The sequence below is a fragment of the Enterococcus montenegrensis genome (assembly GCF_029983095.1).
Taxonomy (GTDB): Bacteria; Bacillota; Bacilli; order Lactobacillales; family Enterococcaceae; genus Enterococcus_C; species Enterococcus_C montenegrensis.
On record NZ_CP120467.1, the window covers coordinates 1,530,172 to 1,645,514 of the forward strand.

Consider the following 115,343-nt stretch of genomic DNA (forward strand, 5'->3'; position numbering starts at 1 on the left):
TGTAACAGTAGCTCTCACCGGAGAAATTAGTGGGCTAGTAGTAGCCCTGCTCTCACCAATCTTTGCCTTCTTTTTAGGAATTGGGCCTCAGTTTCCGCAATTGATTATCTGTATTATGCTTGGAAATGCCGTACTTGTTACAACTTGGTTTTTCCTGCTTAAAAATCAAAGCACTTATCGTTTTTCTCGTTTAATTTTTTCTGCCGTTAGTGGTGCCATTTTGAAATTTTCTGTCTTATGGCTGTTAGTTGTTAAACTTGTACTCCCTTTCTTCTTAGTTGCTAAAATACCAACGCAATCTGTTCAGACACTGACACAAATGTTCAGTTTGCCACAACTTATCACTGCCTTAATTGGCGGAGTTGTTGGGAGCATAGTTATTCCTCAATTAAATAGAATTTACCGTCGTAGCATTCAAACAAATTAATAATCCCGCTTTTACCCAAAGCAACGCTAGCCTAGCTAAAAGCGCCGCAAAATGACTAGATCAGATATTTTTTTTGATTTTAGCCATCAGTTGTCATTTAACTTCCATGGCCTGGTGATAAGACGTATGCAATAACGCGTGGGCCTTGTCACTTCCTGGCGCCACAAGAAATTCCTCATACAATCGTTTTACCACCGGGCTTTCATGGGAGCGACGCAAAACTTTTCTTTCATCTTCGGAGTAAAGCGCTTGAGCACGCAAGCTATTTAAATCAACAAAATTACGCACAGAAGCTGGTTGAACCGGTTGTCCTCCACCATTAATACAGCCTCCAGGACATCCCATTATTTCAACAAAGTGATAGGTTTTTTCACCTGTTTGAATTTTTTCTTCAATTAAACGTTTGGCATTTCCTATTCCTGAGGCAACAGCGATATTAATTTTTTGACCACCTAGATTGTAACTGGCTTCTTTGATGCCTTTCATCCCCCTCACTTCCTTAAATGATAAAGGTGTCACTTTTTGACTTGCTAACTTTTCAACTGCAGTTCGTAACGCTGCTTCCATTACACCACCTGTCGCACCAAAGATATACCCAGCTCCGGTTGCTTCACCTAGCGGATGATCAAATTTGGCATCTGTTAACTCTTTAAATTTAATCCCTCCGCGCTCAATCATCCGGGCCAATTCCCGTGTCGTAAGAGCAACATCTACATCGGGAAATCCAGCTGCTGCTTCATCTTCTCTAGTTACTTCAAATTTTTTAGCCGTACATGGCATAATGCCTACGACAAAAATATCAGCCGGATTTAAATTCATTTTTTTGGCGTACCAAGTCTTCGTTAAGGCCCCAAACATTTGTTGCGGTGATTTACAGCTGGATAAATTTTTTATCAGTTCAGGATGATAAGATTCACAGTACTTTACCCATCCTGGCGAGCAAGAAGTAAATAACGGGAATGGCCCATTATTTTTGATTCTTTCAATAAATTCGTGAGCTTCTTCCATAATGGTAAAATCTGCCGCCACATTCGTATCAAAAATTTTATCGAAGCCCAATTTTCGCAACGAAGCGACCATTTTTCCTTCAACATTACTACCAATAGGCATACCAAAAGCCTCACCTAAGGTTACGCGAATAGAGGGTGCCGTTTGGACCACTACAAATTTGTCTTTATTTTCCAATGCCTGCCAGACGAGATCCGTTTGATCTTTTTCATGAATCGCACCAGTTGGACAAACAACAATACATTGCCCACAGGAAATGCAAGCCACCTCTCCTAGACTTAAATCATACGCAGAACCAATATGCGTATTAAAACCACGTTCATTTGCGCCAATTACACTAATTGCCTGGCATTTTTCACAAGCTGCAACACAGCGTTTACACAAAATGCACTTATTATTATTACGCACCATGTGAACCGCACTATCGTCAAAGGCGTATTCCTTATTTTCACCGTTGTAATAGTCTTCATCATCAACGTTAAACTCTTTACACAGCCTTTGTAATTCACAATTGCCGTTGCGAAGACACGATAAACATTTTCGCTCATGAGTGGACAAAATTAGTTTCAAGGTCAATTTCCGTGATTTAAATACCCGTTGTGAATTTGTTTTGATTTTCATCCCCGTTTGAATCGGATAAACGCAGGCAGTCACCAAATTTTTTATACCTTCTACTTCTACCACACAAATACGACAAGCGCCGATTTCGTTAATTTCTTTTAAAAAACATAGGGTCGGAATTTCAATATTATGAAGACGCGCCGCTTCTAAAATCGTCATTCCCGCTGGTGCATAATAAGATTTCCCATTAATAAAAATTTCGATTTCTTTCATCTGCTTAACCTCCTAATGCACACTAATAGCAGCATAACGGCACGTATCGATACATAAACCGCACTTAATACAAAGCGATTGCTCAATTTCATGAACTTTTTTGACTTCACCAAAAATAGCTGATACGGGACAATTTTTGGCGCAAGCCGTACACCCTGTACATTTGTTTGGATCAATTGTATATTGAATTAAATTTTTACATACTCCGGCTGGACAACATCTTTTGTTGACATGAGCTAAATATTCTTCTTTAAAATAGTGATAAGTAGATAAAACAGGATTAGGTGCAGTTTGTCCTAAGCCACATAATGAACTTTCTTTGATGTGATAACACAATTCCTCCATTTTATCTAAATCTGCCAATGTAGCTTTTCCCAATGTAATTTTTTCCAAAATTTCCAAAAGGCGTTTGGTACCAATCCGGCAAGGGGCACATTTACCACAGCTTTCTTCTACTGTAAATTCCAAGAAAAATTTAGCAATATCCACCATACAATTCTCTTCATCCATTACAATGAGTCCCCCTGAACCCATCATAGAGCCAATGTTCATTAAGTTATCATAGTCAATGGGGATATCATAGTGTTCCTTAGGAATACAGCCACCAGAAGGACCACCTGTTTGCGCCGCTTTAAAAGCTTTTTGTTCGGGAATACCACCACCAATATCTTCAACAATTTCTCTTAATGTCGTCCCCATTGGAATTTCAACTAATCCGGTATTTTGAATTTTACCGCCTAATGCAAAAACTTTTGTCCCCTTTGCATTTTGCGTTCCCATTTGGGCAAACCATTTTGGTCCTTTAACAATAATTTGCGGAATATTCGCATAGGTTTCCACATTATTCACGATTGTCGGTTTACCAAAAAGTCCTTTTATCGCTGGAAATGGCGGCCGCGGCCGCGGTTCACCACGATGACCTTCAATGCTTTCAAGCAGCGCTGTTTCTTCGCCACAGACAAAAGCGCCAGCACCAAGACGTAATTCGATTTGAAAAGAAAAGCCACTGTCTAAGATGTTTTCTCCCAATAAACCATTTTCTCTTGCGGCTTTAAGTGCGATTTCCAATCGTTCAACGGCGGTTGGATATTCTGCCCGAACATAAATGTAACCTTTATTAGCACCAATCGTGTAGCCGGCAATCGCCATTGCTTCTAACACTACATGAGGATCTCCTTCTAAAACTGAACGATCCATAAAAGCTCCTGGATCACCTTCATCCGCATTACAAATCACATATTTTTCATTACCAGCGCTATTTTTAGCAAAAGTCCATTTTAAAAAAGTGGGAAACCCTCCGCCCCCACGCCCACGAATACCTGAATCTTCTAGTATTTTTAAGACATCATCAGAGGTATAGTCGTGTAAAACTTTCGCTAAAGCTTCATAACCATCAAATGCGATGTATTCTTCAATTTTTTCTGGATCAATTCGACCACAATTCCGCAGCGCCACTCGTTTTTGTTTGTGATAAAAAGGAGTATCTAAAAGTTTTTTAATCACTTCTTTTGTTTTGTGATCATGATACAGAAGTTTTTCAACTGGCTGACCTGCGACTAAGTGTTTTTCAACAATTTTTTTGGCGTCCTTAGGCTTAACTTGATGATAAAAAGTTCCTTCTGGGTAAACAATAACAATCGGCCCTTGGGCACAGAGACCAAAACAGCCAGTGGCAACTACCTGCACATTATCTTGCAGTTCATTTTTTATCAATTCATCTTCTAACACCTCTATAAAAGCACGACTTTTAGAAGACAAACAACCGGTGCCGGCACATACTAAAATTTCGCGCCTATTGCTTATTGTAGCTGTTTTTTGTGTTCGCAAAGCTACTTGTTGTTGATATTGTACCTTTACTGCTTTTAATTCTTGCCAATTTTGCATCTTTACACCCACACCCCAATCTTTACTTGTTGCCTTCAAGTGCTATCTTTTGGTAGCTTGCCAAAACTTTATCGCCTTTTTTCTTAGTCAAACGACCATAAACCTCTTCATTGACTGTCAATACCGGCGCTAAGCCACAAGCACCAATACAGCGACATGATTCCAACGTAAATTTACGATCTGTACTTGTTTTGCCCGCACTAATCTTAAGCGTAGTTTCATAGGAGTCTAAAATATTTCCTGCGCCTTTTACATAACAAGCAGTTCCCATACACACACTGATGGTATATTCACCTTTTGGGACAAAGGTGAATTGGGAGTAAAAGGTAGCTGTGCTGTATAATTTTTCTAAAGGTACTTGTAACTCTTTTGCGATAACTTGTAATACTTCGATTGGCAAATACCCATATATTTGTTGTGCTGTCTGTAACGCCGTCATTTGCGCGCTTGGCTGATTTTTTAATTCTTCCAAGCGCACCAGCAGCTCTTGTCTCTGAGATACTGTTTCAACAAATTCAAAATCAACTGCTTTTTTTTCCACCGTTACTCCTCCTTTTTGCATAAAAACGCTTACATTTTTATTTTAGCAAAAAGACTGATAAAAATGCTCAATGTATCACAAATTATTTCAGTTTATCGTTGAGATTTGTTCTCACTAAACACATAAAATCCTTTAAAACAAATAAAAAAAGAAGCTTACCCATTGTCGTGACGCCGAAAAATTAGCTTTTTTGGTCACAACGTTTTAGTAAACTTCTTTTTCTTTATTTTTTAAAATAGTCTTGTGTGTCTTTTTCATCTTGCTTTAATTGTGTAATCAATCCATCAACACCGTCAAATTTTACTTGCTCACGGATTAAATGGTTGAAACGAACACGTACCGTTTCCCCATAGATATCTTTGTTAAAATCTAAGATAAAAACCTCAACTGTCAATTTTCTTCCTTCACCAAAAGTGTCGTTATGGCCAATGGAGCTCATTGCTTTATACCATTTGCCGGCTACTTTGATTTCAGAAACATAGACGCCTTCTTTAGGTAAGCGAACGCTGGCTTTAAAACGAATATTAGCTGTCGGATAGCCAAGCGTGCGACCACGGGCTTCTCCATGAACCACTAAACCTTCAATTTCGTAAATATAGCCCAATAGCCGTGTAACTTCTTCCATATTGCCTTCATCCAACAGATCGCGAATTCTAGTAGAACTGATTTTATCACCAGCTAAAGTTTCTTTTGCAACAGTGATAATTTCAAAACGATCTTTGGCGTATTGAGGCAAGTGAGAGACATCTGCAATATCTTTTGGACCATAAGTATAATCAAAACCACTGACAGCAGCCACTGCATGTAGTCCCACAATATACTGATCGACAAAATCTTGCGGTTTTAAATAAGCAAAATTAGAGGTGAATTCAATTTCATATAAATAGTCCACACCCAAACGCTCCATGTGATACTCTTTTTGCTTTAAGGTCGTCAAATATTTCAAATTTTCTCCTTCTTGTTTTTTAAACACGACAGAAGGATGTTGGTTAAATGTCATTACGGCCAGTTTAACCCCTTTTTCCTCAGCTAATTTTTTACCAGCTAAAATAACTTTTTGATGCCCGCGATGAACGCCATCAAAAAAACCCAGTACTAACACAACTGGCTCGTTGGGAATTTGCTCTTTTGTATAAGGGTGATGAATTTGGATAATTTTCACAATATTAGACCTCAGTTCGTAACATTTTTAAAGGTTTCAACTTATTTTTTTCTTTAGAATTACTCTCATATAAAGCTACAACTTTTCCAGCATAATATAAAGCAATCGGCTCACTTGGCACTTTTTCCAGACCAAAAGCCGTTGGAGATAAGCGCATACCATTTTTAACCTGCTGCCAGATTTTATCATCGATATTTACTTTATGAAAAGCAGCAATCCCATATTCAATTGGCAGTATATATTCTAAGATAGTCTGATTTTCTACCGCATCGGCTACTTGAGCTAAGGTTAGGGACTGAGAAACTTTTAAACCGCCACTTTCCAGACGTGTTAGATCAGACATATGAGCGGGAACACCAAGTTTTTTTCCGGTGTCCACTGCCAAAGTTCGCACATAAGTTCCTTTGCCACACGCAACTTCAAAACGCCAATTTTGCGTTTTTGCCTTTTCATCGAAAGTGGGCTCACTGGTACGTCGAAAACTTTTAATCATTGCTTTTCTTTTCGGTCGTTCAACTGTTAAGCCAGCTCTGGCGTATTCATACAATCTTTTACCATTAACTTTCACAGCCGAGTACATAGGGGGAATCTGTGTGATTTCACCCTCCATTGTTTTCATAGCCGCATCGATTTCAGCATTCGTAAAAGGAGTATCTATTGGCATAACTTCAACTTTTTCCCCAGAAGCATCTTCTGTTGTTGTCGTATAACCAACTGTGATTTCGCCACTATAAACTTTGCCACTATCTTGCATAAATTCAATCACTTTTGTACCTTTGCCGATACAAATCGGTAAAATACCATCGACATCCGGGTCAAGTGTACCACCATGACCAATTTTTTTTGTTTTTAAAATTTTACGTAATTTAAAGACACAGTCATGACTCGTCATACCGCGTTCTTTCCATAAAGCTAAAATGCCGTCCATTCTAACTCCTCGCTATCTCTTTAATTCAACTCAACTGCCCTATTATAGCAGAAAAAAAGCTACTCCAAAAGGTTTCCCTTTCAAAGTAGCTTCCATTTATCAATCCTTGTGTAAGTTACGGATCATTTCGTCGATTTTGTTACCATATTGCACAGAGCTATCAAGTTCAAAAACGATTTCCGGTGTTTTATACAATGTTAACCGTTGACCTAATTCACGGCGAATTAAACCACTCGCTTTTTCTAGTCCAGCTTGCGCCTTTTGTTTGTCAGAAGCAAGATCTGATAAAATACTGTAAAAAATTGTCGCTTGTTGCAAATCTCCCGTTACTCGGACATCTGTTATGGTGACATCTTGAACCCGAGGATCCCGGACTCTTTTACGTAAAATATCATTCACTTCTCTTAAAATCTCGTGGGCAACACGACGATCACGATAATTGGCCATAATTACGCCCTCCATTTATCTTAGTCGTTTTTGATTTCTTCCATTACATAAGCTTCAATGACATCGTCAACTTTCACGTCATTAAATTTGTCAACCATAGCGCCACATTCAAAGCCTTGTTTTACTTCTTTTACATCGTCTTTAAACCGTTTCAAACTAGCAAGTACGCCTTCGTAAATAACGATACCATCACGAATAACCCGTACGCCACTATCGCGACGAATAAAGCCATCAGTTACAAAGCAACCCGCAATTGTTCCAACTTTGGAAACTTTATATGTTTCTCGAACCACCATTTGACCTGTAATTTTTTCTTCAAACTCAGGATCAAGTAACCCTTTCATCGCAGTTTCAATTTCTTCGATTGCTTTGTAGATAATCCGGTGCAAACGAATATCTACCGTTTCAGCATCGGCTTGTTGTTTTGCTTGTGGTGTTGGTCGTACGTTAAAGCCAATGATAATCGCGTTACTTGCAGCTGCTAAGGTTACGTCGCTTTCATTAATGGCACCAACTGCTGAATGGACGATATTAACCCGCACACCTTCAACTTCAATCTTTTGCAATGAAGCAGCTAGAGCTTCTGCTGAACCTTGTACATCGGCTTTAATGATAACGTTAACTTCTTTTAATTCGCCTTCTTTTAGGCTTTCAAATAAGTTATCCAATGTTACACGGCTATTGGAAGCGCGTTGTTCCATCAACGCCCGTTTTGCCCGTTCTTCACCGGCAGCACGTGCTGTTTTTTCATCTTCAAAAACAACAAAACGATCACCAGCTTGTGGCACATCATTTAAACCAGTAATTTCGACTGGTGTTGCTGGACCTGCTGCTTTATCACGACGACCTAAATCATTAGTCATAACCCGCACACGGCCGTAAGTATTACCGACAACAATTGGATCACCAACATGTAAAGTTCCTTGTTGTACTAATAACGTTGCAACTGGACCTTTCCCTTTATCTAAGCGAGCTTCAATCACTGTACCGATTGCCCGTTGACTTGGATCTGCTTTTAAGTCTTCTACTTCAGCAACTAATAAAATCATTTCCAAAAGTTCGTCGATGTTTTGACCGAATTTCGCTGAAATTTCAACAAAAATGGTGTCGCCACCCCAACTTTCAGGAATCAATTCGTATTCACTTAATTCTTGCATTACATGTTGTGGGTTAGCACCAGGTTTATCAATTTTATTTACTGCAACAATAATTGGCACTTTTGCCGCTTTTGCATGGTTAATTGCTTCAACTGTTTGTGGCATTACTCCGTCATCTGCAGCTACTACTAAAATTGTGATATCTGTGATACTGGCTCCTCGTGCACGCATACTTGTAAAGGCCGCATGCCCTGGTGTATCCAAGAAAGTAATTGGTTTACCGTCAATATCAATTTGGTAAGCCCCAATATGCTGCGTAATCCCCCCCGCTTCACCACTTGTAACACGAGAATGGCGCAAGGTATCAAGTAATGTTGTTTTACCATGGTCAACGTGACCCATAATAGTAACAACTGGCGGACGCGGTACTAAGTTTTCTGCAACGACTTCTTCAGCTTCAAAGAATTTATCAATATCAGCGATATCTACTTGAACTTTTTCTTGTGCTTCAATACCATAGTCTGTCGCTAAAAGTTCAATTGTGTCTTTATCCAAGGCTTGGTTTTGGTTAACCATAATCCCCATCATAAATAATTTTTTGATGATTTCCGCTGGTTCACGGTGGATTTTTTTAGCGATATCGGCTACGTTCATGCCTTCTGTATATTCCAATACTTCAGGTAATTCACGGAATTTACGTGGTGGTACAGCAGGTTTATTGGAAACTTGTTGTTTTCCTTTTTTACCTTTTTTCTTGAACTTATTCCGATTTTGTTGGTAAGCTCCTTGACGATTTTGTTGACCGTAATTTTTATTGCGGTTGTCATTACTACGGTTGCCACCTTTATTACCATCAGCTTTAGCCGCTGGTTGGTTACTTGCAGGTTTTGCAGCCGATTTATTCGTGTTAGCCACAGGTTTTGTTGCTGGTCTTTGTTGTCCAGCTGGCTTTTGTTGACTTGTAGTTTTTTGATTTTGTGGTTTTTGTTGCGGAGCTTGTTGAGCTGGTCTTTGTTGTCCAGTTTGATTACTCCGTTTTTTGTTATTATTATTAATAGGCTTTTGATCCTCCGTTTTTTTGTTCACTACTGGTTGATTGACCGACGCAGTTTTTTGTTGTTTATTTTCAGAATTCATTGGAGCTGCTTTAGCAGTCGGCGATACAGTATTATTTGAACGGTTGTTTTGTGGTGCTTGTGATTTGTTTGTACCAACTTGTGGACGGTTTTGATTTGGTTGACTTTGTTGTTGTCCTCTATTGTGGTCCTTGTTTTGACCTTGATTGCGGTTTTGTCCTTGTTTGTTGCTCGGATTGTTCCGATTTTGAAACTTCGGATTATTCCGTTGGGTCACAAATTTTTTATGTTCAGGTTTTTTTGCTTCATCTGGGTTAGCTGGTTGGGATGCAGGTTTTGGAGCATTGCCAGTACTTTCATTGACGCCAACTGCTTGGCGTAACTTTTTCTCCTCAGTATCTGAGATTGCTCCCATATGATTTTTTACATCAAATCCTAAAGATTGTGCTTTATCCACTAATTCTTTGCTAGATTTGTTGATTTCTTTTGCAAGTTCATAAATTCGTTTTTTTCCCATGCAATCACCTTCCTAACCTTGTATTAATTCTCCTATCTTTTTGGCAAAGCCGTTATCTAAGATGCCAATAACCATTCGGGGCTTGCCGATCGCACCTCCAATTTCCAAGGCGGTTAAACGATCTGTGTAGGGAATTTTATAATAAGTGCACTTATCACTTATATTTTTATGGGTATTTTTGCCCGCATCTGCGGCGATTAATACCAAACGAGCTTTGTTGCGACGAATCTCTTTTAATGTCAGTTCTTCGCCAGTGACCAACTTTCCAGCGCGCATTGCTAAACCTAACATGTTCAATACCTTATTTTTATCCATTGCCAAATAACTCACGACGGGCTTTTTGATGGGTGACGTAATCAAGGAGTTCTTGATAAAACGCATCAGTCAACGTAGTTTCTAAAACGCGATCCAAAATCTTTTTGTCCCAAGCCATTTGAACTTCTTCTGGCTCAATCGCAACATAAGCGCCGCGGCCTGGTAATTTACCAGTAGGGTCAATCGAAACAACGCCTTCTTTAGAACGAGTAATACGAATCAGTTCTTTTTTTGGCTTCATTTCACCGGAAACAACGGATTTGCGTAAAGGAATCTTGCGTTTCTTCATGAAATCACCTCCTGATTAATCCTCTTTTTCTTCGTCAAAAGCAATATTTTCGTAGTCATCACTCGTCATATCACTGTTTTCAATCACTTCATCAACCGGCTGTGTTGGTGTATCTTCAACAGAAATTTCCTCAGTTGAAAACTCCCCTTCATCAATATAGTCGCCTTCTTCTAATTTGGCATAAAACTCTTCCATATCAGATTCTGCTTTAATATCAATTTTGTAGCCGGTTAATTTTGCTGCCAAACGAGCATTTTGCCCCCGTTTACCAATTGCAAGTGAAAGTTGGTAATCCGGTACAACAACGGTACACGCCCGAGGGTTATCCAAATCAAAGATAACATCTTGTGCTTCAGCAGGATTTAAAGCATTTGCAATATAAATTGCTGGATCTTCATCCCACTCGACAATATCCATATTTTCACCTTTTAATTCATTAACAATCGCTTGAACCCGTTGTCCTTTTGGCCCAACGCAAGTGCCAACAGGATCAATATTAGGGTCATCAGAACGAACTGCAACTTTTGAACGATCGCCTGCTTCTCTTGCAATGCTAACAATCTCTACAGTACCATCATAAACTTCTGGTACTTCTTGTTCAAATAAACGGCGTAATAAATCTGGATGTGAGCGACTAACAAAGACTTGTGGGCCTTTTGATGTGTTTTCAACGCGCGAAACATAGACCTTAATCCGGTCATGGGGTTGATAAAACTCATTTGGCATTTGATCTTGTTTTGACAAAACAGCTTCGATTTTACCTAAGTTAACATAGATGTAGCGATTGTCTTGACGTTCAACAATCCCTTGCATAATGTCTTTTTCATAGGCAGAAAATTCATTATAAATAATCGTTCTTTCTGCTTCTCTGACCCGTTGTAAAATGACTTGTTTTGCAGTCTGTGCCGCAATGCGACCAAAGTCTTTAGGCGTTACTTCAAAACGAATTTTATCACCAATTTCATAAGCAGGATTAATTTTAATCGCTTCTTTTAAAGAGACTTCTAATTGTGAATCCATAACTTCTTCTGTTACTTCTTTAACAGCGTAAACATGGATATCGCCTTTTTTTTGATTGAATTCCACTTCAACGTTTTGGGCTTGGCCATAGTGACGTTTATAAGCTGAAACTAAAGCGGCTTCTAACGCTTCAATTACGATTTCTTTTGAGATGCCTTTTTCTGCTTCTAATGCATCTAGTGCATTTAACATTTCTTTACTCATCTGCTTGGGACTCCTTTTTTAAAATTGAATAGCTAAGCGAGCTTTGGCAATATTTTTACGATCAAAAGTCAATTCTTTTTCCCGTGTTTTAATTTTGATTTTTAATACTAGTTCTGTTTCACTAAGCGACATTAAAAACCCTTCATATTGCTTTTGGCCATCGATTGCTTGGTATAATGAAATATGGATATATTCACCTACAGCTTTTTCATAATCCGCTTCTTTTTTCAACGGTCGTTCGGCACCAGGGGATGACACCTCTAAAAAGTAAGCTTGGGGAATCGGATCGGGATCCAAACTATCCAACTTTTCACTTAATTTCTCACTTACATAAGCGCACTCTTCAATATCAATGCCGCCTTCTTTGTCGATGAATACGCGCAAAAACCAGCTTTTGCCTTCTTTAACAAACTCGACTTCTACTAATTCAAAATTTTGTTCATCTAAAATCGGCTGAACCAAACCAGTTACTGTCTCTACAACTGTACTCAACAATCATCGCCTCCTTGGACCAATTCTTTTCATTAAAAAGAGTGAGGGAAAAAATCCCTCACTCCACTAAGTATCATTACCGTTACACATTGTAACACAATTTTTTGAAAATCACAACTGAAAGCAGAAATGACGTTATTTAAGTAGTAAAAATTTGCCAAAGTTTTGGTAAAAAAGCATTAAAATTGAAATCTAATGGTGCTTTATCTGGAAAAAGTGTCATCATTCGGATGAAATAGACACAAATAAACAGACCGGCAATGCTAAGCCACCAATACTTGTTTTTTAAAACTTGTTGCGCGCGCGCTTTTTTTAAACTAATAAAATATAAAAGAACTAATAAGATAATCACCCAAAAAAGCGGATGATAAGAAAAAGCACCACTAATATCCCCATGGGCTAAATGAATAAATGAACGGGTCATACCACACATTGGGCAAGGAACCCCTGTAATGGCTCGTAACGGACATTCTAATAATCCGACCATTCGTCATCATCTTCTATCTGGTTGGCTGGTGTTTTTGCAGGCGTGAAATTATAGTAAATATCGTTTAAATCCGATTGCACAATGGCCATATTGATAACTGCAAGTCCAAAAATACGCAAAACAATAAAAAGCAACTTATTATCACTGCGAAATGGTCGCTGCGCTTTTTTTTGTGCTGCCATCACAAGATCATTGATTTTATACCACCAATAAAACATATATAAGCCACACGTAAGCAAACCAAACAATAATGTCCAACCTGGTTTTATGCAGTAATCACCCGTAAATTCATTCAAATCTCGTGTCGTCACATAAATCCAATAAATACCATAAATTCCTCCTGTAATTAAGGTCAATAAAATCACAGCAATAACTGAGCGCCTTTGCAAAATAGGATGTATCACATTAAACTCCCCTTTTCAACCAGTTCAATATGTAAAAGAAGCTGACTCCTTTTACTTTTTACATTTCAAAAATAATTTTCCTGTATGAAAATTCTTCAGAACTTTCACAAATTACTTTATCATATAAATGTTTAAAAAGGCAGGTCAGCTTCAAAAAAATTATACGCGGCTGTAATTATTCACTTCAGCGGCAATCGCATCCACAAAAATATTCAACTCTTCAACAGAAGTCTCTTTACTTCCATAACGGCGTACATTTACTGTTGCATCTTTTACTTCATTATCGCCAACAACTAATTGATACGGAATTTTTTGTGTTTGGGAAGCACGAATTTTATACCCCATTTTTTCATTGCGATCATCAACTTCAACACGAATTCCTTTTTCTTGCAAACGTTCTTTGATTTCATAAGCGTAATCTGAATGTGCTTCAACAGAAACAGGAATAATTGTCGCTTGGATCGGTGCTAACCAAGTTGGAAAAGCTCCTTTGTAAACTTCTGTTAAATAAGCGACAAAGCGTTCCATTGTTGAAACAATTCCTCGGTGGATAACAACAGGACGATGTGTATTTTCACCATCTTCACCCACATACGTTAAGTCAAAGCGTTCTGGTAATAAGAAGTCTAATTGGATAGTAGACAGTGTTTCTTCCATCCCCAAGGCTGTTTTAACTTGAACATCAAGTTTTGGACCATAAAAGGCTGCTTCCCCTTCTGCTTCAAAATATTCCAAACCAAGTTCATCCATCGCAGCTTTCAACATTGTTTGTGCGTTTTCCCACATTGCGTCATCGTCAAAATATTTTTCAGTATTATTTGGGTCACGATAGCTCAAGCGGAAGCGATAGTCAGTAATATTGAAATCAGCATAGACATTCACCATCAAATCAAGTGTCCGTTTAAATTCATCTTTAATTTGGTCGGGACGAACAAAAGTATGACCATCATTTAATGTCATCTCCCGAACCCGTTGTAGCCCTGACAATGCACCTGATTTTTCATAACGATGCATCATACCAAGTTCAGCAATTCGAATTGGTAACTCACGATAAGAGTGTATGTCGTTTTTGTAAACCATCATATGGTGTGGGCAATTCATTGGACGTAAAACGAGCATTTCCCCATCCCCCATATCCATTGGTGGAAACATATCTTCGTGGTAGTGATCCCAGTGTCCAGAAGTTTTATACAATTCAACATCTGCCATGATTGGCGTATAAACATGTTGGTAGCCAAGACTTACTTCTTTATCAACAATATAACGTTCGATGGTACGACGAATTGTTGCACCTTTTGGTAACCAGAATGGCAAGCCAGAGCCAACTTCTGGTGAAACCATAAATAAATCTAATTCTTTACCTAATTTACGGTGATCACGTTCTTTGGCTTCTTCTCTTTGTTTGATAAACTCTTTTAAATCTTTCTTATCAAAAAAGGCTGTTCCGTAAACACGTTGCATCATGTGATTGTCTGAATTTCCTCGCCAGTACGCACCAGCTACAGATAATAATTTGAAAACTTGAATACGACCTGTTGACGGAATATGAGGTCCACGGCATAAATCGACAAATTCTCCTTGACGGTAAGCAGTAATAATTTCATCAGCTGGTAATTCACTGATTAATTCAACTTTGTAAGGATCTTCTTTAAACAATGCTAAAGCTTCATCTTTAGATAAAATTAAACGTTCAATTGGCAAATTTTCCTTAACGATTTTCATCATTTCTGCTTCAATAGCTGGTAGATCTTCCGCAGTAATTGGGTGATCGCCATTATCTGTATCGTAGTAAAAACCACTTTCAATTGCCGGGCCGACACCAAAGTGAATATTTGGGAATAAGCGACGAGCTGCTTGCGCCATCAAATGCGCAGTCGAGTGGCGCAATAAAGGTAACGCTTCTTCATCAGCTGGTGTAATAATCGCTATGGTAGCATCTGCTTCAATTGGACGACTCAAATCGACTAATTCTCCGTTTACTTTGCCAGCTAACGCTTTTTTAGCCAAGCTATTGGAAATACTAGCTGCGATATCTTTAGTTGTTACACCGGCTTCAAATTCTTTTTTCGCGCCATCTGGAAACGTAATTGTAATTGCCATAAATAATTCCTCCTTAATAATAAAAAAAGTCCTAGCGCTACAATAGCACTAGGACGTAATTAACGTGGTTCCACCTAATTTTAAGACAAATATTGTCTCTTCTCTTAAAGCAGGTAACGGTTGCTTTCCGCCTGAGATTAATCAGGAGTTCATAAAGTGGTCATCATTTGGTTTTCTGCTAGAAAACTTTCAGCAATTGTTTTCCTCTCTGTTACAGACTCTCAAAGTCAGTTGGCTTTAATAAGTTGTTTTTATTTAAACACTTCTTTTTGAAAAATGCAAGAATGAACTTACTTAAATTCACCATTTACGGCATAAGTCCCTTTTTTCATTTCATTTATAATAACGTGGATGTGTTCTTTTGGGGCCCCTGTATTTTTATGGACTGCTTCTGTGACGTCTTTCATCATTGCAGCTAATTGTTCTTTACTGCGGCCTTCAACTAATTCAATGTGAACAAATGGCATATCTTTCACTTCCTTTTTTTAATTACCTTTATTTTAACCATAAACCAAAAGAAATGTCTCCTATAAAACCCGAATTGTTTAGATACAACGCATTGCTTTTGAGATATATTTTAAAAGTTGACAACCTTTTTTATTTATGCGCGACTTAGCCGTATATTATCCTCTTATCCGTCTTGTAACTAGTTGTAAAAGACGACTCCATATTCTTTCACAAAAGGTTTTATTATTTTTTATTGTGCTTTATCCTTTACTGGCTTTCGATCATTTTTAGCCCGCAAAGCACTCAAAATTGAAACGGTGTCAACAACCTCTTGTAACATTGCCCCAATTAACGCTGGGATTACACCAGTGCTTGCAATCAGCATTAAACCCACACAGATAAAAATACCAATCAAAACTGACTGACGCGCAATTTTCATCGTATCTTGTGCGACTTCCACTGCTGTGGCAACACGGCTTAAATCATCTTTCAAAATAACAGCGTCTGCGCTCTCCGAAGCGGCAGAAGATCCATGTGCCCCCATCGCAATTCCCACATCGGCAATCGCTAAGGCAGGCGCATCATTAATGCCATCGCCAACCATAATTAATGGACGCTCAGTTTTTGCTATATTTTTTAAGACATTAATTTTATCTTGTGGTAAACACTCAGCAAAGACTGCCTGAATGCCAACTTCAGTAGCAGTCGACTCTGCAATTTTTTTGCGATCTCCAGTTAACATAATTTCATTATCGACACCTAAAGAACGTAATTGCGCGATTGTTTTTTGCGCTTCAGGTCTTATTTCATCTGTAAAAGTTACACTACCGATGTATTGATCATCTAAAGAAGCAAAAATCATCGTTTTGTCCCCCGCTTGAACAGCCCCATGCGCAAAATCAGCACGCCCAATTTTAATTACTTGCCCATTTATTTCACCTTTTACACCAGAACCGACTACTTCTTCCAAATTTGTAACCGACACTAGTGGCACACGTTTTTGCGCATAAGATACAAGAGAACGGGCCAGGATATGCAATGATTCTTGTTCGGCACTGGCCAAGTAGCTCAAAAATTTATCTTCAGAAAAACCAGCGACTGGATTTATTTTTTCAACAGTTAATTGACCTTTTGTAATCGTCCCAGTTTTATCAAAGGCAATAGTTTTGGCTGCGGCTAGCTTTTCAACTGTCGTGCCCGTTTTCACTACGATCCCATTACGACTGGAGCGACTCATTCCAGCAACTAAAGCAACGGGCGCTGCTAAAATCAACGGGCAAGGAGAAGCTACTACTAAGACTTCTGCAAAACGAACCGGATCTTTGGTCACAAACCAAGCAATACCTCCAATTAAATAGGCAACCGCCGTAAACGGAACTGCGTAGCGATCTGCCATCCGGACAAAATGAGCCGGTTTTTCCTGAGATTCTTTCACCAGCTTAACAATTTGCTGGTACTGGGAGTCTTCTGCTAATGAGGTTACTTTATAGAGCAGTGTGCCTTCTCCGTTCACAGAACCTGACATAATTTCATCCCCAATATTTTTATCAACTGGTCGGGATTCTCCTGTTAAAGAAGATTCATCAACACTTCCAGCTTGTAATGCCTCTCCGTCAACAGGTACGATTTCATGTGGTTTTACAACTAAAACATCGTTGACTTGCACTTTATCTAACGTTAAATCTTCTAAGTGCTCACCAATTTTACGGTGAGCGATTTGCGGCGAATTGTCTAATAAAGATTGTAATTCCCGTCCTGCTTGCCGACTCGCGTAATCTTCTAGACTATCGCCACCTGTTAACATAATCAAAATCATCAAGCTAGCCCAATATTCGCCAACTGCTAATGTTGCAACAATCGCAGTAATCGCTAAAATATCTACTCCGTAACGACCAGAGCGCAATGTCTTAATCATTTCAATTAACATGGTCAAGGCCATAACGCCACCTACAATCGTGACTAAAAGATAAGCCCATTGCCCTTGTTTTAAAATAAATTCAAAGAAGAGGGCAAACGCACCTACTACTAATGTTAAGAAAAATTTTTTAAAATGACTCATTTTCATTCTCCACCTTCCCACTTACTACTGTAAGCCTCAATTAAAGGATAGCTTTCTTAGCTTAAAATAGAAATGAAAAAGTGCTAACTGAAACAAATAATCATTTACAATTAGATTTATAAATTACCAGGATACCATTGTTTACAGTAATCTAAGACATTTTCAGCAGTTTGTAAATCATATGAAAAGCCACATTTCTCTGCATAGCTTATTGCATTTTGCTGAAATAATTGTTGCGTTGCAAAAAGGCTCTCCCATGTTTTTGCCAACGTAGTAAAATCAAATAATCCCATTAAATTTTGAGAAACATCCGCTTGTAAAAAATGTAGTAAATACTTATCATTTTTACCGGTATCAATTTTATCATTGTAATTTAAGGCAACTTGCCAAGTGAGTAAGCGGCGTAACTCCTTTTGACAAGTTCCATAGAGATGATCGATTGAATAAAGATTTTCTTGGCGCCACAGTCCCTTCACCACATAAGTAGATACCCACCAAAATTCGTTACAACAATCGAAAAATTCTGCTTGAGTAGGTTTTTTTACAAAATAAGGCGTCTTACTATTTTGTGAAAATGTAGGCAAAAGATGCGTGGGATCCCAAAGCGTTTTTACGATTTTTTCCTGGGCTAACCATTCCTCTTTATTTTTTATGGGACACAAAGTTAAATCGATGCGATTCCCATCCAAAAACAACATTAAAAATGTAAAACAAGCCCCTAATGTGGCAGGAAATAAGGTCATTTCTTCAGGACATTGCATAATTAATCTTTTACCAAAATTTTCTAACCAACTTCTATCACGCAGTAGTGCCTTTTTTTCATCAACTAAATAAACAACATCATAATCTTGAAAGCTATCTTTTGTAGCATTGGGATTTACTCTGGAACCAGTCAACGCTACGGCTTTAACTTGTGGTTGGGATTTGGCAATATTTAAAATCAAATCATACATTTCTTTTTCAGTACGCATTTTCTTATCCTTTCTTTTCAAAGTTTCCAAAGCCCAGTCTTTTTTTCAACCCGAAAACTGTGCTATAATTTTATGGCGTGATTTTTTATCACACTTTTACGAAACGGAGGCTTGTTTTATGGATGAACGTGCCAAAGAGCAGCAACATGTCGAATGGACAATTGCGCTTATTTACAACGAGCAACAATTAATTAAAGACCAACAACAACAATTAAGTGGCAAAATGCAAGCCGAACTAAAAGAAGTAGCCGACCATCAAATTCGTGGTGGCTCAGACGAAGCATTTTACGAATCTGCGGTTGAATATCGCCAACATGAACAAGAACTATTATTAAAATACCACACTGCTGAAAGCCAAGGAAAACGTTTAAAAACTTTGGCTACTATGAAAGACAATCCCTACTTTGCTCGAATAGATTTTACTGAGGGCAAAGAAGGCAAAGAAACACTTTATCTTGGAATCGCTTCTTTACGGGATAAAAACCAAGAAACCATCGTCATTGATTGGCGCGCGCCAATTGCCAATCTTTACTATGAAGGTGAATTAGGGCCTGCCTTTTACGAAACTGACCACGATCGTTATGAAGTAGAACTTTTACTTAAGCGGCAATTTAAAATTCAAGCGGGTAAAATGCTTTCGATGGTAGACACATCAGAAGTAATCAACGATGAGTTTTTATTAGAAATTCTAGATGAAGCTTCTTCTTCTCAGATGAAAAATATTGTCTCCACCATTCAAAAAGCGCAAAACAAAATTATCCGCGATACCACCAGTAAGATAATGTTAATTGAAGGAATTGCTGGTAGCGGTAAAACGTCAGCACTCTTACAGCGAATTGCATTTTTATTATATCGCAATCGCAAATGGTTAGCTGATGAACAGGTACTCTTGTTTTCACCAAATCACTTATTTTCTGACTATATTTCTATGGTTTTGCCTTCATTAGGAGAAAGTACAGTTCCAACGCGGACATTTCGTGCCTTTATGGATCAATTATTACCAAATTTTACAATTGAAAAAGAAGCAGAACAAGAAACTGTCTTTTTAACTGGTAATGAAAAACAAAGTGAACGCCTTAAAAGTAGTTTGGTCTTAGTTAAAGCAAGTAAGAATTACATTCAAAAAATTACACAATTAGGACCTTTGTTCCGCAATCTTAAAATTAACGGACAAACTTTAATTTCCACAAAGCAAATGCGCAATTGGTACGAAGAAACAAATCCTAACTTACCGCTTTATCAACGAACACAACTTTTACAGACAAAACTACTAAAAAAAGTTGGCGGTTTACAAAAAGATGAAGCGAAAAAAAGCTGGGTGAAAGATGCTGCAGAAGAAGAATTACAACAATACTTTGCTGACCATCCGAATTTAACCGATTCTGAAGAAAATGAACGAAAATTACGGAATCAAATCAAAAAACAAATTGTTAAGCGCCATTTTCGTAGCATGGTAAGAAGCATCAATCGATTTCAATTTATTAACTTTTCAAAGCAATACCTCCACTTTTTACAAAGTATTCCAAAGAAAGTTTTATCAGCTCACCACGTTGATCTAACCCAGTGGCAAAAAAGCATTGAAGAAACGCGCAGGTTGTTAAAAAATCGTCTTTTAAAACAAGAAGACGCCGTTTTGTTCTTTTTATTGTTAAAAGGATTGCGCCCAGTCGACTTACCTGTACAAGCACGCTTTATTTTTATTGACGAAATGCAAGACTTTCCCCCTGCGCAAGTAGCCCTTTTGCGAGAATTATACCCGCAGGCTAATCTGACTTTATGTGGTGATTTAAATCAAAAAGTTTTTGGTAATGAAACAATTGTGGGGAATTTAGCTGATCTTTTTTCAGATCAAGTAGTTACCCGCTATCAGCTAACCACTAGTTATCGTTCAACCAAAGAAATTACCGATTTTGCCAATCAGTTTTTATCTGAAGATGATACTGTGGAGTTGACCGCCAGAAAAGGTGATCTACCGACGCTTGTTACAGGCTTTAATGAACAGCAATGTTTGACTTATTTAAAAAATGATCTAAAAGCAAATGAAGCAAAAGCCAAATACTGGCGTACCGCCATTATTTGCCGCACTAGTCAAGACTGCGTGAACTTGTATCATGCGCTAGATCAAGATTTACAAAAAGAAATTCAATTAATTGTCTCTGAAGAAGACTTTATGAAACGTCGTATTATGATTATTCCGGCCTATTTGGCAAAGGGATTAGAATTTGATCGCGTCTATGCTTGGCAAGTAGATGAAAGTTTCAAAACACCACAAGATCGTTTAATTTTCTATACGATTGCAACGCGGGCAATGCATGAATTAACGGTGATAAGCCCGGAAGTTCTATCGCCATTTTTTGATACAGCCGATCCTTTAACCTTTAATAAAATCGTCTTATAACTATTTTAGCCATAAAAACCCAAACCAATGACAAAGCACTGCCGAAATTTTTCGCAGCTGCTAGCAATAGGTTTGGGTTTTTTTTATATGAATAATTTCGTATTGGGATATTTCAATTGAATTAATTGCAAAATCATTTTTAATTCTGAGTATTGCTTTTTATCTTCTTCATCAAAGATTTTTGCGTGGCGACCAACCAGTCCGTTATCTAATAGTCGATGTTGCTTGTTCCATTCTTTAAAGGTAGCAAGGTTAGCACAATGACTTATTGGCAAACCAGCCGCATCTAAAATCTCCGATAGACGAAAAACTAAAAAAGCACTGTCAATTACAGTAAATTCATGATACAGACGCTTATTTTTTACCTTTTCGTAATCCTGTAAGATGACTTTTTGCGGTTCATTTTTTAAATACCATGCTAATAAAATGAAAAAACTCTCCAAACGATACTCTTCCGAAAAAAGTTCATAACTTTCTGGATTATGGCGGAATACTAAGGGAATTAAATATTTTTTACGATAGATTAACATGGGTGCTTGGGTTACAGAGTAGTAAACATAACGATTTAAATAACCCGCGCCTCGAAAATCCCCCAAGCGATAGCCATCGACACCAAAACTTTGACACCTCCGTGCTAAAGTTGAACAATCACTAACCGAGACGGCTAATTCTGCCTTTTGTTGGTAATCACTTAAAATGCGATCAAAGGGCTCTAAACTAATTTTTTCCAAAGATTTCCACCACCTTAAAGATAACGTTTCCACTCAATTAGTATACCATATTTTTTCAAATACAAGTACTTGCTAACTAGTCTGGGAAAAAAACGTTATTTTTCTAATGGTCGATGCTTAAAGCCCATAGTAGCATTTACTGCCTCTTGCCACCCTGCATATAAATTTTCGCAAATTTCTTTTGCCATTTTTGGTTCAAAGGATTTTCCCTGCGCTTGAAATGTTTGCAATTCATCTAAGTCTTGCCAAAAACCAACAGCAAGACCAGCTAAATAAGCTACTCCTAAAGCCGTTGTTTCTAGATAGCTGGCTCTTTCAACTGGCGTTTGTAAAATATCTGCTTGAAATTGCAATAACAGCTCATTTTTTGAGGCGCCACCGTCAACTTTTAAAATGGTAATCGGTGTTTTGGCATCTTCTGCCATCGTTTTGACAACGTCACAAGTTTGATAAGCTAATGACTCCAGTGTTGCACGAATTAAATGTTCTTTTGTTGTACCACGAGTCAAACCAAAAATTGCACCGCGCGCTTCTTGGTCCCAATAAGGTGCACCTAATCCAGTAAAAGCCGGAACAACATACACATTATCACTATCTTTAACACGACTAGCATAAGTCTCAGAATCTGGCGCTTGATCAAACAAACGCAGTCCGTCGCGTAACCATTGAATAGCAGAACCTGCAACAAAAATACTCCCTTCTAATGCATAAGTAATTTTGCCGTTAATTCCATAACCAATGGTCGTCAGCAATCCATTTTGAGAAGTGATTGCATCACTGCCGGTATTCATAACGATAAAGGCACCTGTTCCATACGTATTTTTGACATTGCCAACTTCAAAAGCCTGCTGCCCAAACAACGCAGCTTGTTGATCACCGGCCATACCTGCGATTGGGATTTTTTGACCATAAAATAAATAATCGTCTGTGTAACCATAAATTTCAGAATTTGAACGAACTTCAGGCAATAATGTTTTGGGAATATCCAAAAGACTTAGAATTTCTTCATCCCAACACAAGTCGTGAATGTTAAACATCATTGTTCGACTGGCATTCGTGTAATCGGTCACGTGAACCTTACCGCCAGTTAATTTCCACAAAAGCCACGTGTCAATTGTTCCAAATAACAATGTACCTTCTTCTGCCTGCTTTCTTGCACCACGAACGTTATCTAAAATCCATTTTACCTTTGTCGCCGAAAAATAAGAGTCAATCAAAAGGCCAGTCTTTTGTTGAATCATTTCGCTATGACCTGCTTCTTTTAAAGCTGCCGCAATTTCATTTGTTTGCTTTGACTGCCATACAATCGCATTATAAATTGGTTCTCCTGTTTCTTTATCCCAGATTACTGTCGTTTCCCGCTGATTGGTAATCCCGATTGCTGCAATTTGATGTGGCTTAATATTGCCATCGATTAAGGCATCTGCAATCACTGACTGAATTGAATTCCAAATTTCAACCGGATTGTGTTCTACCCAGCCGGCTTTAGGAAAAATCTGAGGAAATTCCCGCTGTGCACTAACCACAGCTTTTCCTGCTTTATTAAAAATGATGGCCCGAGAACTAGTTGTTCCTTGGTCCAACGCTAAAATGTATTTTGCTTTCACACGATTAACCTCTTTCTTTCTATCTTCAAAGCATTAATAGTATAGCACAATTTGACAATTTTCCGATTAGGATTTGGTAGCCCTTACGCAAAGTCTTTTTAGTTTCCAAGTTAACCAAATAAGATTAAAATATTATTTGTAAGTAAATTGAATTATTGGAGTGATTAACATGAAATTGTTAAAAGAATATGGCTTTTATTTATTGTTATTAGCCATTGTCAGTGAGATCGCACTCCCTTTTATTTTGGCGAAGTACTATCCCAATTATAGTCAAATTAATGATCTCATCTCAACTTTTGGTGAAACCGACAGCCCGACAAAATGGGCGTTTAAAATCTGGGAAATTATTAACGGTACTCTCTTTGTCTTAAGTGGCCCAGCTATCTTTCAGCGTTTCAAAGAAACAAATTCTCAACTGGCGTTTGTTCTTTCTTTGATGGTAATTTTGTTTGGTATTGGCGACTGTATTATTACCGGTATTTTCGACCGAGCAGCTAACTCCAGCGAAGTAGACTTCACCTCACTGCTTCACAATTACGCTTCAGGAGCAGGGTTTGTTGCACTTTTAGTGGGAACATTACTTTTATTTCTCCTCTATCAAAAAGAAAAAAATTCAGTAATGATTATTTTATTACCACTTATTTTTATTGCCGCTTTGATTTTTATGTTTTTATTTGCAATGCCAAAAATCCCAATTATTAGCCAATTCCAAGTTTCCCACCGGGGATTATGGCAACGGCTCAACTTATGGTTTTTATATTTGCCATATTTTATTGCCGCGCTACAAAGTCTTTTTACCAAGTCAGCATAATAAAAAAGTTACTTGCACTCAGTTGCCTTGCCAACAATAAAAAATTTCGGCTTAAGGCTTAGACGCCAGTTTGAGGGGCTTAAAAGGGCTAAAGTAGTCCTATTAATATTTTTTCTTGTGAAAAATAAAATGGATACTTCTATGCCGCCAGACCAAAAAAGCACCTGCAACACTTCTCTGTGAAATGTTGCAGGTGCTTTTTTTAGCTTTTCATCCTAAAATTCTGACTGATTCTGAGGCCAACGTGTATTGGATTTACTTGGCAAAATTAGGGTAATAAAAATAACGATCGTACCGATTATTGGAATTAAGTAAAACAAAATCCACCAATTGCTGTGATTGCGATCATGTAGGCGTCTTGCTCGTACAGTAAAATTAGCGAGCCAGATTAATGCATTTAATAAAATAAAAATGATCGTAATCGTGTTCCACTCTTTGATGACCGTCACATCATCTGGTGTAATTTCTATATAACGGCTAACACCCGTTAGAATGGAGTAAAGTGCCAATACTAAATAATTCACGAGTTGTGGCCACCAATATTGCCCTCTTTTTGCAGAGGCATTCATTACAGTCATATTATGCCAGTATTCTTTATATGCTTGAATCATATTATCCCCTCCTATTCCACTATCCCAAAGCTTGGAAAAGTTGTCAAAAATTAAGCTTAAATATGCTAATTTAGAGTTTGCCTCCTTTTTGCGATTTTTTCTTGAAAAAAATCAGCTTAAGATAGCGTCCAAATTATTTTAACTTAATCAAACAGGAGCGGTCTTTTACTTATTTTTAGCTTCAAATATTTGATCTGACAAGCCGTTTTATTTTTCTTTTTTTAAATCACTCCAACTAAACCCGCTATCGACAATATCCACCAGTAAAAGTGGTATCCCAATCAAAACAGCAAGATCTGGCGGTGAGACATAATTAAGGTCGGCATTCAAAAATACACTGGCTAATTCTGGAATATCTTTTATAAAGGTAGCAAACAAAGCTAATACAAATAGCGCTATTCTAACGATAATCGTTGCAAGTAAAGCCTTTTTCTTTTCACTACTATTAAAAAATCTACCCGCTATCGCAAATGCAAGATAAACAAAAACTAAAATCGGAACACTTTTTATTCCCATCATCTTTCCCCCTTGTAAAAGCATACCACTTTGATAGAAAAATATGACAAGAATCTCCACTTTCAACTCAATTCTATAAATGAATTAGCCTTTTTGTACTTATTGTGGATAACACCACTAAGCATGTACTTTTTTATTGTTCTAATGCTGTTCTTTTAACTTAGAAGTGTTGAATCCATCGAATTGTCGTGCTATTCTTTTTCCATGGTATGATATTGAAATTTTCTCCTTTGTAGGCTGTTAGCATCGGTTGGCTAACAGCCTTTTAATTTTTTTAGTTTCAATTAAGGAAAACAGTTACGCAATTTTAAATAAACAAAAAAGAGAGCTACTTTTTGATAAGCTCCCCTAACTAGGTCAAAGAAAAATTAAATTCTAGTTATTGGAGCATATCAATTAGTAGTCCTCTTTTTAACTATTCGTAACTTTTATATTCTATGTTAACTATCTTAATCGTCCAATTCTACATTGTGGAAGATTTGTTGTACATCTTCCAAATCGTCTAAGGCATCGATCATTTTTTCAAATTTTTCTAAGTCTTCGCCTGTTAATTGGATTTCATTTTGAGGCATCATTTGAATTTCTGCTACTGAAAACTCAGCAATTCCTTTTTCCTTTAATGCTGCTTGAATACTGTTAAAGTCCTCTGGTTCCCCATAAACGATGATTTGATCGTCTTCTTTTGTAACATCGCGAACATCAATGTCTTTTTCCATTAGGTATTCTAAAATTTCATCGGCATCTTCGCCGGCAAAACCAAAAATCGCAGTATTATCAAACATGTAACTAACAGCTCCAGATACTCCCATATTCCCGCCATTTTTACCAAAAGCAGCGCGAACATCAGCAGCGGTACGATTAACGTTATTGGTTAAAGCATCTACGATTACCATTGATCCATTTGGCCCAAAGCCTTCATAACGCAACTCTTGATAATTTTCATCGCCAGATCCTTTTGCTTTTTCAATCGCACGATCAATGATGTGTTTTGGCACATTATACGTTTTCGCCCGTTCGATAACAAAACGTAATTTTTGGTTGGCGTGGGGATCAGGATCACCTGATTTTGCTGCTGCGTAGATTTCAATCCCAAATTTTGCATAAACACGACTATTTGCACCGTCTTTTGCGGTCTTTTTCGCGACGATATTTGCCCACTTACGACCCATACTTTCACTTCCGTTTCTATATTATTCAACTGACGAAAAAACGTCCTTTTCCATTATACTTGTGTGAAGGCTTCCTGTGAAGTATTTTTTAGTCTCAATTCAATTTCAAAGGCCTTCGACCAAAATTTTGTTCGCTAATGTCTTTACTTGCCAACCGATAAATTTCATCGGCTCTTAAAGTTAAGGGGACTTGATTGGCACCACTTTTGCCGATTTTTGCAAGTAGTGGCCAAGGGGTTACTTTTTTAAGTTGATTCAAATATTTTTGTCCTTTACGGTTAAACCCGAGTATACGCAAATAATTATCTGACCAAGCAAGCTGCATTTCAGCACGTGTAATATTCAACAAAATATAACATAGCTGTCGTTGAATCCGGGTTAATGTATAGTGCTTTGATTTTACTTGAGACAAAAAATCCGTAAAATCTGTGGTATTCAGTGCAGTTTGCTGCATTTTCAAGGCAAGCCCTGATTCCATTTGATAGAGGATTAATAAATCTTCTAGGCTACTACTCATTAAGCGATAACGTAAATAAGGCCAAAAGTTATGCCAATCAACAGAATATTTTTCTACACTTTGTTTTGTCTTGATTGGTACAAAATTAGAAATATCGCCATCTTCTTGAAGTAGCTTGCGAATTGCTGTAGCGCTGGCGATTTTCCCATCTGTAATTTGAATATCGTGATAACCTGCTTTTTGTCTTTTAATAGCAATTAAATTCATCGGATTTTTCAGCTGCGCATTTTCTTTGGCATAACTCAAACCCAAAATATGATTAGGCAACATTTGATTAACTTGCGGTAGGTTAAACAGTTCCTGATAAATTTCTTGCATAATTTGTGGATACGTCTTTTTTTGATCCGCCTTTCGTTGAAACAGTGCCTTTATTTCAGCAGACTGCCGATTCAACTGTTGTCCAAAGGCATTATAATCAAAAGTTGCATCATAATCAGTTCCAAAGCACAAACTATCACATTGTAATGCTGCCAGCGTTTTGATACCGCCTTTTGCAAATATATCCGCTGCTTGGCAAGCGTATTGAATGGGTAATTCAATTACTAAATCCACACCATGAGCCAGTGCAGCATCTGCTCTTTGCCATTTATCCACCACCGCTGGCTCTCCTCGCTGCAAAAAATTTCCGCTCATTACAGCAATGACAACGTCCGCCTGACTTTTCTTGCGGGCTGTTTTGATATGATAAAGATGGCCATTATGAAAGGGATTGTATTCAACAATAACACCGCAAGCTTTCATTTTTCTTTCCTTTCTTTTTAAAACAGGTAATTATGACATAAACAAATATAACCGGACTGATATGTTAAAACGTTTCATATCTTGCGTCCGGATAATTTTGTATTCACTTATTTTTGACAAACAAAAAACCAACGGCGCGTTTTTTCATTTGGCTGACTATCGGTGAAATCACCAAAGCACTCTATCTGATTAAACCCAGCATTTTCCAACATTCTTTGATAAAGTTCCAATGAGTAAGTACGTTCTTTATGCAACTCATCTCTGCGTTCAAATAAATCGCACTCTGTGTTTTGCGCGACAAAAAAAGTTAGAAAATGTTCAATACTATCAGGTAGCTTTCCTTGATAACTTTCCCACAAAAAAGCAAACTCATCGGTTTGATAATGGTAGTTATAATCAGGAAAAACTTCATTGATTTGGTAAAGAGAGTGAACATCAAAAATGAAGATTCCCTCTTTTTTTAACAGCTGATAGACACCATCAAAAACTTGTTGAACGGCTTGTTCATCTGGCATATAGCATAGTGAATCCGAAAAGCAGGTAACAGCTTCGTATTCGCCGATATCATTTAAATCCAGCATATCACCTTCAATAAATTGTACCGAAACATCCGCTTCAAAAGCTCGTTGGCTTGCAATCATTAACATTTCTTCCGATAAATCTAAAGCCGTCACATCATAACCGTCTTTGGCAAAGCGACAGGCTAGTGCCCCGGTACCACATGCCAATTCTAGTAATTGTTTTTTTTGCTTTAAATGGCGCTTTGAAAATTCATACCATTTTTCATATAGACTTTTATCCATCACTTCATCATAAACAAAAGCAAATGTTTCATATGTCATTTTAAGATACAAGCCATGCATTTAGGTCAACTAAAGGTGCGTCAGACCACAATTTTTCTAAATTGTAAAATTCCCGCTCGCTTGTGCTAAATACGTGGACAATAACATCCCCTAGATCAATTAAAACCCATTTAGCTCCGTCTTTACCTTCAATTCTTTTGATGGCAACTCCTTGTGTTTCTTCTTTTTCGACGATTTCATCAATGATCGCATTAATCTGACGTTCACTATTTGCAGAACAAATTAAAAAATAATCTGCCAATAGGGAAATTTCTCGCACATCTAATGCAATAATATCTTGCGCATGTTTTGAATCAGCAGCTTCTACTGCTATTTGTAAAATCTTTTCACTTTCTATGGTAGTTCCCTCCTATATTTGGTGTTACGTTATTTTAGTTAAGCGTGATTTGCGACCCACTTATTATATGTCTCAATTGTTTTTGGATAAATGGGCTTGTTTTGTTCAATTAGATAGGTCAGTGTATGCTTTGTTTCATAAGCAACAGCCTCATCTAAATTAATCAATGCTATTTCCCGTGCTTTTTTAACCCCTGGAAAGTCTCGTCCAGGTTCAATAAAGTCCGCTACATAAATGATTTTTGCCAAAAGTGACATTTCAGCTGCACCGGTAGTATGCAACGCAATCGCTGTTAAAATTTCTTCGTCATCAATTTCTAACTCTCGCTGGACAAAGTCAGCCCCCACAATGCCGTGCCAAATGGCGTTACCCCAGTTTAACAAGTCCAAATCAAAACCATCACGACGAATAACCAATTGAAATTCATCGTCGCTTCTTTCTTTAGCGTAGTCATGCGTTAAAGCAGCAATACTTGCTTTTTCTGGTGAAGCACCATATTTACTTGCCAAGGCAATCGCAGTTTCTTCCACACCCAAAACGTGTTTAAAGCGTTTTTCACTCATTTGCATCTGAACTTTTTGCATCAGTAATTTTCGATCCATCGCCGTATAATTATCACTATATTTCATCAAGATACAGCCCCTTTTCTAAAATATAGTTTAACACAGGATCTGGTAGAAAGTAGCGCGCCGAGCACCCCTGAGCAATCTTTTTACGAATCAGAGACGAACTCAAATCCATTTGCGGAATGTCCACCCAAATAATTGGATACGGACTTTCTTGACTGTACTCAGGACGCTTAACGCCTACAAATTGAACTAAATCAGCCAACTCATCAATTTGACGCCATTTCGGTAGATAAGCCACCATATCGCCACCAATAATAAAATAAAAATCAGTATCTGGATTTTGTTCTTTTAAAATCTTCATGGTATCAATCGTATAACTAACACCTTGCCGTCTAATTTCAACATCCTCTACTTTTAAGCGTGGATTATCTTGAACAGCAAGCTTTAACATTTCTATGCGATGGTGGGCTGAAATTGTCTTTTTTGCATCAATATGAGGGGGCAGATACTCTGGCATTAGACGTACTTCATCTAAGCCTAAAAGTTGTCCTACTTGGTCTGCAATAATTAAATGCATCACATGTACCGGATTAAAGTTCCCACCTAAAATACCAACTTGTTTACGACGCTTGTTGTTTAGCGGTGCCATTTTTACTTGCGGTACGACACCAACTGCCACTTTTTGCATCTGCCAAACCTCCTAAATTGCTTTTACTTCTTTTGAAATCCTTTGATATTTTTCTTTGCTGCTTGGTCGGTATAAGACTAAAACACGGCCGATAATCTGAACAACTTGACAGTGTACTTCCGCTGTTAAAATATGTGCGACATCAGTTGCAATCTCATCTGTATTTTGTAGCAACGAAACTTTAATTAGTTCCCGTTTTTCCAACGCTTCTCCAATTTGGGTAATCATTGGACCACTAATGCCGCCTTTTCCTATTTGAAAAATCGGCTGTAGGTGATGCGCTTTGCTTCTTAAAAAGCGTTTTTGTTTTCCTCGTAATTCCATAGTTGCCTTCTTTCTAAATCAATGCTTTTCTGGTTAAGACCGCAACACCCTTAGGCGCCCAACCGGCAATAACACATGGATTAGTAATTGTAATCCAGCCCAGCCCAGCAAAGACAATATCTGTTTTTTCTTTAATTGAAAATTCAAAACGTTGTAAAGGTGGAAAATCTACTACTTCTTCTGGGCGTGGCGGTTGTAATAGCCCCCCCACGTGTTTTTCATAAAAAGCGTCAGCATTTGTTAATTTTGTCCGGTGAATTTCCACATCATTTGAAACATATGTTACAAATGAGCTACGCTCACCTTTAATAAAATCAAAACGTGCCAAACCACCCAAAAAGAGCGTTTGCTCAGGATTTAACTGGTAAACTTTAGGCTTAACTTCTTTTTGTGGTGCAACAATTTTTAAATCTTGCGCACCTAAGTAATGCGCCATTTGTTCACGATGAATAATCCCTGGTGTATCAATCAAAAAGTGTCCATCTTCTAATGGAATTTCAATTTTATCTAACGTTGTGCCTGGAAAGCGTGAAGTTGTAATCAAGTCTTTGACACCAGCAGTCTGCTTAATGATTTGATTGATTAGCGTTGATTTTCCAACATTCGTCACACCGACAACATAAACATCCCGTCCATCACGATATTTTTCGATTGTATCTAACAGTTCTGTCATCTCTTGTGGTTTCTTGGCACTCGTCAATAAAACATCCACGGGACGCAGACCCGTTTCGTGAGCTCTTTCCCGCATCCATTGTGTCATTTTCCCGCGTTTTAACGACTTTGGTAAAATGTCGACTTTATTTCCCACCATCAACACGGGATTATCACCGACAAAACGATGTAATCCGGGAATAAGTGAGCCATTAAAATCAAAAATATCAACGACATTTACAATTAAAGCATCTTTTTGCCCCAATTCATTTAATAAGCGTAGAAAATCATCATCTGTTAAAGCGACTGGTTGAATTTCATTGTAGTGTCGCAAGCGAAAACAACGTTGACAATACACTTCACCCGTTTCAAGCCCTTTATCTAGCGCTGATTGTGGCGTATAACCTAACTCACCTGGATGTTGTGTTTGAATTTCGGCACCACAGCCAATACAATAAATTGTTTCAGTTTCAGTCATTTAATTCACCTTGCCATTTCATATCCGGATTATTTTTTTGTAAATGCTTCATGATTTTCCGTTCAAAAAAGCGATTGATCCGCGTATTCCAGCCGTCTGTTGCCACAACTGGCTTCACCAAAATACTTTTAACGCCTGCTCTATTAGCTCCACGAATATCTGTCATAATTTGATCGCCCACCATTACGACATCTTCTTTTTTCATTCCCAGCTTTTGGTAGCCCGCCTTAATCCCTCTTGCAAAAGGTTTTAAAGCTCTGGAAACAAAGTCTAAACCAAAAGGTGCTAATGCATGGGCAATGCGTTCATGATTATTGTTAGAAACGACAACAACAGGAATTTTAGCAGCATCCATTTGTTTTAGCCATTGGCGTAACTCTTCGGTCCCATTGGGATTATTCCAAGCGATTAAAGTATTATCTAAATCTGTTAAAACAGCTTTAATGCCGTGTTTTTTTAATTGTTCCGGTGTAATCTGATAGATGGCCGAAACCATCCACGTTGGTTTATATTCCTGAAACATAGGTGCTCCTTTACTCAAAAAATGAAGGAGTACCGTGTACTCCTCAAACCGAAATTATACTATAAAGTGTGTCATAATTCTAGCTTTCGTAATTTTCATCCTCATTATTTCAAACTTTATTAAAAATAGACGCCTAATTTAAAAAAATAGTCGATAATTTTGAGAGTTTAAAAATAATTTTTTTAATTGCTAACAAATCACTTGCCGGAAAATAAAAAAAGCTATATACTATTTCTTGTCTTGCGGGTGTAGTTTAGTGGTAAAACAGAAGCTTCCCAAGCTTCCGTCGCGAGTTCGATTCTCGTCACCCGCTTAGTCTAAAAACCTTGATGTATCAAGGTTTTTTCTTTTTGTCTTGATTTGTTGATATCATTGGGTATCAGCAATTATCAAGCCCGTCTAAACTATTATCTAAACTACTTTTTGGATTCAGTCATCTCAGCGAATGCTTGTATAGCAGGGATTGAGACGATTGAATCCTTTTTTTATTTCTAGACTCTAAACTATTTAGCTTAGAGCGTTCGCTAAGAGATTAATCGAGTCTATTTTCTCTTCTTGATAAACTCCTGCGTAGGTATCTAACGTCATTGAAACACTGGAGTGCCCTAGCAGCTCTGAAACGGTTTTAAAATTAATACCTTGTCCAATTAGAATTGTTGCAAAAGTGTGTCGGAGTGCGTGAGGACTTAGTTTAGGAATTCCAGCATGCTTTGAGATTCTGTGTAACCAAAGTCTTGGATGTGATAGTTGGATGGGTTCGCCTTTTTCATCACAAAAGACAAACTGTTTCCCATCAAAGATATTGACACCTAATTTTAGACACTCCTCTTTCTGAATCAGACGCCACTTTTTCAAGATAGAAATTGTCTCATCGGTTAACGGGATTTTTCTTCTAGACTTCTTAGTTTTTGGTTCCTCAAGATATTGCCTTCTGTTTTTCCCACGAGTCAAAGTCTGTTTTATGGTAAGTACTTTTTCATCAAAATTGATGCAATCCCATTGCAAACCCAAAATCTCACCTTGTCTACAACCTGTATTCGCAAGCAAGAAAAAGAATGTATAGATTTGAAAAGGTTCGTTATTTTTTGCATATTCCAATAACTTTTTAAGCTCGTCTTTAGTATAAAAGTTTATTTCCTTTTCTTGAAGGTTCTTTTTCTTTCTTGGCATGACAATTTTTTTTGCTGGATTTTCGGATACATAACCTTGCTTAATAGCAAAATCAAAAATCCGAGAGACGTTTGAAACATACTCTTTAAATTGAGTATTCTTTTCTCTCATGGTATTGGCAAATTTTTGAATATCGGATACTCGTATTTTTTTGATTTCTTTCTCTCCAAAAGTTGGCAAAATATGAGTGTCAAATTTTTGCTTAAGTTTTACAAAACTTGACTCTTTCACGGTAAGCTCGTACGTCTCTAACCATAGTTCATAGATTTCCTTAAATGTTGCATCTTTGTGATTTTGAAACCCATTTTTTAAAATGTCATACGAAACTTGACGATAATAAGCTTTAGCAGCTTTCTGAGTGAGAAAGCCTCCTTTATTAATGTTAACTTGCTTCTTTGTCTCGGGATTTACTCCAAGATATCCCGTCACTCGCCATAAATTTGCTCCATTGCTTTTTTGATATTGTGTGTATGTTGGCATTTTTTTCTCCTTCTCATGTGTGGGGCACATAGGAAAGGAATGAACTTTCGTTACTTGTTCTGTTGTGCTTCTTGAATGAAGGCTAAGTCTTTTGCAGTTTTCTCGATTTCTTCAAACGGGAGGTTGTCAAAGAAGACTGGTTTCATCTCTGGTTTCCCATGACGATCCAAAATTGGATTGCCGTCTTCATCCAAACGCATTTGTGGGGTAAAGAAACGTTGGATAAAGGCGAGTTTCTCTGCTACCTCGTCTATTTCTTTCACTGTATGGCTATTCAAAATTTTCGCCAAAGTAAACAAGTTTTGAACTTTTTGATCGTACTCGTCGATGCGATCAAGAATAACCGTTGTTTCAGAGACCGCAATCTCTTTTGGTGAACCAAAGAGTTGAATCGGTGTCGCATGAAAGACCGTCGCAAATTTTTCTAAGCTCTCAAAGGTCGGGTAGCGAATTCCCCGTTCGATATTGGAGATGGTTTGTTTTTGTACACCAATCTTTTCTGCTAATTCCGTTTGGGAAAGTCCCATTTCTTTTCGTAAACGAGCGACATTGCCGCCAAAGTTTTCTATCATTTTCCTCACCTCGGGTCTATCATAAGCGCTTTCTCTAAAAAATTCAAGTAAAAAATAAACTAAATAGTATTTCAAGTAAACTTTTAAAATATACTTGACATCTATTTTAGATCGCGGTAGAGTGTACGAAAAGATACTATTTTATTTATTTATAGTTCTTTTAGTTTTAAAAAGAAAATGTAAGGAGGTGAAAAGAATGTCGGTATTGGAACAAGCGCTCCTGGATTGGCAAAAAGATCAGACCAATCAATTCTTTGCCCTGTTAGAAACCCGCTTGGAAGAAACACAGACCCAGCAGGATATCGTCAAACAAAAATATTGTGCGGCGCATTTTGATGTGAGTGTTAATACATTGAAAGAATGGGTTCTTCAGGGCTGTCCAGAAATTCGATTGGACTCAGGTATGGTTTTATACAGCATTCAGGCGGTGAGAAGATGGTTATTAACCTATCAAAACTAAACAAAGGTGTGGGGCCAAGGAAAGGAACCGGTGTCGGGTTGGGGTGGTTGCCGCAGCCGTTGCCTCGTCTGCGATGGCTGAAAGCCAATCGGCAGGCGAGGCTTACGGACGCGTGGAACGCACAGGTCTTTTGCGAACACCAGATACCGGCTTAGGATAAGGTGCCTTTCTAATAGCACCTTATAAAGAGAAAAATAATGGCTAATAACTACCGGAAAAATGCAAAAAAAGCCGATACTACCAAGCTTTTTCACAACAAAAATAATTTGCGAACAAGCGCAAATTTTAAAGGAGGTGACCAAATGACCAAAAGTACCCAGAATGTGCTAGGAAAAGTAGACTGGTTTCAAGCCGTCTTGCATCAAGTCAGTTATCAGACGGTCTTTCAAGACTTATTAAAAATCAGTTTAGAATCCGTCTCGATTCAAGCAGGCAGTTTAAAACATGAAGAATACGATACTGTGTACACCTGTGGTTTTCTCAAATACTACACCTATCATCAGCCAGAAAAGGCCAAAGAACGCGGAACCCTTGTCTTAAGCGGGCAAGCCTGTACCACCTATGAATGGATTTTGCTTTCGTATAAGCCCAAGGCGAATGTCTTTCAAGAACTCGCCACCCGTTTTTACGAGTATGCTAGTCAAACCGCCTTCACCTTTGAAATCAAGCGGCTAGATTTAGCCTTAGATGATTACAATGAAGTGCCCTACTTCACGGTAGAACAACTCCACAATAAGTTGAAACGGAAGCGATTCCTTTCAAAAGGACGAAGCTATCAACTCCATGACAGCGAGTTTGATGCCAAACAACGGGCAAAAACGGTTAGTATCGGCGTTCGAGGATCGGCTTGTATGTTTCGTGCCTACGACAAAGCCAAAGAAATGGCCAAAGATTTTGATGGAGTGAAACAAGAGGAAATTCTGGCTCGGGCTCCCCAAATTCGGTTGGAAGTCGAAACACGAAATGAAGTGGCAGATAGTCTCTTTCGAACCATTGCTTTTTTACCGCAAGATCAATATATCGCAAACTTAATTCGAGGATTTCTACAAACGGAACTTACCTTTTACACCGACGGCTCCTTAAAGCAGGTCTGTCGTTGGTGGCAGGACTACCTAAAACCAAGTCTAGTTCCCACTATCACCCGGCAATATCAAGTGAGTAGCTTTGACCGTTCCTTGAACTGGTATGAATACGGTGGACCCATGGCATTAACTCAGGCACTCTTTTTCTTGCATCATGAGGGTGTCGGGATTGACCCAAGTTTGTTAGAGATTCGTCCCAATTATGAATGGACACCCGAACTTTCTGATCGCATGATTCAATACGTCAGTGAGCAACAACGTCCCGATTTGATTCCACTTATTCAAGAACGCACCAAAAAAGCGTCCGTCACTTCCCAATAAGTGAACGAACGCTCTGTTAAAAAATTTTCTAAAGCAAGTATAGCAAAGAAAGGAAGAATATACGATGCCAAAAATGTTAAGTATTAATGATTTTGATTTCGGAGCCATTGGCCCAACCTTTGAACTAGATGAGGTCACTCCGAAATTTGCGACTGAAACTCGAACCGATGAAAACGGACAGGTCATTCTAGATCGCGAAAACCAACCAAGAAACTTCTATACCGATGAGATTATCGGGTACAAATATTCGGTGACTATCCTAGAGGGACAATTCCGTAAAAAAGCAACGCAAGTCACCGTCAATACCTTAGACCATCCGATTGACAATGATGAGATTATGAAGCGCGAGAGTGTCAAATGTCGATTTGAGAACTTACAACCAAGTAGACCTGGGCACCCGATGTATTATAAGGCAGATAAGATTGTTTTGTTAGGGAATCAGAAATAAAAAAGTAAGGAGAGCACACTAATCTGCTCTCCTTATTCTTCGGTTGAACGGAAAAAGAGACTGTGACGAACACCTTTGGCGCAAGCGTCTAAAAAGTACAATCCCAAAATCATTCTCGGTAGACTCCTCAAAATAACTTTCTGGAAGATTTAGTTGTAATTAGAGTAGGCCAGATACTTCCTACACGACTTTTGACATGATAACTCTATTCTACACAAGATTCAGATTAATTCCTCATTTTGGTTCAGGACCGCACTTCCTATCTCAATTTGTCACAACCAAATACCTTTTCTTTAATGATTTAATTGTTTCATCTAACACTGACAGATCTTGTGTGACCTTTAATAATACAATACCTCCTTGAATCTGAGCAATAATTGATCTCGCTTCAATTTGAGATTCCTCAAAACTCAACGAACTAAAAGAAAGTAAATTTTTAGCTAAAGAAATAATCCACTCATTCATAAAATCATTTAGTAAATCACGAAAGTCCTCATCCTCCAGTGATAATTCGACAATTAAATTTCCCATTGGACATCCATAATAACGATTCTGATCTTTATGAAATGAATAAACCCAATCCAACATTGCTTCAAAATCATGTTGAGGATTTAAACTGGGAGCCAATATATCATCGAACAGCTCATTTTGCCAAGACTTAACGTTTTCACGGATTACTTCTATACCAATACTTTTTTTAGAATCAAAATAGTAATACAATTGTCCCTTACCTGCATCCGCTGCTGCTAAAATATCCCGAATAGAAGTATTGTTATAACCTTTTTTATAAATTAAATTGCGTGCCGCCGAAATTATCTTTTCCTTCGTTCCCAAAATAGTGTTCTCCTCTTTTGTTTAAAGTATGGCAAGTCTAGCAACTGAGGATATTATTGTCAAGATTGCTATAAATCACTTCAAATTTTGAATTGAGAACCTCTCTTTCTTTATTCCTATTTTAATACGTCATTTAAAGATTCGCTCATAGTTGGGTGTGTGTAAATAGTATCACGTAGCATTGTATATGGGAGGTTAGCCTTAATAGCTAAGGCAATCAAATTAATTACTTCATGAGATTCCTCTGCATAAATAGTTGCCCCTAATATCTGTTCAGTTTTAGGATCTACTAAAATTTTAAAAACACCTCTCGCATCTTCAAGTACTTGTGCTTTAGGTACTCCAGCAGCCATTAACTTAAATATTTTATAGTCGATATTCCTTTTTTGGGCTTCTTTTTCTGTTAACCCAACGTTAGACAATGGCGGTGTAATAAATACACTATAAGGAACAACTACTCTGTCTGAAACTTTTCGTTCTTCTTCCCCAAACAATTGACTTAAAATAATGCGATAATCGTCCAAAGAAATATAAGTAAATTGTAATCCACCTTTAACATCTCCAATAGCCCAAACATCGTCAGCAGTGGTTCTTAAAAAATCATCAACTACTATAGCACCGCGATCAGTTACCTGAATACTTGTATTTTCTAAACCTAGCTCCGATGTATTTGGCTTCCTCCCTGTAGCTGCTAGAACTTTGTTTGCTTTGACGATTTTCTTCTCGCCGTTTTCGGTATAAGTTACTTCGGCAAAATCCGCATGATCTTTCACTTTATCAATAGAAACACCTAAATGGAATTCAATACCAGCCTCAACTAAATCATTATAGATCAATTCTGAAACATCATCGTCTTCTCTAGAAATAAAATCAGTACTAGCATCCAAAACAGTCACCTTACTACCATAGCTGTTAAACATAGAGGCAAATTCTAACCCAATATATCCAGCACCTATGATAACAAGATTGTCTGGCAACTTCTCCTGATCCATTGCACTAGTAGAGTCTAGCAAATAAGTACTTTCCCTCAATCCTACTATTGGAGGAATGACTGGAACAGCTCCAGTGTTAATAAAGATTCTTTCACCTTCAACTTGTTTTATTGAACCATCGGGCAAAGTCACTTCCAGAATGTGATCAGCAACAAACTTAGCAGTTCCATCTAACACTTCTCCCGTTGCTTCATCTGAGATCATATGATAATTCTTATTTCTCAGCATACCAATCAATTTCTCTTTATGTTCTATAGCAGTGCTGAAGCTCATTTTTTTTTCACCATTTAAAATTAATGACTTGGATGGGATACAGCCAATATTAATACAAGTTCCACCATACATTCTCTTAGATTTTTCGATTACTAATACGGATTGACCTTTAGCTGTTAATGTTTTTGCGAGTGTTTTTCCTCCCTTACCAAAGCCAACGATAATATTTTCATACTTATTCATACAAACCCTCCATTTTTCTGTACCAATCGGTAGGTACTGAATTAATTGTATTATATTAGAGATAAATAAGTAAAATCATTTGCTTATGCGCTATTGTTCTTTTACATAATACACAGATAGATAGTATTAGCTCATTAAAATGAGTTTATAAAATAATTGAATGAATTTTTTTGATTTCCGAAGTAATTCGCCACCAAGTAGAATTTCAAAAGAAATCTTTATTGTGATGTAGCCAAATGGGGACACCAACAATCAACAACGAAGTCACGTTATTTAAGCGGATTATTTTTGATTATCAAAATTTTATCGTTTTCTTTCACACATGAAGCTATTTACAGTAAGGATTGATATTTCAAATTTTAAACATTTGAGAATAATAATGAAGCACTTGTTATATCAATAGTGCTTCAGTAGAGGGACTATATCATCAGATGTTAAATATTCAGCTAGTAACAATATAAAACTTGATTATTTTTATAACTGTGAAAAGGGACTTATTAATTTAGCTTCATTCTTTTCCTATATACCCCACACCTTTTTTGTCTTTATGAACCTAAACTATTATCTAAACTAGCCAGTATTGGTATAGTAAAAATACTGATAGAGCAAGGATTTGAGAGCCATGCTGTTAACACAGAAGCTTCCCAAGCTTCCGTCGCGAGTTCGATTCTCGTCACCCGCTTTTATTATAAGTTTACAAACTGTGTTTTCATACAGATTTGTAAACTTTTTTTATTTATTGCACAAAAAGTACCCAAAGTTTTTTATAGTCTCAGCTTTACATATGAATTTTATCGATTTCTTCACTCGTAATTGCCTGACTCACTAACAATTAACGGGTCAAAATCAGCTTTTTTTAAAGGAGAACCCCGATGCTAACGCTTGCTTCAGTTAAAAATTTAATTTCACACCAATTTCCCCAATGGCAAGATCTCGAGATTACCTTTGTCAAAAATAGCGGACATGATAACCAAACCTTTCATTTGGGTCAAAATATGACAATCCGCCTGCCACGTTCAGCAAAATATGAACCGCAAATAAAAAAAGAAAGTATTTGGCTACCTGTCTTAGCTAAACACTTGAGTTTTCATATTCCAACACCACTTGGTTTAGGCCATCCTAGTGTCTTATATCCTTCTTTTTGGTCAGTCAACCAGTTCATCTCCGGAGAAACACTTACAAGAAAAAACGTTGCCAATCTTTCTTTATTGGCCTTGGACTTAACTAAATTTTTAGTGGAGTTGCAAAAAGTACCTATTACAACTGCACCAGCTGCAGGAAATCACAATTTTTTTAGAGGTGCCAATCCTAGTGTTTATCATGACGAAGTTATAAGTACTTTCACCACTTTGCAAAACGATTTACCCGTAAAGCAATTAGAAAAAATTTGGCTAAATGCCATTACTTCTTCTTGGGAACACGCACCTGTTTGGCTTCACGGCGATATCGCACCAGGAAATTTGATTGTACAAAAAGGTCGACTTCATGGCGTCATTGATTTTGGCATCATGGCCGTTGGCGACCCTGCTTGTGATTACGCTATGGCTTGGAGCTTTTTTGAAAAAGAGAGCCGCTCGGTTTTTCTCGCAAATTTAGATGAAGAGCTCATAAATCGGGCCAAGGGCTGGGCACTTTGGAAAGCACTGATAACCTATCGTAATCCAAATACGAAAATTGCAGCAAATTTTATTAGATTCAAAATAACTGATAGACTTCTCATTTAGAAAATGTCATTTCTGTCGAATATCACAAGTTATGTTATACTAAAAAAGGTGATATTCATGCGAAAATTTCTTGCAGGATTATGGACTTTCTTTTTATATCTCATTTTATTTTTATTTGTAATTGGTATTTTAATTTTAATTTTCAGATGAAGGAGCGAAGCATATGGAAATCTTTGGAAATCAAGCTGCTTTTTTGGAGGACTACAAACGAATTGTTAAGACTAAAGATATGACTGACGAAATGATCATAGATAAAGTAGCCGAATCATTGCCTACTGCACCTAATTTCCAAATTATTGCAACTAGCGATGAAACAAAACTAGGCCAACGAATTTGTTTTCCTTTCAAACAAGAAATTTGTTCTACTGATCCAGATGGCGTTGTCACAACACGCTACATCTATGTCGGTTCACCTTTTGAATTAGATACAAAAACTGACGAACAACCTTAAAAAAACAAGGATATGTTTTCTTGCAAGTGCTAGTTATTTCTGGCAACTTACTTGAAACATATCCTTGTTTTTTTATTTAGGATAAAACTTTTGATAAAAAATCAGCGGTCCGTTTATTTTGCGGATGATCAAAAATTTCTGTCGGTGTTCCTTCTTCTCGAATAATTCCTTCGTCCATAAACAAGACACGATCGCCTACCTCTTTAGCAAAGCCCATTTCATGGGTAACAATCACCATTGTCATCCCTTCTTTAGCTAAGTCTTGCATAACTTGTAGAACTTCACCCACCATTTCTGGATCAAGCGCTGAGGTTGGCTCGTCAAAAAGCATGACATCTGGTTGCATGGCTAACGCTCTGGCAATAGCTATTCGTTGTTTTTGACCACCGGATAACGACTGGGGATAGGCCATAGCCTTGTCAGCCAAGCCAACTTTTCGTAATAACTCTCGGGCAATTGTTTCAGCTTCCGCATTGGTGATGTTTTTAACTTTCCGAGGTGCTAACGTAATATTATCTAAAACCTTCATATTAGGAAATAAATTAAAATTTTGAAAAACCATCCCCATCTTTTCGCGCATTTGGTACAAATCATTTTTTGAATCGGTTATATTTTGATTTTCAAAAAATATTTCACCTTGTGTCGGCGTCTCTAATAAATTCAAACAACGTAAAAAAGTACTTTTGCCTGAACCTGATGGCCCAATGACGACCACAACTTCTCCTTTTTGAATTTGTGTATCAATTCCTTTCAAAACCTTGTTATTTTTAAAAGACTTATGCAGACCTTTGACATCAATTAAAACAGACATACTCCTCCTCCTTTAAATTCCACTTATCGACTATAGCCAACGCCCATCTTTTGTTCCCACCAGGCCAAAATTCGCCCCGTTGAAAAAGTGATAACAAAATAAATGGCGGCTGCTACAAAATAAGGTTCCAGTGGAATATAAGAATTAGTAATAACAATTTGGGCAGTATTCATCAACTCATAAATGCCAATTGTAGAAAGTAATGATGAATCTTTAATCAAAATAATAAACTCATTTCCCATTGGTGGTAAAATATTTCGTAAAGCTTGTGGAAAGATAACATAACGCATTGCCTGCATCGGTTTTAACCCTAAAGAGCCTGCCGCTTCACTTTGGCCGCTGTCCACCGATTGAATGCCTCCCCGCACTATTTCAGCGACATAAGCACCCGAATTTAAGGAAATAACAATAATCCCTGGAATTAGACGAGTAAAATCTAATTTTAAAATACCAATATCAATTGTCGGTGCAGAAAAAGTTCCTTGCAACAAGACAAAACCAATCATAATTTGAATCAGCATTGGCGTGCAGCGGAATACTTCAATATAAATATTTGCCAGCCATCTTAATGGCGCTACAAAACTAAGTTTGGCCAATGCCATTAGAACTCCGATGATGGTTCCAATAATAATTGTTACTACTGAGATGATTAGCGTAATAACCGTTCCATATAAGAAATACGGATAATATTCAGTTAAAAAAGAAAAATCCATTTTCATTCCCCATTTTTATTCTTTGGTTGTTTTATTTGCGATCGCTGTATTTTCATTGACATATTTTTCGATTTCCCTGAATCAATTAATTCTTTAATAATTTTGTCAATTTCACTTTTCAAAGTATCGCTGCCTTTTTGCATTGCAATCGCATAAGCTTCATCTTCGCTAGATTTTAAATCAATTGTCGCAAATTGCAATTCCGGATTTTGCGCTATATAAGCAGCACCTACAGTTTCCTCTACAACTAATGCATCAATTGAACCTTGTTTTACTTCTAAAATTAAATTGGGAACTTTTGCTACAGAAACAATTTGTGGGTCTTGCATTTGTTCTTTGACGATATCTTCTTGAATGGAGCCTTTTTGTGCTCCGATTTTCTTTCCTTTTAGACTGGCGATAGAATTATAGTTGGCGGCATTTTTTTTGTTAATGACAACTTTTTGAGGGGGATTATAATAGTTGGCCGAAAAGTCAAAGGATTTTTGACGTTCAGGTGTAGCAGAGATACCGGCAATACCAAGATCAACTTTACCTTCTTTTAAGGTAGCTAAGACCGCATTAAATTCCATATCTTCAATTTTTAATTTCACGCCTAATTTATCAGCAAGCGCTTGTGCTAAATCCATATCCGCCCCGACAATTTTATCTTTGCCATCAACCATCGTATGAAATTCAAACGGCGCAAACTCAGCAGAAGTACCAACTTTTAGTACACCACTTTCTTTAATGGCAGCCAATTTATCCTCTTCTTTTTTACCGCCACAGGCCGTTAATAAAAAACAGATCCCCACAATTGCTAAACTTGTCAAAAACTTTTTCATCCAATCACTCCTAATAAATATATATTCACTTTTAATCTCTTTATTGAGAATATATACATATTAGCACAAGGTTTTTTCAAATGCACGCTTTTTCTGAATTTTTTCACTAAAGATACGTATATTATTTCATAGCTAAATTCAACTTTTTTATCCTTATCAAATAAATCCCATTATTTCAGCATTTCCAACGAAAATAATTTCAAGAGAAATTTCCCTCAACTTTAAAATATACATTTTTTATACAAAAAAATAGATTTAGAACAAAAATTGCCTAATTTTCATCCTAAATCTATTTATAATCAAACAGCAACGACTGAAAGTTTTTCAAGACACTAAAGATAAATTTCATTTACTCCTCAGGATATCTCAATTACCTCCTTCAGTCTTCTATTTTCAAGCGGGTCTATTCTTTAAATTTTTTAGCTTTGTTCATTAGTTTGCGATAATAAGGATGCATCGCAACTTCTGCCACTGCTTGTTCTAATTTATCGGCAGCAATCCACTTCACATCGCTATTTTCATCCGGTTTAATTTGTAAATTTTGTGTTTCTGGTGCTACAAAAAGATAGGTGGTGTTGATGTGATTGTGCTCTTTAATAAATTTTCCATTTTTATAATGTGCAGGTACTGGTAAAATATCAAAAGAAAATAACTTTTCAGTAACTACTTGATAATTTTTGATTCCCGTTTCTTCCATCAATTCTTTTTTTGCGACTTGTAATAAATCACTCATCCCATCTGCATGCCCTCCTGTCCATGCATAAGATTGATAAATATTGTGATAAATCATTAAGGTCTTATCATAGTCTGGGTTAACTACCCAAGCAGAAGACGAAAAATGATAGTCCAAATTTTCTCGCGTGAGCAAGTTTTCTTGGTATCGAATTTGTTCCATAAATAACTTCTTATCCGCAACTTCTTGTGTCGTAGCCGGTTGATAGGCTGTAATTGCAGCGATAATTGCTTCCATGGTGTACTCCTTTATAGATTTTATTTACTTGATTTTATCATATTTTTTATTTATACAGCTTCTGTCTTCATTACTATCACCGCAAAAAGACGTATCATTTCCTAAAACAGGAAATGATACGTCTTTTTAATACTTACGGAAGCGTTCATAGCGCTCGGTCAATAAAGTTTCGACGTCCTTTTGTGCTAAGACAGTTAATTTTGCATCAAGCTCCTGCTGCATGTACTGAACTATCGTTTCTTGTGGCAAATTTATTCCCTCTTTTGTCTCGGGAATAACTTTTTCAATTACATTTAAATCATATAATTCTTGGGCCGTAATTTTCATCAATGCAGCCGCTTCGTTAGCGCGACTACCATCTTTCCACAAAATAGAAGCAAAACCTTCCGGCGATAAAATTGCATAAATAGAATGTTCCATCATCCATACTTCATCACCCACAGCCAAGGCCAAGGCACCTCCACTACCACCTTCGCCAATGATAATCGCAATAATCGGAACCTTCAAATCAGACATTTCCATCAGGTTTTTGGCAATTGCTTCACCTTCGCCTCTTTCTTCAGCACCGATTCCACAATATGCACCAGCAGTATTAATGAAAGTAATCACCGGACGCTGAAATTTTTCCGCCTGTTTCATTAACCGCAAGGCCTTACGATAACCTTCAGGATGGGGTGAACCAAAATTGGTTTGCAAATTTTCCTGCAGATCCCGCCCTTTTTGAATCCCTATAACCGTGACCGGTTTTTTATTTAATGTCGCAATGCCACCGACCACTGCTTGGTCATCTGCAAAGAGTCGGTCCCCATGGAATCCTTCATAGTCCTCAAAAATTAAATCAAAAAATTCTAAAGCAGTCAGCCGTTCTTTGCCGCGGGCCAACTGCACAATCTCGTGAGCCGCGGTCATTTAGCTAACCACCCTTCTGTCGTGTGTAATTTTAACAAATATTCAATTTTATTCTTTAACTCGATACGCGGAACAATTTGATCGACAAAACCATGTTCTAACAAAAATTCTGCTTTTTGGAAGTCCTCGGGTAATTCTTGTTTAATCGTTTGTTCGATTACGCGACGACCAGCAAAGCCAATTAGACTTTGTGGTTCTGCCAAGATAATATCCCCTTCCATGGCAAAACTCGCCGTCACGCCACCTGTTGTCGGATCTGTTAAAACCGTTAAGTAAAATAGTCCAGCATTACTATGGCGTTTTACTGCCGCTGAAATTTTTGCCATTTGCATTAGAGAAAAAATCCCTTCTTGCATTCTGGCTCCCCCCGAAGCTGTAAAAATCACTACAGGTAATCTTCTTTCAAGTGCTTTTTCAAATAGACGGGTGATTTTTTCACCGACGATTGTCCCCATACTCCCCATAATAAAATGCGGATCCATAATTCCTAGTGCTAAAGGCAGACCGTTGATTGTTGCTTCGCCGGTTAATACCGCTTCATGTAAGCCGGTTTTCTCCTGCGTCTGTCTTATTTTCTCTTTATAACCTGGAAAATTCAGTGGATCTTTAGTAAAAATATCAACGTCCCACTCATCAAAACTTTTTTCATCAATCGTAATTGCGATTCTTTCCCAAGCGCTAATTCTAAAATTATAACCACAATATGGACAGATTTTTTCTACCCCAATATCTTTGGTATAAAGCATATGTTTACAATTCGGACATTTTGCCCACAAATTATCTGGAACCTGTGGTTTTTGATTTGTCCCCTGCGTGCGGTTGGGATTGATCCGAATATATTTTTTCTTTTTGAATAAAGCCAAATAAATCCCTCCTATGCTTCAGGTGTCCACTCTGGTAAAAAGACAGTTTGTAAAAAGGCAGTATCATAATCACCGGCAATCACATTCGGATGAGAAATTAAATCCATTTGAAATTCGGCGTTGGTCGTCACGCCATCTGTGACTAATTCGCCTAGTGCCCGTTGCATTTTCATTAATGCTTCAAAACGTGTTTGCCCATGAACTATAACTTTTGCAATCATGGAGTCATAATAAGGCGGGATTGTATATCCAGAATACATCCCACTTTCAACACGTAAGCCTAGTCCACCACTAGGTAAAAAGAGGTTGTGAATTGTACCTGGAGCTGGCGCAAAATTAAAAGCAGGGTTTTCTGCATTAATTCGACATTCAATGGCATGGCCACTGATCGTTATCTCACTTTGTTTTAAAGTTAATTTTTCACCAGCGGCAATTTCCAATTGTTTTTTTACAAGATCAATCCCCGTAATCATTTCAGTAATTGGGTGTTCGACTTGAATTCGGGTATTCATTTCCATGAAATAAAAAGAACCACTCTCATCCATTAAAAATTCAATTGTACCTGCATTACGATAGTTAACCGCTTTTGCAGCCCGTACAGCCGCTGCCCCTAATTCTGAGCGTTTTTGCTTGGAAATCACAACAGACGGTGCCTCTTCCAAAACCTTTTGATTATTACGTTGCAACGAGCAATCTCGCTCACCTAAATGAATAATATTGCCATAATCATCACCTAAAATCTGAACTTCGATATGACGAGCTGGGTAGACAATTTTTTCCAAATACATAGCATCATTACCAAAAGCTGCTTTTGCTTCTTGTTGGGCGGATTTAAAATGTTGCGGTAATTCCTCTTGTGTCATCACTTTGCGAATACCTTTACCACCACCACCTGCAGCTGCTTTTAACATTACTGGATAACCAATTTCATCAGCCAATGCCAATGCCTCAACAACAGTATCTAATGCACCTTCACTGCCTGGAATAACCGGAACGTCTGCTTTTATCATTAGTTGTCGTGCATTAATTTTGTTTCCCATGGCATCAATCGTCTCACTTTTAGGTCCAATAAAAGTAATGTTGCATTCTTCACACATTTCAGCAAAGCGACTGTTTTCAGATAAAAAGCCAAAGCCCGGATGAATCGCTTCTGCTTTTGTGACAATTGCAGCACTTAAAATTTGTTGAACATTCAAATAAGAATCACTGGCCTTGGCAGGACCGATACAGATTGCCTCATCTGCCATTTCGGCATGGAGTGCATTTTTATCTGCTTCAGAGTATACAGCAACCGTTTGAATTCCTAGTTCACGACACGCCCGAATAACGCGTACCGCAATTTCACCACGATTTGCAATTAAAACTTTTGAAAACATACATTCACCTATCCAATCATAAAGGTTAATTCTGCTTCAGCAGCTTTTTTTCCATCAACATAAGCGATACCTTTGCCGATTCCAGCTGAAGATTTAACTTTTAAGATTTCAACTTCCAACATTAATGTATCTCCAGGTACGACTTTACGACGGAATTTCGCCTTATCAATCCCACCAAAATAAGCTGTTTTTCCTTTAAAGTCTGGTAAAGAAAGTAATGCCACCGCACCTGCTTGGGCCAAGGCTTCAATAATTAATACCCCTGGCATAACCGGCTCTTGCGGAAAATGGCCTTGAAAGAAAGGCTCATTTACGGTCACATTTTTCTTAGCAACAACTTTTTTACCTTCTTCTAATTCTTCTATTCTATCAATTAATAAAAAAGGATAACGATGGGGAATAATTGCTTTAATCTCTTCAATTGTCATCACTGACATGATTTAACCTTCTTTCACAACAAACAATGGCTGATTGAATTCCACCACTTGTTCATTTTCCACTAAAATTTGAACGATTTCGCCAGTAATGTCACTGACGATCTCATTCATGACTTTCATCGCTTCAATAATGCAAAGAACTTCGCCTTTTTCCACTTTATCACCAACTTTTTTGAAAGCTGGCTGATCTGGACCGCTTTGTAAGTAGCAGACACCTACTAATGGAGAGACAATTTCTGTACCTGTTACTTTAATATCTTCTGAAGGTGCTAGTGGTGTAATAGCGGCAGCATCTAAAGACTCATTGTCCAAACCAAAATTTGCTGCTGGTGGCGTTGTGCCTGGTGATTTAATTTCTTGTGGGGCAGAAGTATTCTGACTTCGCACTTGTTGATTTTTATTAAAGTACAATTCAAAGTTATTATCTTTTAAATCAAATTCCGTCAATGTAGAATGATCAAATTGTGTTAATAAGTCCTTAATTTCATTGATATTCACGTAAACTACGCCTCCCAACGTTTTAGACAAATCACAGCATTGTGACCGCCAAAACCTAATGAGTTACTCATAGCATATTTTAATTCTGCCTCTTTTGCTTGATTGGTAACAACATTTAAATCAATTGCAGGATCTTGCTTTGTGACATTAATGGTTGGCGGCACAAATTGATGTTGTAATGCCAAAATTGAAGCAATTGCCTCTACACCACCAGCAGCACCTAATAAGTGGCCGGTCATAGATTTCGTACTGCTAACATACGTATCTTTGTATCCTTCACCTAAGCCATATTGAATGGCCTTAGCTTCGGCTACATCATTAGCAGGAGTACTAGTTCCATGGGCATTAATATAATCTACGTCCTTTGGTGTAATACCTGCTTCTTGCATTGCCAATTTCATCGCCTTGCCAGCGCCAGAGCCATCGGGATTTGGCGCAGTCATATGATAAGCATCACAATTTGCACCATAGCCAACGATTTCAGCTAAAATATTTGCACCCCGTGCTTGTGCGTGTTCTAATGATTCTACAACAACGACACCTCCGCCTTCACCCATAACAAAACCACTACGATTTTCATCAAATGGGACAGAAGCTTTATCTGGATTACTTTCATTAGTTAGAGCGGTTAAAGCTGCAAAACCAGAGATACCAATTTCATTAATGGATGCCTCAGCACCACCGGCTAAAATAACATCTGCATAGCCGTGTTTAATATTACGAAAAGCTTCGCCAATTGAATGGGTACCAGAAGCACAAGCTGTTACAGTACTGGTACAAATACCTTTGGCACCAACTTTTAAGGCGATATTCCCTGCGACCATATTAACGATCGACATTGGTACAAACATTGGTGAAACACGTTTTGGACCTTTGTCATGCATACGAATAACTTGATCTTGAATTGTCTGTAGACCCCCAATACCAGAGCTTACCATCACACCAAAACGATCAACATCCATTTGTTTTGTGTCTAAACCAGACATTGCCACAGCTTCTAAAGCTGCATAAATTCCAAATAATGAAAATTTATCCATTCTTTTGGCGTCTTTTTTGATGAAATATTTATCAAATGGAAAGTCTTTTACTTCCGCTGCGACTGTAATGCCAGTCTGGCTTGCATCAAATTGCGTGATTTCACCAATCCCATTTTTTCCTTCTTTTAAACTATCTAAAAATGTTTGGGCATCGTTACCAATTGGCGAAGCGACACCGTAACCTGTAATGACTACGCGATTCATATTGTCCTCCTTGTTAAATCTGTTTTTCTTCAAACAAACAGCCACATCTAGCCATGCATCACTAAACCACCGTCAACATTAATAACTTGACCAGTGATATACGGACTTTTAGCTAGAAAAACTGCTGTTTGGGCAATATCTGCTACTGTACCAAATTTTTGCATTGGAATATTTTGTGTCACTTGTTCTTTGACTTTATCAGAAAGAACTTCTGTCATATCAGTGGCAATAAAACCTGGTGCAATTGCATTGCAGCTAATTCCTCTAGGTGCTACTTCTCTTGCCACCGATTTGGTAAACCCAACCATCCCTGCTTTACTGGCAGCGTAATTTGCTTGACCCGCATTGCCGATTAAACCTGAGACCGAAGACATGTTAATAATTGCACCACAACGTTTTTTCAACATTTTTTTCATAACCAATTGCGTCATATTGAAAGTTCCGCTTAAGTTAATTTTCATAACGCTCTCAAAATCTTCTGGTGTCATGCGTAATAACAGCTTATCATTGGTAATCCCTGCATTATTGATTAAGATATCAACGTTTCCTAATTGTTCTTCAACCTCTGCTAATAAATTCTTAGCTGTTGTATAGTCGCTGATATCACCAGCAACGCCCATACAAAAAACACCATGATCTTTGATTGTGTCAATTAGTTCTTGTGGAACCGGGCGTCGCCCATTCAAAATAATATTTGCACCTTCTTGACTAAAGGCTTCTGCAATTGCCCAACCAATTCCTCTGGTACTACCTGTAATTAAGACATTTTTTCCTTTAAGCTCCATCTCTTCCTCCAAAAAGGCGACTATTCGTCCGCCAAGAATGCAATTGTTTCATTTAATGTTTTGCTATCTTCTACTCGTGTTGTTGCAATTGTTTTATCTATTTTCTTTAAGAAACCACTCAACACTTTTCCCGGTCCAATTTCCACCATTTGAGTAATCCCTAATTTTTTTAATGTATCTACACTTTCATAAAAATGAACAGGTGACATTACTTGTTGCTCTAAAAGTGATTTAATTTCACTTTGTGGCATCACTTGTGCTGTTGTGTTACTGATAACAGGGACTGTCATTGGCGCAAAATTAATTTTTGCCAATTCTACTGCTAATTGCTCAGCCGCCGGTTTTAATAATGCAGTATGAAAAGGACCGCTAACATTTAATGGAATCAAACGTTTAGAACCAGCTTCCATTAATAATTCACATGCTTTATCCACAGCAGCTACTTCACCACCAATCACGATTTGTTGTGGTGTATTGTAGTTTGCCGGTGAAACAATGCCAATATCGCTGGCTTTTTGGCAACATTGTTCGATGATTTCACTTTGTGTATTCATAACTGCTACCATTTTGCCACTGCCAGCCGGGGCGGCGTTAGTCATAAAGTGACCACGTTTTGCAACTAAAGCTACTGCTGTTTTAAAATCAATTGCACCACTTGCAACTAAAGCAGAGTACTCTCCTAAGCTCAAACCACAAACTGCATCTGCTGTAAAACCTTTTGCTGACAAGAGACGCCAAAATGCGATGCTAACTGTCAAAATTGCCGGTTGCGTATATTCAGTTTGATTTAATTTATCCACTTGATCTTCATCAAAGCACAATGACGCCATATCGTACCCTAACGCTTCGCTTGCTTGGTCAAAAGTTTCCGCTACGATTTTCTCATTAGCATATAACTCTTTTCCCATGCCAGTATATTGCGCTCCTTGACCACTAAATAAAAAAGCTGTTTTCATTCATTATCCTCCGTCTTTTCATTTCAAGTCGTCATCTTAAAACAGTTTATTTTACAGTTTTCTAAGCTTTCAATTTCATTTGATTAGCTTTTCTTATAATGAAAGAAAAAATTTCTTTCATTATAAGAAAAGCCAGACTACCGCCCAGCTTAAGAGTAATTATTCAGCTTTTTGTGCTTCAACATATTTTACAAGATCAGCAACAGTTGCGATGCCTTCTTCAGTTTCAATTTTCACATCGAATTCGTCTTCGATTTCATTAATAATTTGGAATAAATCCAAGCTATCAGCTTCTAAATCTTCTTGAATGTTTGTTGTTAATTGAATTTCATCTTTTTCTTTACCTAATTCTTCTGCTACGATTTCTTGAATTTTTTCAAATACCATGTGTATTTCCTCCAATTAAATGAATTATTTTTAAGTTTATATTGCAAACAGGTTTTACAGTGTCACTTGTATAACTCCCCAAGTTAAACCACCACCAAAGCCTGAAAACACCAATTTTTGTGTGCCATCCAGACGAATAATTCCATCTGTTACAGCTTCGTCTAAAAGAAGTGGGATACTTGCTCCAGACGTATTACCATACTTGTCCATATTTTGTAAAAAGCGTTCCCGTGGGACTTTTAGTTTTCTTGCCACTTTGTCTAAAATACGGGAATTTGCTTGATGTAGTAGATAAAAGTCAATTTCATCTTTATCTTCGGCTACTAAATTATCAATTGCCTTTACAACATCACGCGTTGCAAAATCAAAAATCTCCCGACCTTCCATTTGCAAATAAGGTGAAACTTGTCCTTTTTCAGCGACAAACGGGCTACCATTTTGTACATAACCTGAGGTCAGTGCTGCACCTCTAGTGCCATCGGCTTGTAATTTTTCTTTATTAATCATTGGGAGCATGCTTGTTTCAAGTAAAACACCGGCAGCACCATCGCCAAACAAAACAGCAGTTGTGCGGTCTTGCCAATCTATACTTTTTGAAAGAACTTCGCCGCCAATGACCAGACCCTTTTGCGCCGTTGTTTGCAGTAGCTTTTCGGCCAATGATAAGGCGTAGACAAAACCTGAACACGCAGCTGATAAATCAAAGGCTAGTGCATTACGTGCGGCGATTGCCCCTTGCACTATGCATGCAACAGAAGGCGTCGCATAATCAGGTGTCATCGTTGCGACAATAATGAAATCCAATTCATCAGCAGCAACTTTACTTTTGGCTAATAATTTTTCAGCAACACCGATACATAAATCAGAAGTGTTCTCACTTGTAGCAATGCGGCGTTCTAAAATACCAGTTCGACTTTTAATCCACTCGTCTGAAGTATCCATAATTTTAGCCAAGTCATCATTTTTAATGATTTGTGGCGGAACAAAGCTAGCCGTAGCTGTAATTTTTCCGTATTTTCTCATCTTCACACTCACTTATACTCTTGTAAAAAATCATGGAGATTTTTTAAAGCTTTTAACAAAGTTGCTTCCTCATCACTATCCATGCCAGTTAGGACACGTTTAATCATTTGACGATGAAAATATTGATGAACTCGGAATAATAACTTGCCTTTTTTTGTCAAACCGAGTTTGACAACCCGTCGATCATCTTCACTACGAATACGTTCAACGTAGCCTTTTTTAACTAACCGGTTGATGGCGGTCGTTAATGTCCCCACCGTGATGGAAAGTTCTTTTGCTACTTCTGAAGTAGTCTTTTTTTTATACATGCCAATAGCTTCGATCGTGTGCATTTCAGTAATACTCAAATCGTTGAATTGGGATTTTTGCAGCTCCGATTCTTCGATTGTTAAAATATCATTGAAGACGCTGACGAGATAGTCATTGACTGTTTCAAGATCTTTATCCACACTTTCACCATCCAAATTAGTTTGATTATCAAATCATTTGACTATCAAAATATATTATATACTTTTTGAAAATGCAATACTTTTTTACAAATTTTTCTATTTTCTAAACTAACAGTTAACAATTTCTGAGTTTATTGCCGATATTCTAAAATTTGATTGACAAGGTTCTATGCGGAAGCTAATATTTAATTTAGTTTGAAAATCAAAGTATTTTATTAAGGAGACGACTATGAAATTAACACCCGTTACAATTGGTGACCTTACTTTAGAAGTTCCAATTATTCAAGGAGGAATGGGTATTGGTGTCAGCCTTTCTCGTTTAGCCGGCAGTGTAGCAAAGAATGGCGGAATGGGCATTATTTCTTGTGCTCAGATTGGATTTAACGACCCTCTTTTTGAACGGGCCCCTTTTAAAGCCAATATGAAAGCTATCAAAGATCAATACGAAATGGCAAAGACCATTGCAGGAAACGGTATCGTGGGATTTAATATCATGTGCGCAACTTTTAAATATGAAAAATATGTACAACGTTGCGTAGAAGTCGGTGCCGATGTGATTATTTCTGGCGCTGGTCTACCGATTCACTTACCAGAATTAGTGGCAGGTTCAAAAACTAAAATCGCCCCTATTGTTTCCTCTGAAAAGGCAGCGAAAGTACTCTTACGCACTTGGGCAAAACGTTATACGCGTACTGCCGATTTTTTAGTTATTGAAGGGCCAGAAGCAGGTGGTCACTTAGGGTTTAAGTACGACGGTATAGAAAACGCTATTGCGAACATGGATGAAGAAGTCAAAAAAATCATTGCTGTTGCAAAAGAATATGGCGAAAAATTTCAATGTGAAATTCCCGTCTTTTTTGCTGGTGGCGTCTATGATCGCGCTGATATAGACCATTACCTTGAACTTGGTTGCGCCGGTGTCCAAATGGCAACCCGGTTTGTAGTAACAGAAGAATGTGATGCCCCTAGCGATTACAAACAACGCTATTTAAATGCAAAAAAAGAAGATGTTAAAATCATTAAAAGTCCTGTTGGCATGCCCGGTAGAGCTATAGAAAATAAATTTACCGAAACGATTAAAACAAAACAAATCCCGATTGCAAAATGCCGTAGTTGTCTGTCATATGATCATTGCGATCGTAAGACAATTCCTTATTGTATTACAGAAATGCTATTAAATAGTGTCACTGAAAACCCTGATTGCGGATTGGTTTTTGCTGGCAGTAATGTTTTTAAGGTTAATGAAATGACGACTGTTCCAGCTTTAATGAAAGAATTAAGCGAATAAAACTGTAACAAAAAAGCTAAAGGAATCCTTCAGTCCTGAGCTATAAAACCAAAATTTGCGAAAAATAGCTTTTCATTTTCGTAAATTTAAGCTTTGACCAAAGGGTTGAACCATGCTAAAGCAGTCAGATCAGTGTTTTTATTTGTGAAAAACTTATACTTTTTGCCGTCAAAAAAACACGAGAGAAAATTCCTCTCGTGTTTTTTTATGCCGATTATTGAATTAAATCATAGATTTCCATTGCCACGATATCAATATTGTCGAATTGATAGTGTTGTTGGGTATCTGTTTCAGTCAATTCAAATGTTTCAGTTGATTTATCGTAAGTCACGGTACATTTTTCAACGCCTTCTTTTTCAAAGCGGCGGACTTGAATTTCATTATCGGTTGCTTCAGTCATTGCTTCTAGCCGTCTGATAATGGCAACTAATTGTGAACTTGTCATGGGGAAAGCCTCCTTTTTCTCAACTTCTGTTATATTGTATCAAAAGCGATAGCAGCTTGCATTGATTTTTACAAAAAAATCATATTTTTTTGTAAAAACCTTAGTTTCCCCACCATAGTTTAATTAAAGCTTGAGTACCATCATTTTCATAACCTTTTTCAGCTAACAATTCGTATAACCGTGTCGCTTCTTTTGTCGCAGGTAAATCAATCTTCATTTTTTCAGCTTCATTTAGTGCAATCTTCAAATCTTTAATGAAATGTTTTACAAAAAAGCCAGGTGTATAGTCTTCTTTTAAAATACGCGGTGCATAGTTTGTTAGTGACCAATTGGCGGCACTACCCCCACCTACTGTTTCAATAACTTTTGGCAAATCCAATCCTGCTGCTTTACCATAAACCAGCATCTCTGTCATACCCGTCATTGTGCCAGCAATCATGATTTGATTGGCCATTTTTGTGTGTTGGCCTTTACCAGGACCACCATGTAGTGCATAGGTTTTACCAATTGCTTTAAAAAGCGGAAGCACTTTTTCATAAGCTTCCTTAGTTCCACCTACCATAATGGTCAGGGTTGCATTTTTAGCACCCAGATCACCACCAGAAACAGGTGCATCTAGCGCTTGCGCACCTTTTTGTACAGCTGTTTTGGCAATTTCTTCTGCTAAAGAAGGTGTGCTTGTTGTCATATCAACTAAAATTTTCCCTTTTACATCCGCTGAAAAAATACCATTTTCGCCATAGTAAATTTCTTTTACATCATTAGGATAGCCCACAATTGAAAATACTACATCAGCACTTTGCGTAACTGCTTCTGGCGTATCTTTCCAAATGGCACCTTTTTCAACAATCTTATCTGCTTTACTTTTTGTTCGATTATAGACATACGCTTCATTGCCTGCATCCATTAAATGCGATACCATGGAATGCCCCATGACACCGATACCGATAAAACCAATTTTCATTTTTACCATCCTCTCTACGTATTAAACACGTAAAAAAATCACAACTTTAGTATAAGCTAAAGTTGTGATTTTTTCTTGCAATATGTCTACAAATTAATTGGAGGTACGTTTAAAGGAATATAATTTCACTTTGATTTTTTTCATCGCTGGTTCCGTTTCTTTTTCTAAAGATAAATTAGCATAATAAGCAATCATATCATGATAAAAATCTAACATCGCCTCACCAAAATGCGTTGCGGAAATTTCATACAGTTTAGCTGAAAGTTTTTTAGAATCTACTTGTAATCCTTTATTGATATATTGGACCAAAGCAGCTGCAAAATCATCATCAGTCGCAAACGTGACGCCAAAAGATGGATCATCAATTAAATTGTTTAAATAGTCATTTCCCTCAACCACTAACGGTGTTCCTGCTGCCATTGCTTCTGTGTAAGTAAGACCTTGTGTCTCTGAAGTAGAAGCACTAACAAAATAATCCGCAGCATGATAATAAAGCGCTACTTCATCGTTAGGGACTTCACCGACAAAATGAACACAATCACTTAAAGACAGGCTTGCCACCAACTCTTTTAAGTCTTCCATGTAAGGACCTTTCCCAACGATTACTAAACGAGCCTGTGGTAATTTTTCTACAATAGCAGGAAGTCCATGAACAATTGCTTGAATATTTTTTTCATAAGAGATACGACTTAAAGACAATAACATGATTTCATCATCCAAAATACCTAAGTCTTGCCGTAATTCTTTTTTCATAGCCTCTGTTATATCGGGGCGTTCAAATTTCTCTAATTCGATCCCAGTTGGAATTACCCGCATCGGCGAAGTAACCCCATACCCTCTTAAAGTATCAATCACACGCTCACTAGGGCACACTACTCCGGTTGTATGATTGGCAAATAAACGAGAAAAATATTTCACATGAGACTGTCGAACCACTTTTCCCTTGGCAATATAATGTAAATAGTCTTCATACATTGTATGATACGTATGAATGACTGGTATTTTCAATTTCTTGCCGACCATTTTTCCTAAAAGACCCGCCCCGAATTCAGTATGGGTATGAATTAAGTCTAATTCTAGCTCTTTGGCAATTAAATACGCATACCACATCCCTCTCACAACGATACGGCGATCTTTAAACGAGACAAAAGGAACACTTGGCATTCGAATAATATCTTCTTCAATACCAACTGCATTAGGATCTGTTGTAGTAAAAATATAGACTTCATGCCCCTTTTTTTCCAACTCGGTCTTCAATGTTTTAATTGACGTTGCAACCCCGCTTACTTGCGGGAAATAGGTATCTGTAAAAAACCCGATTTTCACAGTCTTTCCTCCAAACTATTTCGCTGTAACTAATACAGTTAACCAACAACTTTTTTATAGTGTATCATAGCTCTTATATACTTAAATCAAACTATAGTCTTATTTCATCTTATATTTTAGCGTTTGTGTGACTAAAATAGCAATAAAAAAACGTGCAAGTGACAAACTCGTTAGACTATTCAACAATCTGAATCATTAAAATATCTGAATTATCCGAAAGCTCAGACACTAAATCTTCTTCGTCTACATCCTTTGGCACTGTCAATGTGAACATAATTAAATATTTACGATTTGACTTTGGGTTTTCCCGCGTGATTTTAAGTTCAGATTTTTCCACGATTACTTTATTTTTAGCCAAATAATTTTTAATAAAAGCCACGGTCTGATCACCATGGGCGATTTCAACTTGTAGACGTCTTACTTTTGGTAACGGTACCAAATATGAAATCAATGCCAGCGCTATCATAATAGAACAAAAGCCAGTGAGAGAAATGAGATAAAATCCCATTCCCAAAGCAATTCCAATTGATGCGACTGCCCAAACAGAGGCTGCTGTTGTCAGCCCTTTGACTGTTTGTTTTGTCATAATAATTGTTCCCGCCCATTACAATTGCCAAAGACAATCTAGCAATTATCTCGAATGTTGTCAGATCATACTCATGCATTTCGCCAACTCCTAACCCTTTTCTTTAGCATAGCATATTAGAAAACGCTTTTCTTTTTTGACGCTGTCAAAAATTAAATTTGTAAGTTATCAGCTATGTATTATTATGTACGACAAAAAAACCTCAGAGAAAATCTCTGAGGTTAAAAACTTTTTATTTAACAGCTTCTTCTACTAATTCAATGACTTCTTCCATTGTATCGCAATCATTTAATGCTTTATCAGCAAGAACTTTCATATCTTCAGTAGACAAACGTTTCATTAAGCTACGTGTTTTAAGGATTGATGTTGCGCTCATTGAGAATTCATCCAAGCCCATTCCCATCAAAATTGGCACAGCAGTTTGGTCACCGGCCATTTCACCACACATACCTGCCCATTTACCTTCAGCATGAGCTGAATCAATTACGTTTTTAATCAAACGTAAAATAGATGGGTTATATGGTTGGTAAAGATAAGACACGCGTTCGTTCATACGGTCTGCTGCCATTGTGTATTGGATCAAATCATTCGTACCAATACTGAAGAAGTCAACTTCTTTGGCAAACTTGTCAGCTAAGACAGCCGCCGCTGGAATTTCAATCATAATACCGACTTGGATTGTATCAGATACTGTTACACCTTCGTCGATTAATTTTTGACGTTCTTCATCATACATTTTTTTAGCCGCTCTAAATTCTTTCAAAGTTGCTACCATTGGGAACATAATACGTAAGTTACCAAAAGCAGAAGCACGTAACAATGCCCGTAACTGTGTACGGAACATGTCATCTCCTAATTCTGACAAGCTAATACGCAATGCGCGGTAACCTAAGAAAGGATTCATTTCATGCGGTAAAGTCAAGTAAGGTAATTCCTTGTCACCACCGATATCCATGGTACGAACAACGACAGGTTTTTCACCCATACCTTCTAAAACTGCTTTATAAGCTTCAAATTGATCTTCTTCAGTTGGAAAATCAGGAGAATCCATATAAAGAAATTCAGTTCTATATAAACCGATTGCTTCAGCGCCATTATTGTGAACACCTTCTAAATCTTTTGGTGTTCCAATATTAGCAGCCAATTCAAAGTGTTTACCGTCAGCTGTGACAGTATCTGCTTCTTTTAGTTTTTCCCATTCAGCTTTTTGGGCAGCAAAATCTGCACCAGCTTTTTGGAATTGTGCTTTTTGTTCTTCAGTTGGATCAATGATGACATCCCCAATGATACCATTAACAGCTAGAATGTCCCCTGCTTTTACTTTGGCAGTAATTTCTTTTGTCCCAACAATTGCTGGGATTTCAAGAGAACGTGCCATGATTGCAGAGTGAGAAGTCCGTCCGCCGATGTCAGTAACAAAGGCTTTAACGAATTTGCGATCTAATTGTGCAGTATCACTTGGTGTTAAGTCGTGGGCAACCACAACAACTTCTTCATTAATCATTGAAGGGTTTGGTAAAGTAACCCCTAACAAATGTGCTAAGACACGTTTGGCAACGTCACGGATATCAGCTGCGCGTTCTTGCATGTAAGCATTGTCGTCCATTGCTTCAAACATGCCAATATACATGTCGGTAACTTCTTTCAATGCTGATTCAGCATTGACTTTGTTATCTTTCACGTTTTGTTTAATTTGACCGATCATTTCAGGATCTGAAAGAACCATTAAATGAGCGTCAAATACTTGAGCTTCTGCTTCGCCCAAACTTTGCGCTGCTTTTTCCCGAATTTGTTGTAGTTCTTCGGTAGATTTTGCTAAAGCATCGTCTATTCTTTTTTCCTCTGCTTCAGTATCTTCTACAGAAATTTTGTTAAAGGATAAATCCGGTTGAACTAGCAGGTAAGCTTTTGCAACGGCAACTCCGTCACTTGCGGCGATCCCTTTTAGCATTTCAACCATTATTCAGATAATCCTTCTTTCTTCATTGTTTCAACGATTGCTGCCATTGCGTCAGCTTCGTCAGCACCTTCAGCAGTGATTGTTACATCAGAACCTTGGCCAACACCAAGAGACATAACGCCCATGATAGATTTAAGATTTACAGATTTACCTTTGTACTCTAAGTTAATGTCAGAGTTAAATTTGCTAGCAGTTTGTACTAATAATGTAGCTGGACGTGCGTGAATCCCAGTTTCTGCTACTACGTGAAAATCTTTTTTTTCCATATTAATCGGTCTCCTTTGTGAAACAAGTTTTTTGTGAGGGTTTTCTTTTTTAACAGTCCAAATAAACCATCAAAAAAGGCCCTTTCAACTGTTAAGATTACCATTTTTTTTTCAATCGTACAACCGTTTTCTCTCATAATAGAACAAAAGATATCTAGTCCAATTAGTAGAATAATTTCTATTCCAATCTTTTTGAGGCAAGTTATTGGGCATTTATACTAAAAAAATATTTAATCCAGCAACAAAATGAAAAAAAGTCACTGATTTTCAAATCAGACAAATTACTTGCACCAATAAATAAATTTAGTATAATACAGTTATGGTCAATAAAGGTCAAAGATAACTTTGACTAGACCTCGCTTTTTAGGTGTATCTTTTTACTGATTAAAAAAAGCGCGTTACAATAATAAATGTAAGTAAATCCATGAAAGGTCGTGAATTATTTATGCTTTGTCAAAACTGTGGCAAAAATGAAGCAACCATTCATTTATACGCAAATGTAAATGGCCAAAGAAAGCAACTGGACTACTGTCAAAGCTGCTACCAAAAACTAAAAAATCAAACTGGTAGTCAAACAAGTATGATGGCCCAAGATCCATTTGGCTTTGGAAGTCTTGACGATTTATTCCGTCAAATGTCGCAACAAATGCAACCAAGAAATGCTGGTGAACAAACGCCCCCTACGCAATTTGGTGGTGGCAATAACTTTAACGGCGGACAACCTCCTCGCCAAAACCAAGGAGCTAACGGTCTTTTAGGTGAATATGGCATCAACATCACTGAACAAGCCCGTAATGGTGATATCGATCCAGTTGTCGGTCGTGACGAAGAAATTAAACGTGTTATTGAAATTTTAAATCGTCGAACAAAAAATAACCCTGTTTTAATCGGGGAACCCGGTGTGGGTAAAACGGCTGTCGTTGAAGGCTTGGCTCAAAAGATCGTCGACGGCGATGTTCCACAAAAACTTCTTGATAAAGAAGTTATCCGTTTAGACGTAGCCTCTCTAGTTCAAGGAACAGGTATAAGAGGGCAATTTGAAGAACGGATGCAAAAGTTAATCGATGAAATTAAACAAGCTGAAAATGTTATCTTGTTCATTGATGAAGTACACGAAATTGTTGGTGCCGGTGCGGCTGGTGATGGCAATATGGACGCAGGCAATATCTTGAAACCAGCTTTAGCTCGAGGAGAATTGCAAATGGTTGGTGCTACTACTTTAAACGAGTACCGCATCATTGAAAAAGACGCTGCTTTAGAACGTCGGATGCAACCAGTTCGAGTAGATGAACCTTCCGTTGAAGAAACCATCGCAATTTTGAAAGGTTTGCAACCACGTTATGAAGATTATCACCATGTAAAATATACCGATGATGCAATCAAAGCGGCGGCTATCCTTTCAAATCGTTATATCCAAGATCGCTTTTTACCTGATAAAGCAATTGATTTATTAGATGAATCAGGTTCCAAGAAAAACTTAACGATTCAATTAGTTGATCCAAAAGCCATTGAGAAAAAGCTGGCGGATGCCGAAGCACAAAAACAACAAGCTTCTAAGGAAGAAGATTTTGAAAAAGCAGCGTATTATCGCGATCAAATCAATAAATTAGAAGAAATGAAAAATAAACAAATCAGCGATGAAGAAACACCTACCATCTCTGAAAAAGATATGGAACAAATTGTTGAAGAACGTACGGGTATTCCCGTTGGCGAATTAAAAGAAAAAGAACAAACACAATTGAAAAATCTCGGCCATGATTTAAAAGAACATGTTATTGGTCAAGATGAAGCAATTGATAAAGTTGCTAAGGCTATCCGCCGTAATCGTGTTGGTTTGGGCAAGAAAAATCGTCCAATCGGCTCTTTTCTATTCGTTGGACCAACTGGTGTTGGTAAAACTGAATTAGCAAAACAATTAGCTTATGAAATGTTTGGTTCTGAAGATTCTATGATTCGTTTTGATATGTCTGAGTACATGGAAAAACATAGTGTGGCTAAATTAATCGGTTCTCCTCCAGGCTATGTTGGCTATGAAGAAGCTGGTCAATTAACAGAAAAAGTTCGTCGTAATCCTTACAGCTTGATTTTGTTAGATGAAATCGAAAAAGCCCATCCAGATGTTTTGCACATGTTCTTGCAAATTTTAGACGATGGACGTCTAACCGATGCCCAAGGGCGAACAGTTAGCTTCAAAGATACATTGATTATTATGACAAGTAATGCCGGCACAGGTAATGTCGAAGCCAGCGTTGGTTTTGGCGCAACCAGAGAAGGCGTGACACGTTCTGTCTTAAATCAATTAAACAATTACTTCTCACCTGAATTTTTGAACCGTTTTGACGGTATTATCGAATTCAAAGCTTTAACTAAAGACAATTTACTTCACATTGTCGACTTAATGTTAAATGAAGTAAACGATATGCTGGCTGTACAACACTTACACATCACTGTACCAAAAGATGTAGAAGAAAAATTAGTCGACTTGGGGTATAACCCTGCAATGGGTGCTCGCCCATTACGTCGTACTATTCAAGATCAAATTGAAGATGGCATTGCCGAATACTTCTTAGATCATCCAACAGTTAAAGAACTCACTGCCCACTTAACCAAAGACGGTAAAATTGAAGTTACCGCCTTACAGGTTAATGAGACAAAAGATTCAAAAGAAGATTTAAGTAATCAAGACAAAACAAAAGAAGAATAATTAAATTAACAAAAGCAGAGGTCTAACTTTTAATAAAAGTTAGACCTCTGCTTTTAGCTCATATACAAAAAAATAGTTTAGAAAACTACCAAAATTAACAAATTTTGTTTGATTTTTCAAGTGTAATCACTTTGCTAAATAAGTCCGGAACCGTATAATAATAATTGAGTTAGTTCAAACTTGCCTTGAAGGAGTGAACCAGATGAAATTAATCAACGTTACCAATAGCCATTCGCGTTTGGTACGCAATCAGTTAGAAAATACGGACGCCGAATTGGTGAAAGTTTATACGGCGGGCAATTCGACCATCGTTTATACAGTTGCCCCGCATCATAACGAAATTTTGCTGATTAATAAAAAGCGCAACCTTAACGAACGTGAAATTAATGAAGTAAAAGAATACTTTTTGAAAAAAATGCCCTCTGGCAGTTATGAGCCTGATACAATTACCCAAATTGAGCTACCAGGTCTTGTAGAAATTTCAATTAAAACAAACCAACTAAGTAACAATGCATCATAAAAAAATCTGGGATAAAAAGCCACGTTGCCTTTTTATCCCAGATTTTTTTATATAGCTGACCCATAACTCGTTAAGAGCCTCTCTAAAGTTTTTCAGTAATTCTGAATTTTCCAACATCCCTTTTTACCTAAGTTTTAGACAGGGCAGATCTTTACGGGTTAGCTTTAACCAATATTCAAATGAACTTTTTGATCTTTTTGTCTTTCTTTAAAAATATGAAATAGAAAATCATCTGTTGCATCAAAAGAATCTTCACCTTCAACAATCCAGTAATTTGAGTTCTCTAACGGAACGAGCGAGTTAGAACATGTAATTACTGCGTCGTATTTTTCTTTAGATGCGGTATTCATTAAAGAATATTCGACAAATGGCAAGTCCTCGATACGATTAATCAAAGAATATAATAAGAAGTGGTTAGGAAAGCCAATAATTCCTACTTTAATCTTTTCTGTCTTCTCACTGCGTTCAACTTGTGGCAAGCTGACTAAAGTTAAAAGATTAATTAAATCAGCGCTTTCCTCTGCTTCTATTGCACTGGCAATATGTCCATGTAAAATTTCATAATTGGGATGTTGAATTTTCAAGCTTTCCAAAATGAAATCTAGATTTTTCGGTGCTTTACCGTCAAATAATTCTTGGCGTAGAAAAATCGTTTGATAATTTAGCAGAATTAATTCCTGCTTGCTACGGGAAAAGCTTTGGAAATAGGGCAGCATTTTATCAAAAAAGACTTTTGCCTTTTCCTTTGAAGTTGTCAGGTTCTTATAATTTTTCCGTACAAAAGACAGACGGGGATCATCTTCTGAAAAATACTGTGGCCAATAAAAAATCATATAAGACACAAAATTAGCTTCTCTTTCTTGGTATGTTTCAGCTACACCACTTTGCGCTAGCTTTTGTTTAAAGCGGCCATTAATTGTTGTTGGATAGAAATAATGGTTAATCTCTGGTTCGTCGACATAATAGCCTAGTTGAGTCCGTAACAAACTAATCGCTTGATAGACCGTAAATTCCCGTTGTTCTACGTATTTTAGAAAAGCTAAGTCATCTTCATCAAACAACGCATTCAAATCAACATTTAGAATTTCAAAATGCTGGAATAATTCTGTGCCAAAATCCACCATCCACAAAAAATTGAAGTACATAATTCGTACCAGCGCTTCTCGTCCAGTCACTTCCATTTGTAGACAATTTAATCGAATTCCTTTATCTTTTAAATAAGCAACTAAGGGTTTTAGTCGCCGCATTAAAGAAGATTGACTTAAATTTGTTTGTTGCCCAAAATCTTTTAAATCCATTTCCGGTTGAAGCAAGGTAGCCACTAAGACGCGATAAGGTACACTACTTTGAAAAAGAAACTGTTGATAGCTGTGAAATTTGGGTAAATTCCCATCGATTTGTACTTTTTCTTTTTCTGTAAACAACACATATCCAGTTTCTAAGTCTTTTAAATCTTGATTCATTTGGTTTAGCAGATTAGCTGTTTTAATATGAGAAAAACCAGTGTATTTTTCAAAATAATGAATTGGGTATAAACCGCGATCAAGTTCTAGCATGTGCTTAAAGAGCATCAATTTATTTTGAGCTGGATCGTCTAACAAAATATTTTCTAACATCTTACTTCCCCTTTTGAGTTTATACTTCATAATAGCACAAAGGAATAATCTTTGGCTAGGCGATTATATTTCAAAAAAAAATTCTCAATTTCAATTGATTACTAGCATAATTTTTGGGTTTTATTTACAAATAAACTTATTGCTTTAGATGAAAATATTGTTATTAAATAAATAGACACCCTACTTTTTTAAGTAAGGTGTCTATTTTTATCACTTACATCAAGCTCTTTAATTCCACATCCGGATACTTATCAGCAAACCAGCGCATCGCAAATTGATTTTCAAATAAGAATAAAGGTTGATCAAAACGGTCACGAGCCAAAATATTTCTACTAGAGCTCATTTTTTCATCAAGTTGGGCAGGATCGATCCAGCGAGCGATCTTATGTCCCATCGGTGTCATAACAACTTCGGCATTGTATTCGTTTTTCATCCGATATTGGAAAACTTCAAATTGCAATTGGCCCACCGCACCAATGACATATTCGTCAGTTAAATAAGTACGGTACATTTGAATAGCGCCTTCTTGCACCAATTGTTGAATGCCTTTATGAAATGATTTTTGTTTCATCACATTTTTGGCTTGTACTTTCATAAATAGCTCTGGCGTAAATGATGGCAACTCTTCATACGCAACTTTTAATTTTCCTTCATAAAGCGTATCGCCAATTTGATAATTACCAGTATCATAAACCCCGATAATATCGCCAGCAACAGCTTCTTGGATATTTTCTCTAGCATCTGCCATAAATTGAGTAACATTGCTTAATTTCATTTTTTTACCAGTACGTTCTAAGGTGATGTCCATCCCGCGAACAAAGGTTCCTGAACAAATTCTAACGAATGCAATCCGGTCACGGTGAGCTGGATTCATATTCGCTTGAATTTTGAAGACAAAACCGGAAAATTCTGGCTCATATGGACTGACTTCATCTCCTTCTTCGGTTTTATGGGCATAAGGAGATGGCGCAAATTCTAAAAATGTTTCTAAGAAAGTTTGAACACCAAAATTAGTTAAAGCTGAACCGAAGAAGACAGGAGTTTGTTTGCCACTGGCGATTTTTTTGCGATCAAAGCTATCGCCGGCTTCTTTAACTAATTCAACTTCTTCTAAGACTTGGTCATACTGACCACTGCCACGAAAAGGGTGGTCTGCTGGAATTTCGCCTTCTTCATCTAGAGGAATTAAACGTTTTCCACCGTAATTTTCTGGTCGATACAATTCAATCCGCTCATTATAAATATCGTATAAACCTTCTAAACCTTTTCCCATCCCAATTGGCCAGTTCATTGGAAATGATTCAATTTGTAATAAATCTTCTAATTCTTCTAGTAATTCCAGTGGTTCACGGCCATCACGGTCTAATTTGTTAATAAAAGTGAAGATCGGGATTCCTCGTTTTTTTACCACTTGAAATAATTTTTTGGTTTGTGCTTCAATCCCTTTGGCACTATCAATAACCATAACAGCACTATCCACCGCCATCAATGTCCGATACGTATCCTCAGAGAAATCTTCATGTCCGGGTGTGTCTAAGATGTTCACACGTTTATCATCGTAATCAAACTGCATCACAGAACTTGTAACGGAAATCCCCCGTTGTTTTTCAATTTCCATCCAGTCAGATTTGGCAAAATTACCTGTTTTTTTTCCTTTAACAGTCCCTGCTTGGCGAATGGCACCACCAAAAAGTAATAATTGTTCGGTAATTGTTGTTTTCCCCGCATCCGGGTGGGAAATAATTGCAAACGTGCGTCGGCTATCGACTTCTTTTCGTAAATTTGGGTTATCCATTGTGTTCTCCTTTATTTCGTAAAATTAAAAATGGCAGTAGCCATTAACTTGTATTTTGGCTTAGGGTAATAGTAAACAACTATGCTAGTATAGCATGGAATGAAAATTTCATAAACGATAAAAAAGTGATGTGCCAAAATTTCAGCACATCACCTCCACTTTTTAACGTCTTGGCTCGTCATCTTCAAACTCTTTACGAAAATGACGTCTTTCTTCCTCTGGTTGAACTTCAATTTCCGGGTCGCGGAAAATAACGCGGATTTTCAACACACGTGAACCTTCCATCTCTTCAGAAATCAGAGTCAAGTTGTCCACTTCAAAAGAAAGTTTCTCACCTTCATCTGGAATAGTTCCCAAAGCTGTGATTAGGTATCCAGCCATTGTATCCACATCACTCATATGCAAGTCCGTGTCAAAGGCTTCGTTAAACTCATCAATTAGCATGCGACCTTGAATAATATATTCATGATCATTTACTTGTTCATATAGTTTTTCTACTTCATCGGTTTCATCGTCAATTTCACCTACGATTTCTTCCAACAAGTCTTCTAATGTCACAACCCCTACCATACCACCATACTCATCTAAAAGAATCGCCATTTGGTTACGGGTCTTTTTCAATTCATATAATAAGTCGTCAATAAAAACTGTTTCTGGTACAAATAAAGGCTCTTGTAAAATCTTATGCATATCAATATTTTCAAAGCCAAATTGATAAGCCGCTTTCAAAAGATTCTTAGTATGCAAGACACCAATTACTTTGTCCTTATCTTCATCATAGACTGGAATACGGGAATAATTTTCTGATAACACGTCAGTGACAATTTCAGCGATTGGATCATTAATGTCTACCATAAAAGCGTCTGTTCTAGGTACCATGACTTCGCGCGCCACTTTTGTATCTAGTGAAAAGACCCCTTGTAACATTTCCAATTCGTCTTCTTCTAAAACACCTTCTGTTTCCAACATATAACGCATTTCATCGCGGGTCATTTTTGAGTCTTCATCATCAAAATCCATCGGCGTAATTTTTGCCAATAGACTGGTTGACGCCGATAATAACCACACAAAAGGTTTTGCGATTGTGCCAATGACACGGATAACACCAGAAGTAAAAGTCGCAACTTCTTCTGATTTATTTAAGGCAATTCGCTTAGGGTATAATTCCCCAAAAACGATGGACACATAAGTTAAAATCGCTAAAACGATAATATTGGCAATACTTTTAGCGGCAGCTCCACCACCTAAAACAGGTGCCAGACGGCTAGATAGCGTGTCAGCTAAGGATGCCCCTGATAAAATATTTACTAACGTAATCCCCACTTGGATGGTGGATAAAAAGTTAGTTGGGTTTTCCAATATTTTGAGTAATTTTTGCGACTTGACATTGCCTTCTTCAGCTTTTTGTTCCACCCGGTTTTTGTTAATTGACACAACGGCAATTTCTGAAGCAGCCAAAAAGGCATTAATCAGCGTTAAAACAATTAATAATAAAAACTGGGCGATCAGCGACTGACTCTCGGGGTCAGAATTCATAATTTCTTTCTCTCCTTATATTTTCATGTTTAAATAGAAAAAAAGCGTGGCAAATGCCACGCTAAAATCGTATCACAAAGGTAAATTCTTTGCAATAAAAACAATACTACTCCGTTTGTTGTATCTCATCTTTTACTAATTCATCCTCATGGATTTTTTTATCTTCTTTCACTAACTTCACAATAAAGGTGACTAAAACCCGGCACACAGCGTAAAATGGCACCCCTAAGAAAATCCCTAATAACCCTGCAATGTTTCCGGCTACTAATAAAACTAAAATAATCGTCAAAGGATGAATGGACAATGTTTTTCCAATTACGTTAGGATAAATAATATTTCCATCTAATTGTTGTACAATTAAGACGACAACACAACACAGCAATGCTTTTAGTGGTGAATCAAAAACAGTCACTAAAACAGCTGGCATCAGCCCTAAATAAGGACCCAAGTAAGGAATTAAGTTGGTGACCCCTGCAATCACACCAAATAAGAAGGCGTAATCCACCCCGATGACCAAATACCCGATAAAAGTAAATGTAGCAACAAAAACACATTCAATGGCTTGTCCGCTAATATATTTCGATAAGGTATAATTTAACTTTCCTAAGAGATCCACAATTTGCTGGCGCCGATTAACGGGAAAGAAACGTTGAATATTTGGCACCAAACGATTTCCGTCTTTTAACATGTAAAATAAAATAAAGGGCGCAGTTACAATAATCATTGTGGCATTTGCGACTTGACCAACAATTGAACCGATACTATTGGAAAGGCTACTTAAAAAGCGTTGAATAATCGTACCATAGGAAATGTCCAATTTATCAAATTGCGCTTGCAGATCGATTTGTTTGAAAAACGGACTACGTGCCATTTCTCTGATCCAGTCCTCCACACTTGCAATAAATGAAGGGATACTTTCAGCCAACGAAGTAATTTGGCTGACAAGACTTGGAATAACGCTACCGATAATTAAGACCAACGCACCGATTAAAAGAATAAAAACTAAAATAATTCCATAAATTCGTTTTAGTTTGACTCTTTTTCCAATAAGTTCACAATTGGGTTTAATAAATAATACAAAAACCCCGCAATTAGAACTGGTGCAAAAAGGGTTGAGAAAAAAGTTCCAATTGGTTTAAAAATAAAATCAATTTTGGTTGAAACAAAAATCAAGGTAGCCAAAATTAGTAATTCTAATGACCAAAACATGATTTTTGAATTTTTTAGTTTTTCTAACAAATTATCACTCCTTCAGCTAAACAAAACAGTTTACAATTTCGTCATTCTGTTTTAATTTTAGTTGTTACTAATCTTATCAAAAAATAACTGACTTGCAAACTTAAAACAAGGGTATTTGCAATTATTTTTGCAAGAATTGGAAAAATATTGAAAGAAGGCGATTTTTTTGCGTATCCTCCAAACTAGAGATACTATGAGTGAGATTTATTTAGCTGCGGTGAAAATCCGTAACCAAGTTTTTGTAAAAGAACAAAAAGTTCCTTTATCCATTGAAATTGATGGTAACGAAGCCTATGCAATCCATTTTGTCTTATATGATGACCAAAAAAAACCACTGGCAACCGTCCGTCTTTTGCCACTAGATGATACTACAGTAAAAGTACAACGCATGGCTGTGCTAAAAGAATATCGGGGTAAAGGTTTAGGAAAAATTTTGTTACAAGGGGCAGAAGATTTTGCAAAAGAACATGATTTTAAAGAAATTACTTTAGGCTCACAGTGGCAAGCACGCGCTTTTTACCAAGAAATGGGTTTTAAGGCGACCGGGGAACCTTTTACAGAAGCAGGCATTAAACACGTCACCATGATAAAAAAATTAGCAGACTAAAATCTAGTTTATTTAATCAAGTTGATCTTGCAAAAATTTAATACGACAAGCTTGCATATAGACTAAAAAGCCCAAAGAAACAGTAGTTGTTAAAACAGTTACTATTTCTTTGGGCTTTTGTTTATTGGTTCAAATTCAGTTCATTACCGTAAGTCTGAATACCAGCTACAATCCCTGTAGCTACTTTGTCTTGAAAGTCTGCTTGCTTGATTAGTGCTAAATCACTGTCGCTGTTTAAATAGCCCAATTCTAATAATAGACTGGGACGATTAGACTGGCGTAACACAAAGTAATTGCCCAGCCTAATGCCGTTATTATTCAAGGCTAAATTTTTTTGAAGCGCTGTATTAATACTCGTTGCGGCAAATTTATCATCTTGATAGTAATAGTAGGTCGTTTGTCCATTCATGCCGTTATCATAGTCGTATTTGTCATAATGAATACTGATAAATAGATCCGCACTTTCTGCCATTGATTTTTTGGTAATATCTTCCAACGCCAAATAGTTGTCTTGGGTCCGGGTATACGCAACGCTAACACCGATTTTTTCTAAAGCCGCACCAATTTTTTTTACGGTCTGAAGTGTTAATTCTTTTTCAGTAAGTGTACCATCGTCACTTTCTGCACCAGTGTCAATTCCACCATGACCGGCATCCAAGACCACTTTAAATTGCGTTAATGTCGGTTTCACTTTACGTGTACTGGTCATAATTTGGGTGTTTTCTTTTTTTAACCATCCGATTTTTCCGTCATTGCTATTGATTTTAATCCAATCATTTTGACTTGCTAAATATACGCCCCATTCTCCGCGGTACAAATTAACTAAAGTCGCACTTTTTGCGTTGGGGGACTCTTTTAAGGCAACATAGTCATTTGCCGTTTCAGCGGTGGTACTGTATAACGCCGGATCAACATAAACTTGCACTTTTTTTGTGCTTACGGTTAACGGGTTAGAATCTACAATCGTAACAAAAGACTCTTGTTCTTTTTTCTTCACTGTTGGCTGTGCTTCACTTTTTATATTATATTGTCCAATTAGAGCTCCAGCGCTGATTATGGCGATTACTAAAATGATGATTGTAAACTTAATTTTTCGTTTCATCTATTATCCAACCTGTGATTTATTTGATATCTTTATTGTACCTTAATTTACTTAAATGAGCCTAAAAAAACTATCCCACACAAAAATGCAGGATAGTTTTTTTATTTTCGTGACAATTGCTTGTAGCGGTCATACCAAATATCGATATAGCCTTCTGAAAAAGGACCTTTACCATTATTAATCCAATCCACTAATATTTTGACGTTTTCTTTTAAAATATAATCAACGTCTTTGGGATAATGCATGAGTTTACTATGTTGCTCATATTCATCCACATCTAGTAGCCGCTTTTCACCATCAGGAAAAACCTTGATATCAAGATCATAATCAATATACTTCAAGGCCTCCTCATCTAATAAATAAGGTGAAGCTAGATTACAATAATAAGAGACACCTTTTTCGCGAATCATGGCAATGACGTTGAACCAACACTTCTTATGAAAATAAACGATTGCAGGTTCTCTAGTCACCCATCGTCTACCGTCAGACTCTGTCACCAATGTATGGTCATTTACGCCAATCATCGAATATTCGCTGGTTTTTAAAACCATTGTATCTCGCCACGTACGGTGCAAATTGCCATCATGTTTATAACTTTGGATTGTTACAAACTCGCCTTCTTTTGGAATTTGCATACTCTAACCTTCCCTTTTAACCGTGATGGTATGTTGGGTATGTTTTACACCGACATCGTAATTATTATAGCAATAAAAACAAAGCTTGACTAGAAATGTTTATTCACTGTTTGCTTTTTTCCAATAGGCCTACTAACTTTTGCTGCGGTTTCGGGAATACATAGGTGCTAAACTCTTTGATCGGGACAAATCGCCCCCTTAAAGGCTTGGCAAAATTTGATTGGGCTACGCCATAAAAAAGCAATACATGCCATTTTAAATGACTAAAAATATGTTTGATTTCTCCTAAATGTCGTTTTTGCCAAACGACATCTTGCGGCAAGCTGGCTGGTAGCGGCACCTCTTCTGCCACACTAAAAAGATCAATAGGGGTAGCATTTTTTGCAAAGTTTTTTTGTGCCATTTCAAAGTCTTGCCGACTTACTTCAATTAAAGGAAATGTCCACATTTTTGCTAAGAGTCCTTCATCAGGCCGCTGTACTAAAAGATATTCTCCACTATCATTAACAATGGCAACGGCAACGTAATATACGTCTTTTGGTTTAGCAGCTTTAGTTTTAACAGGAAATTTTTCTTGTTGCTGTGTTTTATAGGAAAAGCAAAAGTTTTTTAAAGGACAACTAAGACACTCTGGCTTTTTAGGCGTACAAACCCCTGATCCAAGATCCATCAAAGCCTGATTAAAATCTCCTGGTGCACTGGTTGGGATCAGTTTACGCAAAATTTCATCAAAAATCTTGCGACTAGCTGGTTTGGCAATATCTGAGTCGACACCGTACAAGCGACTGATTACACGCATTGCATTGCCGTCAATTGCCGGTTCTGCTTTTTGAAAAGCGATGCTGGCAATCGCACCGGCGGTATACGGTCCAATTCCTTTTAATGAACGAATAGCTTCAATGTCGCTTGGAAAGACACCGTCAAATTCTGTCATAATTTGTTGGGCCGCGTTTTTTAAATTACGTGCTCTAGAATAATACCCCAGTCCCTCCCAAACTTTTAAAAGTTCTTGTTCATCGCTTTGGGCTAATGCTTTTATTGTGGGATATTTTTTTGTAAACCGATAAAAATAGGCAATTACCGTATCCACTCGGGTCTGTTGCAACATAATTTCTGAAATCCAAATAAAATACGGATCATTTGTCTGCCGCCATGGCAAGTTGCGTCGCTCATTTTCATACCACGAGATAAAGTCTGTTTGAAGCTTTTTTATTTGCTTTTCATTTAAGTACTCATTCTGTCTGCTCATCGATAAACTGCTGAATCTCCTCTAATGCAAAACCCTTTTGATAAAGACTTTGTTTAATTTTTTGATTACGAATGTGGGGCGCTTTATTTTGATGACGCCGCCACAGTTTCTCACCAGCTTTTTTTAGGGCTTCTATTTCTGTTTCTTCATCCATCTCTAATTCTAGACTATCCAATACAGCTGATGCTACATCGCCACTGAAACCTTTTTGTCTTAAGGAAAGCTGTAATTTTTGTTTTGTTTCCTTGAAACTTTTATTGTGGATTTTCTTAAGAGCCTTTTCAGCAGCACGCTGGGCTACTGAAAACTGTATTTTCTCATTATAAAGACTAAGTGCAGCGTCAATTACTTCTGGTTTTAACCCTTTTTGTTGCAACTGCTGTTTTAATACACTGGGACCTTTATCACTTAGTCGCATTTGTGTCCGAACATAACTCTCACCATAGACTTTATCATCGAGCACACTTAAGTCTTTTAAATGACGAATGATTTTTTCTCGATCAAAACTTGGAATTTCACGTTCCTTTAAGTAACTGCGCACTTCTTTTTCAGAACGCAACTGGTAACTAATATAATTTAGCGCAAATTGAACACCGATATCGTAATAGGCATTTTTTTTTATCTCTTCAACATCTTTTTCATCTAATTCCATTCCCTTTAATAAGCGGAATTTGATTAATAAATCTTCTGAGACTCTTAGTGAATTGCCGTCTGATAATTCGACTTCATAAAAACCATGTTTTGCCTTGGCTACTTTTGCAACGGTAAGCATACAGACGCCTCCTCTTTCAATATTTTATCAGGTCAACTCTACAAATTAACAAGCGAATGTACGTTTGTAGTGTATCACAAAATACCGTGGGGCCAAAGCTTTCTGGATTGTTTTGTTTCATGAATTAGTGTGTTAAGATAACTACAGTAAAAACCAACAGAAACGCGGAGCTTATTTTTACCGCTAAAACAAGGAGTCTTTTATGGAACAAGTTGTGAAAAATGGTCAAAAAATCAACGTCACGATTAAGCGTCTAGGCATTAACGGCGAAGGAATTGCATATTTCAGACGTTTAATTATTTTTATCCCCAAAGCTTTACCCGGTGAAAAGATCCAAGCCAAAATTACCAACGTCACTGCAAAGTTTGCTGAAGCGCAGATTATTCAAATAATCAAAAAAAGCCCAGATCGCATTACTGCTCCTTGTGTTTTTTATGATCGTTGTGGCGGCTGTCAATTACAGCACCTATCATATAATAAACAATTAGATTTTAAACGCGATTTATTGCAGCAAGCTTTAACGAAGTTTAAACCAGCTGGCTATAAAAATTACGAGTTAAAAGAAACCATTGGGATGCAAGAGCCATGGCGCTATCGCAATAAAGCACAGTTTCAATTACGTTATAATTTTAAAAAACAAAAAGCAGAGGCTGGTCTTTATGAAACTGCCTCCCATAACTTAGTAGCAATTGATAATTGTATTGTCCAAGAACCAGATACCCAAACACTCATCAATACTGCTGTCCAACTCATTAACAAATATCAAATCCCTATTTATGACGAAAAGAAAAATAGTGGTATTTTAAAAACATTAATGGTACGTAAAGGAATTAAAACTGGCGAAATTCAACTCGTCTTGATTACCCACACGAATAAATTACCCCAAAAAATAGTTTAATTCGCGAATTGACGCAACGTGTGCCCCAAATTGTTTCTATCATGCAAAATGTACAAAATAAGAAGACTTCTTTGGTTATGGGGGATACAACTGAACTCTTATGGGGAAAAGAAAGTATCGCTGAAGCATTAGATGATTTAAAATTTGATTTATCAGCGCGAGCTTTTTTCCAATTAAATCCCTACCAAACAAAAATTTTATACGCTGAAGCCCGGCGTGCTTTAGCACTATCACCGCAAGAAACGTTAGTGGATGCTTATTGCGGTGTAGGAACTATCGGATTATCCATGGCTAAAATCGCCAAAGAAGTCCGGGGCATGGACACCATCCCACAAGCGATTGAAGATGCCAAACGGAATGCCAAACGCTTAGGGGTTACGAACACGCATTATGAAACCGGCACAGCTGAAGAGCTTTTACCAAAATGGTTAAAAGCTGGGTTTCAACCCGATGCAATCGTGGTCGATCCCCCCCGAACTGGATTAGATCAAAAATTATTACGCGCGTTAACACAACAACCAGTAAAAAAACTCGTCTATGTTTCGTGTAATGTTTCGACTCTGGCCAGAGATTTAGTTAGTTTGGCTCAGGTTTATAATATTCATTATTTACAATCTGTCGACATGTTCCCACAAACAGCTCGTTGTGAAGTCGTGGTAAAAATGACAAAAAAATAGCCTTTATCCTAATTGAATAAACAGAATAACCAACCAGAAACTATTTAAAGAAGCGAGACTAAATGTCGTAATCCGAATTTAGTCTCGCTTTTTTTATGCAGAAAAAAAAACCGCCAAAATGACGGTTCTAAAAGTTGATAAAATTATAATTTAACCGGTGTTGCAGTTGCTTGGAGTACTTCGTTTAATTCTTCAATATTTTTACGGCCTTGTGTTTGCATCCATTCTCTAGCTGCATCTTCTCCACCTGTGATAAAAGGTTCTACGCCGTTTGCCCAAGTCGCGCGACCACATAAAACACCGTTAAATGTTGAGCCTGCTTCTTTAGCGAATTTCAATGTTTCTTGGAACAATTCAGCTGTAACACCAGCTGATAAGAAGATAAATGGTAAGTCAGTTGCTTCTGATTGTTCTTTGAAGTAAGCCATAGCTTCTGCTTTTGTATACGCCACTTCACCTTTTGCATAACCTTCTACATAGTTCATATTAACCGGAACTTCCATTTTTAAAACATCAACGCCATAACGTGGTTTTGAAAATTCTTTCATCATTTCGATAACTTTATGTGGTTTTTTAACCGCGTATTCTTTGGTGCTGGCATCCGCATCATTGGCATCATAAGAAACCAATTCCAAGAAGAATGGCAAATCTTCTGCGGCACATTCAGAGCCAATTCGTTCCATGAAGGCTTTCTTTTGATCGTTGATTTCATCACTTTCATCTACATCGTAGTAAAGTAAGAATTTACATGCGTCTGCGCCTGCTTCTTTTAGACGTTTCACTGACCAGATAGACAAAATGTCTGGCAAGCGTCCTGGGGTTGAAGCATCGTAGCCTGTTTTTTCATAGGCCAACAATAACCCTGCGTTTTCGTCGCGAACTTTAGCAGCTGGTAAGCCATATTCTGGGTCTAATAAAATAGATGAAGCATATTGGGTTAATTCAGAAGACACGATTTTTTTGAAGTCTTCGATTTGAACTGCTTGTGCTTGTGTATCTTGGTATTTATTAATCATTTTCTTTAAAGCACCACGTTGGTCGATCGCAAGGGCAGAGATCACACCATTTTTGTCACTTAATTGTTTGATAAAGGCTTTTTTTGCTTCTGTTGTCATTGTATATTCCTCCTAAAATTTTTCTATACTAAAGACACTTTTAATTGATCGAATAATTTTTGATAATTATCCAAATTAACGTGCCCCGTTACAGCTTCTTGCGCATTAAGCATACCCAAAACATTGGCTTTTTTCAAGATATCACTATCTGAATCACCGTTGTTTATTGCAGATGTCAAGCCGGCAACAGTAGAGTCCCCTGAACCAACTGGATTGACAACATCAATTTTTGGAATTTCAACACGATAAAACTTGTCATGATGTTTTGCAAAGGCTCCTTTTGCTCCCATCGAAACAACAATCCATTCAATCCCAGCAAACAATTCATCTTGTAGCGTTTCTTTTAAAGTATCAATATCATCAGGAACTTCTTTTCCTAATAAATCGGCTAACTCTTCTGTATTAGGTTTAATCAATAGTGGTTTTGCGTCACTTTCTAGCACTAATTTTAACGATTCCCCAGAACAGTCTAAAATGACGGGCTTGTTATTTTTGTTACAAATAGCGATCATTTTAGCGTAAAAATCTTTTGGCAAGCCGGCTGGCAAACTGCCAGAAAAAGATAAGATACTGGCTTTATTCACCAAATCAGCAAAATGAGTTAAAAAGACTTCTGCTTCTGCGGCTGAAATAACTGGTCCACTTTCTAAAATCTCTGTTTGCATCCCTTCATGTAAGACGGCAATACAGTTTCTAGTTTCACCATTAATTTGGCTAAAAGAATGGGCAATATTGACCTCATCTAAATCTTTTTTGATACTCTCGCCTAAAAAACCACCTAATAGACCACTGGCTGTGACATCGTCTCCTAGTTGTTTTAAAACGCGGGTTACGTTTAGCCCCTTACCGCCAGCAGTTTTTCTTACGTTTGTTACACGATTGACTGTGTCCAGTTTAAACGTTTCAAGGGGATACGAGATATCAATCGATGGGTTCATCGTAATCGTTACGATCATAGCAATCCCTCCATTTATTTTTTAATCAATTATTAATCGTGATATTCGCCACGATCCCATTTTGCTAAAAATTCATCGAAGTAATGCGCATCTGCTTGTTCTGGTTTTGGTCCTTCAACGGCATTAATTTTTTCAATTAACGCTTTGTTTTCTGGTGTTTCTTTGTATTCTGCTTTAATGAAAGCTTCAATAATATCATTGATTAAAAATTCACCAGTAATTTTTCCACCAAAACCAATTACATTGGCATTTAATTGTTCTTTTGAATAAATGGCAGTCGTCATGTCCCGCACTAGGGCAGCACGTACACCGGGCACTTTATTGACAGAGTTTGTGATCCCAACGCCGGTACCACAAATCGTCACACCAAGGTCTGCAGCCCCGCTTGCTACTGCTTCTCCGACGCGTTTACCGTAAATTGGATAATGGGTCCGGGTAAAATCATACGTGCCACAATCTATTACTTCATAACCTTTACTTTTCAAAAAATCAGAAACTGCGATTTTTGTATCTGTGACAATGTGGTCACAACCAATGGCAATTTTCATTATTCATTCCTCCTTTTACGCCATTTTATTTAACATATCCACGCGAATTTGATGACGGCCACCGTCATAGTGAGCAGATAAAAATTCTTTGACAATATTTTTTGCCAACTCTTCACCGACAATTTCTGAACCAATCGTAATCATACGGGCATTGTTGTGTTCTCTAGTCATGTATGCAGAACGTTCGTCTGAAACTTCTGCAGCGACCATGCCTTTAACTTTTGTGGCTACCATAAAACTCCCCGCACCGTAACCATCAAAAGCAATTCCCATTGAGCCTTCGTTTTCTTTAATATCATTTGCGATAGCTAAAGTTGAATCAATGAAATCTGCGGCTGGTGTTTCTGTTTTATCCACGACTTCAAAACCTTCGCCAACTAAATACTCTTTGATAACATCCTTCAATTTCTTTGCCTGTGCATCTGAACCTAATACAACCCGCATTTTATCTCCCCTTAATGAATAATATTCGTATATTGCCCATAGTGATTTTTTACACTGTCACTAATTGTGTCATCGGTATACAAAGCATTAATTTCTTTCAAACTATAAAAATTATAAAAATCACTATGGTTAAACTTATTCGCATCGGCAACCAAAAATTTTTGTTGGGCTTTGTCTAGCACCAGTTGTTGAAACTTTCCTTCTTCGATACTAAAGGTAGATACATATTCTTCTGTAATACCATTGACACCCACAAATGCTTTTTGAATACTTAATTTTTGGATTGTTTCATTGGCAATGGAGCCAACGAAAGCACCGGTAATATTGCGATATTCTCCCCCGATTAAGTATAAATCATGTTTTTCATTTGCCGTTAACAAATTAAAAACTGGAAGACTATTGGTAATAACGCGTAAATGTTTGGCCGGTAAATATTTTGTCATTAACTCAATTGTCGTACCCGGCCCAAGAAAAATAGTATCATTTTCTTGAATTGCCGCTGCTGCTTGTTGGGCAATATATTCTTTCTCACGACTATGAAGTTGCTTTTTTTCACCGTGGGATAACTCAACTGGACGTTCATTTTCAAAGTCGAGACTTTTAGCGCCCCCGTGAACCCGAATCAATCGGTTTTGAGAAGCCAATTCATCTAAATCACGGCGAATCGTCATATCAGAAACTTTCAATTGTTCCTGAATAAATTTCACCGTCACCACACCATGCACTTCACACAATTCAATAATCGCTTGTTGGCGTTTTGTTTTGAGCATCTCATCACCTTCCTTCGTTATAATAAAACATTTACAAACATTTTTCAACACTTTTATTGGGTTGTTGTTTTATTTTTTGCGTTTATTTTTTATTAAACGGTATCATTTTTGTACAGAAACAAAAAAACAAACACTTGTAGCACTACAAGTGTTTGTTTCAGGCTTTCGTTTTGTCAGCCTTTGATAACAGAAACCTTATCTTCAAAGATTTGACTGCTATTGTATTCGTCTTGATTTGTGATAACAGCACTCACATCTTTTAAGCGATAAAAAGTATAGAAGTCTTCTTTATCAATTTTTGAAGTATCCATTAGTAAATAGCGGGCAAAAGAATTTTGCAATGCGATTAACTGTGTTTGGCCTTCTTCGATGGTAGCTGTCATAATTTTATCTTCTTTTAGTGCGTTACAACTAAAAAAACTCTTATGAAAATGCATGTCAGCTAAAGCGATATTCGCGATTTCACCAAAAAATGACCGCGTGCGCATCCGCATTTCGCCACCAATTAAATATACTTTCAAATTTCCCTGTTTTTTACTAAGTGTTTCAAAAACTGGTAGACAATTTGTAACTACCCGTAGTGAGTTATGCTGAATTAATTGAGCTAAGACTTCGATGGTGGTACCCGGACCTAGAAAAATCGTTTCATCTTCTTTAATTAATTCTAGTGCCTTTTGGGCAATTGCTTTTTTTTCGGTCATATTGATAATTTGTTTATCAGAATGGGATAATTCTTCTTGCCGATAAGTATGAACAGTCTTGGCACCACCATGGACACGTTTTAAACGGCCTTGCTCTTCCAATTCTGTCAAATCTCGCCGCACTGTCATATCTGAGACATTCAAGCGCTCTACAATATCAGCTACCCGAATGGTTCCTTTTTCATCAACTAATGATACGATTGCATTAAAACGTTCTTCTTTTAACATCTGCAATCCCCTTTCCGTAAAACATTACTACTTTTAAATAATATTACGCTATTTTAATTGAGATTGATAGTTTTTATCGCTAAATAATGTGCCGTAATCAAAAAAATCAACAAAGAAACAGTTGAAAAATTTTTAGCAAAAATTTACCACAAATTACTTTTGGCACTAAATTTTTCTTTGCCATTTTTTAGTATAGAAAAAATCTGAACCAAAGGTAGATACCTTTAGTTCAGATTTAATTTAATCAAACATAGAATCAAATAAAGACAATTGATTTTCATCAGGTAAATCTTTTAAAACACCATTTTCAGACATATATTCAATCAAGGTCTTGGATACTTTCCCACGGTTTGCTAAATCTTCTTTGGAAAGAAACGGACCATCTTTACGGGCTTCAACAATTTGTTTGGCTACGTTGATACCCAAACTTGGTACAGCTCGAAATGGTGCAATTAATTTGTTATCTTCAATGACAAAATTCACTGCATCTGATTTATACAAATCAATCATGCCAAATTCTAGGCCACGTTCTAACATCTCATTTGCTAATTCCAAAACGGTCAACATATTCTTTTCTTTAGTGGAGGCTTCCAAACCTTTATCAGTTATCTCTTTCATCCGATCTTTAACAGCGTCTTTTCCTCGGGTCATAGACACTAAGTCAAAGTCATCTGCTCGTACTGAGAAATAGGCACAGTAATATAAAATTGGATAGTAAACTTTGAAGTAAGCTACCCGCAACGCCATCAATACATAAGCTGCCGCATGGGCTTTGGGGAACATGTATTTAATTTTTGAACAAGAATCAATATACCAATCAGGCACGTTATTTTCCCGCATAGCTGCAAGATACGTCTCCCGCAAATCATCAGGAATTTTATTCCATTGTCCTTTACGTACTGTTTCCATAATCTTAAACGCCATACCACTTTCAAGGCCGGCATGCATTAGATAAACCATGATATCATCACGACAACCAATTACCTCTGCTAAAGTTGCTTGCCCTTGACGAATTAATTCTTCTGCATTGCCCAACCAGACATCGGTCCCGTGGGATAGCCCAGAAATTTGTAACAATTCAGCAAAAGTAGCGGGATGCGTTTCTTCTAACATCCCCCGTACAAAACGCGTCCCAAATTCAGGAATACCTAACGTGCCGGTTCGAGAGAAAATTTGTTCCTCTGTCACACCTAAAACATCCGGACCGTCAAAAATGCGCATGACATTTGGATCATCGGTTGGAATTGTTTTAGGATCAATACCAGATAAATCTTGCAACATTCGAATAACAGTAGGATCATCATGGCCGAGAATATCCAGTTTTAAAATATTGTCATGAATGGAGTGAAAATCAAAGTGGGTTGTCTTCCATTCCGCGTTTAAATCATCAGCAGGATATTGAATCGGGGTAAAATCATAAACATCCATATAATCAGGAATTACAATAATCCCCCCCGGATGCTGACCGGTAGTTCGTTTCACACCAGTTGCCCCTTGTGCGAGCCGATCGATTTCAGCCGCCCGCAATTGCATGTTGTGATCTCTTTCATAACCCTTCACAAAACCATAGGCTGTCTTATCAGCTACTGTACCGATTGTACCAGCCCGATAAACATAATCTTCACCAAACAAAACTTTTGTATAATTATGAGCCTCTGGTTGATATTCTCCGGAAAAGTTCAGATCAATATCGGGAACTTTATCTCCTTTAAAACCTAAGAAAGTTTCAAAGGGAATATCATGGCCGTCTTTATTTAGCCGCGTACCACATTTTGGACAAGCTTTTTCCGGCATATCAAAGCCCGAGCCATAGGACCCATCTTCATAAAATTCCGAGTACTGACAATTTGGACAATAATAATGCGGAGCCAAAGGATTTACCTCGGTAATCCCGGTCATAGTGGCAACAAAACTGGAGCCAACCGACCCTCTGGAACCAACCAAATAGCCGTCTTCATTACTTTTATGCACTAATTTTTGTGAAATCAAGTAAATCACGGAAAACCCATTACCGATAATTGATTTCAATTCTTTTTCCAATCGTTTTTCTACAATATCTGGTAAAGGATCCCCATACAATTCCTTGGCGCGATTATAACTTAAATTAGTAATTTCATCTTCTGAACCGGGAATTTTAGGCGTGTAAAGTTTATCTTTGACAGGTATTACTTTTTCACAGGAATCCAATAACTTGTTAGGATTTTCCACCACAATTTCTTTAGCGGTTTCTGGACCTAAAAACTGAAAAGCAGTCAACATTTCATCGGTTGTTCGAAAATGAACGTCTGGCAAACTGTGCCGATTTAACGGATTGGCACCACCTTGTGAGTTGATCAAAATTTTACGGTAAATACCATCTTCTTCATTTAAATAATGGACGTTACCCGTTGCCACAACTGGTTTATCTAGTTCATGCCCAATCGCTACTAAATTGCGGATAATTTCTTCTAAATCAGCTTCGTTTTTAACTAACTCTTGCTCAATCAAAGGAGCATAAACTGCTTTTGGCATGACTTCGATGTAATCGTAAAATTTCGCTCTCTCTTTTGCTTCATCGACACCTTTTTGCATCATCGCAACGAATACTTCGCCTTTATCACAGGCTGTTCCTAGTAGCAAACCTTCTCGTAGTTTTGAAATTTCTGAGCGCGGAATGCGGGGCACACCACCATGAAAATATTTTACATTTCCCATTGAAATTAATTTGAAGAGATTTTTTAGCCCTGCTTGCGTTTGCGCTAAGATAGTTGCATGAAAAGGTCTGGCAGCTTTAAATGAATTCTCTCCACCAACATGCCGGTTTAAATCCTCGTGATAATGCATGTCGTGTTTTTCCATTGCCTCTTTAACAAAAATCCAAGCCAAGTGCCCCGTAGCTTCTGAATCATAAATCGCCCGGTGATGCTGTTCTAAACCAACACCAAATTTTTTCGTTAAAACACCTAAACCAAATCGTTTAAATTCCGGGTACAAATAACGTGCCAACTCTAAGGTATCAATAACTGGATTAACAGCTTCTGGCATCTCTAGGCGTTTATAAGTTGTATTAATAAACCCCATATCAAAAGAAGCATTATGGGCAACCAAAACACTGTCTTTGGCAAACTCCGTAAAGAGTGCCATAACTTCTTTTTCAGGTTTTGATCCTCGTACCATTTCATCGGTGATACCCGTCAAATCTACTGTCGTTTTAGACAAAGGGTGGCCAGGATCAATGAATTCATCAAAAGTAGCAATGACATTTCCCTTGTGCATTTTTACAGCTGCTAATTCAATAATCGTATCATAAACTGCAGATAAACCGGTCGTTTCCACGTCAAAAACAACATAGGTTGCATCGGTTAACGAAACATGGGCTGGATTATAAGCCACCGGTACACCGTCATCCACCACATAGGCTTCCACGCCATATAAAACTTTCACCCCTGCTTTTTCCCCTGCATGATAAGCATCTGGGAATCCTTGGGCACCACCGTGATCGGTAATTGCAATCCCGCGATGGCCCCATTTTCCTGCTTGAGCAACTAAATCAGAGACGCTATTTGTCGCATCCATGGTACTCATATTCGAATGCATATGCAACTCCACACGCTTTTCGTCTTCTGGTGCATAATCTTTACGAGGATCATGCTTGACCTCAGCTATATCTTGGGCGATCATTACCAAATCTCTTTGGAAGGTGTCTTCTTGAATACTCCCTCTAATTTTTAGCCATTTGCCTTTTGTTAAAGCTTCAAAAATTTGTTCATCTTTTTCTCCATTTGAGAATTTTTTTACAATAAAAGAAGACGTATAATCCGTGACTTTTATTGTCAGTAATTTACGTTTTGTACGTAGTTCCCGCACTTCGGCATCAAAAACAAAACCTTCAAAAGTAACGCGTCGTTCTTCTTCAATAATGTTAACCATAGGTGTGATAGGCTCATCACTTGGAATATTGCGGCCTAAAACAAGTGGCCCTGCAGCTGGATTTTTTTCTTGTTTTTTCTTTTGAACATGTATGGCCATATTCTCTTGAGCTTGTTGCATTAATTGCGCATGTTGCACTTCTTGCCTTTGTGCCATTTCTTGCAATGCTTGTGCCCCTTTTGCCTCATCAAAGCGCGGCTCAATGCGAAATTTAGGAAACCCAAAGTCTTGGTAACTCATTTCCATTTTTGGTAAGTATTCACTAGTCAAATAAGAAATTACAGCTTCATTGACTACTGGCAAAATAATTTTGTTGTTTTCTTTAAAGGGCATTTGTCCTTTTACTGCTTGTTCAACCGCTTTAGTACTACAATTTTGCTGCATAGCCAACGTCCAATATTCTTGTAAAAGCGTCTCATCAAATTCATTTTTTGCGGTATTGATATGCAATTTAACTTGTGCAATTTCATTAAAAGCTAATTGCAGTTTTTGCCATATATTTTGATAGAGTGCAGCCGGTAAAAGCTCTGCTATAGATAAAGTGAATTCCCAGACACGCGACTTCCGATGGACGATAACCTCCGTGATTTCGCCGTCTTTTAATAAGGGATGCTGCCTTTGTTCTGGCGCCAAATCGATTTGCTCTAATAAAATTGCAAAACGTTCATTTCCATTTGCCAAAAAATCTTCCCCCTTCTTGCTTAAAGATACCTGAAATAGTATAAGCTATATTTTAAATTATTGCACGAAGTAAAAAACGCCAAACAATTCAAAACTGTTTGGACGTTTTTTTTAAAAGAACCAACGTTGAATATCATTCCAAGTCACAAGTACCATTAACAGTAATAAGAAACCAAAACCAATTAAGGTTAAAATTCCTTCTTTTTCTTGACTTAAGGGTTTTCCTCGTAGTCCTTCGATAACATTCAACACAATTTTTCCACCATCCAAGGCTGGAATAGGCAATAAATTCATTACGCCAAGGTTCATGGAGATAACGGCCATTAAAACCATGACGGTCAGCGGACCTTGCTTCGCAGCTTCAGAAGACATTTGAAACATCGCAACTGGTCCACCCAGTTTATTAATATCTGGTTTAGCAATCAAATTACCTAACGCGCGCAGTAATTGAACTGAACTATTCGCAGCTTGTTTAATGCCTCCTGTGAATTTGCCTAAAAAACTAGTATCCATTGGTACTTGTACCCCAATTCGCACCACTTTTTGTCCGTCAACTTCTTCTTTTTCCGGTTTTACTTGTGTAGTAAATGTTTCATTTTCTCTTTTGACGGTAAAATTCAAAACTGATTTTTTACTGCCTGTAATAGCAGCTGTTAAATCATCCCAAGAAGAAATTTTCTGCCCATCAATACTTTGAATGGCATCGCCTTCTTTTAACTTAGCTGTTTGCGCTGGTGAATTTTCACTAATTGCGCCAATTTTATTTGTATTGGTTATTGCTACGCCCCCTTGAATAAAGGTGATAACAATAAACAAAACAATCGCCAACAAAAAGTTATTCATCGGGCCAGCAAAGTTAGTCAACATGCGCTGCCATAACTTTGCCGATTGAAACTGGACATCTCGCGGTGCAATGCGCACTTCAACACCATCAGATTCTATAATCGTGGCATCGTGCAAAACATCATATGTTACCAATTGGCTCTCATCACCATTTTGATATCCTGAAACGAACAATTTGTCTTCTAAATCAAATTCAGCTAATTCAAAAGGAAAAGCATTTACCAATTGCACTTTACTACTGGTATTGATTTGAGTCACTTCCCCTTTTTCATCTAATACCAAACCAATTGGCATTCCTGGAGTTAATTCTACTTCATCTTCGCCATTGCCAGCCATTCGTACATATCCGCCAATTGGCAATGCCCGCAAGGTAAACGTAGTCCCATCTTTACCTTGATGTCCCCAAATTTTTGGTCCCATTCCAATCGCAAATTCTCGCACTAAAATCCCCGCTCGTTTTGCAAAAAAATAATGACCAAATTCGTGTATAATAACAATTACACTAAACACGATAATAAATGTAATAAGTGTCTTCATGTTCTGTCTTCCCTTCATTCATAGCTTTTTTTACTAAAAAACTACTTACATACGTAAACTGTGCTAGTTTATTTTATCACAGAAATACTGTGGGCAAAATGCCCAATCGCTTTTTGTCATTTTATCCTCTATTTTACAAATCGCAAACTAAAATGTTCCATTAAAATAAAGCAATCTTTAAAAGCCAGGTGTTCTCTGCCTCTTAAAGACTGCTTAAAGTTCATTATTATTTTAAAAGATACCAAACAAATGCATAATTGGAAAAACAAACAATAGGCTGTCGAAACGATCTAAAATACCACCGTGACCCGGTAAAATATTACCTGAATCTTTAACACCAAAATGGCGTTTAACGGCTGACTCTACTAAGTCACCAAATTGTCCCACAATAGAGAAAATTACTGTGAAAATCAAAACAAGCGGTAGCGAGTGTCCAAAATCTTGTTTGCCTTGGAAAATTAAGACATACACAGCGGCAACGAACACTGCTGAAATGATACCACCAAGGGCACCTTCGACAGTTTTATTTGGTGAAATTTCTGGCCATAATTTATTTTTGCCGTATTGACGCCCAACCATATAGGCACCAATATCTGTCGCCCAGACAATTAGTAGTCCGAAGAATAAAATAATGAGGCTCTCCCCTCGGGCACTAACAAAATCTCTAAAACCCATGCCCGCATACAAACTAACTAATACTGGAAAGCCCGCTTCGTCAATCGTGTACATATTTTTAGATACTACAGCAGCACCTAATAAAAGCAGTACCGTCAGATAAAACAGTGAAAAAGTATCTACATTAGCGGGTAAAAAGAAAAACCAACGCTCCTTAGGTAAAACTAGCAAAACTGCACCAATGGCACTTATAATCCCTTCAAAACTGACTATGTTTAACTCTTTCATTCTAAATAATTCATAAACTGCTACTACAGCTAAAACAGCTGCAGTCACTTCGATTGCAATACCGCCGACATAAATAATCGGAATAAATAATGCCAAGGCGACTACTGCTGTGATGACTCGTTGTCTCACAACTACTCCTCCTTTGTTTTCAAAAGTTCCTTTATTTTTTCAAACCACCAAAACGGCGATTGCGATTTTGAAACGAAGCAATCGCCATTTCCAGTAACTCACCATTAAAATCTGGCCACAAAGCATCGGTAAAGAAAAGTTCACTATAGGCAATCTGCCATAATAAGAAATTACTAATCCGCTCTTCACCACTGGTGCGAATCAATAGCTCTGGATCACGCAATTCACTTGGTAAAAATCCTGTCATTAAATGCTCGCTAATAAGAGCTTCAGTAATTTCCTCTTCCTTTGCATCTGTTTTTTTGAGCTCTGTGTAGATATCTTTTACTGCCGTCACAATTTCAGCCCTACTCCCATAGTTCAAAGCGAAATTTAAAACCATGCCGGTATTATCTTTTGTTTGTTCAATTGCCTTCTTGACTGCTTCTTGCGTATGCGCGGGTAAAAATTCCGTATAGCCCATGACATTTACCTTAACATTTTCTTTGATTAATTCTGGCACAAACTTATCAAAAAAATCTACCGGTAATTGCATTAAAAAACTAACTTCTTCTTCTGGTCGTTTCCAATTTTCAGTCGAAAAAGCATAGAGCGTTAACACTTTTATTCCCAAACTAGAAGCGTGCTTGGTAATCGTCTTAACTGTTTCCATCCCTTCTTTATGTCCAGCTACCCGCGGCAAGCGCCGATTTTGTGCCCAGCGACCATTGCCATCCATAATAATCGCAATATGTTTAGGAACAGCTTTGTCACTATCAAAAGTAAACTCTGCTTCTTCTTGCACATATTTATTTTTCTGTGGGAAAAAACGCCACATAAAAAAGCCTCCTAACTAATTCTCACTCTAAAATAAATCATCTTCCCCATTATAGCAATAATCAGAATGCTTGCCTATGAAAAGCAGTAAGGCTTAGTAAAAATCTTAAGGCCTTTATCCACATATTTGATATGAAAAGCGCTTTTTTACGCACTATAATGTTTCACAAAAAGAATGTAGGTAATATATTTCGTGCAAATACATTATTAACATACGCATTTTCAGTTGATTTTGTTTCACAAAAAAACAACTGAAAGATTTAAATTTTTGGCCATAAGACACTTCTAATCGATGGGCAATCTAAATTTACAAGCTTTATCTGTAAAGCTTTGCTAACAAAACAGTAAGAATGTTGCTATCATTTGCTTTTTTATGATTGTCATTTTGACACAAAAAAAAGCCACACAAAAATTGTGTGGCTTTCATCAAAGATTTAAACTTCTAAAAGTTCTTTTTCTTTATCAGCAGCGATTTGATCTAACTGCTTAATACTATCATCGGTTAACTGTTGCACATCTTTTTCTAAGTTGCGTAAGTCGTCTTCAGTGATATCGCTACTTTTTTCTTGTTTTTTATAAGCATCCATCGCATCACGGCGCACGTTACGAACAGCAACTTTAGCGTTTTCTGCTTCTTTTTTTACTTCTTTAGCTAATTCTTTCCGACGTTCTTCGGTTAATTGCGGAAAGACAAGACGAATTACCGTACCGTCACTTTGCGGTGTAATTCCAATATCACTTGTCAATAGTGATTTTTCCACTTCTTTAATCATTGATTTATCAAAAGGCGTAATTAAAAGCACCCGTGCTTCTGGAGTTTGAATTGAAGCCATTTGATTAAGTGGTGTTGGTGCGCCGTAATACGGTACTAAGATACGGTCAAGTAAGCCTGCGTTGGCACGACCAGCTCGAATTTGTCCCAATGTACGTCGTAAATTATCAGCGACCTTTTGCATTTTTTCTTTTGCTTCTGTCATTGTTGCATCTGCCATTTTATTTCCCCCTCACTGTAGTTCCAATATGCTCACCTAAAATAACACGGCGAATGTTTCCTGGTTCATTTAAATTGAAGACAACTAAAGGAATATCATTGTCCATACTTAGTGAGCTTGCGGTTGAATCCATTACTTGAAGACCTTTTGCAATCACATCTAAATGTGTTAATTCTTCATATTTAACAGCAGTATCATCTAATTTTGGATCTGCAGAGTAAACACCATCAACATTATTTTTTGCCATTAAAATTACGTCAGCATTAATTTCTGCTGCGCGCAATGCAGCTGTAGTATCCGTTGAAAAGTAAGGATTACCCGTTCCACCAGCAAAAATGACAATCCGACCTTTTTCAAGGTGACGTTCTGCTCGTCTGCGAATATATGGTTCTGCAATTTGACGCATTTCAATTGAAGTTTGCACACGGGTTGGTACCCCTTCGTTTTCCAAGGTATCTTGGAGTGCTAGAGCATTCATGACGGTTGCTAACATTCCCATGTAATCCGCTTGTGCTCTTTCCATTCCCATTTGGGCACCAATTTGTCCCCGCCAAATATTGCCGCCACCGACAACAATCGCCATTTCGACACCAAGTTCATGGACATCTCTAATTTCTTTGACAATTTCTTTAATAGTTGGTGGTTTAATGCCGAAGCCTTCATCGCCTGCTAATGCTTCCCCACTTAATTTTAGGACTACTCGTTGATATTTTGGTTTAACCATTTTGCTTCCTCCGTATCTTCTACTGACTATTGTAGCATAGATCAGAATAATCTTTGCACCTTTGTCAGTCTTTGCCGTTATTTTTATAACTGGCTTTAAAAAAAGGGAGCGCATAAAATGCGTTCCCTACTATTCAATTGAATAGAATTATTTTTTAACTTGGCTCATAACTTCTTCAACAAAGTTATCTTCGCGTTTTTCGATACCTTCGCCAACTTCAAAGCGAACAAATGATTTCACTGTCGCGCCTTTTGAAGCAACGTATTTGGAAACAGTCATATCTGGATCTTTAACAAATGGTTGGTCAACTAAAGAAATTTCAGCTTTGAATTTCTTCAAGCGGCCTTCAACCATTTTTTCAACGATATTAGCTGGTTTGCCTTCGTTTAAAGCTTGTTCAGTTAAAACATTTTTTTCATGTTCTAACTCTTCAGCTGGAATTTGTGATTCGTCAACGTAACGTGGGTTGATAGCTGCAACGTGCATTGCAACATCTTTTGCAACTGCTTCGTCAGTTGTACCATCTAAAACAGTTAATACAGCGATACGTCCGCCCATGTGTAAGTAGCCGCCAAATGCTGCATTATCATCTTTTTCAACAACTTCAAAACGACGGAAGCTGATTTTTTCGCCGATAACTTGCGTTGCTTCGATTAATGAAGATTCAACTGTACCTTTAGCAGTTTCTAATTTCATAGCAGCTTCCATGTCAGCTGGTTTGTTTGCTGCTACTAATTCAGCGATTTCTTTAACTAGATCTTGGAACATTTCGTTTTTAGAAACAAAGTCAGTCTCTGAGTTTACTTCTACAACTGCTGCAACGTTACCGTTTACAGCAACAGAAGCCAATCCTTCCGCTGCGATACGGTCATTTTTCTTAGCAGCTTTGGCCATACCTTTTTCTCTTAATAAATCTACGGCTTTTTCAATGTCGCCTTCAACTTCTACTAATGCACGTTTTGCATCCATCATACCGACACCTGTCATGTCGCGTAATTCTTTAACCATTTTAGCTGTAACGTCTGCCATTTTGTGGTTCCTCCTCGAAATTTGTTGCAGATAGTCTGCATTTTCTTTAAAAAAAGCTGTTTCAAAGGAGAGTGAGGCTTGCCGCCTAGCCTTTGAAACAGCTCCGTGTCAAAAATTATTTAACTAAAATTATTCAGCTTGGTTGTCGCCTTCAACAACGTCAACGATTTCTTCGATTGAAGTAGTGCCTTCAGCATCTTCTGATACGAAAGTTTCTTCAACAACTTGGTCTTCACCTTGGTTGCCTTCGATTAAAGCGTCAGCCATTTTAGCTGTGATTAATTTAACGGCGCGAATCGCATCATCATTTGATGGGATTACAACATCGATTTCATCTGGATCACAGTTTGTATCAACCATCGCTACGATTGGAATATTCAATTTACGAGCTTCTTGAACAGCAATACGTTCTTTACGAGGATCAACGATGTACATTACATCTGGAATACGTGGCATATCTGCGATACCACCTAAGAATTTTTCAAGACGTTCGCGTTCTTTGTTTAAGCCCACAACTTCTTTTTTAGGTAGTACTTCAAAAGTACCGTCTTCTTCCATTTTGTTGATTTGTTTCAAACGAGCTACACGTTTTTGGATTGTTTCCCAGTTAGTCAACGTACCACCTAACCAACGATGGTTAACGTAGAATTGACCAGCACGCGTTGCTTCTTCTTTGATAGCTTCTTGTGCTTGTTTTTTAGTACCAACAAACAATGCAACGCCGCCTTCTTCAGCAACGTTTTTCATGTAGTCGTATGCTACATCTACTAACTTAACTGTTTTTTGTAAGTCGATAATGTAGATACCATTACGTTCTGTGAAGATATATTTCTTCATTTTTGGGTTCCAGCGACGAGTTTGGTGACCAAAGTGTACGCCGGCTTCTAGCAATTGTTTCATTGAGATTACTGCCATGTTTTTGTTTCCTCCAATTTGGTTTTTCCCTTTCAAAAACGTCAAGCTCTTTGGCAGACTTTACTATTTGTAAAGCACCCTGTCTCAGATCCGTTTTTGATGTGGATTTTTTAGCTGTAGAGTCTTCACCCCACAACATTTGCTATTATACCGATAAAGGTCTTTAGTTTCAAGCATGAAATCACCTTTTTTAAATTTTATCTTGATAAAGGTGAAAAAGTGTAACGTATTCGCAGCTAGAATAAGATATATTTCTCTTTTTAAATGTTATTATTTTCGTTAATTTAGCATTTTGAAAAAGACAGATAATTCAAACATATCTTAATAAATCGCATTAATTCGCATAAAGTTAAATTAGCAATTCCTTTGATGTATAAAAAATCATTAATACTACTATCTTAAAAGTACTTATTTTGTTATGATGAGATTGCAAATTTTTATTAAAGGAGCAAACCGATGCGTAAAGCTGATCGTCATTTATTAATTAAACAAATTGTTAGCAATCAAACCGTTCGTACACAAGAAGAGCTTTTAAATATTTTGGAAAGCCATGGTGTGACAGCTACACAAGCAACAATTTCGCGGGATATCCGCGATTTAAAAATTATCAAGGTACCTGATGAAAATGGTGTCGCCCGTTTTGAAATTTTCCAAGGAGACCGCTTTGAAGGAGATGGCCGTGAAGAAGAACGCCGCCTCATTCATATGGTCGAAGATGTCGTTGTTAAAGTGGAACGCGTTCAATTTTTAACGATTATCGTCACTATCCCGGATAACGCCCAAGTCTTATGTGCTTTAATTGACGATATCGATGTACCTGAAAAAGTCACCACTATTGCTGGTTTTGACACTGTCATTGTTATCTCGCGAACAGAAGAAGACGCACTCAAAATTGAAGAATATTTTAAATCTCATATTATCGCTTAAAACTAACTAAAAAATCCCAATAGCATAAATAAAGATATACTCCTGAAATTTAGCTTATACTAAATTTGCCACTGTATTTCTTTATTAACTATTGGGATTTTTTTATTAACTTAGAACCTTTTGCAAGTTAACTTTGTACATTTCAATGCTACAATTAATCTATAATAAAAATTTAAATACAAGAATAAAGGAGGAATTTTTTATGCACTGGGCTTTTCAAATTGCACAAGCACTAATAAGAAAATACCCTGACAAAAAGACACCCATTACTTGTGCTTCTGGGGTTAGTCCTTCTGGCTACATTCATGTCGGTAATTTTCGCGAAATTGTCACCACCTATTTTGTCACACAGGCACTACACTTTTTAGGTGCTACTCCCCGTTATATTTTATCATGGGATGATTATGATCGTTTACGAAAGATTCCTAAAAATGTTACCGGGGTCACAGCAGAAAAAATTGGAATGCCTTACACTAAAATAGCCCCTCCTAGTCAGGCATCTGAATCCGTTTATTCCTATGGTGATTATTTCGAAAATTTGTTTATCCATGATTTAAAACAAATGCATATCACACCAGAATTTATCTTTGAAACAACGGCTTATGAAAGCGGCGCTTATGATGCAGATATCGCCTTAGCCTTAAGCAAACGTAAAGAAATATATGATATTTTAAGCCGTTTCCGTACCGAAAAAGCCGACGATTTAGAAAGAGAAAGCTATTATCCAATCTCTTTATACTGCGACAACTGCTATCACGACACGACAACAATTACCCACTATGATGAAAAAACACAACGTATTTCTTATACTTGTCACAATTGCGGTCACGTTGCCAAACAACAAATTGGACAAAAACAACGGATTAAACTTCACTGGAAAATCGACTGGCCAATGCGATGGCGTTATGAAAAAGTTGCTTTTGAACCCGGAGGTAAAGATCATTCTTCAAAAAATGGGAGTTTTGATGTTGCTAAAGCAATTGCTGCTGAAATTTTTGAATGGCACGCCCCCATGTACCAACCTTATGATTTTGTAAACATTAAAGGTCAAACCAAAAAGATGTCAAGCTCTGCTGGCAATATTTTGACATTACCAGACTTATTATCTATTTATACACCAGAGCTGGTTTTCTATTTATACGGAAAATATCAGCCAAAAGCGCAATTTGATCTAGGTCTTGATGATGTTGTTTTGCGCAACTACAAAGAATTTGAGCAACTGGTTACAAAAGCTAAAAATAATCAACTAGATGAAACTCGCCACCAATTATTACAATTAACTGGTGTGAATTTAAAAGAAAATTATCCTGAATTTGGCCATGTAGTTAGCATCTTAGCTCTTACCGCCAATAACGATTCATTAGCTAAGGAATTATTGCAAAAAGAAGCTGCTTATTCAGAAGCCGCAATTGATTACATCTTGCCTCGTGCACAGTATTGGATTGAAAACGATGCCAAAAACCGTCTGATTACAATCAATGACACCAAAAATTTTGCAGCCTATCAAAAACTTTCAGATGAAGTAAAAGAAGAAATAGAAAAATTTCGTCAAATACTTCCGCAAGCAAATGATTTAGCAGCTGCAGATTTCATGCAAAAAATTTACGATTTATCCGATACCAGCGATAAAAAAACGAAACGCAGCAAACAAAAAGAACTCTTTACCGCCCTTTATCAATTGACTTTAAATCAAGATCACGGACCGCGAATACCATTATTGATAAAAGTAATTGGGATTAAAAAAATGCAACAATTGCTTCAATTTGAGCAATCGTGATGAATAATACACTAACCGGACTTGATCATTTGACAGTACTTTTGTTTGTGGGTTTAGCCATCACTGGCTTTTTACTTTTGCTGGCCATTTTATTACAAATTACTAGAGGCCTTTTTTGGGCGCGATCACCCCAAAAATTCAAAGAAGACATAACAAAGTCTGCCTATAAAAAAGAAAGGGAAATTGGCCTGAGAATTAACCACCTAATCTTTGTTGTGGTTCCGCCGTTTTTTGTCGCTTTTTTGCTAATATTATGCTGGCTACTACTTAAATAGTCACAACAATTTTTATTAAAATCCACGCTTATAAGTAAATGACATCTTTACGTATAAGCTAGCTTTTTATTATATTGAAACCTATGGGAAATAAAACAGCGGGAAAAATCATTAGAAACGACTTTTCCCGCTGTTTTTACGGTAATTTATTACATTTTCTCAGGTGCATGTAATCCTAATAGACGTAAATCTTCTTTTAGTAAAACGGTAACTGCATAAACTAAAGCTAAACGAGCATCCTTTTGATCATCGTCTGCTAAAATCTTCACATTCGCATAGTATTTGTTAAACGCTTGTGCCAATTTAATTGCATGTTTGGCAATGACAGATGGTTCATAATTAGCAGCTGCTTTTAAGATTGTTTCTGGGTATTGTTGAATTAATTTTACAACTTCCCAAGATGCTTCATCATTTAGTTTGTAATCAGCCGCTTCATTTGGTGTAAAGCCAGCTTTAGCCAAAATGCTCATTGCACGAGCGTGTGTGTATTGTACGTATGGTCCTGTTTCACCTTCAAAACGAACAACTTCTTCTAACGTGAAGTCAAAGGTATTTAAACGATCATTTTTAAGATCGTGGAAAATAACTGCCCCTACACCAACTTGTTTTGCTACTTCATCTTTATTTTCCAAGTCAGGATTTTTTTCAGAGATTTGTTCTTTGGCTGAATCAATCGCTTGATTTAACACTTCTTCTAGTAAGACAATTTTACCTTTACGGGTAGACAATTTCTTACCACCTTGAGTAATTAAACCAAAGGCAATGTGATGCATATCATCAGACCAGTCAAAGCCCATTTCTTTTAAGACTGCTTTTAATTGTTTAAAGTGATAACTTTGTTCATTTCCGACAACATAAATGGATTGCGCAAAGTCATACGTGCGCTTGCGGTATAACGCTGCCGCTAAGTCACGGGTAATATAAAGTGTAGCGCCATCTGACTTACGAATTAACGCTGGATTTAAATCATAAGCAGATAAGTCAACGATTTCAGCCCCACGGTCTTCTTTTAACAAATGTTTTTCTTCTAACAATTCAATGATTCCATCCATTTTGTCATTGTAGAAAGCTTCACCGTTTAATGAGTCAAACTTCACTTCCAACATGTCATAAATCTTATTGAATTCTTTCATTGACTCATCACGGAACCATTGCCATAAAGAAACCGCTTCTTTATCGCCGTCTTCTAATTTTTTAAACCATGCGCGCGCTTCATCGTCTAATTCAGGTTGTGTTTCTACTTCTTCGTGGAATTGCACGTATAAACGTAATAACTCGTTGATTGGTTCAGATTTTACAGCTTCTTCAGAACCCCATTTTTTATAAGCAACAATTAATTTGCCAAATTGCGTACCCCAGTCACCTAAGTGGTTAATACGAATTGGGTTGTAGCCGATTTTTTCCATAATAAAACCAATTGAATTTCCGATAACCGTTGAACGTAAATGTCCCATTGAAATCGGCTTGGCAATGTTGGGTGAAGACAAATCGATTGGTACATTACGATTTTCACCTATATTGGCATCCCCGTAATGTTCTTTTTCTTTGACAACAGTCGCTAAAACTTTTTCAGAAATAGCACCTTTATTCATAAAGAAGTTTAAGTATGGACCTACTACTTCGATTTTTTCAAAGTTTTTGCCATCAATTTTTTCCGCTAATTCTGGTGCAATTTGTTGTGGCGCTTTTTTATACGCTTTAGCTAAAGCAAAGGCTGGAAAAGCAACATCCCCATGATCAGCTGATTTTGGATTTTCCAATAATTTTTCGATTTGCTCCATGGTTAAATCATCTTTTAATACATCATAAAGCGCTTTTGCTACGACATCTTTGTTGTTCATCTGATATCCTCCTTAGATTAAAATGAGCTAAAAACTCATCAGTTACCCTTATTTTACAATTTAATGATCACCAAAGCCACTTAGAGCTTTAGTTATTCTTGATTTTGTCAATAAAAAAAGCCCCTAACGATAATCGTTAGAGACGAGACTTCCCGCGGTACCACTCTTGTTGTTTGAATACACAAACCAGCTTCTTCTATAACGGTAGATCGCCGTCTGCTACATGCAGATTTTCCCAAGTGCGTTTCTTATTTGTCTTCTTGCTTGGCTCACACCCACCCAAACTCGCTAAATTTCCAACAAACAATACTCTCTTGTTCACAAAATCAATTATTAAACTGACACTGATTATAACAAATACTTTTTTTTCTGGCTAGTCTTTTTATCATTATTTTAAACGAAAAAGTATTTTCTTTCATTTCTTTGTTTAAAATTGTATTTTTACTAATTAGATTTCAAAAATATCCCCACTGTACCCTAAAGGAGAAAAATGTACAGCAGAGATATTTTTTAGCAAATTAACTATTAGTCGGCAACTACAATCGTGCCATCTTCATTAGCCAATAAGTTTTCAATATTTTCCAATGAAGTGATGATTGCTTTACCTTCAGGACGAGCTTCAACAAATTCAATACATGCTTGTACTTTAGGCAACATACTGCCTGGAGCAAATTGATCTTCTTGAATGTATTGTTTCATTTCTGAAACTGTCACGCGTTCTAATTTCTTTTGATCTGGTTTTTGATAATTTACATACACATTATCAACACCAGTCAAGACGATTAGAAGGTCTGCTTTAATGATTTCCGCTAATTTTTCAGAAGCGAAATCTTTGTCAATTACAGCTTCGCGACCTTCCAAACCTTTTGCAGTTTCCACAACAGGAATACCGCCACCACCAACAGAAATTGTCACCACACCTTGATCTACTAAGCTTTCGATCACGCGTGCTTCTTTAATTGAAAGTGGTTTTGGTGATGCAACAACTTTACGCCAGCCTCGCCCTGCATCTTCTTTAAAAGTAGCATTGCCCGCTTGCATTTGTTGTTTGGCTTCTTCTTCAGTGAAGAATGGACCAACTGGTTTACTTGGATTATTAAAAGATGGATCGTCTTCTGCCACAATAACTTGTGTCACTAAAGAAACAACATCTTTATCAATACCTTTTTCTTTTAAGATAGCGCCCATTTCATTTTGCAACCAGTAACCAATTGAACCTTCTGTCATAGCAACACAAGTATCTAAAGGCATAGCTGGTGTTTTTTCAGAGTCCGCTGCCGCTTGTTGGATTAGTAAGTTCCCAACTTGGGGACCATTACCATGGGAGATGATTAATTCATCCCCTTGTTCGATAAATTGAACTAAATATTTTGCAGTTTCTTTTAATGCATTTTGTTGTGCTTGTGCAGTTGCGTCATCAGATAAGATTGCATTACCACCTAAAGCTACAACGACTTTACGTTTTGCCATAATTATCGCTCCTCGTAAGAAATTTTGACAGTTTTTAGAAACACCAAAACAAGCCAGCTCTTTTGACAGGCAAAAGGCTCAAAGAACTGACTCGTCTTAGTTAAAGTAGGTTTTAATTTAGTAGCGATTAAGCACGTGGAATAAACAGATTACCTAATGTCGCAGCCATAATAGCTTTGATTGAGTGCATGCGGTTTTCCGCTTGATCAAATTGACGCGCATATTTAGAACGGAAGACTTCATCTGTAACTTCCATTTCAGTAATGCCAAATCTTTCTTTCATTTGTTCGCCATATACAGTGTTTGTATCATGGAATGCTGGTAAGCAGTGTAAGAAGATTAAGCGATCTGTATTATGTGTTTTCTCAACTAATTCCATGTTGATTTGGTAAGGACGCAATAATTTGATACGTTCTTCAAATTTGTCTTCTTCACCCATTGATACCCAAACATCGGCATACAATACATCAGCGCCATCAACGCCTTTATCAACATCGTCTGTTACCATTAATTTGGCACCAGATTTTTCAGCAAACTCTTGTGCCATTTTTTGGATTTCTTCTTCAGGTTGTAATTCTTTTGGTGCTACGATACGTACATTTGTACCTAAAATCGCACCTGTTACTAACAATGAGTTTGCCATGTTATTACGGCCATCTCCACAGTAAGCTAATGTAATATCTTCAACTGTGCCAAAGTTTTCTTGGATTGTTAAGAAGTCGGCAATCATTTGTGTTGGATGCCATTCGTCTGTCAAACCATTCCAAACTGGAACGCCTGAAAACTCAGCCAACTCTTCAACCATTTTTTGGCTGAATCCGCGGAATTCAATTCCGTCAAACATACGACCCAATACTTTTGCAGTATCTTCTGTTGATTCTTTTTTACCTAATTGAATATCATTTGCACCAAGGTATTCCGGATGTGCACCTAAATCAATTGAAGCTGTAGTAAAAGCAGCCCGTGTCCGTGTAGAAGTTTTTTCAAATAAAAGTGCAATATTTTTACCTTCTAAGTAGCGATGTGGAATCCCACGTTTTTTAAGATCTTTCAAATGTTCAGAAAAATCGATTAGATATTGTAATTCTTCTTTTGTAAAATCTTTTTCTGCTAACAAGCTTCTTCCTTGGAATACTGATTCTTTCATAAGTTGAGCTCTCCTTTAGTTAGTTTTCATTTGGTCCGCAAGACGGCTTACAGCCGCCCGCAGAACCAATTCATACCTTTATTTTTTTAGATCTTCACGTACTAATGGTTGACTCATGCAACGAGGGCCACCACGACCGCGTGATAATTCTCCTGAATGGATTTCTAACACTTTAATACCATAGCTACGTAGAATTTCGTTTGATACATAGTTACGATTATACGTTACTACTACAGCTGGTGCAATTGCTAAGGTATTTGAACCGTCATTCCATTGTTCACGAGGTGCAACGATTGCATCGCCATCACCGGTTGGAATTAATACCAAATCATCTAAATGTAATAAATCTTTTAATGTACCGTGTAAGTCATTTGTTTGTGTGATTGTGATATCGTCGCCATTTGGTTCTAAAATGAAGCAATCGATTTTACCATCAGCATCTTGAATAGCTGGATGAATCGTAAATTTATCGTAATCTACCATTGTAAATACAGTATCCAAATGCATCATTGCACGGTTATTCGGAATTTTAATTGCTAAAACTTTTTCAAAACCAGCATGTTTAGCAAACATATTGCGCGCTAATTTTTCCAAAGTTTTCGCATTTGTCCGTTGTGAAATACCAACTGCTAATACTTCATGGCTAAGAACTAATTCGTCCCCACCTTCAATATGGCCTTCAGCTTCACGGTCTAACCAGACATCAACTTTGCCTGCAAAACGTGGATGATGATTTAAAATATATTCTGTAAATAATGATTCACGACGACGTGCTTCAAAAGTCATCTTGTTAACAGTCATGCCGTTACCAATTGATGCAGAAGGGTCGCGAGTGAAGTATAGGTTAGGCATTGGATCCATGTAAAATGGATATTCATCGTCAGCAGATAAATCTAGTAATGAACGAGATTTAACATCGATTTCTTTTGTACGTACCCCAGCCATGATTTTATCAACCATGTCTTGTGTTTCCATACTAAGCAGATATTCGAACAATCCTTGACGGACAGCTGCTGAATCAATATGAGATTCATCTAAGATGCGGTTTAAGAATTCTTCTTTCACATTACCAGCATCAATAGCTTCTGTTGATAATTTTTCTAAATACAGAGTTTCTGCACCATTGTCTTGTAAAACTTTGGCGAACTCGTCATGCTCTGCTTGGGCATTTGGCAAATATGGAATATCGTCAAATAATAAACGATCCATAATGTCTGGAGTTAAGTTTTCAACTTCTGCGCCAGGTCTTTTCAATAGAACAGTGTTTAGTTTTCCGATTTCGGAAAACACGTGAATTGGTTTGTCCATTTTTTATTGCCTCCTCGTTATTGATTACATTAATAGATTAACCCTTAAAAGAAAGGGCTTTCAAATTTATCTAACATTATAAAGGAGAAATATTTCACATTATATTAGATGTTATTTATATTTACCCGATTAATGAATGAAACAATCATAACAGAAGATATATTTATTCATTTTGAACGAAAAAAAATATTTATTCATTTGGATTTTTTTTGCATATAGAATATTCTCTTTATTTTAAAGGTCTAAATAATTTGAAAACGCATACTTTTCAGCAGTTTTTGTATATTTCCGGTATGCAAAACCTTGTTTTATTCATTTTTGCCATTTTCACTCAATAAAAATCCGACTTACATTCTCATATTATTTTTTTGCTGAAATCTGCCGTCTACACCTTATTTTTCCCTTTACAAACCAAAGGAAAAAGGCAACAATATAAACTAGAGAAAAAAAGTGTAAAAAAGGAGTTAGCCAGTTATGTATGCCGATAAGGTAGACTATCAATTTTCCCGTTTAAGATACCAAGCAGATTTTGAACACCTTACTGATGACGAATTCCAACTTTTAAAGGCCAATGTTTTATTACGTTCTTATAAAAAAGGACAAGTACTCTTTGACGAAGGGGATGCAAGAGACCGACTGTATTATGTCGTTGCTGGTTTGGTACGAATTGAACGCTATGATGAAAGTGCAACTTACTACTATTATGATTACGTAACCAATTACAGCGTTTTTCCTTTGGGAGGCGTTTTCGAAGCAGAAGTTTACACCCATAGTGCTCAAGCCATGACTGACATTGAAACCTTCTATTTTCCTACCCAAATTTATGAACAAATTTGCCAAAAGAACAACCAGCAGTTACTTTACCTTATCAAAAAGCAAAATAAAATTATCGAAAGCCATCAATTACGCCTACAAACGGGCTTAACTTCAAATGCTCACGATCGTGTAACCCAAAATCTCTACATATTAAAACGAGAGTTAGGACAACCAGAATCCAAAACCAAAGTCACGATTCCATTTCCAATTACTTTAAAAGAATTAGCTGTTAATAGTGGTACTACCCGTGAAACAGCAGGTCAAGTCATTAAAAAGCTAAAAGAAAAAGGTTTAATTGATTATGAAAAAAAAATATTCACTTTTTATGAAGATGTAATCAAATAGCCTACTCAAATTATAAAAACGGATGATTTAGCCTATGCCAAATCATCCGTTTTTATATTTGTAAATGTAAGCCAGAAAAAAGTCACTTAAAAAGTTTGACTTCATTTCCCCCAAAAATCCATCAAGAATCTTAAATGTTTTAGTTCTAGCTTACATCAATAAGTGTACCGTAATTGTAATTTTCTTTTTTTCAAATTAATTGCGGATTAAAAACTCCTTTTGAAAAAAATCAGGCTAATTCCAAACCCGGTTTAGCATTTAGAAAATAGTTGCCAAAATGTTGTTTTGCTAATTCTACATGAGCGGCAGCACCAATCATTGCAGCATTATCTCCACATAAACGCAACGGCGGTACAATTAATTCAACGCCTGGAGCTTCTTTGAGCAATACTTCACCTAAACGTTCTCGCAGCCCCTGATTGGCTGCAACGCCACCAGCAACAACTAATTGTTTAACTGGCCAATTTTGACAAGCACGGATTGTTTTTGCAGTTAAAACATCTACGACGCTGGCTTGAAAACTTGCAGCTAGATCTTCTTTTGCTAACACTTCACCTTTTTGATCTGCATTGTGCACTAAATTAATAAAGGCACTTTTTAAACCGCTAAAACTAAAATCATAATTATCCTCATGGATCATTGCGCGAGGAAAATGAAACGTATCTTTCCCCAGATGAGCAAGCTGATCTAGTTCTTTACCGCTAGGATAACTTAAACCTAAGACGCGTCCTACTTTATCGTAGGCTTCACCACAAGCGTCATCTCGGGTTTCACCAATAATTTCATAAGAGCCGTCTTCAGCCATGTAAACTAACTCCGTATGCCCACCACTAACAAGTAAAGCCATTAAAGGAAATTCTAATGGTTTTACTAACCGTGCTGCATAAATATGTCCTGCCATATGATTTACAGGAATTAACGGTAATTGGTGCGCCCAGGCAAACGCCTTGGCCGCTGCGATTCCAATTAAAAGCGAGCCGACTAAACCAGGACCATACGTTACCGCCACAGCAGTTAAATCTTTTGGTGTAACTTGTGCTTCACTTAACGCATCTTGTAAACAAAGCGTAATTTGCTCCACATGATGACGACTTGCAACTTCTGGCACAACGCCACCAAAACGTTGGTGACTTTTAATTTGGGAAGCAACAATATTACTTAATATTTCATGACCGTCTTTAATCACTGCAACACTTGTTTCATCACAGCTACTTTCAACGGCTAAAATTAATTCAGAACTCATTTGTTTGAATTGGCCCCACTTTCTTTAACATAATTAAGGCATCTTCCCGTGGATTTTGATAATAATCTGCCCGTCGACTAATGACCTTATAACCATGCGCTAAATAGAGATTTTTGGCAGAAAAATTTCTTATCCGTACCTCTAAAAAAAATTGGTTTACTGACGGAATTTTATCCACTAACTTCATTAAAAGACCGCCGTAACCTTTATTTTGTGTTGCAGGATGAACGGCCACGTTGGCAATTTCAACTTCATCAATAATTTTTTGATAAGCTAAAAAAGCTACTATTTGTCCTTTTTCTTCTATAATAAAATAATTGGTTGCAGCATTTTTTAAATCAGCGAGATATTGCTCTTTTTTCCAAGGACTTCCTGTTTGATAGGCAGCCTCTGCAATGTTATACAATGAATCTGCCAGTTCCGTCAAGTTGTAGTCCTTTTTTTCTTTAATCTTAAAATCAGTCAATGTATTTCACCATATCCAATGCATCTTCATTTGTTTGATCATAATAGGCGGTTTTAATTGCGCGTGAAACATATCCTAATTTGCGGTATAGGCGTTGCGCATCGCGATTACTTAACCGAACTTCCAAAGACATGGTCAAACAACCATTTTTTTTAGCAAAATGTTCCAACTCTTGTAATAAAAATGTGCCAATGCCACTTCCTTGAAAATCTGGATCAACGGCTATATTGGTGATATGGGCATCATTGCCAATAATACGGCATCCGCCAAAAGCTAAAATAGCTTCAGCTTCCACACATAAATACAAATGTGGTAGCGGTGAAATTAATTCTGACAAAAATGCTGATTTAGTCCAAGGTAACTTGCCATGGTAAACATTTCTTTCCACTGCTAAAAGCGCTTTGATGTCGTCATTTGTCACTTCGCGAACAAACCAGGCTGCATGTCCTGGATAAGTCCTTTTTAGATAGCCTGCACTTTTAAAAGGTGGTTTTGGAAAAAGAGCTTTAAATTTTTTCAACATAATTTTCGTCACCTGACCAATCTTTGTGGGCAGCCAGCCATTTTTCTTCTGCTTCGACACGTTTTAAATATAGCGGTGAAAAAGTGTCAATATTGGTCACTGGTGCTTTTTTGGCACCCAATTCTGCTAAAACTGCCCCACTGGGAAGTTGCCAATGGGAAATTTTATTTATTTTTGCAGTGGGTAAACTTTCACTTATCTCCGCTGCAAACTTTGCTACATCTTCTCCGACAAATAAAATGTCATGTTCATTTTTCAACTGTACTAGTAAATCTGCTAGTGCCATATGGCGATCTGCTTGAATCATTTGCAATTCATCTGCAACCCATTGATAAAGACCAGTGTATACATTGTTTCTTCTTGCATCAAATAATGGGACAATAACGCCTGCATAATTACGGCAATTGGCGGCAATTAAAGCCAAACTAGAAACACCAACCAACTCACAATGTAGTGTATCTGCTAGTGTTTTTGCTGTTGTGACACCAATTCTAAGCCCCGTGTAAGATCCAGGTCCCTGGGCAACTACGATGCGCTCAATTTCTTGTGGGGTTAATGCAACTTTTTCCATTAGCTCAGCAATAGCGGGCATTAACGTCACACTATGATTTTTATTAACATTTGTTGTAATTTCGCCTAAGACGATGTTTTCAGCCATCACGCTGACTGTTAAGGTTTTATTTGATGTATCAAAAGCCAATATCTTCACGGTGCTATCCTCTCCTTTAACTCTAGTGTATTTTACCACAAATTTAAAAAAGTTAAATAAACCTGCGTAGAGCCAATAAAAAATGCTACCGTCAGATATAAAGCAACTGCGGTAACATCTTTCAACTAGTTTGTTTGTAATGTTGACTCTCTTAAAATCAGTTTCGTGCCAATTGTAATCTTGCGTGGGACGGGTGCTTCATCTTTTTCAATTTGTACCATCGTTTCTAGAGCTAATTCTCCCATCCACTCTGTTGGTACTTGAATGGTAGACAAAGCAGGCGTTACATATTTGGCCACGCTAACATCATTAAAACCAATAACTGAAATATCTGCCGGTACTTTTAAGCCTGCCTCGTGAATGGCTTTTAATGCCCCAACTGCCATTGCATCACTTGCGGCAAATAGTGCGCTGGGAATTTCTTTTTCAGACTGCAAAAAATTTTTAACGGCTTGATAGCCACCTTCAACTGTAAAATCCCCTGTGATTTCATACTGTGAATTTAAAAGCTTCAATTGCCGCAACCGTTCAGTAAACAAACGCAAGCGAGGGTCAGCAATTTCATTATGATAATCTTTCGTAAACTCTACACCAGCTAAAATAGCGATCTTTTCATGCCCTTCTTTGATGAAATGATCAATGACTAAATCTACTGCCTGATGAAAGTCAACAACTAAAGAATCAAACCCAGCTGACATTCCATCATAATCCACAAATAAAAGTGGTTGCTTCATTTTCTTTAGCGTTTTAATATGTTTGGCATCAAATTTTCCCAATGCGATGATCCCATCGGTTTTTGTATCGGAAAGTTCAGATAAAGATTCTTTTACCAATTGTATGTTTAATTCTTCTGCTTTTCGTTCAATGCCTAAACGAATCGCCAAATAATACAAATCTTCCAATTCCTCTTCGTCGTTATACCACTGAACTAAGCGTAAGACTTGGTCTGCTTTTTTTTGCTTGTTTTTATATTTCGTATAATTGAGAGCTTCTGCTGCTTCAAAAATTTTCCGTTTGGTATCTTGTCCCACTGAAAGTCCAGCATCATAATTTAAGACTCGCGAAACAGTGGCCGGGGAGACGTTGGCTTTTTGGGCTATATCTTTAATTGTTGCCATGCTACACCTCCTTTAGTTTTATTTCTCGAGTTGTAAGTTAAAGATAAACAAATTTGTGCAGCTGATTTTTTAACGCTTAAAGTGTATCAGTAAAACGCAAAAAGGCTTGTTGCCCCACTTTATCACGTTTAAAAACACCAGCATCTTCCAAAACACGGGCAAAAATTTGTCCAACTTCACCATGTATGATATCCATGGCATTTGTTGGCGTAAATTCATGGGTTTGCATCATCGCTTGTGCCCAGGTTTTATGGTAGTCGGCAATATTATTAGGTTTACCTAATACATATTTTTCAACTTCTTCTAATTCAGGTAATAATCTTGGTGGTAAGACAGCTAGTCCCATTACCTCAATCAGACCAATATTTTCTTTTTTAATATGTTGCACATCTGGATGGGGATGAAAAATACCATCGGGGAATTTTTTTGAAACATTATTATCCCGCAATACTAAATCAACCTCATATAACTTTCCATTTCTTCTGGCAATGGGCGTTATCGTATGATGTGGCGTGCCATCGTCACTAAATGCTTTGACACAAACACTTTCATCTGAATAGTGTTTCCAGGCTTGTAAGATATACTCGCAAGCATTTATCATTTCAGTTTTGTCTGCTCCTTGCAACCGAAGAACTGACATCGGCCATTTTACAATTCCCGCTTTAATATTTGGAAAAACACTTAAATTAATTTCTTTTTCCAGGGGAGCTTTTGCCATCGCAAAGGTGTGCTTTCCACCTTGATAATGGTCATGGGATAAAATTGATCCTCCTACAATCGGTAAATCCGCATTTGAGCCCACAAAATAATGGGGTAAAACTTCAATGATGGTCAATAAACGTTCAAAAGTTGCCCGGCTAATTTGCATCGGGCGATGCTCTTCTGATAAGACAATGCAATGTTCATTATAATAGGCATATGGGGAATATTGAAATCCCCAACTCTCACCATTCAAGTTCATGCGAATAATGCGGTGATTGGTCCGCGCTGGATAATTCAGGCGCCCTTTATAGCCTTCATTTTCCATGCAAAGCATACATTTGGGATAATCGCCGGCTGTCACATTTTTCATTGTTGCAATTTCTTTAGGGTCTTTTTCTGGTTTAGAAAGATTAATTGTAATCTCTAATTTTCCATATTTCGTTTCAGCTGGAAAAACAATGTTTTTAGCAATAGCACGCGTTTTAATATAGTCATTTTCTTGACATAATTTAAAAAAGTATTCGGTTGCGGCTTCTGGTGTTTTAGCATAATGTTGGGCAAAAAAAGCATTAACAACTGAAGGCGGCGGCGTCAAAAAATCCATTAACTGCGCTTCCAAAATTTCTTTTTGGGCTAGACTATCTCCGATTACACCATTTTCTTTTGCTTTTTTTACTAATGCATCTAATAACTCTAAAGAATTTTGGGTCGCACTTTGTGGCTTAACCTCATCCAGACTATCCTCCCCAATTAAAGCAATAATCCGATTTTGTAAATATAAGCGGTCTAATTCCATATAACCACCGGCATGAATGGCTAATGTCGCAAAATCCACCACTGTCTGGCTGATACTCATTATTTTACCTCCTAGTCTTCATAACCATGAGGATGACTAACGTGCCAATCCCAAGCTGTTTTAATAATATCTTTAATGTCGGTATACGCAGGTTGCCAGCCTAAAATTTCTTTTGCCTTGTCACTTGCAGCCACAAGTGTTGCAGGGTCCCCTTTTCTTCGGGGGGCAATTTTGGCAGGAATTTTTCTACCCGTAACTGCTCTAGCGGCTTCTAGCATTTCCTTAACGGAATAACCATTATTACTGCCAAGATTAAAGACATTGCTTTTGTTACCTGCTTTTAAATATTCTAAAGCTAAAATGTGCGCGGCAATTAAATCTTCTACTTGAACATAATCACGAATACAAGTGCCATCTGGTGTTTTGTAATCATCACCGAAAATCTGCAACGCCTCTCTTTGCCCTAAAGCAACTTGTAAAATAATCGGTACTAAATGGGTTTCCGGATCGTGATCTTCCCCAATTGAAGCATCTGCTTTAGCTCCGGCAACATTGAAATAACGCAAGGCAACGTATTTCATCCCGTATGCGTTGTCACACCATTTCATCATTTTTTCCATCATCAGTTTACTTTCCCCGTATGGATTTTTGGGTGCAGTTTCAGCCGTTTCTTTAATTGGTACAACTTTTGGTTCGCCATAAGTTGCCGCAGTAGAAGAAAAGACAATATTTTTTACATCATTTGCTTGCATCACTTCTAATAAAATTTGCATTCCGTAAACATTATTATTAAAATATTTCAATGGCTTTTCTACTGATTCGCCAACTAAAGAACTAGCCGCAAAGTGAATGACACCTTCAATTTTCTCTTTTTGAAAAACACTTTCTAAAAAGTCTTTATCCCGCACATCCCCTTCATAAAAACGCGCATCTTTATGAATTGCTTGTTTGTGCCCAGTTAATAAATTGTCCACAACCACCACGTCGTATCCTTTGGTAATTAATTGATCCACTGCGTGAGAGCCGATATAACCAGCTCCGCCTAATACTAAAATTGACATTTTAAAGCCTCCATTTTTTATTTTAATTTGCGGGCACCATCATCAATACTCGCTTTGTAAATATCTGTAGCATACCCGATCTTCTCTTTGTAGGCAGCTTTTACATTTTCAGTAAAATGCTCAAATTCACTTTCTTTAACAAGTGCAATCGCACAGCCACCAAAACCTGCTCCAGTCATGCGCGCCCCTAGTACACCTGATTGCGCTTGGGCTGTAGCTACTAGAGTATCCAACTCAATACCTGTCACTTCATAATCATACTGCAAAGACGCATGAGATGCATTTAATAATTTACCAAAAGTTGCTAAATCACCGTTAACTAATGCCATCTTGGCTTTTTTAGTCCGTTCATTTTCAGTAACTGCGTGTTTTGCTCGTTTAATGAGAACCTCATCCCCAATTAAATCCGTATTATTGAAAAATTCTGCTTCTGATAATTCACCTAATGATCTAATCGGTAATTTTGTTTGGAGGCGACTCAATGCTTCTTCACATTCACTTCGGCGTTCATTGTATTTCGAGTCAGCTAATTCACGGCGTTTATTCGTATTCATAATCGCCACAACGTATTCGCCAAATTCCGCTGGAACCAATTCATATTCAAGTGTATTTGTATCCAGCAAAATGGCATGATCCATTTTTCCCATACCAATTGCAAATTGATCCATGATACCTGAATTGACACCAATAAATTTATTTTCTACGCGTTTACCTGTTTGGACTAATTCAATCATTTTGACATCAAGGTCAAATAAATCTTGTAAGATTACCCCTGTCAAAAGCTCAATCGATGCTGAAGATGAAAGACCTGCTCCATTTGGAATAGTACCATAAAAAAGAATTTCCATGCCACTTTCAATTTGAAAGCCATCACTTTTTAAAAAGCGCATCATCCCTTTTGGATAGTTAGTCCAATCGTGTTCTTTATGAAAATCCAAATCATCAATTGAAAATTCAATAATTCCTTTTTCCGGGAAGTTTTCCGAATAAAGACGGACTTTTTTATCCTCACGTTTTCGTGCTAACCCATAAGTACCGATTGTAATTGAAGCTGGAAAAACATAACCGCCATTGTAATCTGTATGTTCGCCAATTAAATTAATTCGGCCTGGAGCAAAATATTCACCGGTTGATTTATTACCAAATTTCGCATTAAAAAGTTCTTGTAAGTCTTTTGTCATCAAAAAACACCTCATCATTTTTGTTTAGTAAATTTATTATAATTTATTTACTAAATATTTTCAATGATTATTTATTTACGAACTTAATGCCAGTCACTAACTGGAAAAAGCGTTTAGCTTTTATTTTTAGTGGACTTGTTACATAATATAATAAAAGTATGAACGGAGTGATTGGGATGAAAAAATTTGTATCAGGTGTCTTAGTCGGTACTTTGGCTACCGTTGCAGCAGCAGGTGCTTTTGTAGTAACTGTCAAAAAACAAGTAATCGATCCTATCGATGAAAAAGAAGCGATGATTGAAGAAAACCGAAAAAAAGCAATGCGTAAACGCGTTGCCCGCTAATAAAAAAATCACACCATCAACTGGTGTGATTTTTTTAATGTATCTCTAAGGACTGCTTATCTTAGTAGTCTTTTTTCTTTTAATCTATTTACTGATAAATAAAAATTATGTTTTGCGGTTTAAATATTCTGCTAACACAACCGCTTGATTATGCACTTCATCTTTAGCGCCATATAACAACGTTACTTTTTCTTTTCGCTGAACAATTGTCGTAAGTTGGGCAAGTGCAGACTTAGCCGGCTCAGTTTGCAACTCCGCGATATACTTTTCTTTAAAGACCGGAAAGTTTTCTGGCTTGTGGCCAAACCATTTTCGCAATTCTGTTGAAGGAGCAATTTCTTTTAACCATTCATCCAAGTGTGCATCCACTTTTTTAATGCCCCGCGGCCAGACTCGGTCAACTAAAACGCGAAAGCCATCTTTTTTTTCGTAGTCGGCATAAATTCTTTTTGTCGTAATCATGATTAATCCCTCCTTTCTTTAGTTTAGCACTTCTTGGTAAAACCACCCAATAAAAAAATACTGGACTAAAAGCCAGAAGTGACCTTTGTTCCAGTATCAAAAATTTAACTGTTTTTCTTTTTAACTTTACCTTCCCAGCTTTGGTATCCACCTTTTAATAAGTAAATATCTGTATAGCCGGCTTTACGCAATTTGTTGGCAGCTCGTACTGCAATTGCTCGTTTTTGATCATAAATGTAAACTGGTTGATCTTTACGAATACTACCAATTGAATTTTTCAAAACAGAGTAGGGAATATTGCGAGCACCTAATACATGTCCGGCATCAAACTCATCTTTTTCCCGAACATCAACGACTTGTGCTTTACGCATACCTTCTCGAAAAGTCTCTTGATCAATTGTTGTAGCAGATTTTTTAGCCATAATTCGAAGATACAATTCATTAATTCCGATTCCTAATAAAATTGCAATTAAAACAATATCAATAATAATAATTGGAGACATCTTTTGCTTTCCTTCCTATTTCACGAAATCTAATGCTAATGAAGCTGCGCCAATAACGCCTGCTTCGTTGCCTAGTTGTGCTAATTTAATACTGGTACTTTCAGTTACTTGTGGGAAAGTAAATTCAGCAAAGTACTTTTCAACGCGACTACGTAAAAATTCTCCTGCGGCTGAAACTCCACCACCTAAAACAATTGCAGATGGATTTAAGGTGTTGCCTAAATTACCACATGCTAAGCCTAAATAAAAGCAGACCTTGTCAACGACCATTAAAGCAAAGGCGTCACCCGCCTGGGCATAATCAAAAACATCTTTAGATGAAATATCATACCCTTCATCTAGTTGCGCTTTTAATTTCGAATCTCCTGCGTACTCTTCAGCTAAATGACGGGCTACCCGTACAACACCAGTAGCAGAAGAAACGGTTTCTAAACAACCTTTTTTACCACAAGTACATTGGAAACCTGCCGGATCAACTGTGACATGGCCGATTTCACCGGCACAACCTGCAACACCGTGTAATAAATGACCTTCAGCGATAATACCACCACCAACACCGGTACCAAGGGTGATAAAGATAACGTCTGGGTTATTCTCCCCAGCACCTAACCAACGTTCGCCCAAAGCTGCAACATTGGCATCATTGTCAATGGCAAAAGGAATTTTAGTTCCTGCTTCAATTTGTTCTTTAACAGGTTGCAATGTCGTCCAATTTAAATTGTAAGCCCCAATTACTGTTCCTGCATTACGATCAACACTACCTGGTGTTCCCATTCCAATTCCAACAAAATCTGCTGGTTTCATGTTGTATAAGGCTAAATGATGATTAATTGATTCCACGATTTCTGGTACGATATGACTACCTTCATCCAATATGTTGGTTTCAATACTCCATTTTTGTTGAATTTCTCCTGCGGTAGTTAAAATTGCGAATTTTACTGTAGTCCCGCCTAAATCAATTCCGATAATTTTTTTGTCCATGTACAATTATCCTTTCTGCCGACTTTCTTCAATGCGATGCTCTCGTTTTAATATGCGCCAGCAAGTTAGATACGTATCGTGATCGATTAAACGACCATCGTATAAATTTTTTAATTCAATTAACATTAATTCGATATCATAAATGCGCTTGCCTACATAAATATAAATACCAAAACGTTTAAATAATTGCTGAACATCGTAAAGAGTTTCCATTTTACACACTTCCTCGCATATTATACAGGCAATCCATATTTTTTTAAACCATATAAAAGACAAATCACGAAAAGAAATACAAAAACAACACCGCAAATGACTCTTGTATGAATTGAAAAACGACCGTGATTTTGTGGTAGCGCTACGACATTACCTAACAATAGCCCACCGATAACACCGCCGATATGTCCCCAGATATCAATCGATTGATCAAAAATACCAAATAATAAACTAAGACCAACAAAAAGGGCAAATTGTCTGACCATGCCTTGCACAGCCGGATTATTGCGGAAATAATATCCTAATAACAAAAAGGCCCCGAAGACACCAAAAATTGAAGTGCTACTACCAGCTGAACGGATGCCTGCGTTATTAAATGCAAAACTGACTGCATTTCCCATCACGCCACTTAATAAATACAAGACAAAAAAACGCCAATGGCCATAGATGGCTTCAACTTGCTGCCCAATAAAATATAATACAATTGAATTAACAGCAAAATGGGTCAGTGAAAAGTGGATAAATATCGGTGTTATAAAGCGCCAGTATTGGTGAAGATAGGCGACAAAAGGTCCAAACATCACACCACGAGCTTCAATTTGTAGACTGGGAATAAACATAAGCAAATAAACGACTGTTTGAATTGCTAAAAAGCTGTACGTAACAACCGGCCGATTAAGCCAGCGTTTTAATGTCATTTTCCATTCGTTATTCATAAACAACCTCACTTCTATAATCCGTAATTATTTTTTTTACCGGAAGATCAAATTTCTCAGGCTGCCAATCCTCAACAATCTGCTCGTTAAAAACCAAACTAACCGTCTGTCCTTTATAATCCATTAAAAAGCGATCGTAATACCCGCCACCAAAACCAATGCGATAACCGCGACTTGAAAAAACGATGCCAGGAACTATTAATAAATCAATTTCATCTTTTGCCACTGTATCAGTTACTAGTGGTTCTTGTACACCAAAATTAGAAACGTGATAGCTTGTATCTTCAACAACCGGATGAAAAGTCAATAAACGATTTTGTAAAGCTTTTGGAGCAACCATTTGTTTACCTTCTTGAAAAGCTCGTTGAAAAATTGGCTGCGTGTCTAATTCTATGTCCGTTGCACGGATAGCTGCAATACAATTTGCCTCTTGCCATAGACGACTGGCAAATAACAATTGCAAAATAATGGTTTCTTTTTCTTGTTTTTTACCTTTATGAAGAGCTAATTCTTGCAACTTAGCAATTCCTTTTTGGCGTAACTCTTTTTTATCCAAATCCATCGCTCCTTATTCAGGCTATTTTCCAAGTGAAATCTCGCGATACGTCATCTTAACAGACTAATTAAGACTCTAATTGCATGGTATCGAAAAAATAAAAAAATAGCAAACGGCTGGAAAATACCAAAATGCCTGCATTTTCATTTTAAGTAAAAACAAGACAAGTAGTAAGTAAAAACAAACCTTACTCCTTGCCTAATTCTAGTAATCCTAAAGAGAGTAGCAATTCATTACCGATAGTCTTATACCTTGAGCTTTTGCACCAATAAAATCAAGAAATAAGGTGCACCACAAATGGCAATCATTACGCCTGCAGGTAATTCACCACCAGTTAAAAGTAATCTGCCTAAGGTATCAGCGGCTAAAACAATTACAGAACCAATCAATAAAGTTAATGGAAAACGTTGTTGCGCTCGCCCTTTTACTAATGTCTTCGCAATATGAGGTGCCAAAAGTCCAACAAAAGCTAAGTTTCCGCAAAATGCTACGCAACTTGCTGCTATCGCCGCCCCTAAAAATAAAAAACGAAGGCGAACGCTGCGAACTTTTACACCTATGCTGAAAGCCTGCTCATCGTTTAACTGCAATAAGTCTAAATAAGGCAACTGTCTGAATGTGACCCCAAGTAAAAGGATAAGCCAGCTGAGTAAAATAAAAACATAACTCCAGTTTGTCCCCCATAACGATCCCGCAAGCCAATTTGTTACAAAACGATAGCGATCTGGTGCCACTTTAATCGTGCCCAATAAAGTCAAAGCGCCAAAACCAGCGTTCACAGCAATCCCTGCCAATAATAATTTATCCAAAGTTAAAAACGGGCCTTTTTGATAGGCAATCCCATATACTGCAAAGACCGCAATCAAACCACCTGCTAATGCTAATAGCGGCAGCAAAAAGCCACTCCCTTGAGCAAAAAAGCCAAGATAAATCAGTACAAAAAAACCGGCACCACTATTAATTCCCAGTAAAGATGCATCTGCTAAATCGTTACGGGTCACACCTTGCAATAAATATCCCGCTGCGCCCAGGCCAGCACCACCTAAAACAGCTAAAATAGTTCGCGGTAGCCGCAACTCAAAAACTGTTAATTGCAATGCATTACTAGCCTTTCCTCTGATCAATAATAAAATATCATTCAAAGTTAAAATTTGACGTCCAAGTATAACGCTCAGCCAAAGTAAAATAAGGAGTAAACCAAGGACAATGCCATACACATATTTTTTTTTCACGCTCGACTCCTCCAAATCTTTAGGAGTAAAAATGGAACCCCGACAATTGTAATCAAAAGTCCCAAAGGTGTTTCAAATGGCGGATTTAAAAGGCGGGCCAATAAATCCGCTAGCACTACAAACAGCCCCCCGCCAACCAAAACTAATGGCAATAAACGGCGATAATTATCTCCTGTAAAATAGCGCAAGACATGAGGGACCATCAGTCCGATAAAACTGATGGGGCCAACAAGTGCCACCGCAATTCCAGCCAAAATAACGACAAATAGTAAAGTAAAAAAACGAATACGCCACGGTTTTTTTCCTAAAGCTAATGCATTGTCATCCCCTAAAAGTAATAAATTAATGCCCCCGGCAAGAAACAAAATGCCTGTTACTGCAATTAAGTAAAGCAGCCAAACTTGTTTTAATTGCTCCCAAGTAATATTGGCGACTCCACCAACAAACCAAAAGGCAATATCTTGTTGCAAATCAAACAAAAGCGACAATGCCTGACTAAGTGCGGTAAAAAGACTGCTAATCGCCACCCCGGCCAACACAAGACGCGTTGGTGTCAAGGTGGTAACAGAACGGCGGCTGACCAAAAAAATTAAAAAGGCGGCTAAAAAAGCACCCGCAAAAGAAAACCAAATTGTTTGATTAATTGAAGCCTTGGGCCACAAAATAAAAACAAGCGCCAAGCCTAACGAAGCACCGCTGTTAATTCCTAATAAACCAGCATCAGCTAGTGG

At 37.4% G+C, this 115,343-nt stretch carries 112 protein-coding genes, 1 tRNA gene, 3 pseudogenes and 1 other annotated feature (2 of these 117 only partly in view); of the genes and pseudogenes, 19 read left to right on the plus strand and 97 right to left on the minus strand.

What is annotated here, in order from left to right; translation table 11 throughout:
- Nucleotides 1-427 carry the 3' portion of an ECF transporter S component gene (locus P3T75_RS07410; RefSeq protein ID WP_206904063.1) on the plus strand. The gene continues 137 nt to the left of window position 1, outside the view, so 427 of the gene's 564 nt are visible here — the last part of the coding sequence; its start codon lies off the left edge, out of view; its stop codon occupies nucleotides 425-427.
- Between the two features lie 93 nt (nucleotides 428-520).
- On the opposite strand, the gene P3T75_RS07415 is transcribed toward P3T75_RS07410, so the two are convergent.
- The 17 genes from P3T75_RS07415 to P3T75_RS07495 form a co-directional block, all read right to left on the minus strand.
- Complete coding sequence (locus P3T75_RS07415; protein WP_282461236.1) at nucleotides 521-2,269, minus strand: NADH-dependent [FeFe] hydrogenase, group A6; 1,749 nt, start codon at nucleotides 2,267-2,269, stop codon at nucleotides 521-523.
- 12 nt (nucleotides 2,270-2,281) lie between these two features.
- Entirely contained in the window at nucleotides 2,282-4,192 is a 1,911-nt protein-coding gene (locus P3T75_RS07420) for an NADH-quinone oxidoreductase subunit NuoF (RefSeq protein WP_282461237.1), read from the minus strand.
- Nucleotides 4,176-4,694 carry an NADH-quinone oxidoreductase subunit NuoE family protein gene (locus P3T75_RS07425; protein ID WP_282461238.1) on the minus strand — a complete coding sequence of 173 codons (519 nt, stop codon included), beginning with the start codon at nucleotides 4,692-4,694 and terminating at the stop codon, nucleotides 4,176-4,178. The genes P3T75_RS07420 and P3T75_RS07425 overlap by 17 nt, the downstream gene beginning before the upstream one ends.
- Before the next feature lie 223 nt (nucleotides 4,695-4,917).
- Entirely contained in the window at nucleotides 4,918-5,856 is a 939-nt protein-coding gene (ribF, locus tag P3T75_RS07430) for a riboflavin biosynthesis protein RibF (protein WP_282461239.1), read from the minus strand.
- Between the two features lie 4 nt (nucleotides 5,857-5,860).
- Nucleotides 5,861-6,784, minus strand: coding sequence for a tRNA pseudouridine(55) synthase TruB (gene truB / locus P3T75_RS07435; RefSeq protein ID WP_282461240.1), 924 nt, complete (start codon nucleotides 6,782-6,784; stop codon nucleotides 5,861-5,863).
- 99 nt (nucleotides 6,785-6,883) lie between these two features.
- Nucleotides 6,884-7,231, minus strand: a complete 348-nt coding sequence (rbfA, locus tag P3T75_RS07440) for a 30S ribosome-binding factor RbfA (protein WP_206904052.1) — start codon at nucleotides 7,229-7,231, stop codon at nucleotides 6,884-6,886.
- Nucleotides 7,232-7,251: 20 nt separating this feature from the next.
- Nucleotides 7,252-9,921 (minus strand): translation initiation factor IF-2, encoded by a 2,670-nt coding sequence (gene infB / locus P3T75_RS07445; protein WP_282461241.1) that lies wholly within the window; start codon nucleotides 9,919-9,921, stop codon nucleotides 7,252-7,254.
- 12 nt (nucleotides 9,922-9,933) lie between these two features.
- Nucleotides 9,934-10,236 carry a YlxQ-related RNA-binding protein gene (locus P3T75_RS07450; protein WP_206904050.1) on the minus strand — a complete coding sequence of 101 codons (303 nt, stop codon included), beginning with the start codon at nucleotides 10,234-10,236 and terminating at the stop codon, nucleotides 9,934-9,936.
- Nucleotides 10,229-10,525, minus strand: a complete 297-nt coding sequence (gene rnpM, locus P3T75_RS07455) for an RNase P modulator RnpM (protein ID WP_206904047.1) — start codon at nucleotides 10,523-10,525, stop codon at nucleotides 10,229-10,231. Before rnpM ends, P3T75_RS07450 begins: the two co-directional genes overlap by 8 nt.
- Nucleotides 10,526-10,540: 15 nt before the next feature.
- Entirely contained in the window at nucleotides 10,541-11,749 is a 1,209-nt protein-coding gene (nusA, locus tag P3T75_RS07460) for a transcription termination factor NusA (RefSeq protein WP_282461242.1), read from the minus strand.
- A gap of 18 nt (nucleotides 11,750-11,767) precedes the next feature.
- Nucleotides 11,768-12,241 carry a ribosome maturation factor RimP gene (gene rimP, locus P3T75_RS07465; RefSeq protein WP_206904043.1) on the minus strand — a complete coding sequence of 158 codons (474 nt, stop codon included), beginning with the start codon at nucleotides 12,239-12,241 and terminating at the stop codon, nucleotides 11,768-11,770.
- Between the two features lie 139 nt (nucleotides 12,242-12,380).
- Entirely contained in the window at nucleotides 12,381-12,728 is a 348-nt protein-coding gene (locus P3T75_RS07470; protein WP_282461243.1) for a DUF2752 domain-containing protein, read from the minus strand.
- Nucleotides 12,713-13,132 carry a DUF4234 domain-containing protein gene (locus P3T75_RS07475; protein WP_206904038.1) on the minus strand — a complete coding sequence of 140 codons (420 nt, stop codon included), beginning with the start codon at nucleotides 13,130-13,132 and terminating at the stop codon, nucleotides 12,713-12,715. Before P3T75_RS07475 ends, P3T75_RS07470 begins: the two co-directional genes overlap by 16 nt.
- Before the next feature lie 159 nt (nucleotides 13,133-13,291).
- On the minus strand, nucleotides 13,292-15,232 hold the full coding sequence (gene thrS / locus P3T75_RS07480) for a threonine--tRNA ligase (protein WP_282461244.1): 1,941 nt from the start codon (nucleotides 15,230-15,232) through the stop codon (nucleotides 13,292-13,294).
- Nucleotides 15,233-15,522: 290 nt separating this feature from the next.
- Nucleotides 15,523-15,699, minus strand: a complete 177-nt coding sequence (locus P3T75_RS07485; RefSeq protein ID WP_230708481.1) for a 2-hydroxymuconate tautomerase — start codon at nucleotides 15,697-15,699, stop codon at nucleotides 15,523-15,525.
- Between the two features lie 230 nt (nucleotides 15,700-15,929).
- Complete coding sequence (locus P3T75_RS07490) at nucleotides 15,930-17,738, minus strand: heavy metal translocating P-type ATPase (protein WP_282461245.1); 1,809 nt, start codon at nucleotides 17,736-17,738, stop codon at nucleotides 15,930-15,932.
- Nucleotides 17,739-17,854: 116 nt separating this feature from the next.
- Nucleotides 17,855-18,709, minus strand: a complete 855-nt coding sequence (locus P3T75_RS07495; protein ID WP_282461246.1) for an aminoglycoside 6-adenylyltransferase — start codon at nucleotides 18,707-18,709, stop codon at nucleotides 17,855-17,857.
- Nucleotides 18,710-18,827: 118 nt separating this feature from the next.
- On the opposite strand from P3T75_RS07495, the gene helD reads away from it, so the two are divergent.
- The gene (gene helD, locus P3T75_RS07500) at nucleotides 18,828-21,107 is read left to right on the plus strand and encodes an RNA polymerase recycling motor HelD (RefSeq protein ID WP_282461247.1); all 2,280 of its coding nucleotides are present in this window, start codon (nucleotides 18,828-18,830) and stop codon (nucleotides 21,105-21,107) included.
- Nucleotides 21,108-21,190: 83 nt separating this feature from the next.
- Here the strand turns inward: helD and P3T75_RS07505 are convergent, their stop codons facing one another.
- Together P3T75_RS07505 and glpK are read right to left on the minus strand one after the other, a co-directional pair.
- Nucleotides 21,191-21,838, minus strand: a complete 648-nt coding sequence (locus P3T75_RS07505; RefSeq protein WP_206904027.1) for a hypothetical protein — start codon at nucleotides 21,836-21,838, stop codon at nucleotides 21,191-21,193.
- Between the two features lie 95 nt (nucleotides 21,839-21,933).
- Nucleotides 21,934-23,445: a glycerol kinase GlpK gene (gene glpK, locus P3T75_RS07510; protein WP_282461248.1), complete on the minus strand. Its 1,512-nt coding sequence runs from the start codon at nucleotides 23,443-23,445 to the stop codon at nucleotides 21,934-21,936.
- Nucleotides 23,446-23,614: 169 nt separating this feature from the next.
- Between glpK and P3T75_RS07515 the strand changes: the two genes are divergently transcribed.
- Complete coding sequence (locus P3T75_RS07515) at nucleotides 23,615-24,256, plus strand: DUF998 domain-containing protein (RefSeq protein WP_206904025.1); 642 nt, start codon at nucleotides 23,615-23,617, stop codon at nucleotides 24,254-24,256.
- Nucleotides 24,257-24,471: 215 nt separating this feature from the next.
- Here P3T75_RS07515 and P3T75_RS07520 read toward each other — a convergent pair whose 3' ends face one another.
- The 11 genes from P3T75_RS07520 to P3T75_RS07570 all read right to left on the minus strand — a co-directional run bounded on the left by P3T75_RS07520 (nucleotide 24,472) and on the right by P3T75_RS07570 (nucleotide 32,243).
- Nucleotides 24,472-24,867, minus strand: coding sequence for a DUF805 domain-containing protein (locus P3T75_RS07520; protein ID WP_206904024.1), 396 nt, complete (start codon nucleotides 24,865-24,867; stop codon nucleotides 24,472-24,474).
- Nucleotides 24,868-25,074: 207 nt separating this feature from the next.
- Nucleotides 25,075-25,386 carry a hypothetical protein gene (locus P3T75_RS07525; RefSeq protein WP_282461249.1) on the minus strand — a complete coding sequence of 104 codons (312 nt, stop codon included), beginning with the start codon at nucleotides 25,384-25,386 and terminating at the stop codon, nucleotides 25,075-25,077.
- A gap of 446 nt (nucleotides 25,387-25,832) precedes the next feature.
- Nucleotides 25,833-26,552 (minus strand): YebC/PmpR family DNA-binding transcriptional regulator, encoded by a 720-nt coding sequence (locus P3T75_RS07530; protein WP_206904022.1) that lies wholly within the window; start codon nucleotides 26,550-26,552, stop codon nucleotides 25,833-25,835.
- A gap of 94 nt (nucleotides 26,553-26,646) precedes the next feature.
- The gene (locus tag P3T75_RS07535) at nucleotides 26,647-27,810 is read right to left on the minus strand and encodes a nucleotidyltransferase (protein ID WP_282461250.1); all 1,164 of its coding nucleotides are present in this window, start codon (nucleotides 27,808-27,810) and stop codon (nucleotides 26,647-26,649) included.
- A 107-nt stretch (nucleotides 27,811-27,917) separates the two neighbouring features.
- Nucleotides 27,918-28,652 carry a class I SAM-dependent DNA methyltransferase gene (locus P3T75_RS07540; protein WP_206904020.1) on the minus strand — a complete coding sequence of 245 codons (735 nt, stop codon included), beginning with the start codon at nucleotides 28,650-28,652 and terminating at the stop codon, nucleotides 27,918-27,920.
- Nucleotide 28,653: 1 nt separating this feature from the next.
- Complete coding sequence (rsfS, locus tag P3T75_RS07545) at nucleotides 28,654-28,995, minus strand: ribosome silencing factor (RefSeq protein ID WP_282462582.1); 342 nt, start codon at nucleotides 28,993-28,995, stop codon at nucleotides 28,654-28,656.
- A gap of 53 nt (nucleotides 28,996-29,048) precedes the next feature.
- Nucleotides 29,049-29,639 (minus strand): bis(5'-nucleosyl)-tetraphosphatase (symmetrical) YqeK, encoded by a 591-nt coding sequence (gene yqeK, locus P3T75_RS07550; RefSeq protein WP_206904017.1) that lies wholly within the window; start codon nucleotides 29,637-29,639, stop codon nucleotides 29,049-29,051.
- Nucleotides 29,629-30,228: a nicotinate-nucleotide adenylyltransferase gene (locus P3T75_RS07555; RefSeq protein WP_230708983.1), complete on the minus strand. Its 600-nt coding sequence runs from the start codon at nucleotides 30,226-30,228 to the stop codon at nucleotides 29,629-29,631. Before P3T75_RS07555 ends, yqeK begins: the two co-directional genes overlap by 11 nt.
- Nucleotides 30,229-30,279: 51 nt before the next feature.
- Nucleotides 30,280-30,591 carry a ribosome assembly RNA-binding protein YhbY gene (gene yhbY / locus P3T75_RS07560; protein WP_282461251.1) on the minus strand — a complete coding sequence of 104 codons (312 nt, stop codon included), beginning with the start codon at nucleotides 30,589-30,591 and terminating at the stop codon, nucleotides 30,280-30,282.
- 13 nt (nucleotides 30,592-30,604) lie between these two features.
- Nucleotides 30,605-31,720 carry a ribosome biogenesis GTPase YqeH gene (gene yqeH / locus P3T75_RS07565; protein WP_282461252.1) on the minus strand — a complete coding sequence of 372 codons (1,116 nt, stop codon included), beginning with the start codon at nucleotides 31,718-31,720 and terminating at the stop codon, nucleotides 30,605-30,607.
- Nucleotides 31,713-32,243: a YqeG family HAD IIIA-type phosphatase gene (locus P3T75_RS07570; RefSeq protein WP_206904002.1), complete on the minus strand. Its 531-nt coding sequence runs from the start codon at nucleotides 32,241-32,243 to the stop codon at nucleotides 31,713-31,715. Before P3T75_RS07570 ends, yqeH begins: the two co-directional genes overlap by 8 nt.
- A 242-nt stretch (nucleotides 32,244-32,485) precedes the next feature.
- Here P3T75_RS07570 and P3T75_RS07575 point away from each other — a divergent pair.
- A tRNA-Gly gene (locus P3T75_RS07575) sits at nucleotides 32,486-32,556 on the plus strand.
- A gap of 194 nt (nucleotides 32,557-32,750) precedes the next feature.
- Here P3T75_RS07575 and P3T75_RS07580 read toward each other — a convergent pair.
- Both P3T75_RS07580 and P3T75_RS07585 read right to left on the minus strand, forming a co-directional pair.
- The gene (locus tag P3T75_RS07580) at nucleotides 32,751-33,893 is read right to left on the minus strand and encodes a tyrosine-type recombinase/integrase (protein WP_010753427.1); all 1,143 of its coding nucleotides are present in this window, start codon (nucleotides 33,891-33,893) and stop codon (nucleotides 32,751-32,753) included.
- Nucleotides 33,894-33,943: 50 nt separating this feature from the next.
- A complete protein-coding gene (locus P3T75_RS07585) occupies nucleotides 33,944-34,465 on the minus strand; it encodes a helix-turn-helix domain-containing protein (RefSeq protein ID WP_010753426.1) in 522 nt (173 codons plus the stop codon).
- Between the two features lie 196 nt (nucleotides 34,466-34,661).
- Between P3T75_RS07585 and P3T75_RS07590 the strand changes: the two genes are divergently transcribed.
- The 3 genes from P3T75_RS07590 to P3T75_RS07600 all read left to right on the plus strand — a co-directional run bounded on the left by P3T75_RS07590 (nucleotide 34,662) and on the right by P3T75_RS07600 (nucleotide 36,776).
- Nucleotides 34,662-34,925: a hypothetical protein gene (locus P3T75_RS07590; RefSeq protein ID WP_010753425.1), complete on the plus strand. Its 264-nt coding sequence runs from the start codon at nucleotides 34,662-34,664 to the stop codon at nucleotides 34,923-34,925.
- A 302-nt stretch (nucleotides 34,926-35,227) separates the two neighbouring features.
- Nucleotides 35,228-36,328 carry a replication initiation factor domain-containing protein gene (locus P3T75_RS07595; RefSeq protein ID WP_282461253.1) on the plus strand — a complete coding sequence of 367 codons (1,101 nt, stop codon included), beginning with the start codon at nucleotides 35,228-35,230 and terminating at the stop codon, nucleotides 36,326-36,328.
- A 64-nt stretch (nucleotides 36,329-36,392) separates the two neighbouring features.
- Entirely contained in the window at nucleotides 36,393-36,776 is a 384-nt protein-coding gene (locus P3T75_RS07600; protein ID WP_010753423.1) for a hypothetical protein, read from the plus strand.
- A 264-nt stretch (nucleotides 36,777-37,040) separates the two neighbouring features.
- On the opposite strand, the gene P3T75_RS07605 is transcribed toward P3T75_RS07600, so the two are convergent.
- Both P3T75_RS07605 and P3T75_RS07610 read right to left on the minus strand, forming a co-directional pair.
- Nucleotides 37,041-37,610: a TetR/AcrR family transcriptional regulator gene (locus tag P3T75_RS07605; protein ID WP_010753422.1), complete on the minus strand. Its 570-nt coding sequence runs from the start codon at nucleotides 37,608-37,610 to the stop codon at nucleotides 37,041-37,043.
- 116 nt (nucleotides 37,611-37,726) lie between these two features.
- On the minus strand, nucleotides 37,727-39,058 hold the full coding sequence (locus tag P3T75_RS07610; RefSeq protein ID WP_010753421.1) for an FAD-dependent oxidoreductase: 1,332 nt from the start codon (nucleotides 39,056-39,058) through the stop codon (nucleotides 37,727-37,729).
- Between the two features lie 872 nt (nucleotides 39,059-39,930).
- On the opposite strand from P3T75_RS07610, the gene P3T75_RS07615 reads away from it, so the two are divergent.
- Both P3T75_RS07615 and P3T75_RS07620 read left to right on the plus strand, forming a co-directional pair.
- Entirely contained in the window at nucleotides 39,931-40,782 is an 852-nt protein-coding gene (locus tag P3T75_RS07615) for an aminoglycoside phosphotransferase family protein (protein ID WP_282461254.1), read from the plus strand.
- A gap of 163 nt (nucleotides 40,783-40,945) precedes the next feature.
- Nucleotides 40,946-41,233 (plus strand): hypothetical protein, encoded by a 288-nt coding sequence (locus P3T75_RS07620; RefSeq protein WP_282461255.1) that lies wholly within the window; start codon nucleotides 40,946-40,948, stop codon nucleotides 41,231-41,233.
- A 76-nt stretch (nucleotides 41,234-41,309) separates the two neighbouring features.
- Here P3T75_RS07620 and P3T75_RS07625 read toward each other — a convergent pair whose 3' ends face one another.
- The 15 genes and pseudogenes from P3T75_RS07625 to fabT form a co-directional block, all read right to left on the minus strand.
- A complete protein-coding gene (locus P3T75_RS07625) occupies nucleotides 41,310-42,044 on the minus strand; it encodes an amino acid ABC transporter ATP-binding protein (protein WP_282461256.1) in 735 nt (244 codons plus the stop codon).
- A gap of 23 nt (nucleotides 42,045-42,067) precedes the next feature.
- Nucleotides 42,068-42,757 (minus strand): amino acid ABC transporter permease, encoded by a 690-nt coding sequence (locus tag P3T75_RS07630; protein ID WP_206903990.1) that lies wholly within the window; start codon nucleotides 42,755-42,757, stop codon nucleotides 42,068-42,070.
- A 15-nt stretch (nucleotides 42,758-42,772) separates the two neighbouring features.
- A pseudogene (locus P3T75_RS07635) lies at nucleotides 42,773-43,581 on the minus strand (transporter substrate-binding domain-containing protein).
- Nucleotides 43,582-43,984: 403 nt separating this feature from the next.
- A complete protein-coding gene (locus P3T75_RS07640) occupies nucleotides 43,985-44,551 on the minus strand; it encodes an NUDIX hydrolase (protein ID WP_282461257.1) in 567 nt (188 codons plus the stop codon).
- 126 nt (nucleotides 44,552-44,677) lie between these two features.
- Complete coding sequence (locus P3T75_RS07645) at nucleotides 44,678-45,460, minus strand: acetyl-CoA carboxylase carboxyl transferase subunit alpha (RefSeq protein ID WP_282461258.1); 783 nt, start codon at nucleotides 45,458-45,460, stop codon at nucleotides 44,678-44,680.
- Nucleotides 45,457-46,323 carry an acetyl-CoA carboxylase, carboxyltransferase subunit beta gene (accD, locus tag P3T75_RS07650; RefSeq protein WP_282461259.1) on the minus strand — a complete coding sequence of 289 codons (867 nt, stop codon included), beginning with the start codon at nucleotides 46,321-46,323 and terminating at the stop codon, nucleotides 45,457-45,459. Before accD ends, P3T75_RS07645 begins: the two co-directional genes overlap by 4 nt.
- A gap of 11 nt (nucleotides 46,324-46,334) precedes the next feature.
- Nucleotides 46,335-47,699 carry an acetyl-CoA carboxylase biotin carboxylase subunit gene (locus P3T75_RS07655; RefSeq protein WP_282461260.1) on the minus strand — a complete coding sequence of 455 codons (1,365 nt, stop codon included), beginning with the start codon at nucleotides 47,697-47,699 and terminating at the stop codon, nucleotides 46,335-46,337.
- Between the two features lie 8 nt (nucleotides 47,700-47,707).
- On the minus strand, nucleotides 47,708-48,127 hold the full coding sequence (gene fabZ / locus P3T75_RS07660; protein ID WP_282462583.1) for a 3-hydroxyacyl-ACP dehydratase FabZ: 420 nt from the start codon (nucleotides 48,125-48,127) through the stop codon (nucleotides 47,708-47,710).
- Between the two features lie 12 nt (nucleotides 48,128-48,139).
- Nucleotides 48,140-48,634 (minus strand): acetyl-CoA carboxylase biotin carboxyl carrier protein, encoded by a 495-nt coding sequence (accB, locus tag P3T75_RS07665; protein ID WP_282461261.1) that lies wholly within the window; start codon nucleotides 48,632-48,634, stop codon nucleotides 48,140-48,142.
- A gap of 5 nt (nucleotides 48,635-48,639) precedes the next feature.
- Nucleotides 48,640-49,875, minus strand: coding sequence for a beta-ketoacyl-ACP synthase II (gene fabF, locus P3T75_RS07670; RefSeq protein ID WP_230708510.1), 1,236 nt, complete (start codon nucleotides 49,873-49,875; stop codon nucleotides 48,640-48,642).
- A gap of 47 nt (nucleotides 49,876-49,922) precedes the next feature.
- Entirely contained in the window at nucleotides 49,923-50,660 is a 738-nt protein-coding gene (gene fabG, locus P3T75_RS07675) for a 3-oxoacyl-[acyl-carrier-protein] reductase (RefSeq protein WP_282461262.1), read from the minus strand.
- Nucleotides 50,661-50,680: 20 nt separating this feature from the next.
- Complete coding sequence (fabD, locus tag P3T75_RS07680; RefSeq protein ID WP_282461263.1) at nucleotides 50,681-51,616, minus strand: ACP S-malonyltransferase; 936 nt, start codon at nucleotides 51,614-51,616, stop codon at nucleotides 50,681-50,683.
- A gap of 159 nt (nucleotides 51,617-51,775) precedes the next feature.
- Nucleotides 51,776-52,003, minus strand: a complete 228-nt coding sequence (locus tag P3T75_RS07685) for an acyl carrier protein (RefSeq protein WP_071864750.1) — start codon at nucleotides 52,001-52,003, stop codon at nucleotides 51,776-51,778.
- A 54-nt stretch (nucleotides 52,004-52,057) separates the two neighbouring features.
- Entirely contained in the window at nucleotides 52,058-53,026 is a 969-nt protein-coding gene (locus tag P3T75_RS07690) for a beta-ketoacyl-ACP synthase III (RefSeq protein ID WP_282462584.1), read from the minus strand.
- An 8-nt stretch (nucleotides 53,027-53,034) separates the two neighbouring features.
- A complete protein-coding gene (gene fabT, locus P3T75_RS07695) occupies nucleotides 53,035-53,475 on the minus strand; it encodes a fatty acid biosynthesis transcriptional regulator FabT (protein WP_016172187.1) in 441 nt (146 codons plus the stop codon).
- Between the two features lie 229 nt (nucleotides 53,476-53,704).
- On the opposite strand from fabT, the gene P3T75_RS07700 reads away from it, so the two are divergent.
- Nucleotides 53,705-54,763, plus strand: a complete 1,059-nt coding sequence (locus tag P3T75_RS07700) for an NAD(P)H-dependent flavin oxidoreductase (RefSeq protein ID WP_206903980.1) — start codon at nucleotides 53,705-53,707, stop codon at nucleotides 54,761-54,763.
- Between the two features lie 214 nt (nucleotides 54,764-54,977).
- Here P3T75_RS07700 and P3T75_RS07705 read toward each other — a convergent pair whose 3' ends face one another.
- The 6 genes from P3T75_RS07705 to P3T75_RS07730 all read right to left on the minus strand — a co-directional run bounded on the left by P3T75_RS07705 (nucleotide 54,978) and on the right by P3T75_RS07730 (nucleotide 60,310).
- Complete coding sequence (locus P3T75_RS07705) at nucleotides 54,978-55,208, minus strand: YkuJ family protein (RefSeq protein ID WP_071864753.1); 231 nt, start codon at nucleotides 55,206-55,208, stop codon at nucleotides 54,978-54,980.
- A gap of 100 nt (nucleotides 55,209-55,308) precedes the next feature.
- Nucleotides 55,309-56,172: an NAD(P)-dependent oxidoreductase gene (locus P3T75_RS07710; protein ID WP_206904194.1), complete on the minus strand. Its 864-nt coding sequence runs from the start codon at nucleotides 56,170-56,172 to the stop codon at nucleotides 55,309-55,311.
- Between the two features lie 93 nt (nucleotides 56,173-56,265).
- Nucleotides 56,266-57,498, minus strand: coding sequence for a glycosyltransferase family 4 protein (locus tag P3T75_RS07715; protein WP_230708516.1), 1,233 nt, complete (start codon nucleotides 57,496-57,498; stop codon nucleotides 56,266-56,268).
- A gap of 175 nt (nucleotides 57,499-57,673) precedes the next feature.
- On the minus strand, nucleotides 57,674-58,084 hold the full coding sequence (locus P3T75_RS07720; protein ID WP_282461264.1) for an MgtC/SapB family protein: 411 nt from the start codon (nucleotides 58,082-58,084) through the stop codon (nucleotides 57,674-57,676).
- A gap of 232 nt (nucleotides 58,085-58,316) precedes the next feature.
- Nucleotides 58,317-60,044, minus strand: coding sequence for a phosphoenolpyruvate--protein phosphotransferase (gene ptsP / locus P3T75_RS07725; protein WP_282461265.1), 1,728 nt, complete (start codon nucleotides 60,042-60,044; stop codon nucleotides 58,317-58,319).
- Nucleotides 60,044-60,310 (minus strand): phosphocarrier protein HPr, encoded by a 267-nt coding sequence (locus tag P3T75_RS07730; RefSeq protein ID WP_016172193.1) that lies wholly within the window; start codon nucleotides 60,308-60,310, stop codon nucleotides 60,044-60,046. Before P3T75_RS07730 ends, ptsP begins: the two co-directional genes overlap by 1 nt.
- Nucleotides 60,311-60,755: 445 nt before the next feature.
- Between P3T75_RS07730 and P3T75_RS07735 the strand changes: the two genes are divergently transcribed.
- Both P3T75_RS07735 and P3T75_RS07740 read left to right on the plus strand, forming a co-directional pair.
- Entirely contained in the window at nucleotides 60,756-63,014 is a 2,259-nt protein-coding gene (locus P3T75_RS07735) for an ATP-dependent Clp protease ATP-binding subunit (protein WP_282462585.1), read from the plus strand.
- A 202-nt stretch (nucleotides 63,015-63,216) separates the two neighbouring features.
- Nucleotides 63,217-63,534 (plus strand): DUF1827 family protein, encoded by a 318-nt coding sequence (locus P3T75_RS07740; protein ID WP_206903976.1) that lies wholly within the window; start codon nucleotides 63,217-63,219, stop codon nucleotides 63,532-63,534.
- Nucleotides 63,535-63,698: 164 nt separating this feature from the next.
- On the opposite strand, the gene P3T75_RS07745 is transcribed toward P3T75_RS07740, so the two are convergent.
- The 4 genes and pseudogenes from P3T75_RS07745 to P3T75_RS07760 form a co-directional block, all read right to left on the minus strand.
- A complete protein-coding gene (locus P3T75_RS07745) occupies nucleotides 63,699-65,150 on the minus strand; it encodes a helix-turn-helix domain-containing protein (RefSeq protein WP_230708522.1) in 1,452 nt (483 codons plus the stop codon).
- Nucleotides 65,151-65,364: 214 nt separating this feature from the next.
- On the minus strand, nucleotides 65,365-66,945 hold the full coding sequence (locus tag P3T75_RS07750) for a peptide chain release factor 3 (RefSeq protein ID WP_206903974.1): 1,581 nt from the start codon (nucleotides 66,943-66,945) through the stop codon (nucleotides 65,365-65,367).
- A 162-nt stretch (nucleotides 66,946-67,107) separates the two neighbouring features.
- Entirely contained in the window at nucleotides 67,108-68,481 is a 1,374-nt protein-coding gene (locus tag P3T75_RS07755; RefSeq protein WP_206903973.1) for a hemolysin family protein, read from the minus strand.
- Between the two features lie 106 nt (nucleotides 68,482-68,587).
- Nucleotides 68,588-69,720, minus strand: a pseudogene (locus P3T75_RS07760) (AI-2E family transporter).
- Nucleotides 69,721-69,886: 166 nt separating this feature from the next.
- Here P3T75_RS07760 and P3T75_RS07765 point away from each other — a divergent pair.
- The gene (locus tag P3T75_RS07765) at nucleotides 69,887-70,327 is read left to right on the plus strand and encodes a GNAT family N-acetyltransferase (protein WP_206903971.1); all 441 of its coding nucleotides are present in this window, start codon (nucleotides 69,887-69,889) and stop codon (nucleotides 70,325-70,327) included.
- 121 nt (nucleotides 70,328-70,448) lie between these two features.
- On the opposite strand, the gene P3T75_RS07770 is transcribed toward P3T75_RS07765, so the two are convergent.
- From P3T75_RS07770 to recX, 4 genes are all read right to left on the minus strand, one after another.
- Complete coding sequence (locus P3T75_RS07770) at nucleotides 70,449-71,429, minus strand: N-acetylmuramoyl-L-alanine amidase (protein WP_282461266.1); 981 nt, start codon at nucleotides 71,427-71,429, stop codon at nucleotides 70,449-70,451.
- Nucleotides 71,430-71,530: 101 nt separating this feature from the next.
- On the minus strand, nucleotides 71,531-72,064 hold the full coding sequence (gene ntdP / locus P3T75_RS07775) for a nucleoside tri-diphosphate phosphatase (RefSeq protein ID WP_071864770.1): 534 nt from the start codon (nucleotides 72,062-72,064) through the stop codon (nucleotides 71,531-71,533).
- 103 nt (nucleotides 72,065-72,167) lie between these two features.
- On the minus strand, nucleotides 72,168-73,313 hold the full coding sequence (gene mutY, locus P3T75_RS07780; protein WP_282461267.1) for an A/G-specific adenine glycosylase: 1,146 nt from the start codon (nucleotides 73,311-73,313) through the stop codon (nucleotides 72,168-72,170).
- A complete protein-coding gene (gene recX, locus P3T75_RS07785) occupies nucleotides 73,297-74,085 on the minus strand; it encodes a recombination regulator RecX (RefSeq protein WP_282461268.1) in 789 nt (262 codons plus the stop codon). Before recX ends, mutY begins: the two co-directional genes overlap by 17 nt.
- Before the next feature lie 202 nt (nucleotides 74,086-74,287).
- Here recX and rlmD point away from each other — a divergent pair.
- Nucleotides 74,288-75,660, plus strand: a pseudogene (gene rlmD, locus P3T75_RS07790) (23S rRNA (uracil(1939)-C(5))-methyltransferase RlmD).
- 143 nt (nucleotides 75,661-75,803) lie between these two features.
- Here the strand turns inward: rlmD and lacD are convergent.
- From lacD to rpsB, 14 genes are all read right to left on the minus strand, one after another.
- A complete protein-coding gene (gene lacD / locus P3T75_RS07795) occupies nucleotides 75,804-76,775 on the minus strand; it encodes a tagatose-bisphosphate aldolase (RefSeq protein ID WP_230708532.1) in 972 nt (323 codons plus the stop codon).
- Nucleotides 76,776-76,798: 23 nt separating this feature from the next.
- Complete coding sequence (locus P3T75_RS07800) at nucleotides 76,799-77,731, minus strand: tagatose-6-phosphate kinase (RefSeq protein ID WP_282461269.1); 933 nt, start codon at nucleotides 77,729-77,731, stop codon at nucleotides 76,799-76,801.
- A 32-nt stretch (nucleotides 77,732-77,763) separates the two neighbouring features.
- Nucleotides 77,764-78,279 carry a galactose-6-phosphate isomerase subunit LacB gene (lacB, locus tag P3T75_RS07805; protein WP_230711247.1) on the minus strand — a complete coding sequence of 172 codons (516 nt, stop codon included), beginning with the start codon at nucleotides 78,277-78,279 and terminating at the stop codon, nucleotides 77,764-77,766.
- A 15-nt stretch (nucleotides 78,280-78,294) separates the two neighbouring features.
- Complete coding sequence (lacA, locus tag P3T75_RS07810; protein WP_206903552.1) at nucleotides 78,295-78,723, minus strand: galactose-6-phosphate isomerase subunit LacA; 429 nt, start codon at nucleotides 78,721-78,723, stop codon at nucleotides 78,295-78,297.
- 11 nt (nucleotides 78,724-78,734) lie between these two features.
- Complete coding sequence (locus P3T75_RS07815; protein WP_282461270.1) at nucleotides 78,735-79,493, minus strand: DeoR/GlpR family DNA-binding transcription regulator; 759 nt, start codon at nucleotides 79,491-79,493, stop codon at nucleotides 78,735-78,737.
- A 173-nt stretch (nucleotides 79,494-79,666) separates the two neighbouring features.
- The gene (locus P3T75_RS07820) at nucleotides 79,667-80,422 is read right to left on the minus strand and encodes a DeoR/GlpR family DNA-binding transcription regulator (RefSeq protein WP_206905755.1); all 756 of its coding nucleotides are present in this window, start codon (nucleotides 80,420-80,422) and stop codon (nucleotides 79,667-79,669) included.
- A 240-nt stretch (nucleotides 80,423-80,662) separates the two neighbouring features.
- Nucleotides 80,663-85,012 carry a PolC-type DNA polymerase III gene (locus tag P3T75_RS07825; RefSeq protein ID WP_282461271.1) on the minus strand — a complete coding sequence of 1,450 codons (4,350 nt, stop codon included), beginning with the start codon at nucleotides 85,010-85,012 and terminating at the stop codon, nucleotides 80,663-80,665.
- Between the two features lie 111 nt (nucleotides 85,013-85,123).
- A complete protein-coding gene (rseP, locus tag P3T75_RS07830; protein WP_282461272.1) occupies nucleotides 85,124-86,392 on the minus strand; it encodes an RIP metalloprotease RseP in 1,269 nt (422 codons plus the stop codon).
- A gap of 231 nt (nucleotides 86,393-86,623) precedes the next feature.
- A complete protein-coding gene (locus tag P3T75_RS07835) occupies nucleotides 86,624-87,424 on the minus strand; it encodes a phosphatidate cytidylyltransferase (RefSeq protein ID WP_282461273.1) in 801 nt (266 codons plus the stop codon).
- 31 nt (nucleotides 87,425-87,455) lie between these two features.
- Complete coding sequence (locus tag P3T75_RS07840) at nucleotides 87,456-88,241, minus strand: isoprenyl transferase (protein ID WP_282461274.1); 786 nt, start codon at nucleotides 88,239-88,241, stop codon at nucleotides 87,456-87,458.
- Between the two features lie 433 nt (nucleotides 88,242-88,674).
- Entirely contained in the window at nucleotides 88,675-89,232 is a 558-nt protein-coding gene (gene frr, locus P3T75_RS07845; RefSeq protein ID WP_206905748.1) for a ribosome recycling factor, read from the minus strand.
- A 1-nt stretch (nucleotide 89,233) separates the two neighbouring features.
- Nucleotides 89,234-89,956 carry a UMP kinase gene (pyrH, locus tag P3T75_RS07850; protein WP_206905747.1) on the minus strand — a complete coding sequence of 241 codons (723 nt, stop codon included), beginning with the start codon at nucleotides 89,954-89,956 and terminating at the stop codon, nucleotides 89,234-89,236.
- A 147-nt stretch (nucleotides 89,957-90,103) separates the two neighbouring features.
- Entirely contained in the window at nucleotides 90,104-90,985 is an 882-nt protein-coding gene (gene tsf / locus P3T75_RS07855; RefSeq protein WP_230708544.1) for a translation elongation factor Ts, read from the minus strand.
- Nucleotides 90,986-91,114: 129 nt separating this feature from the next.
- Nucleotides 91,115-91,900: a 30S ribosomal protein S2 gene (gene rpsB, locus P3T75_RS07860; RefSeq protein WP_206905744.1), complete on the minus strand. Its 786-nt coding sequence runs from the start codon at nucleotides 91,898-91,900 to the stop codon at nucleotides 91,115-91,117.
- A 456-nt stretch (nucleotides 91,901-92,356) separates the two neighbouring features.
- Between rpsB and P3T75_RS07865 the strand changes: the two genes are divergently transcribed.
- From P3T75_RS07865 to P3T75_RS07875, 3 genes are all read left to right on the plus strand, one after another.
- Nucleotides 92,357-92,827: an arginine repressor gene (locus P3T75_RS07865; protein ID WP_206905742.1), complete on the plus strand. Its 471-nt coding sequence runs from the start codon at nucleotides 92,357-92,359 to the stop codon at nucleotides 92,825-92,827.
- Between the two features lie 202 nt (nucleotides 92,828-93,029).
- On the plus strand, nucleotides 93,030-94,604 hold the full coding sequence (lysS, locus tag P3T75_RS07870) for a lysine--tRNA ligase (RefSeq protein WP_282461275.1): 1,575 nt from the start codon (nucleotides 93,030-93,032) through the stop codon (nucleotides 94,602-94,604).
- Nucleotides 94,604-94,879, plus strand: a complete 276-nt coding sequence (locus P3T75_RS07875; protein ID WP_282461276.1) for a hypothetical protein — start codon at nucleotides 94,604-94,606, stop codon at nucleotides 94,877-94,879. The genes lysS and P3T75_RS07875 overlap by 1 nt, the downstream gene beginning before the upstream one ends.
- A 149-nt stretch (nucleotides 94,880-95,028) precedes the next feature.
- Here the strand turns inward: P3T75_RS07875 and argS are convergent, their stop codons facing one another.
- The 4 genes from argS to arcA form a co-directional block, all read right to left on the minus strand.
- A complete protein-coding gene (gene argS, locus P3T75_RS07880) occupies nucleotides 95,029-96,720 on the minus strand; it encodes an arginine--tRNA ligase (protein ID WP_282461277.1) in 1,692 nt (563 codons plus the stop codon).
- A gap of 135 nt (nucleotides 96,721-96,855) precedes the next feature.
- Nucleotides 96,856-97,051: a binding site (T-box leader), on the minus strand.
- A 194-nt stretch (nucleotides 97,052-97,245) separates the two neighbouring features.
- Nucleotides 97,246-98,190, minus strand: a complete 945-nt coding sequence (arcC, locus tag P3T75_RS07885; protein ID WP_230708549.1) for a carbamate kinase — start codon at nucleotides 98,188-98,190, stop codon at nucleotides 97,246-97,248.
- A gap of 127 nt (nucleotides 98,191-98,317) precedes the next feature.
- Nucleotides 98,318-99,337 (minus strand): ornithine carbamoyltransferase, encoded by a 1,020-nt coding sequence (gene argF / locus P3T75_RS07890; protein ID WP_206905732.1) that lies wholly within the window; start codon nucleotides 99,335-99,337, stop codon nucleotides 98,318-98,320.
- A 78-nt stretch (nucleotides 99,338-99,415) separates the two neighbouring features.
- The gene (gene arcA / locus P3T75_RS07895; RefSeq protein ID WP_206905730.1) at nucleotides 99,416-100,645 is read right to left on the minus strand and encodes an arginine deiminase; all 1,230 of its coding nucleotides are present in this window, start codon (nucleotides 100,643-100,645) and stop codon (nucleotides 99,416-99,418) included.
- 474 nt (nucleotides 100,646-101,119) lie between these two features.
- Between arcA and P3T75_RS07900 the strand changes: the two genes are divergently transcribed.
- On the plus strand, nucleotides 101,120-101,806 hold the full coding sequence (locus tag P3T75_RS07900; RefSeq protein WP_206905728.1) for a Crp/Fnr family transcriptional regulator: 687 nt from the start codon (nucleotides 101,120-101,122) through the stop codon (nucleotides 101,804-101,806).
- Nucleotides 101,807-102,035: 229 nt separating this feature from the next.
- Here the strand turns inward: P3T75_RS07900 and tsaD are convergent, their stop codons facing one another.
- The 8 genes from tsaD to P3T75_RS07940 all read right to left on the minus strand — a co-directional run bounded on the left by tsaD (nucleotide 102,036) and on the right by P3T75_RS07940 (nucleotide 109,605).
- Entirely contained in the window at nucleotides 102,036-103,049 is a 1,014-nt protein-coding gene (gene tsaD / locus P3T75_RS07905) for a tRNA (adenosine(37)-N6)-threonylcarbamoyltransferase complex transferase subunit TsaD (RefSeq protein ID WP_230708553.1), read from the minus strand.
- The gene (gene rimI, locus P3T75_RS07910; protein ID WP_282461278.1) at nucleotides 103,039-103,515 is read right to left on the minus strand and encodes a ribosomal protein S18-alanine N-acetyltransferase; all 477 of its coding nucleotides are present in this window, start codon (nucleotides 103,513-103,515) and stop codon (nucleotides 103,039-103,041) included. Before rimI (P3T75_RS07910) ends, tsaD begins: the two co-directional genes overlap by 11 nt.
- Entirely contained in the window at nucleotides 103,508-104,038 is a 531-nt protein-coding gene (gene rimI / locus P3T75_RS07915; RefSeq protein WP_282461279.1) for a ribosomal protein S18-alanine N-acetyltransferase, read from the minus strand. Before rimI (P3T75_RS07915) ends, rimI (P3T75_RS07910) begins: the two co-directional genes overlap by 8 nt.
- Nucleotides 104,022-104,747 carry a tRNA (adenosine(37)-N6)-threonylcarbamoyltransferase complex dimerization subunit type 1 TsaB gene (tsaB, locus tag P3T75_RS07920; protein ID WP_282461280.1) on the minus strand — a complete coding sequence of 242 codons (726 nt, stop codon included), beginning with the start codon at nucleotides 104,745-104,747 and terminating at the stop codon, nucleotides 104,022-104,024. The genes rimI (P3T75_RS07915) and tsaB overlap by 17 nt, the downstream gene beginning before the upstream one ends.
- Nucleotides 104,748-104,872: 125 nt before the next feature.
- Entirely contained in the window at nucleotides 104,873-105,865 is a 993-nt protein-coding gene (locus tag P3T75_RS07925; RefSeq protein WP_282461281.1) for a LacI family DNA-binding transcriptional regulator, read from the minus strand.
- Nucleotides 105,866-105,941: 76 nt separating this feature from the next.
- The gene (gene galT / locus P3T75_RS07930; protein WP_282461282.1) at nucleotides 105,942-107,423 is read right to left on the minus strand and encodes a UDP-glucose--hexose-1-phosphate uridylyltransferase; all 1,482 of its coding nucleotides are present in this window, start codon (nucleotides 107,421-107,423) and stop codon (nucleotides 105,942-105,944) included.
- Between the two features lie 11 nt (nucleotides 107,424-107,434).
- Nucleotides 107,435-108,424: a UDP-glucose 4-epimerase GalE gene (galE, locus tag P3T75_RS07935; RefSeq protein ID WP_206905703.1), complete on the minus strand. Its 990-nt coding sequence runs from the start codon at nucleotides 108,422-108,424 to the stop codon at nucleotides 107,435-107,437.
- A 17-nt stretch (nucleotides 108,425-108,441) separates the two neighbouring features.
- A complete protein-coding gene (locus P3T75_RS07940) occupies nucleotides 108,442-109,605 on the minus strand; it encodes a galactokinase (protein ID WP_282461283.1) in 1,164 nt (387 codons plus the stop codon).
- A 176-nt stretch (nucleotides 109,606-109,781) separates the two neighbouring features.
- Here P3T75_RS07940 and P3T75_RS07945 point away from each other — a divergent pair, with 176 nt between their 5' ends.
- Nucleotides 109,782-109,949 (plus strand): DUF3042 family protein, encoded by a 168-nt coding sequence (locus P3T75_RS07945; RefSeq protein ID WP_282462586.1) that lies wholly within the window; start codon nucleotides 109,782-109,784, stop codon nucleotides 109,947-109,949.
- 105 nt (nucleotides 109,950-110,054) lie between these two features.
- On the opposite strand, the gene P3T75_RS07950 is transcribed toward P3T75_RS07945, so the two are convergent.
- The 8 genes from P3T75_RS07950 to P3T75_RS07985 all read right to left on the minus strand — a co-directional run.
- On the minus strand, nucleotides 110,055-110,411 hold the full coding sequence (locus P3T75_RS07950; protein WP_206905700.1) for a DUF488 domain-containing protein: 357 nt from the start codon (nucleotides 110,409-110,411) through the stop codon (nucleotides 110,055-110,057).
- Between the two features lie 104 nt (nucleotides 110,412-110,515).
- Nucleotides 110,516-110,914 carry a rhodanese-like domain-containing protein gene (locus tag P3T75_RS07955; protein ID WP_230708565.1) on the minus strand — a complete coding sequence of 133 codons (399 nt, stop codon included), beginning with the start codon at nucleotides 110,912-110,914 and terminating at the stop codon, nucleotides 110,516-110,518.
- A 15-nt stretch (nucleotides 110,915-110,929) separates the two neighbouring features.
- Entirely contained in the window at nucleotides 110,930-111,895 is a 966-nt protein-coding gene (locus P3T75_RS07960; protein ID WP_282461284.1) for an ROK family glucokinase, read from the minus strand.
- Nucleotides 111,896-111,901: 6 nt separating this feature from the next.
- Nucleotides 111,902-112,108 (minus strand): YqgQ family protein, encoded by a 207-nt coding sequence (locus P3T75_RS07965; protein ID WP_173102792.1) that lies wholly within the window; start codon nucleotides 112,106-112,108, stop codon nucleotides 111,902-111,904.
- Between the two features lie 20 nt (nucleotides 112,109-112,128).
- On the minus strand, nucleotides 112,129-112,824 hold the full coding sequence (locus P3T75_RS07970; protein WP_206905686.1) for a rhomboid family intramembrane serine protease: 696 nt from the start codon (nucleotides 112,822-112,824) through the stop codon (nucleotides 112,129-112,131).
- Entirely contained in the window at nucleotides 112,817-113,380 is a 564-nt protein-coding gene (locus P3T75_RS07975; RefSeq protein WP_206905684.1) for a 5-formyltetrahydrofolate cyclo-ligase, read from the minus strand. Before P3T75_RS07975 ends, P3T75_RS07970 begins: the two co-directional genes overlap by 8 nt.
- A 245-nt stretch (nucleotides 113,381-113,625) precedes the next feature.
- Nucleotides 113,626-114,612 carry a FecCD family ABC transporter permease gene (locus tag P3T75_RS07980; protein WP_282461285.1) on the minus strand — a complete coding sequence of 329 codons (987 nt, stop codon included), beginning with the start codon at nucleotides 114,610-114,612 and terminating at the stop codon, nucleotides 113,626-113,628.
- Nucleotides 114,609-115,343, minus strand: partial view of a FecCD family ABC transporter permease gene (locus P3T75_RS07985; protein WP_282461286.1) — the 3' portion only. 255 nt of this gene lie beyond the right edge of the window; only the last 735 of its 990 coding nucleotides appear in the window; the start codon falls outside the window, past its right edge; the stop codon is at nucleotides 114,609-114,611. The genes P3T75_RS07980 and P3T75_RS07985 overlap by 4 nt, the downstream gene beginning before the upstream one ends.

Coding starts and splice junctions, on each gene's coding strand:
- P3T75_RS07415 (WP_282461236.1), bottom strand. CDS start 2,269: ATGAAAGAAATCGAAATTTTTATTAATGGGAAATCTTATTATGCACCA.
- truB (WP_282461240.1), bottom strand. CDS start 6,784: ATGGACGGCATTTTAGCTTTATGGAAAGAACGCGGTATGACGAGTCAT.
- rbfA (WP_206904052.1), bottom strand. CDS start 7,231: ATGGCCAATTATCGTGATCGTCGTGTTGCCCACGAGATTTTAAGAGAA.
- infB (WP_282461241.1), bottom strand. CDS start 9,921: ATGGGAAAAAAACGAATTTATGAACTTGCAAAAGAAATCAACAAATCT.
- P3T75_RS07450 (WP_206904050.1), bottom strand. CDS start 10,236: ATGGATAAAAATAAGGTATTGAACATGTTAGGTTTAGCAATGCGCGCT.
- rnpM (WP_206904047.1), bottom strand. CDS start 10,525: ATGAAGAAACGCAAGATTCCTTTACGCAAATCCGTTGTTTCCGGTGAA.
- nusA (WP_282461242.1), bottom strand. CDS start 11,749: ATGAGTAAAGAAATGTTAAATGCACTAGATGCATTAGAAGCAGAAAAA.
- P3T75_RS07470 (WP_282461243.1), bottom strand. CDS start 12,728: ATGGTCGGATTATTAGAATGTCCGTTACGAGCCATTACAGGGGTTCCT.
- thrS (WP_282461244.1), bottom strand. CDS start 15,232: ATGGCAATTACAATTACGTTTCCAGATGGCGCGAAAAAAGAATTTGAA.
- P3T75_RS07485 (WP_230708481.1), bottom strand. CDS start 15,699: ATGCCATTTGTTCACATTGAATTAGTTGAAGGCCGCAGTAAAGAACAA.
- P3T75_RS07490 (WP_282461245.1), bottom strand. CDS start 17,738: ATGAGTCATTTTAAAAAATTTTTCTTAACATTAGTAGTAGGTGCGTTT.
- P3T75_RS07495 (WP_282461246.1), bottom strand. CDS start 18,709: ATGCGTACTGAAAAAGAAATGTATGATTTGATTTTAAATATTGCCAAA.
- helD (WP_282461247.1), top strand. CDS start 18,828: ATGGATGAACGTGCCAAAGAGCAGCAACATGTCGAATGGACAATTGCG.
- P3T75_RS07515 (WP_206904025.1), top strand. CDS start 23,615: ATGAAATTGTTAAAAGAATATGGCTTTTATTTATTGTTATTAGCCATT.
- P3T75_RS07520 (WP_206904024.1), bottom strand. CDS start 24,867: ATGATTCAAGCATATAAAGAATACTGGCATAATATGACTGTAATGAAT.
- P3T75_RS07525 (WP_282461249.1), bottom strand. CDS start 25,386: ATGATGGGAATAAAAAGTGTTCCGATTTTAGTTTTTGTTTATCTTGCA.
- P3T75_RS07530 (WP_206904022.1), bottom strand. CDS start 26,552: ATGGGTCGTAAGTGGGCAAATATCGTCGCGAAAAAGACCGCAAAAGAC.
- P3T75_RS07535 (WP_282461250.1), bottom strand. CDS start 27,810: ATGAAAGCTTGCGGTGTTATTGTTGAATACAATCCCTTTCATAATGGC.
- P3T75_RS07540 (WP_206904020.1), bottom strand. CDS start 28,652: ATGACATATGAAACATTTGCTTTTGTTTATGATGAAGTGATGGATAAA.
- yqeK (WP_206904017.1), bottom strand. CDS start 29,639: ATGAAATATAGTGATAATTATACGGCGATGGATCGAAAATTACTGATG.
- P3T75_RS07555 (WP_230708983.1), bottom strand. CDS start 30,228: ATGGCACCGCTAAACAACAAGCGTCGTAAACAAGTTGGTATTTTAGGT.
- yhbY (WP_282461251.1), bottom strand. CDS start 30,591: ATGGAATTACGAGGAAAACAAAAACGCTTTTTAAGAAGCAAAGCGCAT.
- yqeH (WP_282461252.1), bottom strand. CDS start 31,720: ATGACTGAAACTGAAACAATTTATTGTATTGGCTGTGGTGCCGAAATT.
- P3T75_RS07570 (WP_206904002.1), bottom strand. CDS start 32,243: ATGTTTCAGGAATATAAACCAACGTGGATGGTTTCGGCCATCTATCAG.
- P3T75_RS07580 (WP_010753427.1), bottom strand. CDS start 33,893: ATGCCAACATACACACAATATCAAAAAAGCAATGGAGCAAATTTATGG.
- P3T75_RS07585 (WP_010753426.1), bottom strand. CDS start 34,465: ATGATAGAAAACTTTGGCGGCAATGTCGCTCGTTTACGAAAAGAAATG.
- P3T75_RS07590 (WP_010753425.1), top strand. CDS start 34,662: ATGTCGGTATTGGAACAAGCGCTCCTGGATTGGCAAAAAGATCAGACC.
- P3T75_RS07595 (WP_282461253.1), top strand. CDS start 35,228: ATGACCAAAAGTACCCAGAATGTGCTAGGAAAAGTAGACTGGTTTCAA.
- P3T75_RS07600 (WP_010753423.1), top strand. CDS start 36,393: ATGCCAAAAATGTTAAGTATTAATGATTTTGATTTCGGAGCCATTGGC.
- P3T75_RS07610 (WP_010753421.1), bottom strand. CDS start 39,058: ATGAATAAGTATGAAAATATTATCGTTGGCTTTGGTAAGGGAGGAAAA.
- P3T75_RS07615 (WP_282461254.1), top strand. CDS start 39,931: ATGCTAACGCTTGCTTCAGTTAAAAATTTAATTTCACACCAATTTCCC.
- P3T75_RS07620 (WP_282461255.1), top strand. CDS start 40,946: ATGGAAATCTTTGGAAATCAAGCTGCTTTTTTGGAGGACTACAAACGA.
- P3T75_RS07625 (WP_282461256.1), bottom strand. CDS start 42,044: ATGTCTGTTTTAATTGATGTCAAAGGTCTGCATAAGTCTTTTAAAAAT.
- P3T75_RS07630 (WP_206903990.1), bottom strand. CDS start 42,757: ATGGATTTTTCTTTTTTAACTGAATATTATCCGTATTTCTTATATGGA.
- P3T75_RS07640 (WP_282461257.1), bottom strand. CDS start 44,551: ATGGAAGCAATTATCGCTGCAATTACAGCCTATCAACCGGCTACGACA.
- P3T75_RS07645 (WP_282461258.1), bottom strand. CDS start 45,460: ATGACCGCGGCTCACGAGATTGTGCAGTTGGCCCGCGGCAAAGAACGG.
- P3T75_RS07655 (WP_282461260.1), bottom strand. CDS start 47,699: ATGTTTTCAAAAGTTTTAATTGCAAATCGTGGTGAAATTGCGGTACGC.
- fabZ (WP_282462583.1), bottom strand. CDS start 48,127: ATGACAATTGAAGAGATTAAAGCAATTATTCCCCATCGTTATCCTTTT.
- fabF (WP_230708510.1), bottom strand. CDS start 49,875: ATGAATCGCGTAGTCATTACAGGTTACGGTGTCGCTTCGCCAATTGGT.
- fabG (WP_282461262.1), bottom strand. CDS start 50,660: ATGGAGCTTAAAGGAAAAAATGTCTTAATTACAGGTAGTACCAGAGGA.
- fabD (WP_282461263.1), bottom strand. CDS start 51,616: ATGAAAACAGCTTTTTTATTTAGTGGTCAAGGAGCGCAATATACTGGC.
- P3T75_RS07685 (WP_071864750.1), bottom strand. CDS start 52,003: ATGGTATTTGAAAAAATTCAAGAAATCGTAGCAGAAGAATTAGGTAAA.
- P3T75_RS07690 (WP_282462584.1), bottom strand. CDS start 53,026: ATGAGAAAATACGGAAAAATTACAGCTACGGCTAGCTTTGTTCCGCCA.
- P3T75_RS07700 (WP_206903980.1), top strand. CDS start 53,705: ATGAAATTAACACCCGTTACAATTGGTGACCTTACTTTAGAAGTTCCA.
- P3T75_RS07705 (WP_071864753.1), bottom strand. CDS start 55,208: ATGACAAGTTCACAATTAGTTGCCATTATCAGACGGCTAGAAGCAATG.
- P3T75_RS07710 (WP_206904194.1), bottom strand. CDS start 56,172: ATGAAAATTGGTTTTATCGGTATCGGTGTCATGGGGCATTCCATGGTA.
- P3T75_RS07720 (WP_282461264.1), bottom strand. CDS start 58,084: ATGACAAAACAAACAGTCAAAGGGCTGACAACAGCAGCCTCTGTTTGG.
- ptsP (WP_282461265.1), bottom strand. CDS start 60,044: ATGGTTGAAATGCTAAAAGGGATCGCCGCAAGTGACGGAGTTGCCGTT.
- P3T75_RS07730 (WP_016172193.1), bottom strand. CDS start 60,310: ATGGAAAAAAAAGATTTTCACGTAGTAGCAGAAACTGGGATTCACGCA.
- P3T75_RS07735 (WP_282462585.1), top strand. CDS start 60,756: ATGCTTTGTCAAAACTGTGGCAAAAATGAAGCAACCATTCATTTATAC.
- P3T75_RS07740 (WP_206903976.1), top strand. CDS start 63,217: ATGAAATTAATCAACGTTACCAATAGCCATTCGCGTTTGGTACGCAAT.
- P3T75_RS07745 (WP_230708522.1), bottom strand. CDS start 65,150: ATGTTAGAAAATATTTTGTTAGACGATCCAGCTCAAAATAAATTGATG.
- P3T75_RS07750 (WP_206903974.1), bottom strand. CDS start 66,945: ATGGATAACCCAAATTTACGAAAAGAAGTCGATAGCCGACGCACGTTT.
- P3T75_RS07755 (WP_206903973.1), bottom strand. CDS start 68,481: ATGAATTCTGACCCCGAGAGTCAGTCGCTGATCGCCCAGTTTTTATTA.
- P3T75_RS07770 (WP_282461266.1), bottom strand. CDS start 71,429: ATGAAACGAAAAATTAAGTTTACAATCATCATTTTAGTAATCGCCATA.
- ntdP (WP_071864770.1), bottom strand. CDS start 72,064: ATGCAAATTCCAAAAGAAGGCGAGTTTGTAACAATCCAAAGTTATAAA.
- mutY (WP_282461267.1), bottom strand. CDS start 73,313: ATGAGCAGACAGAATGAGTACTTAAATGAAAAGCAAATAAAAAAGCTT.
- recX (WP_282461268.1), bottom strand. CDS start 74,085: ATGCTTACCGTTGCAAAAGTAGCCAAGGCAAAACATGGTTTTTATGAA.
- lacD (WP_230708532.1), bottom strand. CDS start 76,775: ATGACAACAGAAGCAAAAAAAGCCTTTATCAAACAATTAAGTGACAAA.
- P3T75_RS07800 (WP_282461269.1), bottom strand. CDS start 77,731: ATGATCGTAACGATTACGATGAACCCATCGATTGATATCTCGTATCCC.
- lacB (WP_230711247.1), bottom strand. CDS start 78,279: ATGAAAATTGCCATTGGTTGTGACCACATTGTCACAGATACAAAAATC.
- lacA (WP_206903552.1), bottom strand. CDS start 78,723: ATGCGGGTTGTATTAGGTTCAGATGCACAGGCAAAGAAATTGAAGGAT.
- P3T75_RS07815 (WP_282461270.1), bottom strand. CDS start 79,493: ATGCTCAAAACAAAACGCCAACAAGCGATTATTGAATTGTGTGAAGTG.
- P3T75_RS07820 (WP_206905755.1), bottom strand. CDS start 80,422: ATGTTAAAAGAAGAACGTTTTAATGCAATCGTATCATTAGTTGATGAA.
- rseP (WP_282461272.1), bottom strand. CDS start 86,392: ATGAAGACACTTATTACATTTATTATCGTGTTTAGTGTAATTGTTATT.
- P3T75_RS07840 (WP_282461274.1), bottom strand. CDS start 88,241: ATGTGGCGTTTTTTCCCACAGAAAAATAAATATGTGCAAGAAGAAGCA.
- frr (WP_206905748.1), bottom strand. CDS start 89,232: ATGGCAGATGCAACAATGACAGAAGCAAAAGAAAAAATGCAAAAGGTC.
- pyrH (WP_206905747.1), bottom strand. CDS start 89,956: ATGGTTAAACCAAAATATCAACGAGTAGTCCTAAAATTAAGTGGGGAA.
- tsf (WP_230708544.1), bottom strand. CDS start 90,985: ATGGCAGACGTTACAGCTAAAATGGTTAAAGAATTACGCGACATGACA.
- rpsB (WP_206905744.1), bottom strand. CDS start 91,900: ATGGCAGTAATCTCAATGAAACAATTGCTAGAAGCCGGCGTACACTTT.
- P3T75_RS07865 (WP_206905742.1), top strand. CDS start 92,357: ATGCGTAAAGCTGATCGTCATTTATTAATTAAACAAATTGTTAGCAAT.
- lysS (WP_282461275.1), top strand. CDS start 93,030: ATGCACTGGGCTTTTCAAATTGCACAAGCACTAATAAGAAAATACCCT.
- P3T75_RS07875 (WP_282461276.1), top strand. CDS start 94,604: ATGAATAATACACTAACCGGACTTGATCATTTGACAGTACTTTTGTTT.
- argS (WP_282461277.1), bottom strand. CDS start 96,720: ATGAACAACAAAGATGTCGTAGCAAAAGCGCTTTATGATGTATTAAAA.
- arcC (WP_230708549.1), bottom strand. CDS start 98,190: ATGGCAAAACGTAAAGTCGTTGTAGCTTTAGGTGGTAATGCAATCTTA.
- argF (WP_206905732.1), bottom strand. CDS start 99,337: ATGAAAGAATCAGTATTCCAAGGAAGAAGCTTGTTAGCAGAAAAAGAT.
- arcA (WP_206905730.1), bottom strand. CDS start 100,645: ATGGACAAACCAATTCACGTGTTTTCCGAAATCGGAAAACTAAACACT.
- P3T75_RS07900 (WP_206905728.1), top strand. CDS start 101,120: ATGTATGCCGATAAGGTAGACTATCAATTTTCCCGTTTAAGATACCAA.
- tsaD (WP_230708553.1), bottom strand. CDS start 103,049: ATGAGTTCTGAATTAATTTTAGCCGTTGAAAGTAGCTGTGATGAAACA.
- rimI (WP_282461279.1), bottom strand. CDS start 104,038: ATGTTGAAAAAATTTAAAGCTCTTTTTCCAAAACCACCTTTTAAAAGT.
- P3T75_RS07925 (WP_282461281.1), bottom strand. CDS start 105,865: ATGGCAACAATTAAAGATATAGCCCAAAAAGCCAACGTCTCCCCGGCC.
- galT (WP_282461282.1), bottom strand. CDS start 107,423: ATGAGTATCAGCCAGACAGTGGTGGATTTTGCGACATTAGCCATTCAT.
- galE (WP_206905703.1), bottom strand. CDS start 108,424: ATGTCAATTTTAGTATTAGGCGGAGCTGGTTATATCGGCTCTCACGCA.
- P3T75_RS07940 (WP_282461283.1), bottom strand. CDS start 109,605: ATGACAAAAGACTTACAAGAACTTTTTAATGCGAAATTTGGTAATAAA.
- P3T75_RS07945 (WP_282462586.1), top strand. CDS start 109,782: ATGAAAAAATTTGTATCAGGTGTCTTAGTCGGTACTTTGGCTACCGTT.
- P3T75_RS07950 (WP_206905700.1), bottom strand. CDS start 110,411: ATGATTACGACAAAAAGAATTTATGCCGACTACGAAAAAAAAGATGGC.
- P3T75_RS07955 (WP_230708565.1), bottom strand. CDS start 110,914: ATGTCTCCAATTATTATTATTGATATTGTTTTAATTGCAATTTTATTA.
- P3T75_RS07960 (WP_282461284.1), bottom strand. CDS start 111,895: ATGGACAAAAAAATTATCGGAATTGATTTAGGCGGGACTACAGTAAAA.
- P3T75_RS07965 (WP_173102792.1), bottom strand. CDS start 112,108: ATGGAAACTCTTTACGATGTTCAGCAATTATTTAAACGTTTTGGTATT.
- P3T75_RS07970 (WP_206905686.1), bottom strand. CDS start 112,824: ATGAATAACGAATGGAAAATGACATTAAAACGCTGGCTTAATCGGCCG.